Raw genomic sequence first — 115,343 nt, 5'->3', positions numbered from 1 at the left:
TAAGATGGCTTCTTGCATAATGATACCTACTTTCTATATACAGGATATAATGACCACTGACCTGTTGGATCAATTTGTAGCCCTTTAACTGATTTGTCCATTGCACCTGTTACGACGCCATGGTTCATAACTATCCATGGAGCATCATTTACAACAAGTTTATTTGCCTCTTTTAAAAATTCTTTTCGTTTATCCTGATCGACCGTATTTCGTGACTCTTCAACAAGCTTGTCGAAAGTAGGATTGGAGTAATACGTAACATTCGATGAACCTGCATTATCACTATGAAGGTTAGGATATAAAAGCTCACTTCCATCCCCTGTACTATTACTCCATCCTAAGAAGGTAATATCATATTTTCCTTGCTTACTAACATCTAAGAATGTACCCCATTCCATTGTTTGAATCTTTACGTTTAAGCCAACCTTCGTTAATTGATCTTGGACAATTTCTGCCATTTTCGTATATGCCGGTGTATTCCCAACAAGCATGTCTACTTTTAGACCCTTCCAGCCATTCTTTTCGATTAGCTGTTTTGCCTTTTCAGGGTCGTAATTATATCCTTCATTTTCTTCGGATGGATCGTATCCAAATACTTTTGGTCCAATAATGCTGTTCGATTCAATTCCAAGACCCTTTAACTGATCAACATATGCCTGACGATCCATTGCATAAGCAACAGCTTTTCTAAAATCAAGGTTTTTCATAGGCTCTCTTTTCATGTTAAAACCTAAGTAAGAAACCGGTGTGCCTGGAGCTTTAATTGTCGTAACGTTTTTTAAGCTTTTTACTCTGTCCCATTGTTCTGCTGGAATACCATCAATAAATTGAACCTGTCCTGTCTGTAACATAGATATTTCTGTATTAACGTCTGGAACGACTTTAAATGTGACTGTATCAAGCTTTGGTGCACCTTTCCAATAATCCTTATTTTTCACTAATGTCACATGATCACCAGGAACATATTCTTTTAATTTAAATGGTCCTGTTCCAACAGGTTCCTTCATTAAGTCTTGCTTCTTATCAGCAGTTGGACTAACAATTGAAGCGTTTGTATGTGATAAAGCAGCTAAAAGCGGACCATAAGGCTTTGTTGTTGTAATGACCACAGTATAATCGTCTTTCACCGCAATATCTTTGATAGGTTGAAGTAACGATGCTCTTGGTGCAGCTGTCTTTGGATCGCGAATTTTGTCAAATGTGTATTTTACTGCTTCAGCATTAAAAGGTGTCCCATCCTGAAATTTAACATTTTTTTGTAAATGTATAACCCATGTAGTATCATCAGGAGTTTCATATGATTCAGCTAAACCAGGCTTTATTTCCATTGTTTTAGGATCTTTTACAAACAGAGTTTCATAAATTTGGGTAATAATTGCAGCAGATACTGAATCATTTGTCATAATCGGAGAAAGTCCTACAGGTTTTGTTGTAGACGCATATGTTAATGTTTGCTGCATATTTTTTGAACTGGAAGAATTTGAGGTTGAACTGCTGCAACCAGCCAGCGCAGCCCCTAGTATAAAGAATATTCCGACTAGAAAAACCATGGTTTTCTTCATTATTGAACACACTCCCTTTAGTTATTAGTTTTTATGATCGATGGCTCTATTCGTAAACATTGGTGCTATAGAAAGATTTAAAGGAGAACATTCTCAATGTTTTTACGAGCGCTGCCCTGACCTCTTTATTTTTGCGTACCTAAAATTCTAATAAAAAATTAATACGAAAACAGACTTAACGATCGATATTCATATTTGGATCTAATGCGTCACGAAATGCATCTCCCACAACGTTAAAAGCAAAAACAGCTAACATGATTGCAATACCAGGAATAATCACCATATGTGGAGATGAAAACATATATTGCTGGCCAACTGAAATCATCGCACCCCATTCAGGCGAAGGAGGCTGAGCCCCTAATCCTAGAAAGCTTAATGATGCTGTAGAAATGATTGCTGTCGCCATATGCATGGTGGCAAAAACGATAATAGGTGCTGTACAGTTTGGCAAAACATGCTTTACCATAATACGAAAATCGCTTGCCCCTAATGATTTCATAGCCGTTATGTATTCTTGCTTCTTTACAATCAATACACTTCCTCTGACAATTCTGGCACATGAAGGTACTGACCAAATACTAATGGCAACTACTACATTGACTAAACTAGTTCCCAAAATGGCAATGATTAGCATCGCCAGCAGAATTCCAGGAAAGGCGAACATCAGGTCCGAAACGCGCATAATGATTCCATCTAGCCACTTATAGAATCCAGCTAACATTCCAAGAATCACTCCAAAAAAGGTACCAAAAATAACGGAAAAAAGACCAACTAATAATGAAATACGGGCACCAAATACTAATCTTGTCCAAATATCCCGTCCATAGTTGTCCGTCCCGAGCCAATGCCCCATTGAACCAGGCTTTAACTGTGCCTCTTTCAAGTTTTGTACAACCGGACTATATGGTGTCAACCAATTCGCAAAAATGGCACAAACAATCAGAAAAAAAATAATAATAAGCCCTATTAAAGCAAGACGATTCCTTAAAATTTGCCTTACTGCTTTGGAAAAAGCGGACTTTTCATTCACTTTTTTTGGTTGGAGTGGTATCTCTTGATTTACAACGGGTGTTTGTGATTGCATTTACACCTCTCCCTTTTTATTCATAATTAATACGTGGGTCAATGATGGTGTAGACAATGTCCACAAGTAAGTTCACTATTACAAAAATACCGGCAACTAAAAGAACTGCTCCTTGAACCATTGGAAAATCCCGTGCTGAAATAGATTCAATCATCAGGCGCCCAATACCATTAATAGCAAACACTTGCTCCGTAATAATCGTTCCACCCAACAATCCACCAAAATTTAACCCTATTACCGTAATGACTGGAATCATCGCATTTCTTAAAGCATGGACCCAAATAACTGTTTTTTCCTTTACCCCTTTCGCTCTTGCTGTTCGAATAAAGTCCGCCCTAATGATTTCCAGCATAGCCGAACGACTCATTCGAGCAGTCATCGCTGCAGAACCCGTTCCTAAAGTGATTGCAGGTAATAGAACTTGCTTGAAACCTTCCACTGTCCAAAAAGGATGATCTAATCCACCAACAGGCAGCCATTGCAAATTTACCGCAAAGATAATAATAAGGATGGCACCAAACCAAAAATTCGGGATTGAAATACCTGCTAGAGAAAAAGTAGTACTAAATGCATCTAGCCAAGTATTTTGTTTTAATGCTGAAATAATCCCTGCTGGAATACCGATAATAATGGAAACAATCACACTTGCAATTGCAAGATTAACTGTGTTTGGCAATCGGACCATTAGAGCGTTAGCAACAGATTGCTGCGATTGAAAGGAAAATCCCAAATCCCCATGCAATAAGTTAATAAAATAATGCCAATACTGTACTAGTAATGGTTGGTTTAACCCCAATTTTTCATGAATGGCTGTAATGTCCGATTTAGTGGCAGTAGGTCCAGCGATGATTGCAGCGGGATCACCAGGCGCTAAATGCATACTTAGAAAAACAATGAATGAAATACCAATCAATAGAAATACCAATTGTACGATGCGTTTTACGATTAATGTAACCAACATGACACCTCCATCCATTTATAAGATAAATTATTTTCTACCAGCCCCTCCTACCTCAGATAGTCAAAAAGTCACCCATACCAAATTACCATTCAGCTGAATTTTCGCTATATAGACTAACGTTTGTTAATCAAAAATATTCTTTATCTTTACGAAGGAAAGTATATTTTGATTATTCAAGATTATATGACAGGCTCAATCCGAAAATCAATTAATTTTTCTAAAAATGACGAATATACTATATATTCCGTTTGTTTATTTAGATAATTTGACTCAGTATGTTAAAAGTAAATAAGCCAAAAGACTATAAGTAATGCTAAATAGGCTATGTTTATTATTTTGAGTAAATAGAACTAGTATAAAGCGTTCTTTTATATTTTTTATAGAGAAATACATAATGTTATAAAAAAAAAATGGCCCTGATTTCAGGGACAAAAAAATTATTTCGTATCAAATACTTTATTAAATTTTAAAACATCCAAGTATGCTGAATTTCCTACGTCTTAGAGGGACTTGTTACCAACCAAGTTGGAGCTAATATCGGAGATGCTTATAACCGTATTGTGGTTAAAAAAAGATATATGTCTTAAGTTGCTACAGTATATAAAGTATTAGAATTCTTCTATACTTGCATAAGCTGTTTAGCCCGTTCTTCCGCTATTGTTAAAAGTTCAATCCTAATCCAGCTGTGCTCTTCTATTTGTTTAATCATCTGCCGTGCTGTCTCAAAATTGAAAATGACATACCCTGTTTTTTCATTTTCAAAATCATATGGTATAAAATGATCTACTTTTGCCAACAGCCATACTGTATAGGTATCCGTCGATTCCCAGTACCAAGCTGCAAAAGGATGCCTATCCTCGCTAACAACAAGCCCAACTTCCTCCAACAGTTCACGATCAAGAGCTTCCTCAAGTGTTTCCTCCCCCTCAATTCTTCCGCCAATCGTCGTTAACACTTGTTCATCCTTATCCCAGGCCATGACGATATTGCCATCTTCGGTTATCGGTATACAATGCACTCCAGCAATTCTTTTATCTGTTGGCAGTTCCACTACCTTTTTCAGCATGAAGATTCCTCCTTAACGCAATCAAGAATTAGTGATGGAAATGCGAGTTTCTCCCGATTCCTAGGATCATATTTTTTCGAACGAAAGATAATCCCATCTTCCCCGTCCCATTCTTCTTCATGGAATATTTCATTTTCATCGAAATATTCAAGTAGATTCACCTTAAATCCTGCACTCTCGAAAACTTCTGTTAATGTTTGATAATCATAGACTATTTTATGACTTGCAGCCGGGTGATCTTTTGGACCGGGACCACCTACCTTCACAACAGCTTGATAAGCTTCATCAGGAAATAAACCATCCGGAACCGCGCAACGGACATAGCCGTTCAGTTTTAAATACCGATAACAAATTCTGGCCGCTTCCAATCCTTCTTGGTATGTAAGATGTTCCCAAACATGTTCCGCCAAAATTGCGTGTATAGTTCCCTCTTTAAATCGTTTTTCCCATGTCATCTCATCTAATAGATTAAGTTCATTTTCCTGTGTATGTATCCAGCCGGGGTTGTTGTTAAATTCACCGGCTCCAACAACTATTTTCATTTCTAATACACCCACCTCATTTTCATTCATAAATACATTCGATTTTTTTATTAAAATTCCTTTAATGTTGAAAACCACTCAGAGATGGATAGGCCATAAAAAAAGACCCTTCACAACGAAAGGTCTTCTCCTTACAATCATTTTATTCTGCTTCCCCAACAACCGTAAATCTTTCATTCACATGAGCAGGATTTTCAATCTCATCTAGCATCGCAATCGCATAATCTGCATAACTGATATAGCTTTCCCCTTTAGAATTGACTAACAGCTGATCTTTTCCTTTTTGATAAGAGCCTGTTCGTTTTCCTTGTGGGTCAAAGAATGCAGAAGGACTAATAAATGTCCAGTTGATTCCAGTAGATGCTTGTAAATCTTCAAGATTTTTCCCTTGGTTAGTAGCTGTTTGTAAATATGCTGTTGGAAAATCTGGTGTTTCTAATACGCGTACTGTTTTACTTTCATCTGTATATAAGCTTCCTGCCCCACCAACAACAACAAATCTTGTTTGTGGAAGAGTCTTTAATGCGTTGATTAATACTCTTCCCGCTTCAATATGCTGTACTTCTTGTCCAGGTGCCGCAGAAAATGCGTTAACCACTACATCGAATCCTTTTAGGTCCTCGGATGTTAGATCAAAAATATTCTTTTCTAAAACTTTAACGTCTTGATTTTGAATTTTAGAAGCGTTTCGAACAATTGCAGTAACCTCATGTCCTCGATCAATTGCTTCTTTTAAAATAAGGCTTCCTGCTTTACCAGTTGCACCGATAATTCCAATTTTCATTATGAACACTCCTTTTAGATGTAACTAAAATGATTACATGTAATAATATAAGTTACAGGTTTATATTTGTCAATCTTTTTTACCGTTTGTTGTAACTGATTTTGTTACATTTGATATGATATAATAAGGAATAATTGATAAAAACGAAGGTGAAATCATGTCAATAAGCAGCCGTTTTGCTGTTGGAATTCATATATTATCGCTATTAGAAATAAACAAGGACACAGTAAATTCCTCAGAATTTATCGCTAGTAGTGTTAACACAAATCCAGTTGTTATTCGTAAAATTATGGGAATGTTAAAAAATGCTGGGCTAGTTAATGTTCGACCAGGAGTCGCCGGTGCGGAGCTTGCAAAGGAGCTTTCTGAGATAACATTATTGGATGTCTATAAGGCCGTTGATGTGGTACCTGAGAAGGAATTGTTCGGCATGCATGAACAACCAAACCCAGATTGTTTAGTTGGCAGAAACATTCAAAGCGCCATTGTCCCGATTTTTTCTACGGCTCAATCTGCTTTGGAAAAAGCTCTTGAGAATATCACGATTGAGGATGTTGTAAAGGATATATTAGAAATGGAAAAAACAAATTAGTAAAGACATTCCATTTACAGAATGTCTTTTTTCGTCTCTTATAATACTTTCTTCATCACCCATGACCCACTATCATCTTCACCAATTTTGATAAATCCATTCTTTTCATACATGTTTAACGCTGGTACATTTTGTGGATTTACGCTGAGGGAAAGTGCTTTATAGCCACACAACCTTGCAAGCTTGAACAATTCCTTCATTAATTTTTTCCCAATTCCCTTTCCCCTTGCTCCAGATATCAGTGCCATCCCAAGCTCGGGTGTTTCCTCATCAACAAATCCATAACCTCCAGCATCCTTACTAAAAAAACGAATCCATATGGCGCCGAGTGGTTGGTTGCTTTCATCCACAGCAATTAGAGCATGATCATTCGTACGTCCCCAATCTTTGAGATATTTTTCAATTTCAGGTTCCTTTAAAATATCTCTACTAAAAGCTGGCTTTCCTTCCTCTACATACATGGATTCATATAACATATCCCACAAGAATTCCATGTCTTGTTTTTCAAAATTTCTAATACTATTTTCCATTTTCCCCATCCTTATTTTTTGTCTATTGATATACTTCCATCTTTCATTTGAATTTCCTCTTTTTATAGCATGTTTCTATTCTATGTGTAATACTTTGATTATTATGAAATTTTTTCGAAGTTTGAGAGGTGGGGAAATATGCAGCCTAAATTACCGTTGTTCTTAGTCGGTGCAAGTGCTTTTTTATGGGGGATCATCGGGATTTTTGTGACGAACCTATATAACGTCGGCTTCACGCCATTACAAATCGTTGCCATTCGTGCCCTTTTCGCATCTATTTCTCTAATTTTATACATAGTGATGAAAGATCGAAGCATGTTGAAAATCAACATTTCCGACAGCAAATATTTTATAGGGACTGGAATTATCAGCTTTGTACTGTTTAATTGGTGTTTGTTCCGTGCAATGGAAGTAACCTCTATTTCAATTTCTGTCATATTACTATATACTGCACCAGCCTTTGTAGCCATTTTTTCAAGAATTCTTTTTAAAGAATGGTTTACAACACGCAAAATGGTCGCTTTATTTGCCACTTTTATTGGCTGTGCCTTTGTCATCGGTGTGCTTCCATCTTTTCAAAGATCCATTTCTTTCTTAGGTTTTCTATTCGGTGTTGGTTCCGGTCTTTTCTATGCCTTGTACAGTATTTTTGGAAAATACGCTTTGCAAAAATATAACACGATAACAGTCACCGTCTATACGTTTATTTTTGCTGCAATTGCCGTCACACCATTTAGTGGATTATGGTCCGCAGCCCATTTATTTTCAAGCATAAACGTTTGGTTTAATATAATTGGCCTTGGTCTATTTTCCACATTATTCGCCTTTTTACTATATACGAATGGTTTAACAAAAATAGAATCAAGCCGTGCATCCATTATGGCTACGATTGAACCTGTTGTTGCATCAATCATGAGCTTCCTAGTATTCAGCGAAACCTTGCATTTCTGGCAGTATATCGGAATTATTATGGTCATTGCGGCGGTTATATTTGTTCAAGAGTCTGGGAGAAAGGGAATAATTCATTCAAAAAAGTCTTCGCTAAGCAATAATTAAGCGTAAGTGGAGGTATAATGATGATATTCTCCAATTTTAGTAGTAGAATTTTCATATTCAGCATGTGTCGGTAGCCGAATGGACCTAAACAAGGAGGAATCAGCCCGAATCTACTATCGAACAGACCGATTCTCTTGTTAAATGGACCGAAATTGACAGTGAACGGACCGATTTGGGTATTTAGACCTAAATCAGTCAGCATATTAGTAATGACCAGTAATATGAAAAGTAGCATGACCTTTAGAAATAACCCTAAATACGGACCCACACTTATCCTCGGTCAATCTCTAAACAAATGATTCAGGTGATATATTCTCGCTCTCCCAACTCCAGTATGAGGTAAACTCATTGATTTCATGATATTATTCACTATATTTTTAGATGGGAGTTGAAGAAAATCACGGATTCCCTGATTGGAGATCGTTGTTCCAATAATAAGAGCATAGTCCTTTAATGCATGAATATGTGCCGTTTTTGATATGAACCCGCAAGTTCGACAGACCCATTTTCCATGTGCTCTCATCATGGGGATTGCTGAACAATTTGGGCAGTGGACACCTGTTAGGATTTCACTATTATTAATATGGAATGCTTCTAAAACATCATATTCCTCTGGAGTATGTTTTTTTATAAGGAGCTTCGACAGTTTTGCCCATTGATTGGCGGTTAGCATTGCCTTTTTGTAATACTTTTCAAACTCAGCAATCTCAAAGTTAATATGAATTGCCTTAGTGATAATTTGATAGTCTTTAGATTTGCCGATTTTTTTGATGATGGTGGAAGAATTGCTGATGACAACAAGAGGCAGTATGGGGATATCCGGAAATTTATGTTGTTTGAGCCACTCTTTTAATTGAAGCTTGTGCCGTTTCACTTGAGAGATAGGATCTTGGTATGCTCTTTCCTTATCTCCATTTTGTTGAATAAGCTGATGGAAGTCATTATCGAATGTGATGGTCCCACTTATATGTTTGACATCCATAGTTGTAATAAAATAGGGAGTTGAAATGAGGGTATCTATCTGAAAATGGTGACCGCGGGTATTTTGGAGCCTAAGATCGTGTAAAATGTGGTACCTTCTCTCCTCTAAAAAACTTAAATGGTAGTCTACGGATTTCTCACCTTTATAACCTGCTCTTCTTTTTGCTAATTCTTCGCCAATGTTGGTCTTTTTGGAATGTTTAGGTGAAATTCTTCGGTCCAAAGCTTCTAGTTTTTCGAGCTTTATTGGAATTTTGCGTTCCTTTTTTATCATTTATTCAACTCCTTTTGTTTTCTACGAACTATATTCTATAAAAATTAGGATATCCCTGCCCAAAAATAGAAGTGATTCGCACAAACTGAGCACTTTCTCCAAATCGGTAGCAGCTCTTCATCTAAAAATCTGCATTCCTCTCTAAATAGCCCGAAAATTAATAGATTCGGCCCGAATCAGCTTCCGATTGGACCGAATCTCTTATTAAATGGACCGAAATTGGCAGTGAACGGACCGATTTGGGTATTTAGACCTAAACCAACACCCGCACCTTCCTCATATTCCCCCAAGTAAAAAAACTCACCAAAATAAGAACTGTAAAAGCAAGCAAAATATTATTAATTCCAATGTGGCTAATAAGGGTTCCTGTTAACAATGCAGATGATATTTTTACAAAAGAGGCAAGAATTGTCCTTAAGCCGATGACTCTTCCAATATATTCTTTTGTCGTATTTAATTGAATGAGTGTTTGGATAATAATTAAGTGTGACATGGTGAATAAACCCAGAATAAAGATACAAATTACCGCCGTTACCCTGAAGTCATTCAAATATAACAAAAACGAAGAAATCATCATCCCGGCCATCGTAACCATAATCACTTTCTGTTTCCATTTTTTCAGAAAATACATAACGATCAAACCTGCCGCAATTCCCCCTATGGAAAAGGCCATTTCAAATGATGAATACAATCCGCTTCCACCGCGAAATTGATTGGCTAGAGGGAGCATTAAAGTCGTGGTCATTTGGATACTTACACTATTTAAAATCGAAAGGAATAATAAAAATTTCATTCCTGCCTGCTGATCTATAAAATTCCAACCTGCAAGCAACTCGGATATATAATGAATTTTCTCGGACCGTAGTTGTTTCGGTCTTACCCTTTTGACCAAAAAATAAAGAGTTGCTGCCACCAAAAAGGTTAATGAATTTATCAAAAAACTTGTAGATAAAGATAGCTCCACCAAAAATAAGCCGGAAATCCCCATACCAACAAGGGATGCCGCTTCACTCAAAGAAGCAGCCTTTGAAATCACAAACGGAATATCTCGATCGGAAAATGCCTCTTTGACAAATGATTGTGATGCTGGTTTATAAATGGTGTAACAAACTGCGAGAACAAATTGCAAAACATAAAACAAGACTGCAGATTCCACTTTGAAAAAGATCAATCCTGCCATAATGAAGACTAACAAGAAACGCAGACAATCCGTTATGACGACGATGTTTTTTGAATCATGGTGGTCCACATAAACGGAAAGAAATGGTGTCAAAATGATACTTGGCAAATAGTAGATTGCAATCATCAATCCTATTGAAGCGGCTTCACCAGTAAGATGGAAAATATACCACATTAATGCTATTTGCTGAACTCCGTCTCCAAAGCCTGTAATGGTGATGCCTAATAAATAGTTAACTTTATTTCTCATAAAAAGGACCTCTAATCATGCTATTTTTCTTCAGTATAAAATGATTTTTTCATAAGTTAAATTACAAAAATGCTATAATTAAATATAAGTTTTTCTTATATTTCTAAACAAGTAACAACTAGATACATATCTCCCCACAAGATAATCCCCCAATTTTATTTAAAATTATCAAAATTTTTGAAACCGAGCGAACCTTACTATCCTCTAATAGATGAAAGGAGGCTAAGGAATGGATGAAATAAAACTAGTTAAAAAGGCGAAAAAAGGGGATGCGAAGGCATTTGAAGAGTTATTGTCTTTACACTCCGATCAGCTTTATAGAACTGCCTATCTTTATGTCGGGCATAAAGAAGATGCCCTCGATATTGTGCAAGAAACGGCATATAAAGCATATTTAAGTTTAGAAAGCTTGAAGGAGCCACAATACTTTAAAACGTGGCTGATAAGAATATTAATTAATACTTCATATGCATTATTGAAGTCCAAAAAGAATGTAATTCAGCTGAATGATGAAAGTCATATTGAAAGTATTCCTAGCAATACTGTTCACTCTGAACTGACCATCGATTTACAAGAAGCTATTCAGCAATTAGATGAAAACTATCAAAAAGTAATTATTCTCTTTTACTATCATGACTTACCAGTCCAGCAAATCGCATGGAATATGAATGTACCTGAAGGAACGGTGAAAACTTATTTGCACCGGGGAAGAAATGCGCTAAAGAAAGTATTAGAAGGAAGTGAACCCACATGGATAAACAGTGGATTGATGACGAAATGAGTAAGATAGATGTTCCGAAACAAGATGTTCATTCTGCTATCACACAGGGAATCTTGCAGGCTCAGAAGGAAAAGCCTAGATTCAAAATAAAGAATCGAATTAAAATACCAATCATCGCTGCTGCCCTAGCAGTCAGTTGTTTAGGCTCAGGATTTGTTTTCCCAAAAATGAAAACGGTATTAGCTGATGTTCCAATCATTGGTAGCTTATATTCACAATATGATACTGTTGGAAAAAAGCTGGAGGAAAAAAATCTAGTAACAAAAGTGAATCAAAGAGTTGTGAACAACGGTATTGGTATGACAGTTCAGAATGTATATTTCGATGGGGCACGGATGAGTATTATTATTAAAGTGGATGATCCTAAATTAGACATAAAAGATTTTGAATTTAAATATAAGCTTGCGGATGGTAGCGATAAATGGCAGACATCCTATCAAGGTGGGGATGAAATGACCTCTCAAGGAATTGTGATGGATTTACAAATTGATTACCCCGATAAAGAGCTTCCAAAAAATATGATATTACCTTTGACTATTACATCGGGAGATATTCCAGAAAAGGCAAAAAAGTCGATGCCCAATTTAATAGAAGGACAGTGGGACTTTAAGATACCAATTCCAAAATTACCATCTGAAAAGATTAATGTTGCCAAATCTGTTATTAGTAAAGACAAAGAGCATGAATTCCAGCTCGAATCAATCACATTAGGAAATGAAACATCTTCGCTGGATTACAAAGCTATTCATTCCCTTATTGGTAAAGATGATTTAACTAGAGTCACTAGAATCACGGATGATAAAGGAACAGAAATTCCTTTCATGACTTCTGGAGTTGAATTTGGCAGAAAACAAATTGGCGATAAAATTGTATCAGAGGAACGTTCTAACTTTGAAAAAATACCAGAGGATACTAAGTTTATCACACTCTATCCTTATGTACGGGAAACGGACATACTTGGGATTCATTCATTAAATGCACCTACCCCATTTGTTATGAAAGGGAAAAGAAGTGACCTTAAGCTTCTAGTCAATGATATTCAATATAAAAAGAAAGATAACGAATTGGTCGTACTTTTCAGAATTGAAGGAGCGAGCAAAGGAAAGAATGCAGAAAATCTACAGAATTTCATTGAAAATATTAACTTGGAAGACTCCTCAATGGCTGGAAAACCAAATATTCCAGTTGGACATCTTCTTAAAGGAAATCATGTGGAAATCATCAATGCGAAAAAATTCGAATATAGATCGACCTTTGAATTAGATGGACCAAACGGATATAAAGAGTACGGATTACCAAATTTCAGCCTAAAAGGATATTCATTTGCAGTACCATTTACACAAGCACTTCCTGAGAAAGAATTGCCACCGCTTAGAGTAGATTTAAAATAGCTAAACCAGACTCCATGAAAAATTCATGGAGTTTTTTCATCACTAAAATAGAGCCTTATGTCCCAACCACTCATCCAAATCAACATCTCCTTGCACAGATAATAATCGGTAAAAATATCGATATGGAAGTCGAAACTCCTGCAAATCAGGAATAGGCATGATTTTTTCATAACCAATCTTAAATTCCTTTGCCGATTGCTCATCCAATATGTACTCTAATCCAATAAAATCCAGCTCTCTCGGTGCTATTACATAGGCTTCCGTATCTACTAATCCCGTAATCTCCTTGCCATTAGATAAAAATTGGGAAGGGTCTATATCCACTAACACAAACGTGGAGGATTCGGGATGTGGCAATAAGTTGAAAAGTTCCGTGATCTTTGGCAGCATGGTTACTATTTTTTCATTGTCTGAGTGAAATCTATAAACTAGTTCGGATGCACTCTTGCTTAAGTGTAGATGAAATTGATGTAGAGGCACTTGAAAAATTCCAGAAGGATCTCCGGCAAAGCTTTCTCGATGTTGATGGATTGTTGCCAATCCTTCCCCAAGACTCCGCAGTACAGATGAAGGCTGATTAATAAAAGATGGAACAACCTGACCATCTAATTTTTCAACGACAACATACTCTCTCTTTGATTTTCCTATTCTAATTACTCTTGGTACAGGCATAGAACTAATTTTACTTAAAGTATTATTTACACTTTCCAATGCAAATACATTTCTCGGATCTATCCCAAATGTATTTTTGCAGCCCCACCAAAAATCATTGTTTGGTTCTTCTTTTAATCTGGAGGAGCGCACCACTACCTCTTGATCGTTTGTTTTAACAAGCCAAACATCACTTGCATGTCCAGAGTAACCAGGGCTAAGCTCCTGAATTTCTATGATGGTATCTTCGAATAAAAACTGTAATTCCACTTGCAAAACCTGCTTTCCTCAAATAAATCTCTCTAATAATTTCGAGTAAGCATCTGCTTATTCCTTTTTTTCTCTATGCTCTCCTTCGTAAATTGAAATCCGTATAGTACCAATGCTCGAAATAACAGAACAAGGACAAGTTGAACACGATTCAGTTTAATTAATGAAGTGATCCCCAAACGTTTCAAGATCGACATACCAATAGTTGCAAATGCTACATGTAAAAGAAGATTACTTAATATATAGGATATAAATTTTCCATAGGTGTTTTTTAAACTCCAAAAAGCCGATGCAAAAAAAGGACCGAGGACAAGTGGTGCGCTGCCTTTTAACAGCGGATGAATGGTTGTATAATACTTCCACCAATTGCGTTTCTCTGCGATGATATCTATTACTTTGGATACCATACTTATAAAAATTGCTGCCGGTAGAAATCTTTTTATCGCCTTTCCACCTAAAAACGGTAGCGTAAACCACGGCAGAATCATAATTAAAAATAAAAGGAACTTCGGTTTTTTCATCTGCACACCTCCATTTTTAGGATGTGCAATATTCCTTTATTTTATTGATTTTCGCAAAACTATATTTCCTTAGGGACCACCTGTATAATACCCCCCAATTAATAAGCGCAAATTTGTTCAGAATGGACTAAAAGAATATAATGTATTTCGAGACTATTCCTGTCCCTTGTAATATTGATTTTAAACATTTTTGAGGTGAATGTTCGTGTCCGAACGTGTTATAGAAGATTCTTATCAAATCAGTTTGCAAAATATTCGCCATCACTCACAGCATATCCATTTAGGAATGGAAATTCTTCTCATTATTAGAGGAGACATTGAAGTGAAAGTAAATCAAGATTCCTACCATATGACTGAAAATGAAGTTCTACTTATTAATCCCAATCATGTCCACACCATTAACGGGAATAAAGATAATGTCGTCTTATTGTTGCAAATCCCCCTTCATTCGATTGAGCATCTTTATCCGGAGATTTATGAGTGTACCTTCGATTGCTGCTCTTCCAAAGAAGATAATCGGTTATATATTCTTTTTAATCAAATCCGTCAACTATTAGCGGAAATTTTGATAGATCATTATCAAAAAAAGGATGGATATGAACTTGAAATTAATAGCCTAATTTACAAGTTAGTTACGATCCTCATTCGGAATTTTAAAACCACCTATCTTGGCCAGAATAGATTTATGGAAATGAAGGATGAAAGACTGAGAGACATCCTTGTTTTTATTGAAAAAAACTTTCGTAGACCAATATCATTAGAAAAAATCGCGGAACAGCAATATTTATCCATATACTACTTATCGCGCTATTTTAAGCAAGAAGTTGGCGTTAGTTTTTCACAATATATTAAGCAGGTTCGTTTGAAATCAGCTATTCAAGAGCTGCTATATACCGATCATAACATTACACAAGTCTCTCTAAATAATGGTTTTCCAAATGGGAAGGCGTTCAACAAGGCGTTTAAAGAAATGTATAATGAAACACCTGCTGAATATCGAAGTTTACATAAAAAAGAACCGTCCGATTTCCAGGAAGTCAATAATATAAACGAACAATATACATTGGTGACATCACCAGACTTTTTAATCGAACTGAGGAAGTACCTTTCACCGAAGGACCGAAGTGTTGTGATGAATGAATCTGGAGTTTCAACGGTTCATATAAACCTACCGCAAGAGTCCGTTCTTATTCGGAATAAACCACAGCGATTATTAATAATTGGACAGCTGGAATATGCACTAAACGAAGAAGTTCAAAGAGAATTGAAGCTTATTCAGAAGCAGCTTCAATTTGAATATGTTTATTTTACAAACCTATTTTCCGACTCCTTTGCGATTACAGCCCCGTTATTGCGAACAGGAGGGAATTTTTATAAGATTGATGCGTTATTTAGCCAGTTTCAACAACTAGGTTTAGTACCATTTATAAGTGTTGAGTACGAAAAGGAAGTCGTTAGATTCCCACATTATATAGAGATGCTGGATGAATTTTTGCTACACTGTGTCCGTTTTTTTGGAGGCGAATTTGTAGGAAAATGGCAGTTTGAATTGGTTTTCTCAGAGTGGAATCAAACAACCTTTACCTTTTTTCAAGACTTTTATCAAACGGTGAAAAAGAGAACTTCTGCCGCAAAAGTCGGCGTTCATGTGCCATTTTCTTTAGAAAAAGGAATATCTGTCCCTGTTTGTGATTTCTTAAAGCAAATGTCAGATAAATGTGACCTGATTTGCTTTACTTGCAATCCAAATCAACAACTTGACTTTACCAATATGGATAACCGTTCTTTTGAGAGCGTAAAAGATTATATAAAAAAATCCTGTATCGAATTAAAAGCAAAATTGTCTTCAGCTGGCATAGCTAGTACACCAATTTACCTGACAAATTGGAATACCCTTTATGGTAATACAGTAGATTTAAGTGGAAGTTTTTTTCGATCAGCCCTTATTTTTAAAGATACGCTGGACGTGATAAAAGAGATTACTGGTTTAGGGTTTTGGATCGATACCCACTCATTAGAAAAAAATAATATGGATCATGAAAATATTGAAATGAACGGAATTGCCCTGCTTTATTATTATCAAATAAAACGTCCTGCATTTTTTAACGTTCAATTAATGGGAAAAATCGGTCTTGAAATTTTAGCCGAAGGAGACGACTTCGTACTGACGAAGGGCGAACAAGGTTACCATTTGGCTATTTACAATAATTCCTATGTAAATCCTTCTTATTCTGTCGAAAGTTTCTTTTTAAATTCCTTAACGAAAGAAAAGAAAATAGTGATTTCAGGGCTGCCGTCTGGACCTTATCAAATTCGCAAGTACATTCTCGATCGAAATAACGGTGCATTTTATTTTAATTGGCTCCATCTCCGTGATCAGGATATCCATGACCCAGAAATCATTATGTATCTTAAGCAGCGAGCCTATCCAGATTTACAAATTTATGAGGAAAAAGTGGATTCCGAGCTCTATTTACAGTCTACTCTGACGCTAAATGCGATTCATCTCTTTGAAATCAGACCATTAGGTTAAATCTTAATGGTCTTTTTTTGTTGTTTGATTAAGCAAAATAATGAAAAAGGGCAAATAAAGGGTATATTTTCGACAATGTTTGGAATGTCTTCCTTCGCTCTAAAATTTATAATTTGTATAAGAAAACGTTTTCATAATTTATGATTTCGGAGGTGACCTTTATGTCTCTATCACCGGAAATGATTGAGAAACAAAGGGAAGCAATAAATTCATTACCAAAGGCAAAGAAATCTAAAGAAGTTTTGTTAATTGTAGCTTTAATGGCAGGCTACTCCATCATTTATATGGACAAAAATATGATTTCTACTGCCATTATCCCAATTGCCAGCCAATTTCATCTCACAACAAGTCAAACCGGTTTGATGATGAGTTTATTTTTCCTAGGTTATTCAATCATGCAAATACCAGGAGGATCACTTGCAGATAAGATTGGTTATAAAAAAGTATTAATGCTTTCTCTTGCACTAATTACCGTGTTTTCATTGGCCTTTAGCTTTGCCGGAAGCTTACTTGCGTTTATCCTGATTCGTTTCTTTGCAGGTATTGGCCATGCAGGTTATCCACCAAGCGTTTCAAAAGGAGTCGCGGAAAATTTCCCAAAAGAAAGACGAACTTTTGTCCAATCGCTCATATTAGCAACGAGTGGAATTGGCGGGATTCTAGCCTTTGTTATTGGAGCAAGGCTGATTGATTTAAATTGGCACTATGCCTACTACACACTTGCTATTTTCTTTTTCATTTCGCTGCTTTTAGTTACTTTTTTCGCACCAAATATCATTCCACAAGCAAAAACGAAAACAAAACAAGTGAGTTTTCGATCCGTGATAACGAATCGAAATGTGATCATATTATTTATTGCCATGTTGTTTGCAAATATTTGCTTCTATGGGAATATGTCATGGATGCCGACTTTCTTAAAAGCAAAATTTTCACTATCCATCAGTACAGTCGGGATCATCCTAGCAGTTAACGCTATTGGGGGTACAATAGCCTCCGTATTTGCAGGTACATTATTGACAAAATATTTTGCAGGCAAGGAAAAATTATTGATATTGGGCTGTTCCATCATTTCAGCCTTGTTGTTTTTCTGTTTAGTATTCTTACATTCATTGGCACTTTCCATTGCTTCTTTATTTGTGCTTACATTTCTATTAACGACCATCTTTGTAGGCATCTTCTCTTGGCCGCATAAGATTTTGCCCGAGAAAGTTATTGGGGCATCTATAGGAATCGTAAACACTGGAGGAACTCTTGGCGGTTTTGTAGCTCCAATGGCATTCGGTGCATTAATATCTTGGGCAGGCGGATCCTTTACTCTCGTATTTATAAGCTTGTCTATAGCAATAGTAATATGCGGACTCGTTGCCTTGACTGTTCAAACAAAAAAGCAATAGGAGGAGTATAAAATGTTAGATCACTTACTACAAAGATTAGAAGAGAAAAAAGATAGAATGATAGAAATTCGCAGATATCTTCATCAACATCCTGAATTATCTTTTAAAGAAGAGAAAACGGCACAATACATTGCTGATTTTTATAAAGAAAAAGAGGTAAAAGTAAGAACCAATGTTGGCGGATATGGCATCGTAGTAACCATTGAGGGCGGACATCCGGGAAAAACCGTTGCCCTGCGCGCTGATTTTGACGGTCTGCCAATTACGGAAGAGGCGGATTTACCTTTTAAATCAAAAAATCCAGGTGTGATGCATGCCTGTGGTCATGATGGACATACTGCCTATTTAATGATTTTAGCAGAGGCCTTAATCGAAATGAAAGATCAATTAAAAGGAAATGTCGTTATTCTACATCAGCCTGCAGAAGAAACTCCTCCTGGGGGAGCCATTGCTATGATTGAAGATGGATGTTTAGAAGGTGTTGATAATGTTTTTGGTATTCACCTAATGTCGCTTGCGGATACCGGAGAGGTCTACTACCGAGCTGGAGAAATGCAGGCTGGACGCTCCTATTTCAAAGTGAAAATCCAAGGAAAAGGCGGCCATGGTTCGATGCCTCATACAAGTAATGACAGTATCGTTGCGGCAAGTCATTTTGTTGTTGCAGCCCAAACAATTGTTAGCCGCCGAATTAATCCTTTTGATATGGCGACAGTAACAATCGGTTCATTTGACGGCAAGGGATCATTCAATATTATTAAGGATAGTGTCGAACTTGAAGGGGATGTAAGAAGCATGTCTAGTGAAGTTCGCACTAAAGTGGAAACAGAATTCAAGCGAATTTTAGAAGGGATTGCCCAAGAATTTGATATTACCTATGACTTAATTTATTCACATGATTATCCTGTTTTAGTAAATGATAAAGCCATGACAGAGCTCGTTGTAAGAGGGATTGAAAAGGCGGAAATACCTGAAATTAAGGCAGTACTCGAGACACCACCCGCATCAGGATCAGAAGATTTTGCATATTATTTACGAAAGATTCCTGGCAGCTTCTTTTATGTTGGTGCAAAGCCTGCTAATGGTCATGTTTATCCACATCATCATCCAAAATTTGAAATTAATGAGGACAGCCTGATCATCGCTGCGAAAGCAATGGCAGCGGTTGTTGCGGAATACTTTAGACAATAAAAAAGGCGCGGTTCTTATGCATTGTGCATGAGAACCGTTTTCTTTAAGGGAGTGATCATATGTCATTTACAAATTTAAAAGAATTAATCGAGCATGCAGAGCAGGAGCAAAGCCACATTTATGAATTAATGATCCTTACAGAAATCGAACAAAAAGGCTTACCCAGAGAAACGATTATCGAGAAAATGGCGGAACAATTTAGCGTAATGGAAGATGCAGTCCGTAAGGGAACAACAGGCCCTGTTATGTCCCGTACCGGTTTAACAGGAGGAGATGGGCACCGTTTGCATCAATATGCTGAAAAAGGAATTTCCTTTGTTCATCCGACAACATTAGCGGCGGCAGCAAATGCTCTTGCAGTATCAGAAGTAAATGCTGCAATGGGGCGGATTGTGGCGACACCTACCGCGGGTTCAGCAGGAATCTTGCCAGCTGTCCTTGTTCATGCCTTAGACAGCAGGAGATTTACCCGTGAACAAATTGTCCATTCCATGTTCACTGCCTCTGCCCTTGGCTTAGTTATTGCAAATAAAGCATCCATATCAGGGGCTGCCGGCGGCTGTCAGGCTGAAATTGGGTCCGCAACAGCAATGGCCGCCGGAACCTTAACGGAACTTGCCGGTGGAACTCCGAAGCAGGTAGGAAACGCTGTTGGTATTGCATTAAAAAATTCACTTGGGTTGGTTTGTGACCCGGTCGCCGGTCTTGTGGAAATCCCGTGTATCATTCGTAACGGCTTACATGCAATTACGGCCCAAGCAGCCGCAGATATGGCTTTAGCGGGCGTAGTCAGCATTATCCCTCCTGATGAAGTGATCCATGTGATGCATGAGGTCGGACAACAAATGCCAGAATCATTGAGAGAAACGGGAATTGGAGGTCTTGCCGGAACTCCGACAGGCAAAAAAATAACAGAGAAGATTTTCAATGAAAAAACAAGTGACAGCGGACCGGCAAAATACCAAAGCGCCTATGAGATTATCGGCCCTGTAATGGTTGGCCCTTCTAGTTCGCACACTGCCGGGGCTGTTCGAATAGGCAACATTGCCCGCAAACTTCTACATGAAAATCCATTATATGTGAAATTTTCGCTGATGGGGTCTTTTGCTAAAACCTATCAAGGCCATGGCACAGACTTAGCGCTATTAGCAGGTGTTCTTGGGTTAACAACAATGGATGATGGGATTCCAAATGCAAAAGAAATAGCAGAAGAAAATGGCTTACAATACGATTTCACGAAACGAGTGCTTGGGAGCTACCATCCGAATACCGTTCTCGTAGAATTGAAAGGTGCCTCTCGTGCTGTTAAGCTATTAGCCAGTTCGTTAGGTGGCGGGAAGGTAGAAGTACAGGAATTGGATGATTATCCGTTAAAACTTTCTGGGGAGCGACCAACACTTGTGATCCGTCATACCGACCAAAAAGGGTTTATTTCAAAATTATCAGCAGTTCTTTATCAAAACGGGTTAAACCTAGCCCGCATGGCTAATGAACGTTCCAAGATGAATGGTCCGGCAATTACAATTTGTGAAATCGATAATGAAGTAAAAGAAACACTCATATCTTTATTGAAAAAAGAGATTCCGATTATTGAGGAAATTGTCTTGGTTCAAATTAAATAATACACTAGCTCGGCACCACTTAAGCAATACGGACGAGAATGGGTGCAAAAGGAACTGTCATTGTTGGAAAGCTGCTTTCGGAGAACCATATAATTTTATCGCCTGCACACTCTATATTTTTAAAAGTTCAATATTCCTTTTCCATGAAAAAAACCTACTTTTTTGAAAAAGTAGGTTTTATCTTTTATAATTAACTGCGAATCTTATGAATCTCATCCGCTACGAATTGAACATTTGTGCCGACAATCACTTGGATATTTGTAGGTCCGACTACATTGATTCCAGGAACACCTGTGGACTTGATCTTATTTTTATCCACTTTATTCATGTCTTTCACTTCTACTCTTAGACGTGTTACACAGTTATCAACAGATACGACGTTATCGTCTCCGCCCAAGCCTTCATAAATTTTTCCAGCCATGGCAGTAAATCTATTTCCTTTGCTAGTAGCAGTAGCTGCTACTTCTTGTTCCATTACACTTACGCCTTCTTCCATTTCTTCGCCTCTACCAGGAGTCATAAGGTTGAATTTTGTAATGATGAAACGGAATACAAAATAATAGATTACCGCAAATACCAAGCCTTGCACAAGTAACATTAAAGGCATATTTGCAATTGGAATTCTTAAGCTTAACAAAAAGTCAACTAGTCCTGCACTAAATCCAAATCCTGCAGTCCAGTGGAATAGTGCTGCAATAAATAAGGAAAGTCCTGTAAGAATAGCATGCACAACATAAAGTGCTGGAGCTACGAACATGAAAGAAAATTCAAGTGGTTCTGTAACTCCTGTAAAAAATGATGCAAAACCTGCAGCTAACATTAAAGATGCCACTTGTTTTTTGTGTTTTGTTTTAGCAGTATGATACATTGCAAGACCTGCCGCTGGAAGACCAAACATCATTACTGGGAAGAATCCAGCTTGGTACATACCTGTAACACCTTTTGTTCCTTTACTTGCCCAGAAGTTAGTAATATCACTAATTCCCGCAACATCAAACCAAAATACAGAGTTCAATGCATGATGTAATCCAATTGGAATTAATAAACGATTAAAGAATCCATATAACCCGGCACCAAATGCACCTAACTTACTGATTCCTTCTCCAAAGGATACTAATCCTGTATAAACAGGAGGCCATACGAAGAACAAAATAGCAGAAACAACAATCATAGCAACCGCTGACATAATTGGTACGAGACGTTTTCCACTAAAGAACGCTAGGAAATCTGGTAATTGTACTTTACTAAACCGATTGTACATAACGGAAGCAACAATACCCGAAAGAATACCAATAAATGCGTTTTTAATTTTACCAAACGCTGGATCTACATTTCCTGCATCAATATGTTTCAATAATGCCACAGAATCCGTTGAAAGCAACGTTGTTACGACTAGGAAGGCAACCAATCCACTAAGTGCAGCGGACCCATCTCTTTCCTTTGCCATACCTAAAGCAATACCAACGGCAAACAATATTGGAATATTATCAATAATCGAGCTTCCCGCTTTAATTAAAAATGCTGCAAAGGCATTTCCAGAACCCCAACCTGTAGGATCAATCCAATAACCAATACCCATTAGAATCGCAGCAGCTGGTAAAACTGCTACTGGCAGCATTAAAGAGCGGCCAATTCCTTGTAAATATTTCATTACCATTTTTCATTTCCCCCTATTAAATATTTTTTTCTATTAAAAACTAGTAAATTGTCTTTTTTGGAGTTTAGAAGTGTCCACATGATTTTTCCGCACAAACCGAAGTGATAGGTAAGTATAAATTAAAAATAATGTCTAAGTCGCAATAAGTACTTGCTGGTTTGCTAATCTGGAATTCTAAAGCCCGTGGCACCACTCCCTTCAAATATTTTTTAATACTGGCCATTTTAATGTTTTTTGTTGAGCGCTGAACTGATGTGAATTTTCACAAAGCCGCTAAATCAACATTTAACATTCATAGCCTTATAGAAAAAGCTAAATGCTTATTCAACCCACTGCTTTCTTAAGCGCTCAATATGAAGAGTAATATATCCTAATTCATGGTCAGGTAAGCTAATATCATGATTGGAGGATAGTTCCTTTGCTACTTTCTTAGCACATTGGTAGGAAAGTGGAAATTTCCTTTTGATCATATCAAGCATCTCATTGTCCATTGTATGTGCCTCGTCCTGATTCATTCTAGTTAATGCAAATCTTAAATGGGTAATCAGCCGATGATATGATATATCATCTTCCTTTACGTTGATATTCAGATAATGCATTATCGATTTCACAATGTCTCGAATAATCGTTGTTTGAATCAGCGTTTGGCGCATATCCCCACCTTGAATTTTCATTGTATGAATATGGAGGGCGATATAGCCTGCTTCATCCTCAGGCATTTGAATATTACATGCATCCCGGATATATTTTAAAGCCCAAAGACCGATTTCATATTCCTTTTTGTACAAGATTTTGATTTCATGCAAGAGCTTGTTTTTTAATTGCAGACCTTGAGCTTCCCTTTCAATGGCATAGGATAAATGGTCGGTTAATGCGATATGTATGTGCTCATTTAACTTCGTACCCAAGTATTCTTCTGCATAGGAAATCACTTTTTCCGAGATGATAAAATGCTCTTCCGGAATTCGGCTTAGGAGTTGCTGAAGCTTTGCGTTCTCTTTCATTACGAATAGCTTCTCAATCTTTTTTGTATTTACGATATCATTTCTCCTCTTACCGAAAGCAATCCCAGACCCAACAGCAATTTTCTCCTGTAAACCATCCATCACGAAGACAGCATTATTGTTCAGAACCTTCGTTATCTTCATCCGAAGCCCCATCTCCTTGTTTTCACTATAGGCTCTTTTCTTAAACTATTTTGATTTTGTAAAAGAAAATCTTATAAATCTCTTTAATCTCCTTAGGAAAAGATGTCCCGAAACTAATTCTGATTTAGGATTTAAAACAAATTACGAAAAGCAAAAATGTATTCGAAAATAGCTTCACTATATTAAAAGTGTATCACTTTCCGGATGCTGTAATCATAACTGTCTGACCTTGTATGCCTTTTTTCTCCTCTGTGAACGAGAACTGTTTATTTCCTTCCCCACTATTCGTAATCACGATTGGTGTTACCGTACTTTTCGCATTTTTTCCGATAAAATCCCAATCAACCTCAATTAATAGTTGACCCACGGAAACCTTATCTCCTTCTTTTACTGCAACGGTAAAACCTTCTCCTTTTAACGCAACTGTTTCCAAACCTATATGGATAAGAATTTCTGTTCCATCCTTAGCAAGAATTCCAACCGCATGCTTTGTCGGTGCAACTTGGATAATGGTACCCTCAACCGGAGAATGAATCCCTCCATGTGATGGTAAAATAGCAATCCCTTCCCCCATCATTTTTTGACTAAATACAGGATCTGGAACCTCTTCAATTGGAAGAATATCACCATTAACAGGTGCAATTATTTCTAGTGATGTTTTTTTAAAAAGATTTGCAAACATTTATATAGGACTCCTTTATTACATTTTTTACAACAAAAAAAGGCATAGCGGTATAGAGAAGGGGATGACAATTGATCCTTCTAATTACCACCATGCCTGATCGTATCAGTAACATGTGATGCACTATTAAAGTATTAGGTACATACTATCACGAAATTATTTTGAATTCAAGTGAAAACGTTAACATTTTTGTCACAAATTATTCCTATTTTGTCAGCACCTCTTATATTCCATCAACCAACAATCTCGAAGCTCCCCTTCATGCATTTCGTGTTTCGGGAGAAATTTTACTTTTTTCATTCCGCATTTTTCGTAGCAGGTAATAGCACGCTCATTCCAGCTTTGTGGGTCCATCACTACTCTATCGGCCCCTTTTTCCTTCACTAGAAATTCAATAATGGATGTTACAAGATGCTTTCCAATTCCTTTGCCCCAATAATTGACTTCCCCAATGAATTGATCCGTACCATATATAGTTTCATTTGTACTAGCATATCCGTACTCTTCTTTCTCATCCTCTTCCAACGGGTAAAATTGAATGTAGCCAATTTCTACATTCTCGTATTCTATGATACAACCTATTACATTATTATTCTCTCGATTATAGAAATGCTTTGTAACCATTTCCATATCATGAGGCTGGTCTCTTCCTTCATAATATTCAAGCACTTGAGGATCAGTAAGCCACTTGACTAGCTTTTCTTTATCCCTTTCCATAAGCTCTCTTACAAGTAATGCATCCTTTTGAAATATCATATGTTTTCTCCTCTATTTCTTAATGAATAATAAATTCCTCTATTTCATACAAAACTCCTTCTATTATATAAAAAAGGAAATTTGTGGTTTAAAAGAGAATAATAATACCAATAAAATATTTTAGGAGTCGATATATATGCCCTACATTTTTATAGCACTTATAATTGTAGTAATTGGGTTTAGTTTATATAAAATGTTGAAAAAGAAAAGCTTACCTTCCAATCAATACACGCCATATGACAATAATACACTTGGCAAAAAAATCGACGTGAAGCATATTGAGCAACTTCAAGACACAAAACACACCATTGAATATGAAGAAAAGCAAGGTAATTAGCTCAGAATTTGAAGAGCTGCCTTCACTATATCTTTCATAGAATCTGCATCCGGGAAGCCATTTTTGATAATTTGAATAGGACCAGCTGAATAAGCAAGGTGCAAATGAAGCTTGTAAAACAACATCCTTTTCGGATCAAGTTCATCATTCCGTATATAAAGATAATTCTCACCAAAACGAAACTCCAAAAACGCATGTTCATATTCAATATCAAAAAACTTGCATCCCTCAATATCTATGAGAATGGGGTTTCCCTTTGAATCAACTCTTATATGGTCTGGTCCTAATTCTCCATGAATTATTCCGTATCTTTTTCGTGGACTCACATCTTTATATAATTTCATTAATTTTTTGATTAGCCGTTCTTTGTTTTCCGCTATACTTGGAACATGTTCTTCCAAATAGTCTATATCCTCTAAGCTTTCCTTTAACATGATTTGTTCGCATGATACAGTTTGATCTACCATTCTTTCTGCAGTGTATAGTGGACCATATAGCCTAGCATGGTGAGCATGCATTTGTCGCAGCATTTTATCTAGCTTGCGCAAAACAGCTAGTTTCTGTTCCGGATTAGCGCTAATAAACTCAGTTAAATCAATATTTCCGACATCCTCTACTATGGCAAAGTCATAAGGAAAATTCGTCTTTGTCCTATCCATGTAATAAACCTCCGGAACCCGAGCACCGATTCTCTTTAAATAATTTGCATTATACTGAAATAATTCAGCCCCATATGATTCCGACTCTGGGTTTGCTTGATGCGCTAAAACAAAGTTTTTCGACCAATCCCAAACATACAAAATACAAGTAAAACCATCATCCCCCGTTACTCTGTAAACTACCTTTTGAGCTCCTCCATGTAGTTGTTCGATGGATTCCACCTTGCAGTCCTCTTTAAAAATCATTCTCCATAATTTTATCATTTCATGTAATCCAATATGCACCTTTCTTCCCTCCTACCTGTTATACTGCCATAATATAGAGGAAAATTAAGAAAATATAGACTTATTTTTCATCTTTTGTTATGATGTTGAATGAAGTCTAGGTATATGAACTCAAAATATTAATACTGATAATAACGCACAAATGATGAATCCATTGTGCATTTTTTATATCCTAAATAAGAATCCATTAATGAATAAAGGATGTGTGATATATGAACAACCTTACAAAAATGATGATTTCAAAACCAACACATGACGTATACGAGGCATTTGTTGATCCTTCTAAAATCAAAAATTTTTGGTGGTCATCTAGCTCTGAAAGATGGGAAACAGGAAAGACCATTACTCTTACATATGAAGAATATAACGCAGAATTACAAATAAAAATTACAGAGGCTGTGCAAGATAAAAAAATCGTTTTCCTATGGGGACCAGTTGGAGCAGAAAACGTGGTTACCATCTCGCTAAAAGAGGTAGACCCTTCCACAACTATTATTGAAGTAAACGAAGAAGGCTTTAAGGATGATGATCCGGAGCTGATTTATCAAATGATCGACAATAAAGAAGGCTGGGTTTACATGTTGACTTGTTTAAAAGGATATTTAGAGTACGGTGCAAATAATTTACGTGGCGGGTTAGTAAAGGAGTAAATTTTAAAAAAGAGCCAAGTGGCTCTTTTTTTCGTTTTGGAAATTATAATTTATCCCTTTGGATATCCTTTTTTTAAAATGTCTATGTCTAGCGGGTTTTAACTCATTTCATAAAACACCCATGGAGAAATTTCTCCGCCCATTTTTTTATAGAGCGATTGCGCTGCCACATTATCCTTTGCCGTCTCCCATATCATGGAGCAAAAGTCGTTTTCTCGAATGTAGTGCAGACATGCTTGGAAAAGCTTCTCTCCTACTTTTTTTCCTCTAATATTAGCTCTAACAAATAAATCGTTTAGGACAGCCTGCTTTTTTACTCGTAAAGTACTAAATGTAAAATATAATGTGGCAAAGCCTATCAACCTTCCCTCTAACTCTGCAACAAATTGCAGTCCGCTAACGGGATTTTTTAATAAATGCTCTATTAAGTCTTTTAACTCATCTTCATTCGGCTTTTGTTGTTTATAAAAATCTACGATGTATTCCATCATTAAGTCGTAAAGTCCGAGGATGTCTTGATTACAAGCTTTTCTAATCAATACTTCTTGACTCATTATTTATTCCTCCTATTTTCCTTAGGTGGTATAAATTGCACAGTTCAATCTTGCATGAGTTGGATATACCACTGAAGATCCCTTTTTACAGGTCATCGAAAGGATAATCACCAACTCAGATGTCGCTACTTTTTCATTTAACCTAAAAATCAATCATTGCACCTCGTTCATCAAACACAGATGATGGGTTCCAGGCAATCTCCCAAAGATTGTTTTCAGGATCAGCAAAATAGGCTGTTCTACCACCCCAAAAAGCATCGCTAGGCTCACGCAAAACCTTCCCTTTTGCTTGTCTAACTACATTCATCACTGTATCCACATGATCAGGTTTATCAACATTAATAGCTAGTGTGATTCGAGAGTATTCTTGTGAATTGGACAAATCAACTCCTGCATCTTTCGCTAGTTCATCGATTGGGAATAACGAAAGAAGAACCCCTGCTGTTTTAAATACAGCATAATTATCAGTACTAACACTCGTTTCCTCCCAACCTAATTCTTTATAAAAAGAGCGTAATAATGGCAAATTAATGGCACCGATTGTAATTAAGCTTACACGTTGCGGAATCATATAATCCTCCTTTATTAATAGTCCTTGTTTTCAGATGCTTCTACTTAACTTATCTTTAACGCCTTTTGAATCGCCCAGGATTGATGTTCATGAATTAGTTTTTCCATTGCCACCGATATTTCAACCATCTCAAAAACATGGTCTTCTTCAATAGGATCCATCCGTTTCTCTCCTAATTGGCATTTATAGAAATGCCCAATACTAAGGTAATAGGTCTCATAATATTGAGAAAAGAAGTATTGCTGTGCTTCTCCTACGAATTCATTAATTTTAATTTCATGCCCCAGCTCTTCAAACATTTCTCGTCTGAGGCAATCCGCATCGCTCTCATTCACTTCTATTCCTCCACCAGGAAGAAAATAGCGATCTTTAATTTTTACAATGCCTACTTTTGTGTTATCATCGTTAAAAATAATTCCGTAACACCCTACTCTTGGTTGATAATCAATCAAATCTTCTTTTTTTCCAAAAGTTAATATTGCAGACATTTCATCACCTCACTTGAAAATATGGTTCCTACTTAAGATCCTAAAAAATCTGTTTGCAATTCTCTTTCAACCACCGTGTTTTCAACTGAAACTTGGTAGGCTTTCGCATTCGGCCTTGAACTAACAATTTTAGCGATATCCTGCTCTATAAAGTGAATTGCTACTCCGTCGTCCGCTGCAATCCCTTGTTTGATCTGGGCAGTTTCTATAAGGTTATGATAAGTCGGCCTTCTTTCCGGCTCAGCATCATAATGTGGGCAGTTGCTTCCATTTAAGAACCCTAGTGCTTTAATAGGTTCGAGATCATCACCAAAAGAATCGGTAACCCCCTCTTCAAACCAACAAATGGAACCGGCACTAATACCTGCTAGTACAATCCCCTGATCCCACGCCTTTTTTAATATTTTATCCAAGCCCCATTCTTTCCAAAGAATCAACAGGTTTTTTGTATTTCCCCCACCAACATATATAATATCCTTCGTTAAAATAAAATCCTCTAAGTCTCTTGTTGGTGGCTTGAACAAGGAAAGATGAGATGGCTTGCAGTTATGCTGATTAAAAGCATCATAAAACCTAGCAATATAGTTTTCTGCATCTCCGCTCGCAGTCGGTAAAAAACAGATGGAAGGAGTGAGATTACTGGATTGCTGCAAAACATATAAGTCTAGTAACGGATTTTCCGGTTCCATTGAAAATCCGCCACCTCCAAGTCCGATGATTTGTCTCATTGTTTTACACTCTCTTCCTCTTTTAAAATTTCTCTTATTTTCATTAAATCATCAATTATGAAATCAGCATGGACAAGCTCATCCTCTTGAGCGAAGTCAAAACGGCAGCCAATAGCATGTAGACCATTCGATTTTGCTGCTTTTATATCTGATAATCGGTCGCCCACGACTGCTCCACTTTGAATCTTATATTTTTCCAAAATCATTCGAACAAGATCTGCCTTATCCTTCGATTGGATTTGTTGAATACTGAAAACTTCTTTTACCCAATTATTTAGCTGATAGTATTTAACAATGGCTTCCAAATAACCTGGCAACCCATTGCTGGCGATGAAAATAGGAATATTCCTATCTTTCAAATATGTAAATAGCTCTTCCACATGTGGATATAAAGCGCCGCTTCCGTTTTGTATGTTTTGGATTAACTGATCGTGGAAATACTCATTAGCCATTGAGCGTATTTCATCTAAATGGATTGGTAAAAGTGTTTCCCATACGACGGACAGAGGAACCCCCATAATCTGGCGATATTTTTCAATTGGCGTTTCTTTTTCCCATAAATCCTTGCGTCGAAGTTCTTCGAATGTTTCTTCTAGGCTAATTTCTAATATCTTATCTGTTTGAAAAAGGGTTCCATCCATATCAAATATCATTGCAAAATTCATTTTATGACCTCATTTATTGTGTGTATGTGATATGTGTATTTTATTCCAAATGGACTTCCAGTTCTTCTTGATCATTCGCTCTTCATAAATCGATGCACGTTCCTTTGTTTCCGTAAAAAATGACGTAGGTTTTACTTGTAAATGAAGGACATCTTCCAATCCACAAGGAGCAGTTAGGATAAGATTATCCTCTTCATCTAGTGTTAGCCCTAAGGCAGTTGCTGTTTCGGGGAATTTCGATATTGCGTCAACCGCAGAAGAATACGGTGGTATATTATTTATCACATGCATTCTTGCTTCATTCTTTACAGACCAGGGAACATTAGGATGCATCATCCATAATTTTTCTTCTAATCTCTTTTCTTCGGATTCGTCGGTATTTTTTTCATCAAAATAGATTACATCGATGTCCTGAGTTGGTGTCCTCTCCTTGAATCCATGTAGGGTGTCCCAAATTTTCGAACGAACAAAGCCTGCACAAATCCACCAATCTGGGAGTTGGAGTGTTTTAGCAGTCCGCAGAATATCCATCATCCATTTATCTTCTTTTACAAGCTGAAGAATATCATTTTCAGTCTGAATCATCATTTACCTCCTGTGGTGTCAGGCACCAGATTATAGTTATTCTAATTTGGGCCTGACACCCGTGCTTTTATTATCATGAAGTGTGGATTTGTCATGAGCTTTTCGTACGATTCTGGATTTTTCTGTTCGAATTCTTTTGTTGGTTGTGGCTCTATCAATTGTTCTAGTGAAAAATGAGCATGTGTTTCATTTATGATCAAATGTAGCGGACGGCGATAGAAAGTCACCTCAATGATCTTCCCTTGTCTTTTCCATTGATCAATAATGAATTCGGTAGAAAAATAGTCTTGGTTTTGTGACATACTTATATCCATAAATGGATGATGGACTGAAAACAGTAGAATTCCATTTGGTTTTAGTATCCTTTTAAATTCTCGAAAAGTCGGTTCCCAATCCTTCACATAATGTAAAACAAGCGAACTGACAATAATATCAAATGTATCATCATTAAAAGGAAGCTTATTTGCAAGATCTAAACAATGAACTTCTGCCTGATCACCTACTCTCCTTTTTGTTGCGGCAACCATTTCTGGACTAAGATCCATTGCGGTAACTGTAGCACCTTGTTTAACAAATTGCTCCGTATACCACCCGGCTGCACAACCGGCATCTAGGATCACTTTCCCCTTTAGATCTTTTGGAAGCAAGTTCATCATTGCAGGACGCTCATAGTGAATATTATACAAAGCTTGTGTATCAACATTATGCTCATAATCATAGGCAAGTTCATTATAGGCATCTTTTACACTATTATTCATATTCATCCACCTTTCCAAAATAGCGTACAAAAGAATATTCGTTATAAATGGGGAATACTCCTCTTTAAACACATGTTGCCAGGTACACTAAAAAATGTTTTGACAAATTGGGAGTGCATCCTCATAATTATCTTAGTAACTAAGATAATTAGTAACTAAGTCTTTATAAGTTGATTTATCTTAAATGGAAAGATGGGGATTTATGTGACAGAGGAATCATTACTTAAGGAAGAATTTATCCCTTCCATTATTCAGGAATTGAGAAAATTTAGTACGGTGAATCTGTTCTTTATTGAGGGGATTGCTGCAAAGCTTAATCTAAACGCCACAGATTTGAAATGCAGAGACCTTCTTAATTATACAGGTCCCATTACCGCTGGAAAGCTTGCTAAATTAACAAACTTGACTACAGGAGCGATTACTGGAGTGATTGATCGTCTGGAGAAGGTAGATCTTGTGGAGCGGCGCGTTGATCCCAATGATCGTAGACGTGTGATTATTCACCCACTCACACACCGTTCTCCTGAAATCGGGCAACTATTTAAACCGCTATCCAATTCTCTTTCCGAATTATTTAAGAAATACAATGAAGAAGAATTAAAACTAATACTAGATATTTTAGTTCAATTCAATGAGATATATCCAAAAGAGACAAGAAAATTAACGATTAATGAATAACAAAAGCGTAAGCGCCTTGCTCATCGGCGTACGGATTTCGTAGTCTTCGACTGAGATAAAGGAAACACAGCGAGGTAGTTCACGAGCTATTGAAAATTGAACTACCATTTTCACCGAGTGAAATTTGTACTCCCAATTTCACCTGATGTTGACTTATCGTAGGGAGGAGACGGAGAAATCCGCTAGCCGATGGCTGCTTGCGCTAGACGGAAAAGGGGGATTTATATGGTTTCAAATGAAAGCAAAATAGGCTTTGTTGTAGCTGGCCTGCTTTTAGGAATATTGATGGGGGCAATGGACAATACGATTGTAGCTGCTTCCATGCCAACGATTGTTGGAGAACTTGGCGGATTGGATAAGTTTATTTGGGTTACCTCGGCTTATCTTGTTGCAACAATGGCCAGTATGCCGATTTTCGGTAAATTATCAGATATGTATGGGCGGAAACGGTTTTTTATTTTCGGACTTATTATTTTCTTAATTGGTTCAGCCCTTTGCGGAACAGCACAGAGCATTACTCAATTGAGTATTTACCGTGCTATTCAAGGAATCGGCGGCGGTTCATTGATGCCGATTGCTTTTACGATTATCTTTGATATTTTCCCTCCAGAAAAAAGGGGAAAAATAACTGGATTATTTGGAGCTGTGTTTGGATTATCCAGTATTGTAGGTCCTTTGTTAGGTGCGTTTATTACCGATCAAATAAATTGGCGCTGGATCTTCTATATTAATTTACCGTTAGGTGTAATTTCGTTATTTTTCATCGTTCAATTTTATAAGGAACATCTTCAACTTAAAAAGCTTAAAATTGATTGGCTTGGTGCGGTTACCCTTGTTGGAGCTGTTATTAGTTTAATGTTTGCGCTTGAACTTGGCGGAAATCAATATGCATGGAATTCGGCGTTTATCATTACACTTTTTGCCGTTTTTGCTATATTATTTGTTATTTTTATAGTTGTTGAACGGAAAGTTGCAGAGCCGATTATTCCACTTAGTCTATTTAAAAATCAATTATTTGCAGCAACACAAGGTGCCGCCTTCTTCTATGGTTCTGCCTTTATTATTACAACAGTAATGATTCCGATATTTGTTCAGTTTGTTTACGGTGGATCTGCTACGAACTCCGGAGTTATTTTGATTCCGATGATGGTTGGATCAGTTATCGGAAGCCAGATTGGTGGCCAAACTGTAAGACGCTTTAGTTATCGCAGTATCATGCTTGTTTCGGTTATTTTGTTTTTTATCGGAATGTTCCTTTTAAGCACGGTTGACTTTGACACGAAGCGATATATTCTTACGATTTTTATGGTTATTACAGGACTTGGAATGGGATTCAACTTCTCATTATTAAGTATGGCAACACAGCATAAAATCGAACCGCAAAAACGAGGAATTGCAACATCTACAAACAACTTTTCTAGAACGCTTGGAATGACACTTGGTGTTACCATATTTGGTATCATTCAGAATCATATTTTACAAAACAACCTAGACGCTTTTGATACAATGAAAGGATTCTCTGGGAAAATAGATCCTCAGGCAATGCTGTCTGCAAAAACGCGTGCAGCAATCCCGCCAGAAATTCTTCATAAAATAACCGGTGCAATGGCTCATTCTGTAACATCTACATTTGCATGGGCATTGCTACCGATTGGATTAGCGTTTATTGCCATTATCTTAATGGGCAAAGAACGATTAATGGTTCCTGGTAAAGGCGATAAACAAGTTTCATAAGAAAACCACTAACAGACCAAATCATATAGTGATTTGGTCTGTTTTCTGTAGTTGTGACATCACGATCTAATGAATGCCTACTAGAATTTTCTCTCCTCCAATGGATACTTCCTCCATCTTGTCTGCTGTTTCATAATGAATGGTATCTAAGAGGATGCTTTGTTTCACTAGAGCATCGTATTCATTAAGCATGCTTTCAAATTCCGGTGAAGATTTCACATACAGGTTAATCCGTTTATCAATCGGCAAATTCCATTTCTTCCGAAGATCTTGAACGGCTCTTATAAAATCACGGACGCTTCCTTCTCTCCTCAAGTCTTCTGTTATACTTGTATTCAAAATAACAGTGAAGTTTTGAGTAGATGCCTCTTGGAATTCACTGACTTTAATTGATTTTTGAAGTAAAAGATCGTCCTTCTCAAGAATTACTGTTTCTCTTGACTCTAATGTAACGCTTAGGGAGCCTTCTTTCTTTAAATGTTCGATATCCTCTTTGGATGTTAAAGAGACTAGTCGATTCACCTCATTTACCTTTTTCCCTAGCTTTGGACCTGCTGACTTAAAATTTAACTTTAAACTATATTCAATAAACTGATTAGAAGTATTAGACCATTCGATTTCCTTCACATTCAGCTCGTCTTTTAGAATATTGTCAAATGAAGCTAATGTTTGAAAAGGCATATTTTCGACAACGATCATTTTAGCTAATGGTTGTTTTGTTTTGATTTGTGAGGAATGTCTCAAGCTTCGTCCAAGCTCCACGATTTCCAAAACAGCCTGCATTTGGGATTCTAGTTCAGAATTTATGAACTGATTATCCACATTTGGGTAATCCGCCAAATGAACACTTTCACCGACCAATGAATAATAAATATCCTCTGTAATAAATGGAACAAACGGTGCCAGAAGTCTGGATATATCTTTTAAAACGATGTATAAGGTTTGAAAAGCCATCTTTTTATCATCCGACATGCCTTCACTCCAAAAACGGCTACGATTCCTTCTTATATACCAATTGCTTAGTTCCTCAACAAATTGCGCTACCGACCTTGCCGCACTTGTCATTTGATAGTTCTCCATATCCTCCCTTACGTTTTTAATGGTAGTATGAAGTCTGGACAGAATCCATTTATCCATGGTTGTCAAAGTCCCTGTTATTTCCTCTGCAGGCTGGAAGGAATCAATTTCAGCATATAAATTATAAAAATGAAAAACACTTGTAACGGTATCAATTAATTTAGTTTTTGCCTCTATCACATTTTGTTCTGAGAATCGCTTCTGGTTCCACGGAACACTGTCCTCGACAAGTGCCCATCTTAGTGCATCTGCGCCATACTTCTTGATTAACATCATTGGATCTAGCGCATTCCCTTTACTCTTTGACATCTTTTGTCCATGTTCGTCCAGTACATGCCCAGTCGATAGAACATTTTTATACGGAGCTTTTCCTTTATATAAAATAGCTACTGCTAGCAGGGAGTAAAACCATCCGCGCGTTTGATCAATTGCTTCCACTATGACATCAGCAGGGAATTGCTTTTCAAATATCTCCTTATTCTCAAACGGGGTATGATATTGCGCAAACGGCATTGAACCACTGTCGAACCATACATCAATGACTTCCGATGTTCTATACATCGTTCCGTTACACGTAGGGCATTCACAGTGAATTGCATCTACATATGGCTTATGCAATTCTAGTGATTTCACATTCTCCTTCGCTTTTTCCAATAACTCATGAATACTTTTTGGCGAAAATTCCTCTTTACACTCCGAGCACACCCAAACATTTAACGGTGTTCCCCAATACCTATTCCTGCTGATATTCCAATCAACCATTCCTTCTAAAAACTTTCCAAATCGACCATTTTTCAAATGTTCAGGAAGCCAGTTTACCTGTTGATTTTCTGAAATAAATGTATCTTTTAACGCTGTTGTTTGAATAAACCAGCTTTCCGTTGCATAGTAGAGCAGCGGTGTATCGCATCTCCAGCAATGTGGATAGGAATGCTCATATTTTTCTTTATGAAATAATAAGCCCTTTTCGTGTAAAAGCTTAACGATGGCGACATCGCATTCCTTTACAAATTTTCCAGCCAAAGGCTCAACCGTCTCCTTATATCTTCCACGCTCATCCACTACATTAACAAAGGATAGCTGATGTTCTTGTACAAGGCGGTAATCATCTTCCCCATAAGCTGGAGCAATATGGACGATTCCGGTACCGTTTTTTTCCGTTACAAAGGATGCTTCAACAATCCGGTGACCATTTTTGACTTCTACAAATTGGAACGGCGGCTCGTAAGTAAGGCCGACTAAATCCTTTCCTTTCATAGTGTTGAGAATTTTATCATATTGCTTGATTACATGATTTAATCTTGATTCTGCCACAATGAAGATGTTATCTCCTGATTGCACTTTTACATAATTTAATTGTTCATTCACAGCAAGTGCTACATTGGCGGGCAAGGTCCACGGCGTTGTTGTCCATCCTAAAACGTATTCATTCTCTTTTCCTTTGAGCTTAAATTTTACTGTAGCACTTAAGTCTTTGACATCCTTATAGCCTTGAGCCACCTCATGGGAACTTAATGATGTTTGACAGCTCGGGCAGTATGGAGAGACACGATGTCCTTTATACAGCAAGCCTTTTTCATGTATCGATCCAAGAATATGCCAAACGGACTCAATATACTCATTGCTCATCGTCATATATGGTTGATCCATATCCACCCAATACCCTAACTCTCTCGTAAATTCACGCCATTGTTTTTCATAGGAGAATACGCTTTCCTTGCATTTTTGGATAAATGCTTCTACACCGTATTCCTCGATTTCCTGTTTTCCTGATATCCCTAAAGCTTTTTCCACTTCTAATTCGACAGGAAGACCGTGAGTATCCCAGCCTGCTTTGCGGATAACCTGCTTTCCATCCATCGTGTGATATCTGGCAATTAAATCTTTGATCGTCCTACCAAGAGCATGGCCGACATGGGGAAGTCCATTTGCTGTCGGTGGACCCTCATAGAATACGAACGAGTCTTGATGTTTCCGATTTTCAATCGACTTTTGGAAAATCTGCTGTTGCTCCCAATAACTTAAGATTCTTTTTTCCCGCATAGGGCTTGTTTCTTTTTGACTTGCTGTTTCCATTTCACAAAGCCTCCTTATAATCAAATGCGCTAGCCGATAGGCGCTATTGAAATTGAAGTGCAAATTTCACCTGTAGCTAGACGTAGACAACTTTTACAAAAAATTATCCACAGGGTGAAATTTTAAAATTTCTTAAAGCAAAAAAATAAACACACCCATCCCCATTAAGGGACGAGTGTGTTACCCGCGTTACCACCCAAATTCTGTTGTATTACAACAACAGCACTTAACAACGTACCATCATACGCGTTCCTTGTAACGGCGGACTCCCGTCAAGACTTACTATGTTCAGCCTTGCATCTCAGAGATGATATTTCCGTTAAGGCTCCACCGCTGGCTTTCACCATACCCAGCTCGCTAAAAAAGGGAGTTCCACAACGTACTTGTTCTCTTCATCGATTTATTAATTGGAATATTTTGACCATACTATCATTTTTTATATTGAGTGTCAATGGTTGTCAGGCACCCCAAATGGACATTTTTCAGTTTTGTCCGCTTGGAGTGGACAATTCTATCATTAACTTGTGAATAAATTTAGTAAGTATTTTGTGGTAGTAGTTAAAATATTGCAAGTTTGTGAATTTTGTCAATTCATGTCTAATTCTGTTGAAACATATTTTTTTTTGATATATACTTTGTATGCTTAGAAATCAACTAAATAAATGGTTCTTTTTTGATAATTTTCTAATATAACATCCACAGCCTTGTATAAAAGTCACAAAAGAGGTTATCCCATAAGAAAGTGTGAAAACTTTTACTTCATTTTTTAGAGTTTTTCTAATGAATAAAAACCTTGTATTGAAGTAACAATTCCGTCACACTTCTGGGGCAGCCTTTTTTTGTTTCCATTTTTCTAATTTAGTTGTCTAAATTAATTCTTTGAATCGAGGCAATGAAATGAAAAACATATTATTTAGGTTTAATGATGAAATGAAGCGTATCATTCTATCACCCTCCTTTTACATATTTATCATTTGTATTCTTTTATGCATCTGGCTGGATGGGGATGTACTTCGTTATAGAGAAACGCCAGCTTTATATACTATAATACTCATTTTTGCTGGCTATGTATTTGCAAGGTCTTTTATCTTTCAAATTATTGCATCTGGTGTAATTACTTATATTAAATACTTATTTGTGATGACTTCACAGAAAACCATACTAGAGTTCATGATTACATTCTTCGCTTACCTGCTTACTGTATGTATTGTTGGAATGGCTATAAAATACTACAAAGGGGAAAAAGAAAGTATCTTAAATTTGGTTTATGCACTAGCTAAGTCTCTTGATTCAAGGGACCCTTATACGGCATCTCATTCTGAAAATGTAGCAAACTATGCCCTGATTATTGCAAAGGAAATGAAATTATCTACAAAACAGCAAAATAACATATATATTGGAGGGATACTCCATGATATCGGGAAGATTGGAATTCCCGAGGATATTTTAAAAAAGCCAGGGAAATTAACTTCATTAGAATATAAAACAATCCAAAGTCATCCTTCCATTGGCTATGATTTAGTAAAACATATTCCGTCTTTCAAAAAAAACGGTATTTTGGATATGATTTTATATCATCATGAAAGAGTGGATGGAAAAGGATATCCCCAAGGATTGAAAGGAAATCAAATTCCTCTTGTAGCAAAAATTATGGCCGTTGCCGATTCATTTGATGCCATGACATCAAAGCGTGTGTATAGAGGGGATAACGATATAGAGTTTGCGATTAATGAAATAAAGAAAAACAAAGGGATCCAATTTGATGAACAGATAGCGGACATTTTCTTACAGGTTTTAGAAAGAGAGAAAAAGGAAGAGAAAAGTATAGAGGCTTCATAAGTGTGAAAAAGTTAGATTTTATATAATATAAAAGGAACTTTGTCATATAAAAAAAGGGATGTCCAAAAAACTTGGCATCCCTTTTTTTGTGAAGGAATCGTATGCAGAAGAAGTCCTTTATTTTCGTATTCCTTTTTCAATCAATACTTTCTGCAGAATATTGGGGTAATCTGTAAAAATACCTGTTACACCTATATTAATTAATCGATTCATATCTTCTTCATTATTAACAGTCCATGCATGTAGCTCTAAGTTTTTTGATTTAGCTAGGTCAACTATGGATTGATCGATAATTTGATAATTCACGCCAACTCCATACCCAAACTGTGCGATTTTGTCCATGTTCAAATCCGCCAATTGTTTTCTATCTTTGATGTGGAATAACTGCACTAACTTTAAACTGTTATCTAACATATGCAGTTTTTCTAAAGACTGTAGTGAAAAAGATTCAAAAATGATATTTTCCGTATTAATCTTTGCGGAGAATACTAGGGTAAGTAATTTCTCTTCATAGGATTTTTGATTATCCGTCGGTCTTGTTTCAATATAATAGTGGACACTATTCCCATACCTTCTGAATATTTCAGCAAGCGATGGAATTTTATAATTCGATGGCTCTTTGAAAAATTTCACTCCAGCATCAAGCTGTTTTATTTCCGCAAGTGAAAGATCACTAGCAAATCCTGAACCATTCGTCGTTCTATTTACTTTTTCATCATGCAATGCTATAAATTCACCATCTTTTGTAACTCGTAAATCAATTTCAATATAATCACTATTAAGTCGAATTGCTTCATCATACGACTCAAAAGTATGTTCTGGAAAAAGCCCCGAAGCACCCCTATGAGCGATAAAAGCAAATGGGGAATTGCTCTGCGGTGAGGCAGCTTGTGCTTGATTATTACCTAATAGTGGCTGAACAACGAATAAGGCTATTAAAAATACAATAATCATTTTCAAAAAACGAATTAATTTCATAGCAATCTCCTCATTCTTTGATGTATGGTTCTTATATATGAGCTTATGAGGTGATTAAATTTAATTGTTTTGCTGCTGCTATTATTTTGGCAACAATTTTTTCTTCATTTTGATTAACGATAAAATGGTATTTTTCGGCTTTTTGCTCTCCTCCCTCCATTTTTCCGCTTCCGTCATTCTATTTTCCACTTTTTTATCGATAAGATACATTTTTTCAACTAATAGTCTATTTTCCTTCTGTAATGCTTGTAATTTCTTTTTCCTTTCCGATTCCTTCTGTCTAAAAATTTCCATATTTTGTTTTATTTTTATGTAGTCTGACTTTGAAATGTTGGCCATTATTTCTAGTTCGAATATTACGAATTTATGATAAAATCAAAATAACATTGATTTAGATTAGAAGGCTGGGGATAAAAATGAAAAAAGTAATTATATTAATTTTATTAATTTTATTTTGGTGTATCATTATTTTTTCCGTTATAGCACAGTTATCAGACAAATTCATTTATTGGCTAAGTCCAAATGCACTTTCTTTTATAGACGAAAGAATGTCATATACATTTGGCCCTATGTTGATAAATTTCTTTGTTTTATTTTTATTATGGAAAATAAGAATTCAAAAGTCTTTATTCCGCTTCTCTCTCTTACTTAACACAGTTCTTTTTCTATATTTTATTTATTATCAATTTGGGGATTTAGGTCTTGGAAAGTTTATATAAACATTACAAAAACGCTTGGAAAAAGACCAAGCGTTTTTGTGTGCTAAATTATTTGTTCATCTTAATGCAAAACAACTGATATTTTACATAATAATTCAGTGTCGAATTCCGATTCTCTACTTCAAAATTTAACGAAGCTTCTTTTTGAAATATATTGAAAAACTCCTATCCTACATACCAACATATTGAATATATAAATGAGATTCATCCACAAGTTCAAGATCATGAGGTATTTTAATATACAAAAGTCCTGGTCCTGCGTAGTTATGTGGAGATTGATCTGTCCACCCCTCACCATTAAATTGTGTAATGGTAAATTCATTTTCGGATGCCGAAAAGGTGATATTCACTTGGTGCTGCTTCGTTAAAGTTAACCTATTATCCAACAATTTCAAACTAATTGGTTTGATTTTCTTAGTAACATCCACCATCCCAATCCCAACTGGGGTCTGGTAATAGGCTGCTTCTATATTGCCGTCATTCTTTGTCTTTCTTTCTACTACAACATTTTCACTATTATTTTCATCATTCATTAATTTAATATACAACCGTTTATCTTCATACGGAAAATTCCATTTTTTCGCAATATATTTACTATCTGACTTCGAAAGATTTCCATTCAATGCTTTTAACATCAGATTTAGTGGTTTCGTTCTCATTTCAACAGAATTACCGGTTTCCCCATTTGCTTTAGTAGTCAAAAATAATTCATTAATAACAACGGACAATACTAATATTCCTGCATATCCGATATACATCCATTTAATTTTTTTGGAATGAACATATTTTCCTTTTTTCCTCATAAAAAACCTCGTAAAACCTAATATAATGATAAAAATTAGAACTATATATATCCAAAATCCTATAATCAATTCCTTACCTCCATTCGATTGGAAATGATTGCCGCACAGGAGAACAGCAATATTGACGCAGTTAACACTTTTATGAAAAAGAGCCCTAAAGATGGTTCTACGAAGAAAACTTGATACAATGATCCTAGAATCGCCCCATTATCTTTCATCGATTGGACAGTGAAATATCCAATAAGTGCAACAGGCAATAAAATGATAAGCGGTCTGTATAGTTGAATGAGTATTCCGAACAAATATCCTAATGCACTAAAAAGAAGAATATATAAAATAGAACTAGCAATCCCAAGCAATAGGTGTTGTGGGGCATGAAAAATACTAGGATTTTGAATAAAGTGGGTACCTTTTACTAAAAAAAGGATTACTTTTAACAAATATCCACACAACATTGCTGTGACACCACCGATTACACTTGTTGTAAGTAAAAACAAGAAATTCGCTAGGTTGCTGCTTAATCTTGTTGTTACAAATGCAAAATCATCAAATCGATACGCTTTTGTTGTTATTATCATAGCTGATAGAAAGGCCCATAAAATCGTTAATCCAATTGCCATATCAGCAGAGTAAGATGTGATTTTCATATTAATTACATCTGTACCTGCGCTATAGGAAGTAACTCCGCTCATGGATAGGATAACCGCGATGAGCTGTGTAGCTATTAAGGAACTGAACACTCGCATGTAGGCATGTAACTTAAACTTATACTGTTTTAAAACTAGCTCCGATAATTTCATATCATTTAAAAACATCATCAATGCCCCCTTTTGCATCATCCGCTAGATATACGCATATATCTGTGGGAGTAACCGAAGTAATTTCTAACCCCTCAAGCCGTGCCTTTTGGATCAAAGTTGGTGTATAAACGTTTTTCACCACTACATAGGAGTGATCTGAATCTATCACTTTGGTATGATATCTATCAATATTTGCTGTCCATCGTTCAATCGTACTTGTCTTTCCTTTCAATCCAACAGCTAATTCTTTTATGTCGGTAATGGATGAATGACACAGCTTTCTTCCATTATTAATTAGTAAGACATCCTCTAACAAGTCCTCTATTTCATTCAAATGGTGACTAGATAGAATAATGGTGCGCGGATATGCAAGATAATCCTTTAACAATGCTCGGTAGAAATCCTTTCTAACTGCTGCATCCATTCCCGTTGTAGGTTCATCGAATATGGTTAATGGGCACCTGGAGGCAATACCTAGAATCATATTAAAGGTGCTTTTCGTTCCTTTCGATAATTGAACATGGTACCCACTTGAAGGTAACGAGAAGTAGTCAAATAATTTTAACGCAAGCTCTTGATTCCAGTTTTTATAAAATCCAGCAGCTGCATCTAACGTCTCGGAAAGGTTTATTGAAGATGGTAAAGTCATTTGATCATCGATGAAAATAGAGTTCGCAGAAACCATGATATTGTTAAACGGATTTTTAGAAAAAACCTTTATATCACCGGATGTTTCTTTTATAAAACCAGCTATTATTTTTAGAATGGTAGACTTTCCTGCACCATTGCGTCCAATCAAACCAGTAATTTTATTTTCTTCTATAGTAAAAGACAAGTTGTCTAGTGCTTTTACTTTGCCATATTTCTTCGATAGATTAATACTTTCGATTACACTCATTTTACTTCCCCCCTATATCTCTATATGCTTGCCGTAACATTTCCATCAGTTCCTCTTCCCCTATTTGCAAGCGGATTCCTTCTACAACTATTTCCTGAATCAAACCTTTCAGTGTTTCATTTTTCCGCTTATTACGAATGCATTCCTTTGCAGTGTTTGTAACAAACATTCCGAGCCCACGTTTTTTGTATAAAATATTTTCATCTGCCAATATATTGAGGCCCTTAGCTGCCGTTGCAGGATTAATATTAAACATTTCTGCCAGCTGATATTGCGACAACATCTTGTCATCCGTTGCATATTTCCCACTCAGAATTTCAGTTTCTAGCCACTCAGCAATTTGAATATATAATGGCTTCGTACCATCCGTATTTAAAATCGAACTCCCCTCCTATCCAACATAGTGCATTAGTGTTGTAATGTAGTATATTATGTTTTACCAAAAAAAGCAATAGGGTGTCAGGGATAATTTTCAGATTTTTTTGAATTAGTTCATTCCAGCATTCAACGAATTGATTTGTTCAATAAAACATATTTTAAGAAAAAATTGTCTATTTGCGAATTATTCATGTAATATACACTTTCTTTTAGCGTCTTTATTATTGTAAAACTTAAAGTGGGAGTCGTCCTTTTAAAGGAGGGGAATATCATCGATCCACACATGAAAGAGTCACATTCAATTGAGGAAATATTTGCTTCTACTTAGGAGTCCATATATCGTTTTAATTATTTTAAAGTTCAAAACCGCGAAGAAGCTGAAGATATTACACAGGAAACCTATATGAAGGCACTTTCATATTTACAAAAAAACAAGAAAGTAACCAATTATTTAGGATTTCTTAAAACGATTTCTCTTAACGTTATCAGAGATCGCTGGCGAAAAAACAAACGCCACGGTATTTTAATTAATTTCGATGAAAATCATTCTGCAAAATCCGATTCCAAGGATACTTCTGAAACCTTTGCTGAGCGGGAATTAATCCAGAATGCTTTAATGCTTTTAAAAAATGGACCGTAGTTGGGTATGATACTAAAAGTAAAAGCGACACCCCCAATGAGTGATTATTGGGGGTTTTTAACTCTCTTAAAACCATTACAAAACACTCCTAACTTCCATCATTGATCATGCTTCCCTTCTATGTTTTTCGCAAAGCTAGTACAATAGAAATAACGATATCTAAATGGTGGTATCTGACACCACCAACCACTAGTTCGGGAAAATACATATGTGGTGGACCTTTTGGAACTGTTACGGTTATGTAAAAATGATTGCAAGGGGTTGAAGGCGTTGTTTAACGATTTTAAGCTTGTGGACGGTCGTCCTGTTTATATACAGCTAAAAGAATATTTAAAGAAAATGATTACGAATGGGCATCTGCTTGAACATCAGAAGCTGCCTTCTACCCGTGAGCTAAGTACCTTATTATCCGTCAGCCGGAATACGGTTCTCACTGCTTACGCGGATTTGGAACAGGAAGGGCTTATTTACGCGATTAAAGGAAAAGGGAATTTTGTCGGGCGGGTACAGACTTCGAAGGCACCTTCCATCCAACTCAATTGGGAAGAAAAAATGGGTAAGGTCACCTTACTTGCCGAGGAAATGGATCTGATGAAGCACGGTATCCGTTGGAATAAAGGAATGATTGCATTCAATAGCATCGCACCCGATGAAAAGCTTTTTGATGTCGAAAATTTTAAAAGGGCTTTTCTTACGAGGATGTCCCTTGAAGGTGATATTGTTCTTAACTATGGATATGCAAAAGGCTTCAAACCCCTGATCGAATATCTTTTACACTATATGGAAATAAAAGGCGTGGATATTTCGAACAAGGATATTTTAATTACGAATGGTTTTACAGAAGGGCTGGATATTTTATTATCCTCCCTAGCCAAAAAATCCGGTCGAATCCTTTGCGAAAATCCTACTCATCATTCCGCTCTTAAGCTTTTCCGTTTGCATGGGTTTGAAATCCACGGAATTAAAATGGATGATGATGGCATAAACATACCGCAACTAGAAAAAACCTTGTCCGAAGCAGATTTTGATTTTGCCTATTTAATCCCGTCCTATCATAATCCAACCGGGATCGTTACCTCCTCTGAAAAAAGATTGGAGATTATGAGGCTTCTGTCAAATTATCAAATTCCGATTTTGGAGGATGGATTTAACGAAGAATTGCGCTATTCAGGTGCCCACTTAGCCCCTTTTGCAGCCTTTGCTGGCAATGGAAATAATGTCATCTACTTAAGCAGCTTCTCCAAAATCCTTTTTCCAGGATTGCGTGTTGGCTGGATTTTGGCAGACAAAGAGCTGATTTATTACCTGGAAAGTATGAAGCGGGCACGAACTATTCACACTTCAACACTGGATCAGGCGGTATTATATCAATATTTGCATGACGGCCAATTTGAAAAATATTTAAAAAAAGCCAGATCTGTTTATAAAAAGAAATACGAATTAGCCGTTCATGCCTGTGAGCAATTCATTCCTTTTAAAAGAATGACCGGTGATGGTGGCCTACACCTTTTTATCGAATTAGAAAACCACATGGATGTGCGAAAGCTATTAAAAAAATGCTATCAAATGGGAGTTGTCTTTTCACCAGGAGATGTTTTTTATACAGATGACGGGGGGAGCAATACCTTCCGTTTAGGATTTTCAAGATTAAAAGATGCAGAAATCGTGCGTGGGATAAAAATTATTGGAGATATATTGAGGACCTTTTCGAATTGATTGCTGCTTTTCGTCCTTTACTATAAATCCTAATCGAACTTATATGTCGGGGCATCTATTCTTATAAAGTTTATTTATTTTTAACCTAAATAAGTTTGTTACCTACAGTTCCGTATACAAAAGTAGCAAAGTTTAAGAAAAAAGCCTAATTGAAAAAAGAATATGGAGGTTCATAAAAATGAAAGTTGGCGTAATAATGGGAGGAGTATCCTCCGAAAAACAAGTGTCCCTTATGACTGGGGAAGAAATGATTGCACATTTGGATAAAAATAAATATGAGGTTGTTCCTGTTCAACTTAACAATAAGGAAGAGCTGGTTGAAAAAGCGAAAAATCTTGATATCGCGCTTTTAGCCCTCCACGGAAAATACGGAGAGGACGGAACTATCCAAGGTACCCTCGAAACGCTAGGCATACCTTATACCGGAAGCGGCATGCTTTCCAGCAGTATCTGTATGGATAAAAATATCTCGAAGAAAATTATTCGTTATGAGGGTATTCCAACAGCAGATTGGATTCTCCTTTCGAATATGGAAGAGCTACATTTGGATGAAATAGATAAAATGGGATATCCGGTTGTAGTAAAACCAAATTCCGGCGGTTCGAGTGTGGGAGTAAAAATCGTGTATGATAAAGAAACTTTACTATCCTCTGTTGCAGAAGTGTTTGAATGGGATCCGGAAGTAATGATTGAAAAGTATATAAAAGGTGACGAAATTACGTGCTCTATTTTTGACGGTAAGCTTCTACCCATTATTTCGATTCGACATGCTGCTGAGTTTTTTGACTATAATGCTAAATATGATGATGCCGCTACCATAGAAGAGGTGGTGGAATTGCCTTCAGAATTAGAGGAACGTGTCGGTGAAGCTGCAATGGCTTGCTACAAAGCATTGAAATGCAGTGTTTACGCAAGAATTGACATGATGGTCAAGGATGGCATTCCATATGTCATGGAGGTTAATACCTTACCTGGCATGACGAGAAATAGCTTACTGCCAAAGAGCGCTCAAGCGGCGGGTATTTCTTACAACGAGCTATTAGATATGATTATTGAAACTTCGATGCAGGTTCGAAGAATGGAAGGATTTAAGAAATAAGCTGTCCGTCTATCTTGGGATTAGAAATGGTTTTCGAGGAGAGTCGGTGGATTAATCGATTCTATACTAATCATCATTCTATTAATACTTTTTGTCACTTTTAAAAAGGAAGTCTTTTAACTGAAAGACTTCCTTTTCACATTGTTTTCTGCTTTTTGCACCAAATTTCTAAAACCGTGTTTTGGTTGTCTTCGCGTCATCTTTTTTCTTCATAGTAATTCTCAATTTGATTTTTCTATATTGAATCCAAGCTTGATATTGATGTTGACAAATATTCAACATTTTAAATATTGGACTACTTTATATTTAAACTCTAAAGTACTGATCATCCCCTTTTATGAAAGTAATTCAAAATCTCCATCCCAAGGATGTATGATACACAAGTGGATACAATCCATTCACACACATATTCTGCTACTGTCAGCAACCATCCCCCCTTTCTTTGTATATCCTATTTTGAGTGTTGAGAAAAAGTTCCGTTTATTTTCATTTTTTGTTGCCGAAATTTCAACATGTATTGAATTTTTGTCAAAAAAATTTATTGGGTCATACACTTTTTTCAACACTTGAAAATAATCTAACGGTGTATAAAAAAATCGAAGGGGAAGTGATTGAAAAATGAGTGAAGTAAATACAGTGCTAGCTTCTGTAGAGAAACGTCATACAGACGATAATATTTCCTTTAAGGAGAAGGTGACAAAAGGAAGGGTAGGATTTAAAAGAAAGCTATGGTTATTTTGGGCGCTTTTAGGTCCAGGTATCATTTCTTCTCTATCTAATAATGATGCCGGGGGGATGATCAGTTATACGATGACGGGAGCTATGTTTGGCATAAGCTTTTTCCTTCCTCTCGTGTTCTTACTTGCACCGTTTGACTATAACATGCAGGAGATGTCGATGCGCTTAGGGGCGGTAACTAAAACGGAATATAGGGAACTGCTTCTTGACCACTACGGAAAGTTTTGGCACTGGACTAGTGTGGCAGCATTAGCACTGGCAAACCTGATGTACATTGTATCCGAATTTGTAGGAATGTCAGCGGGATTGACGCTAATGGGGTTGCCGCTATGGCTAGCTGCTCTGATAAGTTTCGCCATTGTCAGTGCTACATTGCTTTTTATGGGATATTGGTCAAAGGAACGATTAGGGCTACTGGTCGGAGCAGTCAATATCGTATTCATCGTTGTGGCCTTTCTGTCCCATCCTGATCCGGCCGCAATCGGCAAGACATTTACGAGTTTGCCGCATTTAGCATGGGATCTAGACGGAAATGGTGCATTAGTGTTTATCTTAGCAACCGTTGGGAATGCAATCGCTCCATTTATGTTGTATTACAACAATAACACAACCCTTGATAAGGGGTTAACACGGAGAGATTTGCGGTTGGGGCGCATCGACATAGGAATTGGCTCTCTCCTGCAGCCACTCTTTGCGGCATGTGTCATGATTGCCGGTGCGGCACTCTTTGGTCATGTGGCGAATCTCGACGACTCCAATCCAGCAGACTTGATTACCGCTCTCGTGCCGGTTACTGGCCGCTTTGGCAGCATTTTGTTTGCGATAGGTTTATTTAACGCTGGTTGGCTTGCAGCTATTACCATTTCCTTTTCCTCGTCCTATACCGTTGCCGGAGCCTTTGGCTGGAAGCGGAGTTTAAACCATAAAATAAAAGAGGCACCGAGGTTCTATGCTTTCTATTTCGCTTGTCTGTTAATAGGTGCAGTGGTTATTTTAATCCCTGGATTGCCGTTAAGTATGTTGGCCGTCTTTACCCAAATTTTTGCAACCGCGCTGTTTGTTCCAGATTTGATCTTCCTGTTTTTGCTTACCAACAATCGAAAGCTTATGGGGGAATATGCCAATACGATGTGGAAACGTATATTTGGCTGGATAATGATATCCGTTTTTGGAGCTGTATCGGTAGTAACAATTATTTTAACCATAAATGGTACTATGTCTCCATAAAAATATGTGGGGGAACGAGATAGTGCAAAAAAGTAAAACTTCAATCAGCGGATGTTCTCTTCATCCCCACTGATGCAAAGAAGAATAAAGGTTGAAAGCACAACAACCGATATCCTCTAATATCTACATGATTTGTTCATGAACACAAAAAATTGTCCTCCTGAGGAAGACAATTAACCGAAATATCCAAGGATGGTGCTGATACAAGCAATGATGAAGGACACTTTTTGATTTTGGCTTACCCATTTATCCTTCATCAACCTGATGAAAGACACTTTGCGATTTTGGTCCATTTATTTTGTCCTTCATTTGCTTGATGAAAGACACTTTGATTTCCTTGGTCACCTATTTTGTCCTTCATTACCTTGATGAAGGACACTTTGTATTTCCGCCACTCCTATTTTGTCCTTCATTGCCTTGTTGAAGGACACTTTGATTTCCCTGGGCACCTATTTTGTCCTTCATTACCTTAGTGAAGGACACTTTGATTTCCTTGGGCACCTATTTTGTCCTTCATTACCTTGATGAAGGACACTTTTGTTTCCTTGGGCACCTATTTTGTCCTTCATTACCTTAGTGAAGGACACTTTGATTTCTCTGGGCACCTATTTTGTCCTTCATTACCTTCATAAAGGACACTTTGATTTCCCTGGTCATCTATTTTTTCCTTCATTACCTTCATGAAGGACACTTTGGTTTCCTTGGGCACCTATTTTGTCCTTCATTGCCTTGATGAAGGACACTTTGAATTTCTGCCACTCCAACTCTGTCCTTCATTACCTTCATGAAGGACGTTTTGAGTTTCCGATTCAGTCATTTTGTCCCTCATCACTTTCTTCACAAGTGGGATCCGGCACCAAATCTAAATAGTGTTTGACCAGCTCCGGGTATTCTTTTATTTCTGTTTTTCCTTTTTCGGTAACGGTGTAAATTCCTCTACTAACTTTTTCAAACCAGCCGTAATAGTTTTGGGTTAGGATCGCTAAGGTTTTATCACCTGTACCCATTTTGCGAAGTTGTTTCGGGGATGTTGGTCCTTCTAGCTCCAAATAACAGGCAATCTGTATGCAATTTTCCTTATATGCCGTCATGATTTTTGTTTTGTTGCTGCCCCCGATATTATAATCAGCACTCCTGCCGCTAATTTCCTTCAACAAACTCAGTCTTTTTTTCTTGCTCATCTGCATGCTTCTTTTCCGATCAAAAGGAGCCGGCGAAAGAACGATTTCCGCTTTTTCCCCACTTTTCAAAAAAGAAACTATGATCAATCCTAGCTCCAATCTTTTCAGTAAATGGCACATATCATGCCATTTTTTCGAGTACATTTTATACTTTGGCTTAGGGATTGCAATATAGACACTATCTGTTAACCGCTGCCTATTTGCTGCTTGTATTAAAAGCTCAACAGTCAAATTCTTTTTCATTTCCACAATGATGAGCTCTTCTCCTTTAACTGCGGTTAAATCACAGTCCTTTACCTCCCCGTTCACCTCATACCCTTCTCGTACAAAAAGATTCCTGATAGGTTTATATAAATCCGCTTCGTATAGTTTATCTTTTGCCATGAAAATCCTCTTCTCATTCAGCTGCTCTTTCAGTCACAAAAATGCTTAAACACACCTACTTCTTCTTCCACGATATTCGTTATTGTTTTTATTATTGCATAACGTTACGGATTCCTCCTTTTAACCTAGTAGAAAGAGGGACTTGAACTGATTTGGTCTTTGATACCTTGTAAAGGACAACTCGACCGCGTTTTTCCTGCTTCTTGGTCTTTTAATACCTTGTAAAGGACAACTCGAACTTGTTTTTCCTGCTTCTTGGTCTTTTGATACCTTGTAAAGGACAACCGACCACGTTTTTCCTGCTTCTTGGTCTTTTGAACATCTAAAGAGAACAATTGGCTTCAACTTTTACTTCGTCTTATCCATCCTAAATTCTTTCAATTTCTCCAGTTCTCTCTTTATCTCCTTTATTTTATCTAAATTAGCCTCTTCTTGCCCATATAATTCAACAAGCTCCATCTCCAGTAAAGATATTTCATTCTCGATTCCTTGCTTTTCCGGAGTGAGTTTCTGGCTTTCCTCCCAATCCTTATAACTGCCCTTGTAATGAGAAGCTTTGCCCGCCTCTATTTCCATAACCCGATTCGCAACCTTTCTGAGCAAATAAGGATCATGTGATACAATAACCACCGACCCGGGATACACAGCCAAGGCTTCCTCTATTTGTTCCCGTGTACTAATATCCAAATAGTTGGTCGGCTCATCCAACACAAGCAAATTCGCATCAGAAAAATATAACTTTACAAAAGCAACGCGGCATTTTTCTCCCATGCTCAAGTCCTTAATTTTCTTAAAAACATCCTCTCGACGGAATAAGAAACATGCCAAAATGGTTCTTGCCTCTTCCTGTGTTAAATGGTCAAGTTCCAGTAGCTCATCCAGGATCGTATTTTCCATATTTAATTGATCCAGCTCTTGCATAAAATACCCGATTTTCAGCTGTGGATTTCGCCGAACCTCACCTTCCACTGGTAATATGGTGCCAGTTAATAGCTTCAATAAGGTTGTTTTGCCGGAACCATTCTTCCCCACTACCGCCAGACGATCTCCACGAGAAATCTCCATATCCAGATTTTGAATAAATGGAATAGCCGGATTGTATGAAAAGGATACATTTTTCATCCCTATCATTCGTTTCCCTTCAAATGCCTCCGCATCAAAAAATGCCTCAATTCCTTTATTATCCTTTGGCCTTTCGATATTCTTGTTTTCCAAGCGTTCCAATGCCTTTTCCTTCACTTTCACTTGTTTCGCATGCCTGCCTGCTTGCTTTTTCGCAAACGGATTTCGCTCGCTTGCTGAGTTCGATGCCTTCTGATACCACTGTTTATACGTTTGAATAACTTCTAATAGCTTTTTTCGTTCATGATTATATTTTTTATATAATTCCTCTGCAGCATGCAGCTCCTGATCATGTACCCCTTTATAAAAAGAATATCCTCCATAGTACCGCTTCGTGCCTTTATCCGTTAATGCATACGTTATAGAAGCAACTTTATCGATAAAATCACGTTCATGCGAAGTGAAAAGCACTGTTCCTTTATATTGCCGCAGCCAGCCTACCAGCCATTCAACAGATTCGATATCCATATGATTTGTCGGCTCATCCAAAACAAGCATCTGCGGATCCTTAATGAGCAACCTTGCCAGCTTCACACGCGTTTTTTGTCCACCACTTAAATCAGAAAAAGAAACGCTCCACCATTCCTGGTTAATTCCGAGTTCCTTGGCTATTCGCTCAATCTTCGCTTCCCATTCGTAGCCTTGGAGATCCATATATTGCTGTAAAGTATTGTTATAATTCTCAACAAAAGCAGTATCCTCCACCCAAAGTTCCTGCATTTGCTCCAATTTATTTTTTAATTCATAACATTGTTCATTTCCCATATAGATGTATCTTATCGTTGTGGTGCTTTCCTCCACTTGTTCATCCATCATCCAGCCAATTTCGTCGCTGCTTAAGCATAAGTCTAATTTTCCGCCTGTTTGCGAAACCTTGCCACATAATACTTTTAACAATGATGTTTTTCCTACCCCATTGTCACCTATTAAAGCAACATGATCGCCTCTTTGAACATCGAGGTTCACACCTTGAATAATTGTATTTCCGTTCAATTCAACATTTAAATTATCTGTTTTTAATACGTGCATATTGCATCCCTCCATCTGAAAAATTTGAATACAAAAAAGCACAGACGACTGCCTGTGCTAAAATAGATGGATTCATATACAAACACAAATAAAATTCCACAATAGGAGTTTTACTGCTAATAATCCGAAAAAAAATGACATATAAAAATAGACATACTAATCCCATCACTCTGTCCACGCACAGGCAGAGTACCTTTTTGCTATAAAATTGCTTAGCGTAAAAAGGTTATAGAATCATATCGTCTATTTTTGATGCCTCCTTCAAGAAATTACATTCATTATAACATGTTTTATAATAATGGCAATATTTAATATTTCCCCTTTTTCACCACTATCGATTGGTAGCTATTAAATAATTTTAAGGATAAATTCTTTGTGTATTCTTGTGTCTCATGAATAAAAGCCTTTACTATAGGACTAGTATAGTCTAATAATCTTACTTCTAATCCTAAGTTCTGATACACTTGCGGATTTAAATAAGAGACATTGATGTTAGTTAATGAGGAAGGAACAGCCATCTCTGGAAGTATCGTATTTCCAACCCCTTCTTGAACCATGGCGATGATAGTTGATATGTCGCGGACTTCAAAAGGAATCGTTGGAGATATTCCCTGTTCCTGAAAAATTTGATGAAATATGCGCTGACATTCCTTTGGCATGATAAAAGGTTCCTGTGCAATATCTTTTAAAAAAATATTTGGTTGATTACTTAAACGGTGATTTTCTGGTACAAATACTACCATTTTATCCTGAAGTAGCGGAATAAATTCAAATTCATGGTTTTCTTCCGTGACAACTCCAATATCTATCACGGATAATTTGAGCCAATTTCTAACCTCCTCATAACTCCCTTCATAGAGAATAACCTCAACTCCAGGGAATCTTTTCTTAAAGGAGCTAATCATTCCCGGCAATAATTTTGCCGACATGCTTGAAATACTGCCAACTTTTATAGTCCCTGTTTCCACTTCTGTGATCCCAGCTGCCTCATTCACTATTTTTGTTTTAATCGCTAACAAATCTCGAATAAGACCAGTAATCCGTTCCCCTATTTTGGTTAAACTTACACCGTTTCTATTTCGGATCAGCAATTTAATATTGAGCTCTGATTCTAAAGCCGCTACGGCTTGGCTGACAGCAGATTGCGATAGCCCAATTTGCTCCCCTGCTTTTGTAAAACTGCCGGTTTCCACCACTTTTATAAAAACCTCTAATTGAAATAAGGTCATAATACACCTCGTATATACATTAGTAAAAACTTATTTAATTAATCAAAAACATTAATTTTACTTATATTATATTTCATCATATACTACAATCAAATTCAAATAGAAAAAGGTGAGTAGCTTGATAAAAAATGCAAATGGACAAGAAATTATGAAAGAAATTCAATCGAATAACCCGGTACTTGTAGATTGTTGGGCTCCATGGTGTCCTGCTTGTAAAATGTTAGCTCCCATATTAGATGAAATTCATGAGGAATATGAAGTAAAAATGATAAAAGTGAATGCAGATGAAAATGAGGATTTTATCAGTAAGTTTCAAGTACTAGGCTTGCCGACATTATTGCTTTTTCAAGATAACAAGCTTGTAGAAAGGATAACTGGTTATCAGCACAAAGATACACTTATCGATATATTAGACAGTCATGGGATGATTAAATAATATCAGGCGGGATTCCACAGTACTCCCGCCTTTTAATATACTACCTGTCTAAGATTACCTTAATATTTATGTCCGGCGCATATATGCACGTACAGTGATTGGTGCAAAAACTGCTACGATAACAGCAGCCCCGATAAGAGAAATAATAAGATCCCAACCTACAGTGCCAGAATTGGTAAGATTTCTAACCGCAGTGACTAGATGTGAGATTGGATTGATTTTAACAAACCACTGAAGAACCTTTGGCAACGTATCCGCAGGTACAAAAGCATTGGACAAAAACGTAAGCGGAAACAATACTAGCATCGAGATTCCCTGTACACTTGATGCAGTACGAGCTATTACACCAAAGAAGGCAAAGATCCAGCTAATTGCCCAGGAACAAGCAATTACAATAAGCCCAGCAAGGGCAACATAACCCAGACCGCCTTCAGGACGATATCCCATGATATAGCCCATTGAGAATGTAAGCACAGTCGCGATAGTATACCGGATTGTATCTGCTAAAAGGGCACCCGCCAACGGTGCAATCCGTGCAATGGGTAATGACTTAAACCGGTCGAAAACACCCTTATCCATGTCCTCCCGCAACTGGACCCCTGTTACAATGGAGGTTGTGATCACCGTCTGCACAAGAATGCCGGGAATAATCACTGGCAAGTAACTATGCACATTTCCTGAAATAGCTCCACCAAAGATGTAAGTAAACATCAAAGTAAAAATAATTGGCTGGAGCGTAACGTCAAATAATTGCTCTGGAGTACGCTTAATTTTCAATAGGCCTCTATATGCCATCGTTAATGAATTGCGGACCGTTTGCCGGAGGCTAGTTTTATTGCGCAGCTGATATTCCGGACTCTGATTGTACGTCGAAGTTTTCATACTCTTACCACCTCTTTTTTATCTGATTCATCGGATGACATCTTTGTATCTTCTTCGACACCATGACCAGTGATGGTTAAAAAGACTTCATCTAAAGTTGGTTTTTGCACGCTTAACTCAGCCAGTTGGATTCCTGCTTCACGAAGAGCTATTAGCAAGTCCGTAACCCGGTCTGCATCTGTCATCGGAGCAGTAATTTTACCGCCTTCTGGTGATACCGCTGACTGAACGCCCAGTACGCGTTCTACAGTGTGACGTGCATTCGGAATGTCATCCATATTTCGGATACTCAATTGTAAAGATGACGTACCGACTGAAGATTTTAATTCATCGACAGTACCTTCAGCTACAACATGGCCGCGGTCAATAACCGCAATCCGATCAGCTAGCTCATCCGCCTCTTGAAGATATTGCGTTGTTAGCAGTACGGTTGACCCTGTATTTACTAAACGGCGGATTGTATCCCACATTTGATTCCGTGTTCGTGGATCTAACCCGGTTGTTGGTTCATCCAAAAAAATTAACGGCGGCTGTGCAATCAGACTAGCCGCAAGATCGAGACGGCGACGCATCCCCCCTGAGAAATTTTTCAACGGACGTTTTGCTGCTTCGGTTAGACCAAACTCTTCTAACAATTCTGCTGCCTTACGCTTTGCGTCTGTACGCCCTAAACCTAACAATCTGGAAAAAATCACTAGATTCTCAGTAGCGCTGAGCGACTCATCTACAGAGGCGTACTGACCAGTCACACCAATTAGTTGTCGAACAATCTGCGCATCCTTCACTACATCGTATCCAAAAATACGTCCCATACCAGCATCCGCTCTTAATAATGTCGCTAGCATTCTAATCGTCGTTGTTTTTCCTGCCCCATTCGGACCAAGAACACCATAGATACTGCCTGCACGCACATTCAAATCTACTCCGTCCACCGCACGATTGTCTCCAAATATTTTTACAAGACCTTCCGCTTCAACGGCCCACTCACTATTCTTAAGGGTTGTAACCCTTTTGATTCCATTTGTCATTTTCATTCCTCCCTCTCTCGTACTACTATAAATTGATATTGGTATTTTTAACATGAACTCCTGTACGGGATTGTATCCGTCTTGAGACTGATTTTTCATTACTTTCACTTGAACTATTCATATAATAACGGGGATTTATGAACTGAATATGAACTCCATCGCCTATATTTTAAAAAATAAAATGATTGCTTCGAGAGCAGTGAACACAAAAAAGGATGAATGCCTATGCAATTCATCCTTTTTTCTGGACCCTTAATCTAAGAATATTTTTCCCGGGTTCAAAATCCCTTTTGGATCTAAAGCGTCTTTTATTAATTTCATCACATTCAATGCTTCTCCGTGTTCTTTTTGTTGATAAATAACTTTACCTACCCCTACCCCATGCTCCCCTGTGCAGGAACCACCGCGGCTGTGGGCATAATCTACAAGATGTGCATTTAATTTTTTTGCCTTTTCCATTTCCTCTATATTATTGGGATCTATCATCACAATCGTATGATAGTTTCCATCGCCGACATGACCCAACACGGCGCCATCCAAACCAATTTCGTCAATTGCCTTTCTCGCATCATGGACAGCTCCTCCTAATTCAGACATGGGTACTACGACATCCGTCACCATCATTTTTTTACCAGGGGATTTATGGGCAAAGGCATAGGCTAAATTATGACGCGCCTCCCAAAGCTGGTTCCGTGCTTTTGAATCGGTCTCGAATAAAAATTCTCCACATTGATTATCAGCGGCGAGCGTCTTTGCAAACTCGACATCATGCTCTAGTCCAGCTTCACTGCCATGGAATTCCATAAAAAGAGTTGGTTTTACAGGATAGTCTGTACCGTTGTATAGATTAACTTGTTGGACGCTTCTTGCATCCACTAGTTCAATCCTTGCCATCTGGATTCCTGCAGACATAATATCCGCTACTGTATTAACTGCCGTTTCAATACTTGGAAAAACAGCCCTGGCGGCGGTTACCACTTCAGGTATTCCATACACTTTTAATGTTAACTCTACAAACGCCCCAAGGGTACCTTCCGATCCGACGAACAATCCGGTAATTGAATATCCAGAAGAAGATTTAACCGTCATACTGCCGGTATGGATGATACGGCCATCTGCAAGTACCACTTGCAGGTCGCGAACCTGGTCACGCATCACTCCATAACGCACAGAAGTCGTTCCACTTGCATTCGTTGCCGCCATCCCGCCGAGTGTGGCATCCGCACCCGGATCAACTGGAAAAAACAAACCATATTTTTTAAGCTCTTTATTCAGTTGAGTTCTTGTCGCGCCTGGCTGGACTCGAACTAGGAAATCCTCGGGTCGAACCTCAAGAATTTGATTCATAAGCTGAAAATCGAGCGAGATACCACCATGATACGGTATGACATGACCCTCGAGGCTTGAGCCAATCCCAAATGGTGTCACAGGAATCTGCATTTCCGAAGCGAATCTCATGATGCTACTTACTTCATCTGCATTTTTTGGAAACACTACTACATCCGGCAAATGTGGCGTATGATAAGATTCATCTTTGCTGTGCTGTTCCAAAACTGTAGGATTAATGCTTACCTGATCTTCGGGGAGCATTTCTTGTAACTCTTGAAGTAGCGCTGCCGTCATCTCCATAATCCATCACTCCTCCTATATAACTCTTTTAAAAGACAGTATTTTTAAAATTCGATCATTATCATTATGATGGAATATTTAAAATTGTCAAACTGATAAAAGGCAACCTTTGTGTCACTCGTTGATACAATACCATTCCCATTGTTCTCTTTATACGCAAATTCGAATGAAAAGACATTTACAAATTGCCAAAGTCGTCTTTGGACTGATTCGGGATAATGAAGCCATATTATCTTTAAAAACTTATAAGGGCATCTGCCGATTTTTTGAAAATCGCAGGTTATTTCCAAATTTCCCAAAATACAGATTTAAAGAATGAATATTGTGTATAATTTAGAAAAGGAGAGATGAAGGTATGTTGCATTTAAAAACGATTACGAAAGACAATTGGGTAGAGGCCATTTCGTTACGTGTGAGAGAAGATCAAGTGAAGTTTGTGGCTTCAAATGCGGTATCGCTGGCCCAATTGAATTTTCTTGAAAATTTCCATGCAAAAGGAATCTATCAAGAAGAGGAAATGATCGGATTTGCACTTTATGGAATTGACGAAGACGATCATGAATATTGGATTTATCGCATGATGATCGATCAAAAACAGCAAGGAAAAGGGTATGGAAAGGAAGCAATTCAACTCATAATAAACGATATTAGAAATATGAAAGAGGATTGCCATCAAACTATTACACTATCTTATGAACCAGCTAATGAACATGCAAAGCGAGTTTACGAAAAAATAGGCTTTCAAGAAATAGATGGGTTAATAATTGGAGGCGAACAAGTATCTCGGTTTACGTTTTAGCAGCTAAAAACCCATACATACTTCAATAAACTATTATCGATTATCATTTAAGCGGACATGGAATCCGCTATTTTTAATAAAAGACCATAATTTTAAGGGTAAGTGGACTCTGAGTACGTTGTTTACAAAAAACAAAGAGGATTTACTGCTTTATTGCAAAACAGCGGAACATAAGTCCGCAAACAAAAGGAATGAATCCAATTTGTTACAAATTAAGGAAGTAGTGCCCACGTAAGAACAAATGCGCAATAGCCGCAGCTCTAGCGTGCGGATATGTGAAATTTGAAGCATTACTTTCACCTTCATAGTCTTCGGCGAGAGCAAAAGAAACACACGAGGTAGTTCACGATCTGATGTCATTACCCGCAGGGAGGAGACGTAGAAATCCTCTAAACATAGACAGTTTTCCTAAAAATTTTCCACATAATTGAATATAATAATTTCTGGCTGTTTTCGTAAGGAGTGTTGCTTTTTACAGAAAAAATATAAGTATATTAATTTGAATTTTCTGTTAAAATTATTCTTAGACATTAGTTGAAATAGGGGAGATAAATATGGCTATTAATTGGGTTGTATTCGCTTTATGGGCGTTAACAGGAATTGGTTTGTTGTTTTTTATTTACGGATTATTTGTGAAATCTCGTCTTTCGTTCAATGTAAGTGGGATAGCACTGATACTTCCAATGCTTTATTTTCTTGGTGCGAATAATTGGTTTAGATTACTTGCTCTTATACCATTATTTCCATTTATATTTGCCTATTTCGTAGGAAAAAAACACAATACCTCTTGATTGGGGTATTTAATTATGCCCCCCTTAACATTTCAACAGTAGTGTTATTGGATTTTTGACACGCTGAAATAAGCATTTGTTCAACTCGATTTTCAAATGCTACATTTTTCCCTAATTGAAGCCAACGGAACCAGTAAAGGTAATTGTCCAAATACTTCGTTGCAACTCCTTGAAACCGTTCCATCCATCCTTTCAAGCGATTATGAAAGTTATTGACGTGCTGAATGTGGTATATGACCTTTTTTACACGCTGTTTTTGTCGTTCATTAACGGTTTCGTGTTGTAACCCCTTCATCTTGGCAATCTTTCTATAATTTGTTGCAGTGTCAGTACATAGCAAAGCAGACGGATGAATATACTCACCTATCACAGTGTCAATTTCTTCAGCTTTAACACGACCTGTTCCTGCTTTTCGAGCAATTACACTACCATTACGGTCTTGTGCAACCACAACAGCAATTTTAAGGTTAGAAATGCCCCTTTTTTCGTCCTTTTCTCCACGCTTCTTGGGTTTTCTATGGGTGATTTCACGACCTTTCATAGACTCACGAAAGAAGGTTTCGTCACTTTCAACGATACCTTGAAGTTGATTGAACCCAAGACTTCCTATTGCGTTCAAGATTTTATGTCTCCAATAAAACGCAGTGGAAATGTGTATTTTAAGGCGTTTAGCGATTTTCGGTAGCGTATATCCCTCTACCATAAGTTCAATGTATTTCACCCATTTTTCAGGGTAACGAGAACCTGAAAATGGCGTATTGGTCATATCATTGAACGATTTCCCGCAATCATTACATAGATAGCGTTGTCTTGAACGATATTTACCGTTCCGTTTAACCGATGTACTTCCACAATGAACACAACCTAAACCAGAAGCAAATCGAGCTTCACGAATGCTTTTGAGTAGTTTAGTAATCTTATCTGGTTCGTCTGGAAACAAGTCCTGTTTCATTGCGTTAAACAACGCCAATTGCTCTGATTTGGTTAATTCGCTGAAATCTTCATAAACACTTTCCCACATACTTGAACGCCTCCTAAACCCTATTATATCAACCCTTTAACAATATGTTCAAGAAAGCCACAATCTATACGAAAACAGCCTAATTTCTAAACAAAAAAAGAGGTAAGAATCTCATGCGATTCTTACCTCTTTTTGTATTATTTTATTTTTTCACCTTAAACATAAATAGTATCAAATACATCTATAAAGGTATATACACCCCCTCTACTTTTGTTATAATCATATTGATTGAAAATTCGTTCATTACAGGTGACTAATTATGAATATATTTTTGGATTCAAAAACAATTATTCTATTACTTGGGATAGGATACTTAATTACTTTAATCTTAATTAGTGCTTATGGGCATAATCATACAAAGGGTAAAACAATCAAAATCTTTTTTTTAGCAAAATGTTCTCAGACTATAGCATTTTTTTGTATGGTTTTTCGTGGAGAAATTCCTGACTTTCTAACCATCTCATTTGCTAACTCGATACTATTTATTGGAACTTCTTTAGAGATTATAGCCTTAATGAGTATTCAAAACACTCTACGTCCTAGGACTAAAAAGATATATCTTGTTATGACGCTGCTCTGTATTATCGGATTTCAATTCGTTGTTCACTTTTATAACATAGAGAGCATACGAATTGCATTTTACTCATTTGCAACTGCTCTACTCTTAATTCCGGTTTGTCGGTTGTTCTTCGGGAAAACGCTGACCTTACTTATGAGAACCATAGGTGGTTTGTATCTTCTTTTTATTACAGCTACTTTGATAAGAGGAGCGATTGCAATACTATCATCAACGGTTTCGACAAGCTTCTATACTCCTGGATCCTACCAATTAATTTCCTTGTTAACTATTTATCTTATTACAATTGTAGGAAATCTAGGATTTGTGCTGCTAATGAAGGAACATGCGGACCATGAGTTAATCCGTTTAGCTAGTTATGATGATTTAACAGGCACGTTAAACCGTAGAACCTTTACAGTATATGCGAAGCAATATCTCAATAACTATGCTAAAAAGGAACAACCTATATCTTATCTTCTATTTGATATTGACAGTTTTAAAGCCATTAATGACACTTATGGCCATCATACTGGCGACCAAGTTTTACAGGACCTTACTTCACAAATTAAGCAATATTTAAGCAAAGATGATTTATTTGTGCGCTATGGAGGGGATGAATTTGGAATCCTACTGCCTGGAAAGGATGAAGACGAATCAAACGAAATTGCCGAACGACTGAAACAGACACTTAACGGATCCAGCAGCCGTAGTCTGCCAGTGGCATATACTATTAGTATTGGCGTCCTCACTGTTATACCAGATCAGAATACGCTTTTGGAAACACTTTACACTTCTTGCGACATGGCTCTTTACAACGCTAAAAGCAACGGTAGAAACGGCATTTTTCGCAGCCAAATAAAGGAGTACAGCGCAGTATTATGATAAAATTTTCAAAGTAATGCCCCCCAGTATAACTGATATTACTAAGAAGTAACTAAATGAAATTAAAACAGATGATATTATTTCTTCCATCTGTTTTAATTTTTTTATTCCATATTTATCACTATCCAGAAAAATATTTTTTTGTAAAAACGAAAGTGGACTAACATATGCTAATCGGTATTGTTACTTTTGACGATGTTATTTATATGAGGATATTTCAATTTTATAAAAAATGCAGTCTGGAACTTTTTATTTTTATGGAAGTCCATTTTTAATTTTTTTCCAACGTAGTAAACAACGATATTACAATTCCCTATTTAGTATCTTCTAAGATATATTTCCAATAATATTATCATCATTACTTTCGTTTAAATTTATATTTCTTTCAAGCTTGTTGTTTAATGTTTTTTCACAAATCATGACATATTAAATAACCGGATTTTTCACTTTGTTTCCATATTAAGAAGTACCGCAAATTTTTCCTTCTCCTCAAACATTGGGGAATGTGCTGAATTCTCAAACCAAATCCAGTGCTTTTCATTGGCCTCAATCGAATGAAATAGTTCTTCTGTTGGTTCTGGTGGGACTGTTAAATCGTATCTTCCCATTAAAAAATAAATGGGGATATTTATTTTTTTTACGACTTCTTTTAAATCTACTTTTCTAAATTCTTCATAGAGTATCTTTTTGCTGAACGATTGGCCAGCTAGAAAACGAAAATAGTCGTGCAAATTATATTCCGTACTTTGGATGACATATTTTATCATGATATTTAAAATCTTCCCATCACGAGACATTCCACCACCCAACAAATTCAAGTATTTACTTAGAATCCGTTCCTTTTTCAGTTTATTCCATGGGGGGTGTCCTATTTTTGTTAAATCTTTGATGGCTTTTCTGTGATTTAGACTTTTAGCCTTTTTCAACAAAATTTGATAGGAAGCTTTTTCATTCTCCATATAGTTTGCCATCTGCGTGATCCCAAAATATTTGTAAAAAAGTTCGGATCGTTGATGAACAGCTAAAAGTCCAATAATCGATCCCCAAGAATGCGCTGCCATAAAAATTTTATCCACTTTAAATCGTTGGCAAAGGTATTTGGTTAGCTCAATAATATCATCTACAAAATGCTGTATCGTCATCGATTCTTTTGGGATAATGGGTGAATAGGACATTCCTGAGCCCCTTTGGTCCCAATTAACTACGATAAAGTGCTGTTCTAATTCCTTCTGGAAATAGCGAGCATATCCAATTTGGCTAGCACCCGGCCCACCATGAACCATTAACAGCACTGGTTTTGCAGAATCCTCACCCCTAATATAGATCCATTGCTTCACTCCATTTAATTCCATTTCAAATAGCTCGGAAATGGAATTTTCCTTATCAATAGGAAATGCTTTTCCTCTAAACATAGGTCCGCGACCTTTCTTTTCTTTAATCATCTCCTCTATTGTAAAACGAATACATTTATTTTTCCAAGGGAATGAAGTTCAAGGTGAGATATGGTTAATGAGTAAAGAAGGTTTCACCACTTCTGACTTAGGTTTGGAATATAATTCCTTTGATCATTCCCAATAACTTAAGTCACTCTCCTTTTTGGTAACGATTCTCCCTCTATTGTTACCTTTTCCTTGGTTCATACTGCTTTTTGGGCACAATCCTCCCACTATCGTTACCGTTTCCTTGTTCCAGCCTCCTCTTCGAGCACAATCCTCCCTCTATCGTTACCGTTTCCTTGTTCCAGCCTCCTCTTCGAGCACAATCCTTCCACTATCGTTACCGTTTCATTGGCTCACTCTACTTTTCGGGCACGATTCTCCCTCTATCGTTTTTTGTTGACTCCCAATCTAATAAAGGAAAATATATACAAGAAAAAGCCCCTTTACTTTTGAAAGGGGCTTTTTCTTATTCAATGAAAGAACGTTTTTATTTTAATAAAATTTTTTCTTATAGTCTGCTAAAATATTGGCCTAGCAATGTGTATCTTCAGTCTGTATATAGATTTAAAAATGTCAGACACCCCTTATAGACCAGTTAGGACAAATAGAAAATCGCCCTAAATGTCTACTCATTGTGTCTGACACCATATTAGTTAAAAGACTTTATTACTCGATAAAGTACACTATGTTTTTTATCCAAAGTTGATAGAAATTCTTTTTCTGAAGCATCTTGACTTATAAACTGCTTCCGGTTAATTTTTTGTGCTTTTACCTTTTTGTTAATTTTCCAAGTTTCTTGGGTAACCTTGAGTGAGATTCCTTTCAACCCATCACTTTCCTCTGGGAGATTTTTCAATGTAATATCAGTAAAAGATTTTCTCACATTTAATTTTTTATCTAGCAAAATATCTGTTTGTAGAAAGTTTCTTTTGTCAAACATTCCTGACTTTTTCATATCAGGTAAAGTCTGTTTAAATTCATTTTTAAATTCATTAATAAACTGCTTAAGCTCCGCTACGGAAATTTTCATCCCATCACCAGTCGCTTTATTTACTTGATTGAACGCCATAGCAAATTGTTTAAGAGCAGTTTGATCCTTAGACAAATTATCAATGAATTTTAACAGTAGAGCTGGTACTTCATTTGCATATACTTTCGCATGAATCTTGTAACCTTTTATTTTTTCACCATGCACTTTATAATGTACATTCGTTTGGACTTTAATATGTTTCGGGTTAGGCAGATCCTTAACTACGGAAGGAAGTAATTTTGATTGAATACTTTCAATCAATTTTTCATTCGACATTCCTCCCTGATCAGCAGGAATACGGATAGCTTTAGATGCTTGATCTATCAAAACAACCGTCTGCTTTTTATCAGCATATAACTGGAACGGAATTTTACCTTGTTTAATTTGGATAAACCCGCCCATAGAGACCGTGTTAGCATTTTGCATTTTTGTTTGAACTTCAAACTTCATATGATTCAAGAGATTCAACACTTTTAAATACTCTTTATCTTTTATGTCTGATGGCTTATATGTAAGGTCGAGTGTAGCAACTGTATAGCTCTGGGATGAATTAATCTTTGATTTATTCAAGACCATTTTATTTAAATTTACACCTTTAATAGAATCGCATGCAGTCATTAAGAAAATAGATGCAATCATTATTACAAACAGTTTTTTAAACATATAATTCTCCCTTTTTTTTATAATTATATTAAAAATATTACAATTAGATAAAATATATCATATTTCTATATATTTCGAAAAGATATAATTTTAACAAAAAAATATAATCTGAACATCAACTATAATCCACTTCAATGCTCTCTTTTCCTAGACTCCCTCCTCCGGCACCAATTCAATTATAAAAATAGTCAGCCCCCTCAGGCTGACTTTAATCCAACTCAATATAAAATCTCTTTTCCTCCGATATTTCCTTGAACCCGACTGAACGATAAAGATTTAATGCAGCATCATTATCTGTTACAACCACCAACTTGGCCATATTTAATCCTGCTGATTTTAGATGCGTTAATCCTGCAGTAAGAAAATATCTTCCCATACCTAATTTTCGATAAGTTTCTTTTACAAAAAGATCTTCAATCATCCCCGCTTTTTCACCTGAATCCTCCCACGCCATTACGCTTCCGACTATGTCCTCATCGTCGAATGCCGTAATCGTAGTCCAATTTGGGTTCCTCTTAAACTCCAGCAATCTTTCTATGCCAAGCGGATTGTCTGGCCAAATCTCTTTTTCTGCCTGCAAATACTGTATTTGTTCCTCTTCTTTATTCATTTGCCAATGTCGGACTTCAATTCCTATCGTCGGATTTTCGATTGCAACAACTTCGTCTGATAGATCTCTTTCCATCCCATATAAACTGTTCAGAGGTTTAAATCCTTTTGATACAAAGAATCCATTATTTTCTTCTTCTCCTCTGAAATTTCCGACACATAGCAAACTACCAAATTCAGTCGGTAAAGTATCTCTAATTTGAAGCGCCTTTTCATATAATGATTCATACAATCCCTGATAGATCTTTGTTTCCTTTTCATAATCAGGGTGGATTTTAATATTGATAAAAATTTTATGCTTTAAGTCGAGGCTGTCCCCTTCCTCCATGATTGTGATTGGCTGTACCTGCCCTTTTCCGACAAGCTTTTCTTCAACAAAAACACAATCACAAAAATTCCATGTTAAAGGTTCTTTTCCTGGCCACCAATATATGACATCCCTGTACTTATCCTTCAACGACCGGTATAGCTCTACCACTTTAGGAAAAAATTCAGGTTCATATTTTTTCATTTCAAATTGGTTCAATGTTATCCTCCATTTTTCAGACAGCTTTTTGGGAGCATTTTTTACATACCTTTGCTTTTGTACCGTCTGCTAAATTATTCGTATAAAGTAGTTTAATTCTAGTAAACTGACAAATTGGGCATGTCCCCCTACCCCTCGCTGGTGTATTCCATAATCCTTTTCCTCTATTAGACTTTGACATTTTGATCACCTCTTTGTTTCTGCTTGAAGCTATTGTAACAAGTGAGGTATGACATAAAATGTCATGGTAGATAAATTTATCTTAAGTTGTTTTCGCAATGATTGTTTAAAATCCAAAAGCCGATTTTAAGCTGTTGCTTTTCGTCATTTGTTGTAAATTCTAAATAGACTAGGTTCCAAGTTCATCATTTTTGACCAAACAAAGTTTTCGTATATAAAAACAACAATGTTTAAGAAAAGAACCTTATCTTAAACCAATTGTTCCAAACCGATTTGCAAATTCCTCTTGATAGACCATTTGGATTGTTGCATAGATGCTGTTTTCTAAATGGTTAGCAACCTTATACAAGTCTACAAGTTTCGAGATATCCCTTTTTACAATAAATTCTTCTATTTCTTGATAAAAAGCACAAATTGAAATTAATTCCTTCTCCAACACGCATATTTCTGGCATTTTCTTAAATATCTGCCTAAAATAACGAATCATATGAAGTTTTAATTTGGCATGAGCCATTAAAGTACGCTGGAAGGAATTTTTACAATAGGTACCTTTCTGCAAAGACTCTATGATAAAATCATGTACCCTTCCTCCACATGCATATGTTTCGCGCGGCAAGGACAAATCATGCGTTTGAAACTTATATACCGCCTGAAACAATGACTCCATATATATTTCTTTCGCGTCCATTTCAATACGGTCTCTCGTAAAAAAATGAGCATACCAAACTGGAAGACTGCTTTTTCCAAACTCTGAGAATTTCAGTGAATTTGTCCTGTCGCCGTCCAATAGCAATAATTCTTCCAATTCCTGATGATACCCAATGGCCAATTGAAAGCTTTCCTGCCAAACAATAACCGGAATATTCTCTTCGATAGATGCTATTATTTTTTCTATCATTTTTTTCTGATACAAAGGAAAAGTAGCATCATCCGTAAAGCTGGAATACATTTCTGTATAGATTCCGAGAAAATCCGATGCCAGCCAATTTTCATTCCAATTGTAAAGGGATGTGGACGAAAAACTTAATGATCGATCCACTGAAAATCGAAAGGCCAAACAGGACATACCGGCAAACAGATCCTTTGTCATCGGGAAATAGTTCAAATAGTCCATAACAGCATACATCGGATCGATAATCGTCCCACTCTCTTCCCTATAACGGATCCCTTCCAATACCTTATGCAAACTCTTCACCTTGCTTCCCCTTGATGCCAATCGATTTTCATCATTTCAGAGGAAGGATCATTCTCTATATTTTCCCCAATTATTTGCATAGCTCTATCCTCCAGTACCATTGCTTCCTTCCACCACTTGATAGGAGTATCATGATTGCTTATTCTTTTAAAAATTCCATGTATATCTTTATACATGGAAACAGTTTCCGATAAAAAGGGAAGCTCTTCTGCAACAACAGTTAAATACTGATAGATTTCCAGTTTAGATTGTGTGTAAGTGTGAAAAAGGTATTCCGCGCCGCGCTTATTATAATTTTGCTCCTCCAAAGCGCGGATGATAGTTTCGTATGCCTTTTTTCCCGAAGCTGCGTGCTCACTCTTATACTCCGTATTCCAATCATGTACAGCACTTTTTAAAGAATCTATGTATATCTCTTTTCTATCCTTTTCCACCTTTTCACCAAAAAGCTGATAAAACCAAATAGCAGAAAAGTTCTTGCAAATATTATCAAATAAGAGAATCTTTTGGCCAGTTTCATACATACTCTTGGATTCATAGTAGCCTCCTGCAGCCTTATAAAAAAAGACCCTTTCCTCCAGGTTATATCCATGTATCACACCAAATTCCGGAATCCAGTAGAGCACAGCAATCCCCTTATCAATGGAATCAATGATCGCTTGAATCGCATGTTTCTGAATCAATGGAAAAGTACGATGTCTGAGCCGGTCCGCACCAGCCTCATTATAGATTCCAAGACGGTTTACCATCTTCCAGTTTTCCTTCGCCCATGCTCCATAGGAATTAACCGACCTAGGTGCAAGATTCCGCAAGGCTGTAAACTTAAAAGCCATTCCTGTCATACCGGAGAGCATGTAATAGGGGTCAACGAAAAGATTCGCGGCTGTTAAAATAGAATATAAACTGTTTAAATAGGAGCGTGATTGTTTTTTTATATTAATATCTTTTATCACCTTAGTTTTCATTTTTTACCCCATTAATGATACTTCTGCACTTTTCCATGATTTGCTCCTTCAACCAATTAGGACCGATGATTTTTACATGATGATTCGAAGCCAGAAAGCGATTGATAAACATATCTAGATCATAAAATTCCACCTCAAACCGGTTTTCCTCTGGGTTCACAACTGTGAAACCATGCCAGCTTTCTCCTTTAAATGGAAGGAGCATTTCCATTTCTGCCTTGAAAGGTTTTTGTTCTAAGGAATGAAGTTTTGTATGGGAACGATGATGACTACGGATTTCTTTTTTAAGTAAAATAGAAAGCTCTGTAATGTCTTGTAAATCTATTAGCACCTCTTTGGATTGACGCTGGTCATAGCAAACTAGATAATCCAAATTTCCTTTAAAAAGGAGCGTAATAGGTTCTAAAACATGCTGAATCATTCCGCTTTCCTCTTCAGAAAGGTAGGTTACATTTAATAACTTATTCTCTTTTATACAATGATGAATCGTATGAACAAACTGAACCGTGCGTGGAGGAACACTATAAAACGGAAAGGTTTGCGTAATATCCTTCCACTCCTCTCCTGCTAAACGATTAAAGAGGGTAGCTACTCGATTGACCCTTGATGAATTTTCATATCTTAATTGACGATACCGGTAGCCTAAGAAGGCAAGAATATCTCTTTCTTCTTCTGAAATGATTTGGTACGGAATCATATAGGTATTTTCCTCATATTCATAGCCCCTCTTCTTTGGAACGTAGGTTAAAGGGGCTCCCATTGTATTCACCATATATTCTATATCGCGTAATGCCTGCCGATTGGAAATCTCAAATTTTTCGGAGAGTGTTTTACTATTTGGATAGCGCTTATTGCGGACTTGGTGATCAAACCAAACAATTCGATGTATATTACTCATATGATGACCCTTTCAAACTATCTAAATTTACTTATTATTCTATCATGTTTTGCCAAACACTGAACTTCAAACTAGACTTTTCTTCCTATTCCCTTTAAATTTTCAGTATAGACGGAAATTTCAAAAAGGGGTGTGTTACCATGGTAACGTTTAAAAAGCCAGACATCGAGAATTTTTATCGTACTTTCAATATTCAAGCCTTCAACGTGAGTCCGGATGAAAAGCAATTAGTTTTCAGCACCAATTTAACAGGTAAATATAATCTTTGGGCGATGGATTTGCCAAATCAATATCCATATCCACTGACGTTTAAGGATCAGACCTGCCATGATTTACGGTATTCGCATGACGGCGGTTTTCTAGTTGTTGGTTTTGATCATGATGGCGATGAGAATGCCCAGCTTTATGCGCTTCCACCAGCTGGCGGGGAACTCGTACCGCTTCGTACAGCAGAAGGTCATCGTCATATGCATCCAATTTTATCAAAAGATGACAAGCGACTTTATTACACTTCTACGAAAAACAATGAAACATTCCTGAATATTTATCAATACGATATCAAAAAAGATGAGGAAAAAGTTGTGATGGAAGGTGCAGAGGCCCCTTGCTTCTTGTTGGCTTTCAATGAGGAGGAAACAAGCTTTGTCTATTTGAAGCAATTCGCCAACACATATGCACCTGGATACGTTTTTCAGGATGGAAAGTCTTATTCCCTTACACCTGAAACGGATGAGCAATTTACAGTTGGAGATGGTGTTTTTGTAGATAAGGAATATTATTTTGCTACGACATTTGGCGAAGACTTTGCTTACCTAGCCAAATTTCATCTTGATACTCATGAATTCTCCAAGGTGCTTTCTCTAGAAAAAGAGGAGCTTAATAGCGTTCAATTTGATAAGAACTCAAATTCGCTCTACCTGCTTTCATCAAAAGGTGTAAATGATTATTTATACCAATATGATTTAGCAAACAGTACATTGCAAAAAGTGGAATTACCTGCAACTGTTGTAACAGGTATAAAGATTGCAGAAAGCGGAAATATATATCTTTTAGCCGGAACTGCAACGAAGCCGTATAATATTTTCTTAAAAGAAACCGGGAGTACAGACTGGAAGCAGCTAACAAACCTTGCAGTACCAGGCGTTAAAGAGGACGAACTTTCTGCACCGGAAGTTATTACTTACCCATCCTATGACGGTTTAGCGATTGAAGCACTATTCTTCAAACCGAAAGACGATGTGAATAACGGGCATGTGATTCTGTGGCCGCATGGCGGTCCGCAAGCTGCAGAACGAAATAATTTCCGGGCGATGTTCCAATTCCTTGTGAACAGAGGCTATAGCATTTTTTCACCAAACTTCCGCGGCTCTACTGGATATGGTCTAGCCTTTACAAAAATGGTCGAAGGTAACTGGGGGGAAGGTCCTCGTCTGGATAATATTGCTGGTCTTGAATACCTTTATGAAAATGGATTAGCGGACAGAGAGAAAACATTATTGATGGGTGGAAGCTTTGGCGGTTATATGGCGCTGTTATTGCACGGACGCCATCCAGAGTATTTCAAAGCGGTTGTCGATATTTTCGGGCCGTCCAACCTATTCTCATTTATTGAGTCTGTTCCAGATCATTGGAAGCCGATTATGAACCAATGGGTAGGAGATCCTGAAAAAGATTTCGATAAGCTAACGGAATATTCTCCGATCACTTATCTTGATAACATGACCAAACCAATGCTTGTCATTCAAGGCGCAAACGATCCAAGGGTTGTGAAGAAAGAATCGGATCAGATTGTAAAAGCCCTGCAAGATAATGGTGTAGATGTAAAATATCTCGTACTTGAGGATGAAGGTCACGGATTCTCGAAGAAGTCTAATGAGATTTTGGTAAACCGTAGTATACTTGAATTTTTTGATCAATTCGTTACTGTGAAGGTAACAAACTAATAATAGCAAAAAGCTGAACAATTTTTCGTTCAGCTTTTTGCTTTCTCTAATATTTGGTATAGCTCGATTACGTTTCCTTCCGGGTCGCGGAGATGTGCAACTCGTGATCCCCATGCACATTGATCATGCGGCAGATTGATAAATTGAACACCCTTTTTCACTAAACCCATGTAAGTTCTATCAACATCATCCACTTCAAATTGAAGCAGGAATTTTGAATATAAAGCCTCACTAGTAGCCTCTTCTTCGCCGATAACATTCTTTATTTTTAAGCGAGAAAAAAGGGCAAGTTGCTTTTCTTCAAAATAAGCATACTCCTGTTCATCGTTATGCCATTCGGAAAAACCTAGAGTATCTCTGTAAAAGCCTAAACACTTCTGAAAATCATTTACCAACAGTCTAACTGCATGAAATTCCATATGAATGCCTCCTCACTATTACAGAATAATTTTATATATTCTCTGTCGAATGGAAAAATCCTTTTCATATGATTACATGTGAGTTGGTATTTCCTTCTGCTAATTCCTTCCATAGAACAAGTTAAGAACTTTTAACCGACTCTTTATTTGTACTGTTACGATGCTGCCACACTAATTGTAAGCTTTTTATTTTTGCTGTTACCCACCGATGAACAAAATAAATGACCTCCACAACCGCAACACCACCAACTAAATCAAACAATACATGCTGTTTCACAAAGAGAATCGAAACCATAATGAGAAGCGACATAATGGAAACTCCAATTCGAATTGGACTAGGGATATTTTTAGCTGATTGAAATCCCTTTAAAATCAAATAAGATGTTAAGACATGGGTGCTTGGAAAGCAATTGTATGGTTCATCCAAGTGGTAAACAGAGCGAACCATATTAGTGAGAAAGTCATGCCCTGTTAATGTGGGCCGTGGGACATGAGTTTGAAAGACAAAATAAACTCCGTAACAAATTAACAGTCCAATATTGAAATAAATTAAAGTTCGATAATAAGCTTGACGGTTCTTTACGCAAAGATAAATTAATGCAGCTAATATAAACACAAACCATGATACATACGGTAAAATAAAGACTTTTATAAAGGGAATATGGCGATCAAGGTCTGTCACTAGGCTATAAGATTTTACTTTTTGACGATTTAAAAAAACATACAAAGTTCCTAACAATGGAATGGACATTAACCAGCACAATGCCAGTAAATGAGATGGAATGGATTTGCGAATCATCATGAATCACCCTCTCATTAATTTTTAGGCTTTGTTAAACTATATTCTTGGTACTTATACCGCCTTATGTGTACACGTTCTCGCTAGTTTTCGTACCGAATAAAAGCCGTTCACGTGTACACATAAGGCTGGAAATCAACAATAATCATTAACAAAGCCAATTTTTAAGTAAATCTTATCGAAATTCAAGGGTCAGCAAATTAACTCATGTTCTTTTTGCGGCCTAAATTACCTTGTTTCTGCATTCTATTTAAAATGACCCGGTTTGTAGATAGGATACAGCCCGTTTTTTCAAAATATCTCCATTAATTAACTATATATATTTTAAGATGGTAAAATTAAAATAATATTAAAGATTAGATAGGAATTTTTTCATAAGCGAAAGAGGGGTATTATGAAAGCAATTATTAATTTTGAGGGAGAGTCTGTTGCCTTAGGTCCACTGTCGCAAGATTATTTGGATGTTTATGTGAAATGTAATAATGATTTTACCATCACGAGGACGTTAGGCTCGTCCAAACCATCATCTAGAAACGCAAACGCTACATCCATCGATCAATTTAGTTCCAATTCTAATTACGTATTTTTTACTATTTTTGAAAAGCAATCATTCCGTCCTATAGGTTTTACCTATCTAGAGAATATAAATCATTTAAATCGGACTGCCACCTTTAATATTGTTATAGGTGAAAAAGATTGTCTTGGAAAAGGCTATGGAACGGAAACAACAAAACTAATGATGAATTATGCCTTTTCTGTTTTAGGGATTCATAATCTTGATTTAAACGTATTTGAATTTAATAAGGGTGCTATTCGAGCTTATGAAAAATGTGGTTTTGTGGAATATGGAAGAAGAAGACAAGCACATTTTCTGGGTGGAAAACTATGGGATATTATATATATGGAGTGTTTATCGAATGAATTTGAAGGGTTTGTAAAAGAGTGGGATTTTTAATCATAACACAATAACGCTATTAAAATTGCCAGATGAAAAAAAGGATAAATGCAAGTACTTTTAATTGTGTATGCTGTTATCCTTTTCATTTTTATCACTATCGCTTAATATTTATTTATAATTGCTTTGTTAACACATCCTCTAAGAATGCTGTTAAGTGTTCTCGAAGATCTTTATCTTGTAGGGCCATTTCGATGGTCGTTTGAATAAATCCGAGTTTATCTCCTACATCATATCGTTTTCCTTCAAATCTATAAGCAAAAACCCTTTGAATTTTATTAAGCTCTTGTATTGCGTCTGTTAATTGTATTTCACCGCCTGCTCCTTCCTCTTGATTTTCAAGAAACATAAATATTTCCGGAGTTAAAATATATCTTCCCATAATCGCCAAGTCAGATGGAGCAGTCCCTAAGGGTGGTTTTTCCACAAAATTTCTTACCTGATATAAGAGATCCTTCTGACCGATTGGATCAATGATCCCATATCGAGATGTCTCGTTTTCTGGAACGGTTTGAACACCAATGACAGATGCTTGAATCTTACTATAAACATCCATCATTTGTTTTAAACAAGGAGTTTCAGCCTGAACAATATCATCACCTAACAAGACTGCAAAAGGCTCATTACCAATAAACTTGCGGGCACACCAAATTGCGTGTCCTAGACCTTTTGGTTCCTTCTGCCTTATATAATGCAAATCAAATTTCGATGATTCCTTTACCTTTTCAAGAATATCAAATTTTCCCTTAGCCACTAAATTTTCTTCCAATTCAAAGGCATGATCAAAATGATCTTCTATTGCACGCTTCCCTTTACCCGTTACGATGATTATATCTTCAATACCGGACTCTACCGCCTCCTCCACAATATATTGAATGGTAGGTTTGTCAACGATAGGAAGCATTTCTTTAGGCATCGCTTTCGTGGCTGGTAAAAATCTCGTCCCTAATCCTGCAGCAGGTATAATCGCTTTGCGAATTTGTTTCAAGTCACTCACTCCTTTGGTAAGTTTGCATATGAACTACAAAATATTGCTATATGCTTTGAACCATGCCTTCAAACACTTCATCCCAATTTTTGGATTTAGCTATTTGTTTACGGATGTATACACTATTTTCATTCTTTTTTTCTGCTATTAATTGTTCACAAGTATAAATAAATTCACTAGGACTATTTGATTCTAGATGTTGATACACGGAATCGCGTGTATACTTTTTTGTAGATGGTAAATGGACACCAATAACCGGTTTACCTGATGCTAGAAATTCAAATAGCTTTAGCGGAAATACGGCTTGATTATATAAAGAAGGTTTATAAGGCATCATTCCAATGTCAATCAAGTTCATGTATTTCGGTACTTCAAATGGTGGAACACTATCCTTCCATAATACATTTTCCTCATTTAATAGTTTTCTAAATCCAGGGTGAGAATCAGTTCTATCTGGTCCAACGAATAAAAACAGCCAATCTTTCTTTTGTTGAGCTACATTTTGTATGAGTTCAAAATCAAGCTTAGGCTTAATCCCTCCGATAAATCCTAATACAGTTCCTTTAAAGTTTTCAGGAATAACATTTTCTTTTTGACTTTGTTCATCTGCAAACAAGGCAAATTCTACTCCATTTTCGAATGTAAACACCTTTTCGGGGGAACGACCTTTTTCAAGGATTCTGTCCCGCAAAAAACCGGATGTGCAAAAAATCGTATCTGCTCTTCGAATGATCCGATTTTCTGCTTTTGAAATGATTGTTTGCCTAAGGTCAGATAATATTGAGTTTCTACCACTAATAGGAGAAGACCATAAATCACTGCAATCATAAATCACTGTATTCCAAGAAAAGAGATCTGCCAATAACGGGAATCCCGGGAATGTATACCACAAGTGAAAACGAAACTGCCCATGGAACTGCTTTAAATATAAAAGAAGTGGCTGTAATTTCTCTTTATAAAACCCATCCAAATATCGACCAAATCGAAACAGTTTAAGCGGAAGTAAATCCTGAATAGACCATTGTTTGATACCGTTGGACAAGGTATTAATCGTAGATTCTTTTTTATTTGGTGTCGGACATACCCAAATTACTTCTTTTGTTCTAGGATGATGAAGTAAAAATTCTGCAAGCCGATGTCTTCGATAACGCAATTGATCCGTTTCCCACTCTCCAGTTGCCACGATTATGTGTATATTTTCCATTTGTCCCAATCCTTTTTTAAATTCTCTTCATTACTGCATGAAAAGCATAATGAGAAAAGCACCAACATGCTCTGAACCAATTGAGGTTTTCAATCTTGCGGTATACAAACCAATTCATTTTGGCTGCTTTCCATTTGTTTCGCGAAATAGATGCAGTTCCAATTCGGTACTCTGCTAAACTTTCATTGAGACCATATGCAATAAATCCTTTTCTCAAAATCATCAGCCACGTGGCAAGATCTTGTCTTGTTCGAATATTTGGCATTTGAAATGGTCCTACTTTTTCTCGGTCAACCATGACCGTCAAACAACCAATAATCGTATTCTTCAACATATCTTCATATGAAACTTGTAAAGGAGCAGAAACCCGTTTATTTAGGAGAACTCCTTCCTGGCTAATGTATTCGTAGCCTGTAAATGTAAAGGCATATTCATTCATTTGCATGAAAGTGACCTGTTTTGCTAATTTTTCTGGTTTCCAACAGTCATCACTATCAAGAAAAGCAACGTATCTTGCCCTTGCATTCTCTAAACCAATGTTTCTAGCTAACGCAGCTCCACCATTTTCTTTTAAATAAATGACTTTGATTCTTTCATCTTCCGTTTCATACTTTTTTAATTTGTATGGTGTACCATCGGTTGAACCATCATCAACAATTATCATTTCCCAGTTTTGAAATGTTTGCTTTCGCACAGAATCAATAGTTTTATCGATAAAACCGCCTGAGTTATAAGAAGGTGTAATAATTGAAATGGTAGGCTTTTTTTCGACCATAGAAACGTCCTCCTCTTAATTTGACTGCTCCCGAAGGAATTCAGGGATCACTATGAAAATTAAGGCTATTGTAATTCCTATTAGGCCACCAAGTACCGCTCGTTCTTTAGAATTAAAGGCTTTATTTGCTATCATTATTTTTTCACTATCTGCAGGCTGCAATATTATCGCTTGCCTTAAATCTAGACGAGCATTACTAAGATCATAAATAAATTTCTGCTGGTCCACTCTTGTATCATCACTTACCTTCTCCTGTTTTAAAGTATCAATGGTCTCTTGAATAAGCTGGTTCTTCTCATTAAATTTCTGCTGGTCTACATGTAAGAAAGCCTTTGTAATTTCATTAACGATTAGAACAGCCTTATCTTTTGAATGATCCGTATACGAAAGTTTAATCTGATCCACCGCTATATTTATGACTTGCAATTTACTTGCAATGTTAATTTGATTATCTCCCCATAAACCGGGTAAATTCTCTTGGTAGAATGGTGGATTTGTTAACAAAGTAACCACTTTGCTTGGATCATTTAACTCCTTGTTTCCATAGCTTCCTAGTGTAATAGTTGCTTCGGCCGTATACAGTGACTTCTCCTTTCCAACAGGTATAACCCATCCCAAAATACCTAAAACAATAGGAATTGCGACTAATAATAGCAGGTATTTTTTAAATCTTACTGCAGGCCTTTTAACCATAAGTTCCATTTTCGCCCTTGCTCCTTAGTCATAATTTCTGCTTGAAATTGATTCTGATTAGCTTTACAAACATTCACAGTAGAAATGACAAATCCAAGAAAAACCCAATGAAAGTATAGATTACTGACTGAACTAGGACTAATACTCGAGAAGAGGAAAGAAACAAGACCTAACAAACATGCCTCAATGATTCCTCTATTTTTCCAACATCTCTGTGCTGGATAAACTTTATATAAGCTGTAAAAAAGATAAATATAAGTAGCAAGATATCCTAAAAAAATCAATAACCCAAAATTTCCAAAGATTTCACCAAGCCAATTATGCATTTCAGCAACATGATTTGTTTCATACATGGCTTCGTTTTTTAAATAATACGGGATATTTCCTGCACCAACTCCGAAACCGTAAGTATCTAATATGAAATGAAAGTCGTTTTTTAATAGATTAAGCCTTACAGCATTTGATGAAACCTGATCTGCTGGATGAAAGAATGCTCCAGCTAGACTCGTGAACTTATTGAATAATAGTATCGAACATACAACTGCGATAACCGAACATACGACTACAGCAGCTTTTTTTAGAGAAGTAGGAAGAACTATAAAGACATATACCAATATGCCAGCCATAATCCCAAGTAAACTAGCTCGAGATTCAGTTAAATAGATGATGTACACACTTAATAATCCAAACAATAGTGCGGCAGTCTTTCCCCATCCACTTCTGCTGTTTTTTGCTGCAGATAAGTAGAAAAAGAATGATATGGATAGAAACGCTGCAAAGTCATTTTGATTAAAGAAAACAGCCGTTGGATAAGACATCTTATATGTAGGTCCTCCATACAGCGTAGAGCTTGGAAGCTGAATATGTGTGAAGTGGTTCATTAACCCCATCACCAATAAGATAAATGTCATGAACATCCAAATTACATAGAACCACATTAAACGAGACAATGTAGTAAACGAAAAGACTGCTAGGAAAACAAACAATACACCAGTTCCCAACAACACCATATACTTAAACCCATCTAGTATGGATTTTGCCCATAGTAATGAAATAAAGCCATATGCCATCCATAACAACAAATAGAGGAGAATATGTTTTACATTTACTTGATTCCAATATTGGACTAGGTCATTTTTCTTTCGATAGCATATTAAGAAAGTTGCAATTGCAAATATCAATACCAATCTATATAAAAACAAGGTAAAAAAGCCGATATGAATACTTATCACAGATTGGTTCAAAAAAGTAGTCAAAACTAAAACATTCATGACTACAAACAACAACACATTCTTATCAACATACTGTTTTACAAAAACAGAACAAATAAGCAGCCCCCAAACTACAAGAAAGTAAATAATCAAACTTTGTTTTATTAATAAAAATGAAAATGTTACCGCAACCCCTATCAGTAGGAAAGTTGACAAACCAAGCGCTTGTAATAATCGGCGATTTTCTATCATCTTATCTCTTACTCCCTTTATCCTCTACGAATGGAATAGTGGCATTATTTTGCTCCTGTTGAAATCATAAATCGTTTCTTCTAAGCCCTGATATAGTTCATACACTGGTTTCCAGTTCAGTAATTGTTCTGTTTCATAGTTGGCAAGGGTACTATCCCGAATGTCACCTGGACGAGCTTCTTTAAAGATGGCTTTCACATCCTTACCTGCCAATTCTTTCATCGTATTAAAAAGTTTATTTATGGAAATTGCTTTGCCAGATGAAACATTTACGCATATATTCCCTTCTGCCATAAGAGCTTTAACATTGGCTTTAGCAACATCCTTAACGTAAATAAAATCCCTTGTCTGTCCACCATCCCCGTATATATACGGGGAAAGATTATCTGTTAATCGGTTGGAAAAATTAGCCACTACACCTCCTTCTCCATGTACAGATTGTCTAGGACCATATACATTGCTATAACGTAATATGCAATATGGCAGCTTGTATAACTTATTAGACGTCTTTAAATACTGTTCCACCGTTAATTTACTTATGCCATATGGAGATTCCGGATTAGTAGGATGATTAATTTCCACAGGCAATCTGACAGGATTCCCGTACACCGCTGCAGAAGATGCAAAAACAACCTTTTTCACTTTGCATTTTATGGCTGCATCAATAATATGTAAGGAGCCCTTGATATTCACGTTCTCATCAAACAAGGGATTCGTTACCGATTCTGATACACTTACTTGAGCGGCTTGATGAATGATGTAATCAGGCTTTAAAGATACAATAAAATCAATTATGCTATGTTCCGTAATATCATAATGAAATAGATTGATAGGGAGATTTTTTATATTTTCCATGCTGCCTGTTGAAAAATTGTCGATAACGATTACTTCAAAATTATTTTGCAGTAATTCCTCTACAATATGAGAGCCAATAAAACCCGCCCCGCCTGTTACGATCACTTTTTTCATCGAATAACCTCCTCTCCGGACTTTGAAATAATATTTTCCCTTTGGATCATTTTTCTTCCGACAGATATATAGGTAAATCCATGTTCCAGCATTGTATTTAAATCGAAGAGATTGCGCCCATCAACTATAAGCGGATTGCACATTAATTGCTTTACCTTCAATAAATCCATTTGTTTTATTTCCTTCCAATCGGTTAAAATTACACAAGCATCTGCATAATGAAGGGATTCATACACATCTTCTGTATACAAGCAATCGTAGCCGAGCTGTTTCTTCGTTTCTTCTATTGCAATAGGATCAAATGCCTTTATTTCTGCTCCATGAACGGATAAATAAGGAATAATATCCAATGCCGGAGATGAACGAATATCATTTGTATCAGGCTTAAAAGCAAGCCCTAAGACACTTATCGTTTTACCTTTTAAACTACCTAAAGCATTCACTAGTTTTTCAACTAATCTGACTCGCTGTCTCTCATTTGTTTCAATCACTGCTTTGATTAATTTAAAATCATACCCGTACTCTCGAGCAACATGTACAAGGGCTGCCGTATCTTTCGGAAAACAAGAACCTCCGAACCCAATACCAGCCTGCAAAAATTTATTTCCGATTCTGCTATCTAAACCGATTCCTTCAGACACCTTGGTAACATCCGCATCTACACGCTCACAAATATTAGCAATATCGTTAATAAAGGAGATTTTCGTAGCTAGAAATGCATTAGCAGCATATTTAATAATTTCAGCTGTTTCAATGGAAGCCTTCACTATATTTGATGTAAAGGGTTTATGGAGCTCTGCAATCATTTGATATGCCCGTTCATTTTCCGTTCCTATAACGGCTCGTTCCATATTCAACGTTTCCTTTATCGCAGATCCTTCTCGGAGAAATTCCGGATTAGAAACAACCGCAAAAGGCTGCTCTTCACCTGAATGTTGTCGTATAATAGATTCAATCAATTTACCAGTACCAACAGGGACTGTACTTTTTGTAACAATTACCTTATAGTTGTTTAGATTTTCGCCGATTGTCTTTGCTACTTGTTTAACATAAGTTAAATCAGCTTTTCCTGATGATGACATTGGGGTACCAACTGCAATATAGACTATTTCAGCCTTCTGAATTGCTTGTGTTATATCCGTGGTAAAATGAAGCGTTTCATTATGGACATTTTTCTGGACAAGCTCGCTTAATCCCGGCTCATAAATTGGCAATTTTCCTTGCAAAAGGTTATTTATCTTCACTTGATCAATATCACAGCAAACCACATTGTTACCTGTATTGGCAAAACAAGCTCCGGATACAAGACCTACATAACCTGTTCCAATGACTGCAATTTTTTTCATTTACCTTCGTTCCCTTCTGTTCATCTTGTATTATGTAAGAAAAGCTTTAGACAGTAGATTCCATCATTTCTGTATAGACTTTCATAAGCTGTACGGCATTTTGTTCCACTCGATAATTTTTCTGAATATGTTCAAAGAGATCTTGCTGAGCCTTAGCGGTATATTGATTTTGGTAAAGGACATCTTTTATCCGTTCTACAAGACTTGATACGGACTTCCTTTCAATTAAATAATTTCGATATTCACCAAAAAGCTCTGGTACTCCGCCAACTGCTGTACTGATGACTGGAATTTTCAATGCTAAAGCTTCAATCACAACTGTTGGCATTCCCTCCGAATAAGATGGAAGAGTAAATACATCGCTCGCCTGCAAATATTCCTTTACCTTTTCATTTGCAATTTGCCCGGTTAAAAAAAGTCGGCTATTTAGCTCAGGATGGCGTTTTAATTTTTCTTTTGCGGGGCCATCTCCTATATATACGACTGCAATTTCATCTGGAAGAAGTGCAAGGGAATGAGCAAGTTCAAAAACCCCTTTTGCCTCTGTTAATCTCCCTACAAATACGATGAGTTTTTTGTTTTCCGGAAGCTGAAGTTTCCTTCTTAGCTCCTTCTTTCCATGTTCTTGTTGATGGAATTGTGTGAGATTTATACCTATCGGTAGAACTGTGCTGTCTCGCCCCGTCATTTCTTTTGCTTTCTTTTGCAAAGCAGCATCTACAGCCAAGACGTGATTAGCATCTTTTACCGCATGGATAAAAGCATTTCTTGAACTGGTACTATAATGGGGGTAAATATTCACATCACTTCCATGTAATGTTAAAACCCAGGGGAGTTCTTTTTGTTTAGAAATAAGTCTTGCCGCTCCTCCTGATGGCATCGCAAAATGGGCGTGGATAACATCTGCCTTAATATCATAATTAGACATCGTGTCCAAAATCGCAGCAGCTATTCGTTTATCTGGCTGAGCCCATCTCAGTTGACCTGGTAGAGCTAAATAATTCGGACGGTAAATCGTCACACCCTTCCTTGTATACATAAATGGAATATTCTCCTTCACTCGATATTGCTTGCGCATATAACGAATGAATGAGAGATTCCTCGGTATCGGAGAAATGACAGTAACATTTATTCCAGCTTGAATTAAAGCTTGCACTTGTGTTTCATGAAACACTCCGCTAGAGGGATATTCATCACTTGGATATGCACTCGTTATCCATAAAACCTTCATATCGCTCGCCCTCTTGTTCGTTTTTTTATCCATTTTGAAAAATGACCAGGATATACCTTTATCAGCAACGAAAAATATAGTACTGCACTAACGGTTACCGAAATAATTAAGGACCAAACTGCAGCGGTAGAAAAATAATGGACAGTCGTTACCTGAACTAAAAAGGCTAAACCAGCAATGATCAATGATAATTGGAACGGTACTACCATGGATTTTAAATAATTGCTCCAGCTTAGCTTAATTAACCACTTAAGCAGCCATCTTCCGAAAATGAAATTGACTGCACTTACCGTGACGTATGTCCACGCTACTATCGCCAAACTATTTGTTGTAACAGCTAGCATTAAGGAAAATCCATAAAGAATTAGCACACCTGCATCCCAATAAAAAGCAATTTTTGCCTTTCCCTTTGCCAGAATGATGGAGCCATTGGGGTTCATTAATACTCTTAGAATTCCAACAAGCGCCATAATCTGCACGATCGGAATTGCTCCAACCCACTTTTGCCCAAATACAGCAGGGATTAATACATTTGATACAGCTGCCAGCCCCATTAAGATTGGAAAAGAAACAATACTTAACAGCTTTGTCATATGCAAAAAACCATCTCTTAGAGCTGCTTGGCTTTTTTGATTTTTTGAAAATACCGGAAAAGCCACCCTAGTTAAAATCGGATTTATTTTTAATACCGGGACTGTCACAATTTGATATGCAAGATTATAAATACCAAGAGCTTCCGAACCCATGAATTTTCCAATTAATATCACATCTAAATTGGAGCCAATTCGATTTACTAATCTCGATGCCAATTGAAATCCTCCAAACATGATCAACTCCTTGCATGCCTCAAGATCAAATACAAAGGATGGACGCCATTTTTTTTGGTAATAAACAAAATACAAAAATCCTTTTAGTGAATATAAGATAACCTGAGAAATGACATAGGCATAAAGCTGATCAATAGAGAAAATAAGGATCATTAGTATCACAAAAGAAAGAACAGTAGAAGCAGTTTCAATGACACCTAGTGCTTTAAATTCCAAGTCCTTTTGCAGCATATATTGACACTGCTGCCCAACAGGAGCAATTAAGAACATTAGCCCGAGAATACGAATTAAATCCGTTAACTCATTCCGATGAAAGTACTGGGCCATGAAAGGACTCCCAAGCTCGAATAGGACAAACAGTGCTATCCCTACTAATATGTTGAGCCAAAACAATGTAGATAATATTCGTTCAGTCACTACTTCTTTTTGAATGATGGCTGATCCAATTCCCATATCCAGTACAATTTGTGAAAAGATAATAGTTGTTGTAATAATTCCTACTAATCCAAAATCAGAAATACTCATTAGCTTTCCTAGTAAGGCAAACTGCAGAACTTGCATTAATGTAATGGTTAACGTAGAAATGCCATTCCATTTAATTCCTTTAAGCATTTGGCTTCTTATCGATAACATTTCTTTACCTACCTTTTTAGCGAGCTCCTTCTCCAGTTAAAACGACCTTAATAGTTTTCAAAATAATTTTCATTTCCAGAGAAAATGTTAGATTTTGTATGTATTTCATATCATATTGAAGTTTCTCTTTTGGAGAAATGTCATATCCTCCGTTAACCTGTGCTAGACCAGTAAGGCCAGGCTTAACAATTAATCGGTTGGAAAAACCTTTTATTTCACGACTGAACTGTTCCGTAAAAATAGGTCTTTCTGGTCTAGGACCTACTATTGACATGTCCCCTTTTAAAACAGAAATTAATTGGGGCAATTCATCAATTCGCGTTTTTCTAATAAAGGACCCTATTTTTGTTATTCTTGAGTCATTTCGCACAGCCCACTTTGCTCCTTCTTTTTCCGCATCCAGTCTCATCGAACGAAGCTTGATAATGTGGAAGCTTTTTCCTCCTCTACCCAAACGTTCCTGAATATAAAAAGGGGAGCCAGGAGTTTCGATAACAATAAGGATCGCAAAGAATATCACAATTGGGGTTGAAATAATTATTCCAATGATTGATACAAGAATGTCAAACACCCTTTTCAAATAGAGATAGTGTTGAGATTGCTTTGATAAGGAAAGATTTGAGGTTTGGACAATAAAATGATTTTGATATGAATTGTAGCTGTGTTCAGTATTCAAATTACCCACCTCTCAAGATGTTTTATTAGAATTCTTGTTTTCCGATAAGTAAATTATAGGGTTGCTATTTTAAGTCATTGTTGAGAGTAAATTAAGAGTTGATGAATAATTTTGAATACTTATTAACTTCGTAAATGGTTTGTAAATTTCATTACAGACAGCATGATGCTTTATCACCAATAAAAAAAGCGAACAGTACGGACACAGCCATTTTTGTTCGCTTCATCAAAATCTTATTTTGTAAAAAAAGACTTTTAATAGAAAAAAAGAGAGCTAGAAATTACATCGAATCACACGGGTTTAAGAATATTTCCCACAATAATAAAAGAGCCCTCCGAATGGGAGGGCTTAAATCCAGTGTGCAAACCATGCAATATAAATAGCTGCTGGGATGAAAATAAGTTGTGCTAGCAAGGTTCCAACTAATTTGGAGCTTATCATAGCAAAAGAATAGCTTTTTAAATATACATATTTATTTTGCTTTTTCACTACCTGATCCGCTAATACGGATGCTTTTGGGTCGACAAAGAGCGTTAATAAGATTGTGGCAACTCCGTTAATGATGCCTGAAGACATAATAGCAGCAGGTGCAAACTTTGAAGGCACAAGAACAGATGCATATAGTGCGGCCAACACTCCTACTGTGTAAATGGAAGTAATCACAGCATTTATAACAAAAATTCTCTTTGGAAATGTCCGCTTATTGATTCCTTTTAAATAAGATAAGCGCGGTAAACGAATGCATTCAATAACCCTCTTCAAGCCTTGCTTATTACTCCACTTTTTTATCACCGAAAAAATGGATCCTTTTTCTAATGAGAGCTGCGTAATGGCTCTAGAAAAAATTGCAATAAAAGTAGGAAATAATATTATCCCTACACAGACCCCTAAAGTAGTGACCCCGAGTAAGATACGATATTGATCTTGGATAAAATGCAAGGTATTGATTTTAGGTGCTTCACCAATGAGTTTTCCCGTCATTGGCTGTTGAAACATAGTGGAAAATCTAGAAACAATAATCATTGTATTAAACAATGATAAAGCTGAAGCTATTAAGCCAACTCTGGCACCAGACAATCTTGTAGAATAGGCTAGCGTTTCAATGGTTGTGACAATTAATAAAAATAAGGAGATGATAATCAGTTTCGTTGATATTAATTCCATTGTTTGTCCTTTTCCTTTTTTCATTTTTATAAAAACTATTATAACAATTCCAGACTAAATAGAAATAGCATCCAAAATATTAAAATTACCGAAAACGAGTAAAACTTATCTTATTGAATTAGCTTACCATGGAATAATCAAAATCTAACAGCACTAATACTGGTACTAAAACAGTAAAGATATATCCTTTTATTTCCTTTACTTTTTTTGTATCCCCCAATTTCATTGAATATAAAAAACCCATTATTTCAATAAAACGAACCATATAGAGGCACCAATTAGAAATACAACAAAAAGGAATATACTTCGTTTCTTGTCTTTCCTCCACTGTAAAATGCCTTGATATAAACAGCCCACAAGTATCAAAATTCCACCTAAATTTTTGAGAAATAGATTTAAAAAAATATTTGATATAATAAAAAATAATATGGAACCCACATATATAATTCCATTTTCAAATACTAACTCTTTTATAAAATATTTTTTTATCCTCTGCATTTAATTTCTTATATTCCCTCAATATCACAAGTGTAATAATTATCAAGATAATTAGTGTTATTCCTATTTTGATAAAAATCATCGTTTTTCACCTTTTACTCATGAAGTATTTGTCCTTAGAAAAAACAGGTTCAACAAAAAAGTTCTTGGGTCATCGCACTCATTGCTTGAAAATTTAGTGGAGAAAAAAAGCGAGGCACGAGAATTTATACTCAGTTAAGCTGAAACCTATGAAGGGAAATTTATCGAAAATATTTTTAAAAACGTAGTGAAAAGTCTGTTGCCTTTTTCACAATTGCACCTGTTAGTTAATTAATGAACTAATATCGGAACTTATATGAGGTACAAATCCTAGGATTGCAAAAATCAGGCCAAATAAAAAAAGTTATTATTACCGATTCTAAGTGTTAACCGTAAAAACACTAATATTGGTAGTATAATAGAAAAGACATATCCTATTCGTTCTTTTATTTTCATTTGTACCGCCAATTTTCTTAATATAAGTCGATTCCACAACCCCAATTAAACACCAATTTCGTCCGTAAGCCAGCCTTCAATAAAATCTTTTAATGAAGCGGCTACCCAGGTCCGACTATCATCCTCGTGATTCCAAACATAGATATCGTTTTTTCCAATTGTCCCATTTTCAAATATCGCATAGCAAAATAAATCTCCATTACCGGCGTCACTGAAAAAGAAAAGATGATCAAATGGCATATAAATATCCTTATAGTCTTCAAAGTTTCTGTAAAAAAGATTGTCTTTGAAAATTTGTGAAGTAGACCAAATCAGCGGACAATTCCAATTGTCGAATACACCATTTGTTTCTTGAAATAACTCAATTAATTCTTCTGGCAATTCAACATTCAAATCTTTTTGAATTTGAGCGATTTCATCCTTTGTTGCAGGGTCTTTAAAGTGATGTTCCTTCGAAATAGAGGTGACAAATTCTCTCCACATATCTTTGCTCCTTTAATTTATTTTAGATGATTCGTAATATTTTCGACGTTCTTTATAAAAATCCTTTTTCGTGTAAGAGCAAAATTCCTCTATAATTATATTAAATAGCATAATATTCAGTAATCTATCACTCCTAACTTTCAATCCATACTTTTTGTGATGATCTTTATACAAATCCCAGTAATATTGATAGCTATATCCATAAAAAAATGTCTATCAAATTATCATACAATTTGATAGACATTTAACATTACATTTCTTTGTTAGTGACAGGGAACAGAACCCGTTAACATTTTAACTTGTCTTTACTAATCTACAAAGCCATTTTTTCCAATGACGGCCTCATCAATCCTTGCATATATTCTTTTCCGGTATAAAGTTGACCGTCCATTGCTCTGAACATTACGTGTTCTTCTGTGAATTCCGTTGGAGAAGCTAATCCTGCTGCGCCAGCTAGGTTGAAAAGGCCCTCCCTTGTGGAGATAACATAGTTACAAACCCGATACATTTTTTCTTCCACGACCAATGCCTTTTCCCGATTTGGATCGGTTGTCGCCACACCAACTGGGCAAGTATTGGAATGACAGGTTTGCGCCATTATACATCCCACTGAAATCATGAAAGCTCTAGCCGTGTTGATTAAGTCCGCTCCCAAACATAAAGCATATGCCATTTTATCAGGAGTAATTAATTTTCCAGATGCAATAATCTTTACGCGATCCCGGATTTTGTATTTCTTCAACATTTCATGCAAGATTGGTAGAGCAGTATAAAGTGGTAAGCCAGGTCCATCTGCAAGTTCTTGGTAAGTTGCACCTGTTCCTCCTTCACCACCATCGACGGTAATAAAGTCAGGATACTTTCCTTCCTCCGCCATCGCCTTGACTAAATCCTCTACCTCGTCACGGCTTCCAACAACGATTTTAAATCCGACTGGCTTTCCACCAATTTCTCTCATTTGATCTACAAAATCCAACAACCCTTTCGAATCGTGAAATTGGCGAAAACGATTCGGACTATCTATTGTTTTCCAAGGTGTTACATTACGAATTTCCGCAATTTCAGGTGTTACCTTTTCCGCCTCGACATGGCCACCGCGGATTTTCGCTCCCTGCGCTAATTTTAATTCAAATGCTTTTACTTGTTCGATCTCACTTTTTTTCTTAAACTGCTCCCAAGAAAATTCTCCGTCTTCTGTTCGATAACCGAATAACCCTGGTCCAATTTGTGCAATAATATCTACATTTCCTGCCTGATGATGCTTTGAAAGACCACCTTCGCCAGTATTCATCCAAGTACCTCCGGCAAGCGCAAGTCCTTTTGACAAAGCTGTTATCGCATTTTTCCCGAGTGCACCATAACTCATCGCAGATTGGCCGATTAACCCTTTTACATAGAATGGCTTTGCACACGTATCCTTACCTATCACGATTTGATCTTGTTCTGCTAAGTAGTAAGGTGGAACCTCGGCTTTCTCGGAATGTTCCATTCTGTTTAGCAACTTTTCGTTATCAATTTTATAAATATGTGTTTGAATATTTGGAGTTTGGTTGATTCGGAGTTCGTCCCTTTGCTTTGGAAACATCGAATTTCTCAAATAAAAGCCTGAATCCTCAAAGTTTCTTTCCGAACCAAATGCCGTTATTCTCTGTTTGTATTTACCAGATTTCACAACACCTTCATATTGATTTCTGGAGAAAGGCTTGCCTTCGTTGTTGTTTTGAAATAAATATTGCCGTAACTCTGGTCCTACTTTTTCCGCTATGTATCGAATACGTCCGAGCACCGGAAAATTCCTTAACACCGCATGTTCCTGTTGACGGGAATCACGGAATAATATGTAAAAATAAAACCCCAGTGGCCCAATTATAACCGCCACCAACAATACAAAAATCGCAATAATCAATCCCTGTGTCCAACTCATCCTTTTCACCATCCTAATCATTATCTACTATTCTACCACTTGGCGTTAGGCACCGAGTGAAATTCGTACTTAAAATTTTACCACAAATGGACAATTTGGGTGCATTGTCTTTCTGTGGTGGACACAAATCTATTGAATAAACCCTCTATGCTTCACCACATCTTATTCTAGTAGAAAGGTTTTAATAACTTTAATAAATTTTTCAGGTTCTTCTGCATTTGGAACATGGCCAGATTTCTCAAATTCTACAAATGACGAATGTGGAATGAGATTTGCTATTTCGTTTCCTAGTTTTGGAGGATTAAGTCCATCGTGCTTGCCGCTAATCACTAATGTTTCAGCAGTAATTTTATGCAGGTCAGGTCGGAAATCGAAACCTTCTAATGCTTTATTGGCTGCTGCTTGTTCCTCCGACGTTAAGGCATGCCCTTTCATCTGATAATCGGACAAATACTTCCAAGCAGCATTAACATCATAAAACATATACTTAGATAGATGAGCCATCGTTTCCTCCAGGTTCAAACCTGTAATCTCCTCCGCGTACCGCTCCATAAGTTCTTGTGTGGACGAGGTTTTTCCATGTGATTTCGCAACAACAAGGATCAGCTTTTTAATCCGATTTGGAATAGCAATCGCCACTCCTTGAGCAATATAACTCCCCATTGATGCCCCAAGAATATTTGCAGAATCTATTTCGAGATAATCCATTAAAGCAATAACGTCGTCAATATGATCATTCAAGGAATAACTTGTAGGTTTTTCTGAATCGCCATGTCCCCTAGAATCCAAAGCAATGACACGAAATTGATCTTTGACTTGTTCCATGAATTCAAGATAACTATATCGATTACCCCCTAGACCATGTAGTAAAATAATAGGGGTTCCAGATCCTTCATCTTCATAAGCTAGAGCAACTCCATTCGAAACAAACTCATGCATAACTATCACCTCTCTAAGTTAGATTTTTATGTGTGAAATAACTCACCTTACAGTGTTTTTATATGCCTCTCCGTTGATTTTTAAACAGCCTCATTGGCGTTTTCGGTCACGACCCTATGTAAAGCATTATATAGGCGAGTAAATTTCATTTCTCTCACTCTGTTTGCCTTTTCTGCAACTTTTTTTGCTGGTAAGGAAATGAGGATAGTGCCATAGCATGGTTTTGCCCATTTTCTTTTAAAAAATCAAGCGTAAAGTAATACAAATAAAATTTTGCATAAACTCTCCCCTTATTCGCAGTGTATTTTCTCCAACATTAATCATATGACATTCTCATATATTCATGCGTTTATTTTTCAATGATTTCAACCATTTCCTTTGTTTCCAACTGCAAATGATATAGGCAATCAAGGATATGCCTGTAATTCCTAATGCTGCTTCTGTTATCAATGCTATTTTTGAATATACCCCAAACAAACTTCCGGTAATCCCTATAACGCCTAAGAAGAATGTTTGTCTTTTCTGATTTTCAAGAACGGAAAAGTAAAATTCTCTTTGTTGCTGAGTTTCCTTTAGTTCTATGAACTTCTTAGGTGATTCCAGCACATCTTGTATAGTATGAAAAACTTGAAAAAAGGCTTTCGCATTTATCCATTTCCAGATCAGCTTCCATTTACTTTGGTTACTTTGATATAGCCATTTCAAAAAGGCAGGCTTTGCAATCTCTAGTAATTCACTATTCGGGCTAATCGTATGAAGCATTCCTTCAATTGTAATAAAAGATCTGCCTAAAAAAATGAAACGAGTTGGTACTTGGATAGGCAATGATCGGATTAAATCATTTAATTCCTTTTTTATAGAAAAAAGGTCCATTTCTTTATACTGCTCCAAATCAATTGATAATGCCTCTTTAAGAATCATTTCGATCTTTTTTGTATTGGCATCCGGATGAATAAAACCTAAATCCATTAGTACGTTTACAGCCATCGAATAATTTTTCAATAAAATGGCTTGTAATAAATCTTGAAAACTTGCGGCATCCTTTTTGGAAATTTCCCCTACCATTCCAAAATCAAGAAGGACAATTGTGCCGTCTTCTTTCACTAAGACATTTCCAGAATGTGGGTCAGCATGGAAAACACCTGCCTCCAGCCACTGCGGAATAAATAACTGCAAAAGGCGCACGGATAATTCCTCTCTATTAATTCGGGATTCCTCTAGAAAATCAACATCCGTTATTTTGACCCCATCCACCCATTCCATCACTAATATTTGTGAAGTACATAGATCTGGAAATATTCTCGGAATAATCAGTTTATTGTTTTTTTGAAAACGGGTACGAAATTGAATAATTGCTTCCTTTTCTTTTTTAAAATCTAGCTCTTTTGTTATCACCTGTTTAAGCTCACGAAATATCATTTTTAAATTTACAAATTGTTTTGGAACTGGTGCAAAATGGTCTGCAATCCAAAAGACAATGGATAAGGCGCGAAAATCTGTTTGGATAATGGAGCGGATAGCCGGACGCTGCACTTTAATTGCTACACACGGCCCATTCTTTAAATATCCTTTATACACTTCCCCAATAGATGCAGATGCAACGGCAGTTGGACGAATCGATTCAAAATGATCCTCAATCCTGCCAGACCATTCACTCTGTAATACTTCCTTTATATCTTCCCATGGAGAAGGGGGAACCTGATCGACTAAATCCTCAAGCTGTTTGACAAAACTACTTGGCAATAAGTCAGAACGGATGCTAAGAAATTGTCCAACTTTGATGAGGAGCCCCTCTAATTCAAATAAAGTTTGCCTGAATTCCTCACCAATTTTCGCCCATAATCTTTCCATCTCCGATTCCGGTTTTTTGCGGATTTGATACCAATAGATTCGGAACAGAATCGATAGTCCAAGAGAAAGAATTTTCCACATCCGTATCCACTTTCTTTTATATTTCATAAGAACCCCCCTATGATTTGAATGGTTACTATTGTCCATTTGTGGTGTCAGGTGCCTGACACCACAAGAAGCTACGCAAAATTGCTAGTAGCTTCTTGGTTTTAAATGATTCTTAGTCTTTACAAGACATATTCTTGATACTTTTCAAAGTCAGCTGTTCGGCATTCCATTAATAGCTTAGTTCCTTCATTTTCATAACTTGTTGAAAGAATTTCTGCATTTTGGTTGAAATAGGAAACAATGTTTCCTTGATCATAAGGAATCAACATTTCACATTGAACATAATTTTTAAAAATCTGCTCGCGAATCATTTCGACTAATTCCATGATGCCAATTTTTTGTTTCGCAGATAGATAAACGCCATCGTTATAAACAGAAGGAATCTCTATTTCCAGTAAATCCGCTTTATTATACGCGTAGATAATTGGAATATCTTCAACCCCTATCGCTTTTAACGTCTGTTCCGTAATTTCCATCATTAGCTGATGATTCGGATTAGAATAGTCAACCACATGAATCAGTAAATCCGATTCTGCCACTTCCTCTAACGTGGAGCGAAACGCTTTTACAAGGTGATGCGGAAGCTTATCAACAAATCCTACTGTATCCGTTAATAAGAAAGACTTTGTATCAGGTAATTCTATATTTCTCACGGATGTCTCCAAAGTAGCAAACAACATATCCTTTTCAAAAACTTGTTTATTTGCTGCAGGATTATATAATTCCACCATGGCATTCATAATCGTTGATTTCCCTGCATTTGTATATCCAACTAGCGACACGACCGGAAGATTATTTTTCCTACGTCTTTTCCGCTGAGTTTGGCGATGCGACACAAGAATCTCTAACTCTTTACCCAGCACGTTAATTTTTTCTTCAATTTTTCTACGATCCAGTTCCAACTTTGTTTCACCGGACCCCTTATTTTTCAATCCGGAGCCCCCGCCTTGGCGACCAAGAGATTCCCGTAATCCAATTAAACGTGGCAGCATATATTGTAATTTCGCTACTTCTACTTGGAGCTGTGCTTCCTTCGTTTTCGCTCGTTCCGCAAAAATATCTAGTATCAAAATGGTGCGGTCGATTACTCTGCATTCCAATTCTTTCTCCAGATTTCGTATATGTGAAGGCGATAATTCATCATTAAAAATTACCGTTCGCGCATTCATTGCCGCTAACAATGCAGCAACTTCTTGAATCTTCCCTTTCCCTATATAATGAGAATTGTTTATTCGTTGAAGATTTTGGGTAATCACACCTGCCACTTCTATATCACAAGCGTCTGTTAAATTTGCCAACTCCTCCATTGAATACTCAAAGTTTGTTTGCTGTCCAAGATGAACACCGACTAATATTGCTTTTTCACGTTCTACCATCATATATTTGTATCCCTCCAATTAGAAAAGCGAAAAGTGCCGCAGGTCTAACGGACGGATTTCGTAGTCAAAGGAGAGTTAGTTCACCATCTGATGTCCCAGACATAGAAATCCGCTACCCGATAGGCGCTTTAGCTAGACATAGTCTAAACTTGTTAAATAATTTTTGAAATAATAAACCTCATGCTTTCTTATTTTATTAAGAAAAGTAAAAAGTAATCATCACCGCTCACAGGGGGTTATCGGATAAAAGGACTATAAATAAAACAATCCCGAATATAATTAATATAACGCATCATATGATCATGACACTACCCGGAATATTTGAGGACACAAAAAAGAGGGCTATTCATCCCTCCCTCTGTTATCAAAATATAAAATTTATCAAGAGTTCCATAAAAATAGGCAGACCAATCCCGATTCACCCTGCACCTGAGCAGAGTCTCCAGCACACTATTCAGTTAGCGGCATAAAGCATTGAATCGTAGTCGCACTTCGGAACCCCTCCGTTCATTTAAGTTATTTGAATTTTACCATAAGTTACAAGTTATTGCCACTATTTTTCTAGGCCTAAGTTAATACTCTTTAATGCAGGTCGGCGCAATACTACTTATTCTGTGTAACTTTTTTTATATTATTTAATCATAATGGAAAAAACATATACATCATCGTTTTCATTTATGATCCTTTTAATCTCTTGGGGTTGTTCCATTGCATACGCTTGCATTCCTTTTGGGATTTGGTTTCTTATAAAAACACCAATTGGTATGTATTGATTTGCTTTTAATTGTTTATCCTTTTGAATTTGTAGAAAAGATGTTGCATATCCATTTGAATTGGTTTTCTTATTCTCTGAAATAGTTGCACTACTATATCCACTTTTGGATGTAATAAACCACTCGTATTCCGTCTTTTTTTCCAAATCTATTTGATGCTTTCCAAAAGAAAGCAAATAAGTACCTTTTTTATATCCTTCTGAGGCTTCAAGAATTGTATACTTTTTCTTCCCATTTTTGTAATAATCCACTTTTGTGTTCACGGTTCGATGTTGGTTTAATAGAATGTTGTAAACGAGCAAGTCCCCAGAGTTAGTTGCTGTGAGATTAATTGCTTCCATTTCGTTCGTGGAGAGAATGTGCGGGGAAACAATTGGATAATTGGTACTTTCCGGAAGAGGTTGGGCATGTCCAAATAAGGGAAATCCTGCGAACAGCAAAATCAATAAACTTGTAAAAATGTGAGGAAGGTAATTTTTTTGTTTCATTCTAATCCCTACTTTGCAGAATAATTCATTACATATTCTTATTCCACAAAGTAGTATTATTTTCCTTTTTTTCGAAAATGTCCACCATGCATGGACACTTTCCCGTTTTGTCCACGCGTGGTGCCTGGCACCACATTGATGAAATCAATTACATATAGAATTTGAATCTGCTGCCGGCGTAGTGGGAACGGACGTATTCGAAAGGAGTCCCGTTTTTTAAGGTTGTAACTCTCTCGATCAAGAGGATGGGGGATCCTGCCCGAACATCTAGAAGGTTAGCCGTTTGTTTGTCTGCTTGAATTGCTTCGATTGATTGTCGGCCTTCTCCTAGATCCAATCCTTTTTTCTCTTCGATATATTCGTATAAGGAATGTTCCATGTCTTCCACTGTTATTCCTTCCGCAAATGGCCATGGGATAATGGTAGTTTCAATTGCAATCGGCGTATCATTTCCGAGACGAATTCGCTCGATGTGCAAAACATCAACAGCTTGATCCATTTCTAGATGTTCTGCTTCCACATCGGACGGTTTCCTCTTCATAAAAGAAATAATTTTACTAGTTGCCTTCATTCCCCGTTGCTCCATGAGCTTTGTGAAGCTTGTTACACCTTTTAAAGGCTGCTCTACCTTTTCATTGTTGACGAATGTTCCACTTCCACGTTTACGCGTAAGCACTCCTTCATCCACTAACCCTTGGACAGCCTGTCTGATCGTCATCCGACTGACCTCGAACTGCTCAGATAAAATCCGTTCAGAAGGAATGGCATCCCCAATGGACCATTCTCCCTTTTTTATTTGTTCCTTTATCACCTGCTGAATCTGGTAATAAATTGGAACTGGCGAACCCTTATCGATCACTTGTGATCCCTTCCTTAAGCAAAGATGCCGCTTCCTCATCCGCCAACACTACGACATTCGGATGCTTTTGCAAAATGGATGCAGGACATGATGGATCAACCGCACCTTCCACCATTTCCTTTATTGCTTCTGCTTTGGAACGGCCAAATGCTAATAAAATAATTTTTTTCGCGGCTATTATAGACTTAATTCCCATTGAGATAGCATACTTTGGAACATCTTCTTCTTTTTCAAAAAAGCGTTTATTCGCTTCTCTTGTTGACTCCGTTAATTCAACAATATGCGTTTCTGCTTCAAATGAAGTTCCCGGCTCATTAAATCCAATATGGCCGTTCACCCCAATACCAAGGATTTGAATATCAACAGGATGATTTTTTAAGGTTTTCTCATATTTTTTGCATTCTGCTTCCAAGTCCTTAGCCATCCCATTTGGCAAGAAAGACTCTTTGAAATTCATATGAGAAAATAACTCTGTCTCCATATAATAATGATAACTGTTTGGATCATTATTTTCTAACCCTACATATTCATCTAAATTAACAGTAGAGATTGATGATACATCCAGCTTAGATTCACGCATTTTTTTATAAAATTCAACAGGGGTTCCTCCTGTAGCAAGTCCAAGTGTAGAAACATGTCCGCTTACAATTCCCTCTCGAACAATCTCAAACGCTTTTGCAGCTGCATCTTTATCTGATTTAAAAGTTATTATTTCCATAATGACTATTCCCCTCTCTGATGTTTCCTTCCAATAGAATAGGTTTCGCATACGTTTAAGCTTTCATCCATCACCACAAAATCGGCGTCTTTTCCCAGAGTCAATGCTCCTTTAGATGTGAGTCCAAATTCGTGCGCCTGATTAGCAGAGGTCATTTGAACTGCATCTGCAATGCTGCATCCAGTAAACTGAATAATATTCCGAAACGCCTGATCCATTGTTAAAATACTTCCGGCTAGCGATCCATTTTCCAGACGAGCTTCGCCGTTCTTCACAAATACCTTTTGCCCACCTAACTCTGATACTCCGTCAGGCATGCCTTTCGCTCTCATCGCATCAGAAATCAACACCATTCCAGATGCTCCTTTTACTTTATATGTTAAATTCACCATATCTGGGTGGACATGTATCCCATCTGCGATCATTTCCACTTGAATTTGTGGAGATATCAGAGCGTGGCCGGCTACACCTGCTTCACGATGGTGAAGGCCTCGCATCCCGTTATACATATGGGTTGCATGTGTGGTTTTACTTTTTAAAAGCTCCTCACGAACAGCATCTGAGTGACCCATTGACGGAACAATTCCATGTTCTATCATGACATCCTCAAACTCTTGCGCCCCTTTCTTTTCCGGTGCATACGTAACAAGATTGATTAGATTCCCCGAAGCTTCATGCCATTTTAAAAATAAATCAATATCAGGAGCAGAAATATATTCTAATGGTTGTGCTCCCGCTCTTTTTTCAGAAATAAAAGGACCTTCTAAATGAACTCCTTCAATAATCGTCTTTCCTGATTCCTTTGCTGATTTGACAGAACGAAGCGCCTCTTCAATGGCGGGATAGTCCTGCGTGATCGTTGTCGCAAAAAAAGTAGTAACCCCTTCATCTAAAAGCTTATTACTTAAAAAAATAAGCTTTTCCGGATCCGCATCCATGACATCGACGCCATATCCGCCATGAATATGAACATCAATCATTCCAGGAATGATAATCTTCCCTTCTGCATCTATCACTTCTTCATCGGATTGTTTTTCAAATTGATCCATGGAACCTGTTTCCATGATTGTTTCTTGAAATCGAACAAATCCATTTTGAATCTCTTCTTCACCAGTAAATATATTGGCATTGATTACTACTTTTTGTATCAATGCTTTTCACCTCGGTTTCGAAATATATAGTTGTCTATACCAATTATCTCTCCTAGTAACTGTTTTGTCAATGGACTTTAGATTTTGTGAATCATTTACACAGACGATAAGAATGTAGGCAATCTGCTGAAAGATTTAGGAATTAGTGCAGGCAGATAAGGAATCCCTTTTCTGCATTGCGCTGAAAAATTAATAAAAGCATTTCATTATGGCTTTAACCACTTTAATACAGTTATCTTCCTTTTCAGCAAAGATGGAATACGCATGTTCCGCTTCGACATCTTTTATCCCTTGATAGGTAATTGCTCTCATCAAAAAACCTCCTTTTTCCTATTCATTATTTGTAATTCTTAGCTTTCTCATCATTTTTACTCTTATTTTTTTTTGCCTTATGTGTAATGTGATAAGTTTTTTGAGAAGTGGAATACCAGTGATATTTTTACAATGTTTTTTCGAATTTTAGCAATTTTTAAAGGGAATTGTTGCACAATTATCGAATACTTTTTATAAAAAAAAGTGAAGTGAGTGATGAGGATGAATCCATTTGTTTTTGCATGTATTACACCACATGGTGGAGAGATTATTCCAGAATTGTGCGGGGATAAACCGGAAAGAATGAAGTTAACTCGTGATAGTATGATGAAATTAGGAAACAAAATGAAAGCAGCAAGTCCAGATGTGATCATTGTTCTAACCCCTCATGGGACAAGAATCGACGGACAATTTTCAATCTCTAACAGCGAAAAAATGTTTGGGTCATTTGATGAAAACGATTCTTATTATGAAATGGAAAGAATGGTGGATCGGGAACTTGCCCTCGAAATTACAAAGGCTGCAAAAGCATCCGGGCTTGCAGCTGGATCCATTAATTATGCCACTGCTGCTGGCCCACTTTCCTGTTTGCCGCTAGATTGGGGTGCCATTGTTCCACTAGCTTTTATGCCGGAAGTTCCTATCGTGGTGATTACTCCATCTAGAGAAGTTCCGCTTGAAGATCACTATAAGCTTGGCGAAGTCTTAAGTAAGGTTGTTCAAGGCTCCTCCAAAAGAATTGGCCTTATTGCAAGCTGCGATTGGGCTCATGCACATGATGAAAGTGGCCCATATGGTTATGATCCAGCTGCCGCTATGCTCGATGAAGAAGTGGTCGGATTATGCAGATCAAATGAACTAGAAAAAATGGCAGATTTCGATCCAGAATATGTTGAGGCGGCCAAACCTGATGGAATTTGGCAAACAATGATTCTAGCTGGCGCCATTCCGAAAGAAACACGAAACATTCATTTGTATTCTTATGAAGTTCCCACTTATTTTGGCTTAATTTGTGCGGAAGTAACTAGTGTCGAAGAATAAGGGAAGCAGTGCACATCTCTATTGTGCACTGCTTCTTATAGTTTATTTTAAAATATTCTCTATTTTTTCTAGAACATCATTGGATAGTTCCATATCAATCGCTTTTACATTTTCCTCGACTTGTTCTGGTCTGCTGGCACCGATTAACGCACTTGCAACGTTTGGTTGGCGCAAAATCCAAGCTAATGCTAACTGGGAAAGCTTTACATCTAATTCTTTTGCTACACCATCAAGCTGCATTACCTTTGAAAGAGCATCCTCTGTCAACATCCTTGATAAGGTGCCGTTGGATTTTGGGTCGGAAGCACGGGATCCTGTAGGAAGATTTGCTAAATCGGTATACTTGCCTGTTAAAATTCCTTGTGCAAGCGGAGAGAAAACGATTTGGCTGAAGCCGGTCTTTTCCCCAAGTGGAATAATTTCTTTTTCAATATAACGATTTAACATGTTGTATATCGGTTGATTCACAACAATGCGATCTAATAAATAATGATCTGCAGTACCTAGCCCAAGCTGAATTTGCTGAGCAGTCCATTCGCTAACACCAATATAAAGGATCTTCCCTTGACGAACTAGATCATCAAGAGTCCGAAGCGTTTCATCGATTGCTGTTTCCGGATCAAAACGGTGGCAATAATAAATATCCACATAGTCTTTGTTTAACCGTTTTAAGCTTGCATTGATTTGTTCGGTGATATGTTTTCTGGATAGACCTTGGTCATTCGGGCCATCTCCCATTTCCCCAAATACTTTTGTCGCAAGCACATAGGATTCCCTAGGGTATTTTGCAAGGGCTTCCCCTACGATTTTTTCCGCCTCTCCACGAGCATACACATTGGCTGTATCAAAGGAATTGATTCCTAACTCATATGCTTTTTCAATCGTTTTCGTTGCTGTCTCTGCTCCGATGGAATTACCATACGTTAGCCAGCTTCCTAAGCTAATTTCACTAACCTTTAAGCCTGTTCTTCCAAGTTTCCGATATTTCACTTTGATCGCCCCTATTTCTTTAGATTGTGTATCATAAATATTATAAAATTCTAAATAGACAAATTAAAGAAATATGCATTACAATTATGAATGTGGACAAAATTTTCCATAATTATCAAAAAAGGATGTGGAACATGCTTATTAAACCTCGATATGAACCAGTTGAATTAAAGCTTCTGAGATTTTTAAACTCACGGATGAATTTGTCACCTAAAGATGTAGGATATCTTTTAAACTTAGAAAAAGGCTATGAAGGAGAATTAGTATTTGATAAATGGTTAGAGAATCTTTCTGACAATTGGCTCATCATGAATGATTTATTGCTAGAAGCCAATAATTCTATCTTTCAAAACGATTCCATTCTAATCTCTCCAGATACCATTTTCTTATTCGAAGTAAAAAATTTCGAAGGCGACTATTACCTAGAGAATGACAAGTTGTATACCATTTCAGGTAAAGAAATTAACAACCCCCTTCTTCAATTGAAACGTGCTGAGTCTCTATTCCGACGGTTACTACAGGATTTGCGATTTTCTTTTTCTCTAGAAGCATATGTTGTCTTCGTGAACCCCGATTTTTTCCTTTACCAAACTCCTATGAATCTACCCATTATTTTTCCAAACCAGATAGAAGGATTTATGAAAAAATTAAATATGAGAACTCCAAGGCAAACTAATGGAACCGCGAAATTCGTTGAAAGGTTATCTTCTGTTCTTTTAGAAGAAAACCCGTATAAGAATTTACCTAAATATACTTACGAACGACTTAAAAAGGGAATAACCTGTTCGAACTGTTATTCATTTGTTAAAAGGACTAATAGAGACAACCTGACTTGTAGAAGATGTGGAAAAACAGAAGGAATAGACTCCGCAGTTTTGCGAAGCTTAGAAGAATATCAATTTCTTTTTCCCGAAAAAAAGATTACAACTAGTTCAACTTATGAATGGTGTAAAGAAATTGAATCGAAAAAGAGTATTCGCAGGATTTTATTAAAGAATTTTCTCTTAATGAAACATGGACAATCTGCTTATTTTGAAAGCCCACAGGTCAAGAATGATAAATAATTAATGGGATTATGAGGCGTAATTTATACTGTTGGCATACATTTCTGACGCATTGGTCAAGTTCAGATCTTGAATGTAACCGTTCGTCTGTATTTCTTGCTTCAACAGGCACGTTCTTATCATGAATGTGACCGTTCCTTTGCTTTTCTCACCACAACGGGCACGTTCTTTCCCTGAATGTGACCTTTCTTTTGCTTTTCTCAACACAACGGGCACGTTCTTTCCTTGAATGTGACCCTTCTTTTGCTTTTCTCTACACAAAGGGCACGTTCTCTCACTGAATGTGACCGTTCTTTTGCTTTTCTTAACACAACGGGCACGTTCTTTCCTTGAATGTGACCTTTCTTTTGCTTTTCTCAACACAACGGGCACGTTCTTTCCTTGAATGTGACCTTTCTTTTGCTTTTCTTACCACAACGGGCACGTTCTTTCCTTGAATGTGACCGTTCCTCAATTTCTCCTGTGTCAAACGACACATTCCGAATTTCATTATGACCATTATCTCCGGAGCTAAATGCAATTTCGAAAATGAACACCTCTACAAAAACAAAACAAGGTGGTGCCTGGCACCACCTCATCTACATCCTACTTAATATAAAGCTTACCAGCGGCTAACTTTGTTGAAGTGTTACTGTAATCATCTACAACTTTCACTTCAATCACAGCGCCATCTGCTTTTGTATTGCTTGGAACTGTCCAGTAACCGACATAATGTCCTGGAGATGATTCCATCATTGGCAGTTCAGTTGCATTGTCGCTTGATGTCACATTCGTAAGCGGCATGTGAATGGCGAATGTTGCTTTTAAACCAGGCTCACTATCAAATTCTATTTTGATGGAGTCTCCTTTTTTCAAATTCTTATCACCATTAGGCAATAAATTTTGAATTTCAGGTGCTGTGTATTTTGCAAAGACGGTAACTTTCTTCGTTACTTTATTACCTGCTTTGTCTTGTGCGACAACTTTGATGAGATTTTCACCTGTTTCCAGCATAATACGTTTTGAATATTTACCATCTGTTACAGTCGCCTTTTCACCATTGACTTTTACAAAGTCAAGATTAGCATCGCTAACTGTTCCTTCCACAGTTACTGTTTCACGATTTGTTTTATCATTATTTTTCGGACTGTCAATCGTTAACGTAGGATTAGTTTTATCGTAAACTACTTTCACTGGTGCAGACAACTCCGTTGAACCGGAAGCAACAGAAGCTTTAGCTGTTAACACATTATCCCCTTCTGAAAGTGTTACATCAGCGGAGAATTTTCCATCATTTGATGCTTTTACCGTTGCCACTTCCTTACCATTGTTAAATAGCTGAACATCTGTCGTTGGGGAAGCGGTACCCTCAACTGTAACTTTTTCTTGATTTGTAAATAAACCATCTTTAGGTGAAGTAATCACCGGTACATCTACTTCATAATTAACGCGAGCACGAATCATATAGTTTCCTTCGTCCGCCGGTGATTGTGACCAGGCACCACCAACCATTTGCCAGCTGCGTTTTGCATTTGGACCGTCTTCATCTGTTGCAAGTCCAGGTGCATTAGGATTTGGATTCGATTGAATGTAAACCATATAGAAGTCACCATTCACCACAATTCCTTGTGAGGAAAGATCGACGACAGTCCATTCTCCGTTTCGAAGTGCTTGTGCACTAATTGGGCCAGCGATCTTCTTACCAGGTGCCCCATTACCGCCTGATGCATCCCATACTTCTACTTTAAAATCAGTACCGCCAGGCGTTGGCCAGTCTGCTGTCCAGAAACGGAATACTCCAGCTGTTACAATCGCTGTTTTTTTGCCTTCTGGTAAGGACATCTTCACTGCCCAACCATTTCCTGCATCATAGAAAGCATGAGCGTTTTCGGCTGTTCCATCATCATAGCCGATTTCTCCACCTGGGTAACTAATAATTGGTACTAAATCAATGTTCTTCTCAGTCGTTGCATCTCCATTCACCGTAACCGCAATTTCTTGACTATGGTAATACGGTGCCAATACTTTAAGCGTATAATCTCCTTCATACGCTGTAATATCATAGTGTCCATTTGCATCTGTTTGAACTGGTGTAACAGCAGCATCTTCTACAAGAAGAAGTGTTGCATCTTGTAAAGGCTCACCAGTAGACTTGTTTTTAACAGTACCGCTGATATGGCCTTTCGCTAATTCATGTAAAACAAAATTAGCTGTAGCAACGCCATCTCGTTCAATATTCACACGTTGTTGTTCAGATTGGTATCCGTAAGCTTCCGCTTGTAAAGTATACGTACCAGAAGCGTGTGAAAATTGATATTCACCATTTGCCGGATTTGTATAGACAGAGCGCCCTGTTTCAAGAACACTTACTTGCGCACCCATCGGCAATAGTGTAGGATTAATTTGTTCCTCTTTGGCTGGAGGGGCATCCTTTTTAGGTAGTTCTGGCTTAACAGAAGCTGGATCTACCTTTTCTATTTTAAGAGAATCCTTGTCACCGCTTTGGTCCACACCTAGATTCATAGAAGTATTATGCACTCCTATCTTAGAACCTGAGCCACTCATAGAAGTTGCTGAAAGCTTCACATCATCTAAATACCATCCTGCTTTTTGAACACTAATATCAGTCTTCACATTAAAACCAATGTAAATTCTTTGGCCGCTATAGTTAGATAGATTCACTTCATTATCTACCCATCCACCTGATTGACCATTCACTTGTAAAAGCTGTGTCCAGTTTTCGCGATCTGTAGAGACGAATACTGTACCAAAATCGTATCTAGTCTCTAAATCGTACCAGTTTTTAAACTGTAAATAGGCATTTCCTGAAGGTAAATCAATTGGAGGCATAACAAGCGTCATGTTCGCATTGTTATCATAATTTCCTGATAGATTAGTAGCATATACTTTTTGACCTGAAAAAGCACTATTTGGTCCGGATGTTGGAACACCCCATTGCCACGAATCATTTGTTCCATAGGAATACCAACCAGTTGGAGTAGATTCAAAGTCTTGGAAATAGCCTACAGTGATTCCCGGTTTTACATCTACTTGATACTGGTTGCTTGTAACTTCATTATTACCGAAGTCATTGATCTTCCAACGGTATTTTATAGAAGGTACAGCAATTTGATTACCCGGTACTACTGCTTGATATTCACCAGATTTATAGTCACCTGATGTACGAGTAGCATCAACATCTTGCCAGTTGCCATCTTTATCTTGATATTGAAGCGTAACAGATGCAACGCTTACATTATCTGAAACATTAGCGGTTAAAGTTAAATCCATGCCAGCATACGTTTCAGTTGGTGCTTCATGTGTAAACGTAGGAGGTTCGTTATCATTCCCCTCTTTTGCAACTTGACCTTTTACCGTTCCTAATCCACTTAAAACGGAGGAAACAGCATCAAATGCATTTACGAGACCATATCCGTAACCGTTATTAGGTGACTGAGGGAATGTTGAATCTGTTAACGGTGTTGCAGTATTCGTTAAAATATCCTCAATTTGGTCAACTGTTAAGGACGCATTGGCTTGCTTCAATAATGCAACAACTGCCGAAACATGCGGACCTGCCATTGATGTTCCATTCCAACCGCCTTCATACACTCCACCTGGAACAGAAGAGCGAATGTTGACTCCCGGTGCAGACACTTCCGGCTTAATTTCACCGTATGGAGATGGTCCTTGTAAAGAAAAGCTTGCTAATTTATTGTTAATGTCTGTTGCACCTGTTGCGAATGATTCAGGATAGTTAGCAGGGTTTGCAACAGAACCAGGTCCACCAGGGTTAAACAAGTCTGTGTTACCTGCTGAAAATTCTGGAAAGATTTCTGCAGCCCTCCAGTTTTTCACCATATCACGATACCATTCGTCTAATCCAGATCCTCCACCCCATGAGTTATTCACAACATCCGGCGCCATTTCAGGATGTGGATTACCAGCAGCATCTTTAGGAGCGATAATCCATTCACCAGCTCTTAGTAGATCTGCATCTGTACCGCCAGCAGCCGTGAAGGCTTTAACAGCAATCCATTTTGCACCAGGCGCTACCCCAATTTGATTAGAACCATCTGGCTCAGAACCAACCATCGTTCCCATTGTATGAGAACCATGTCCTAGGTCATCATAAGGAGTCGCACGCCCTGCTGTTGCATCAAACCAGTTCATTTCATTGTTTGGAGCAGTTGGATGTGCCGGGTCATAGCCGCGATATTTTTCCTTTAATGCGGGGTGATCCCATTGAACCCCAGTATCGATATTCGCTACCACTGTTCCAGTTCCATCGATGCCCATATTCCAAACTTGCGGAGCGCCAACTCGCTCTATATTCCACTCAATACTGCTTGTTTTTGCTTTAGGCATGTCCGCTGTTTTTCCCACTGTAGTGGACTCCGTTTTTGCACCAGTATTTATTGCTGTCCCACCACCAAAAAGCTGTCGAGTTTCATTTGGAAGAATTTTATCGACTCCTTCCATATGTGCTAGCTTCTCGGCAACTTCTTTCGTCGCAGTAACAGCCATACCGTTTACGATGTAAAAAGACTCATAATCTTTTACGTTACCATTCTTTTTCTCTATTTTTAAGTAACTTAGAACATCATGCTGCGTTTCCATCGCAGTTGCTCTTAATTCCGACACAACTGCCGATCTCTTTGCCAGCTTAGCCTTCTGAGCGGATAATTTCCCCTTCACCGCTTTTTCGGTTGCGACTTTTGCTGCTTTATTCGTATCTGCTTGTTCTTTGAATTTGATTAAGAACGTTACCTTTTCATCTGCCTTCGTGAATTGCTTCAAAAGTCTATCACTAAGCTTCACACTGGTTACATTCTTTCCATCAAAAACTGATGTGTACGGTTTACCTTTCACTGCTTCGGCATTAGAAAAACTTGGAACAAGCAGTGATGTAGATAGTAAGACTGTTGCTAGGATACTAGTAGTCTTTTTGAAATTTTTCTTTTTCAACATCTTTTTTCCTCCCCTCAATTTTTGAAAAAAAGGTCAAAAAAATGACAACCCCAACCCTCCTTTTCTTTTTCTCCTTGTTGAAGGTCCTTGTTGTCCATTTAAATGTATATTTTTTGCCGAAAAAAATGTGTCAAAGCAAGTCGATATTTGTCTGACTTTTAATAAATGGGAAATATGGTGTAGCCTTCATATATTTTATTAGACTAAAGAACTATGATTCTTTTTTCGGAAAATACCCTGATTTTCCATTTTAGTGAGTGTTTATCCAGTATCATCCATAAACATCCAACTAGTACTAAACATCCATTTATAGTAAAATTTAATTTGGAATACAAAAAATACTAAATTTTACCTATATCCTTTTCGCCTGAACGACTGTAGTAGTTTTATTTTGGGGGTAAAGTCCTTTTTTGGGGAGCAAAATCAGTTGCTAGATAGAGATTTTTTCATCCGACCATTTTCGTTTTCTGCTACTATTGTCACTGATTTCTTCAAATGCAATAGAAATCTATGCTAAAATAATAGGATGCATATATTCGCAGATTTAACTTAACGGAGGATTATAATGCAAACAACAAATATACGTTCCGTAACGATCGCCCTATTTGTGGCCACCTTTTTAACGGCAATTGAAGGTACCATTGTCAGTACGGCAATGCCAACGATTGTCAGTGATTTAAAAGGAATTGAACTCATGAATTGGGTATTCGCTATATACTTACTGACATCTGCGGTGACCGTACCTGTTTTTGGGAAGTTATCAGATTTGTACGGAAGAAAGTTTATTTTTATTGTAGGAACTATTGTGTTTTTAATTGGTTCTGGTCTTTGCGGTTTATCACACTCAATGGAACAGCTGATTATTTTTCGTGCGATTCAGGGAATTGGCGCTGGAGCCGTAATGCCTGTTACAACCACGATTATCGCCGATATTTATCCTCATGAAAAACGTGCGAAAATTCTCGGATTTATGGGTGCTGCATGGGGAATTGCTGGTGTTATTGGTCCTTTAATCGGAGGCTTTTTTGTGGATCAGCTGTCATGGCATTGGATTTTTTATATTAATGTGCCCTTTGGCTTGTTATCTATTTTGATGGTCAGTGTATCTTTAAAGGAAAAACTTGAAAAAACGAAGAAAAGTATTGATTTTGCAGGTTCACTTACTTTTAGCATTGGTATGCTTGCACTGTTATTTGCCTTACAACGCGGTGGGGAAACACATAATTGGACATCTCCATCGATTATCGGAATATTTATCATAGCTATTCTGTTTATAGGAGCATTTCTTTTTATTGAATCAAAGGTGAAGGAACCGCTCATCCCGTTGGCTCTTTTCCGAATTCGTTCGATTTCTGTTGCCAATGCAGTTGCTTTATTGGCAAGTGCGGTTCTTATTGGTTTAACCGTTTATATTCCGATGTGGGTGCAAGGAGTACTTGGACATGGAGCGACGATTTCTGGTCTTATGCTTGCACCGTTGTCGATAACTTGGATGATTGGTTCATTTTCAGGTGGACGTATCCTCGTTAAATATGGAGAACGAGTGACAATTGCTATTGGTACACTTATCATCCTTCTATCAGCCATTTGGTTAATGCTGTTTACCATTCATACTTCCGAGTTAATGTTCTATCTTATGTCCGCACTTGCAGGTCTTGGATTCGGGATGGTAATGACGATTACAACTGTTACCGTCCAATCATCTGTTGATTGGTCCATACGTGGGGCAGCAACTGCATCCAATACCTTTTTTCGGACACTAGGGCAGTCAGTCGGAGTAGCTTTACTAGGAACTTATTTTAATTCCATTGTCACAGGAAAACTATTGACTCAACGTACAAATCCTGATGTCAATGCAGTCAATCTAAATAAACTGATTAACCCTAATAGTGGGCATGCAGTTTCCGAGGCAGCGCAAGCATCTCTAAGAGCCGTTATCGTGTCGGGGATCCATCATTTATTCATAGTCATGGTAGTAATTGCCATAATAGGCTTATTGGCTTCCATGTTCATGCCTAGGGTAAAAGCTGTAGTAAAGCATGTTGGAAAATAAATACAAGGTCTGTCCAAATGGATGGACCTTTTTTCATTTGTTCTTGAATCTTGAACGAACGAAAAGATAAACTAGGAATATATGACTTTTTTTAAAAAAACAGGGGAAGCGATGAAAATAAAGTTTACCAAGTAATTGTTGCTTCATTGTATGGATATTTAAGGGAGCGATGATATAAGGGTACACATGGTTGACCTTTGGTGAAAGTGCTGTTAAACAAAGGGAGGAAACCGACCTTGCCAATCTTGATATACGCTTCCCAGTTTAGACAGAGCTAAAAAAAAAATATTCTTTTACTTACAAGCCAGAACCGCTATCGACGATAAAACTGCAAGGACTTCATTTTGAGGATAATTACATGACTAAGCTCTTTCATCCTGATGAGCTGACAGCCCGTGTGGAAGTATTACTTAAACAAATAAAAGGAGTGACTTCTTACATGTATCAAGTCAATGAAGAAAAAATGAATGCATTTGAACGATTTGCGAAAAAGTCAGTATGGTCTGCCTACGTTGGATGTATTTGGGCCGTCTTGTATGCGGTATTTGTTCGATTTTTAGAGGCTGCGGGAGGCGGAATTATTACCACATACGGTATCATGAAAGATCCGGAATCTGTATACAAGGCTAGCTACATCGCGGGAGTTTTCATAATGTTATGTGGCTTTTGCTTACTGGGGCTAGTGAAGCCTTGGGGGAAAAACGTTCCTCGGTGGATTCCAATATTTAGTGGGAGGAACATCCATCCGCTCGTTATGCTTGTCCCTCCCCTTCTCGGTGCCGCCTTTTTAATTGCTCACGGGATTAGCGGAATGCTGACAAAGGCACTCTTTTTGGCTGGGATTATTACTATTGATTTTCAAGGCTGGGCAGAATTAAATACTCACAGTCTAGCATTATGGGATCTTTTCTTTTACGAACCGTGGTTTCTCTTTATGGGCTTGCTTGCAGGATTATCAGCCGCTCATTATGCCTTAAACTCCTCTATTTCTCTGATATTGTTAAGAAAATGTACGATATGCTATTTGCTGTTTATTTTTCTCCTGATTATCTTTTTTGTACTGGGGATTATTTTTGACTATAGGAAATTTGTTTTCTAGATGTTAGCTTCGGAGATGAATCTTTTATCCAAGTGCTTTGGTTTTGGATTACCGCTATCAGGAATAAGAGATAACAACAATCTCTTATTCCTGATAGCTCGTGTATAAGCCTTTCATTAATTCACTGCTGTTAAAGCAACCTCCCCATTTAAAACACGAATAATATTTTCCGCAGCCAGGTCCGCCATTTTTAATCTAGTTGCTTCACTTGCACTTCCAATATGGGGTAGCGTTACAACATTGTTTAAAGTTAAAAGTGGAGAATTCAAGCTTAATGGCTCCTGTTCAAATACATCCAATCCAGCTCCCCAAATTTCACCTTTTTTCAAAGCATGATAAAGGGCAACTTCATCCACTATTCCGCCGCGTGCTGTGTTGATAATAATTGCTGACTTCTTCATTAGTTTCAATTCTTTTTCACCTATCAAATGGTGAACCTCTGGACTGTAAGGGATGAGGATACTGACATAATCCGATTTTTGAAGGAGTTCCTCGAGCTCGACAAACTCGACCGCCATTTCTTTTTCAACAGCAGGTTTTCGAGATCGGTTATAGTAAATGACATTCATATCGAAACCTTTTGCCCGTTTCACAAGCGCCTGCCCGATTCTCCCCATTCCAATAATCCCCAAGGTAGCACCGTGAATATCCTTCCCAGTTAACTGCATCGGCGACCATGTATTCCATTCTCCATTTCGCAAATAATCAGATGCTTCCACCACTCTTCTTGCGGTTGCCATTAATAATGCGAAGGTAAGATCTGCTGTGGTTTCCGTTAATACTCCTGGTGTATTTGTAACTATTATGCCTTTTTTTGATGCTGTGTGAATGTCAATATTGTTAAAACCAACAGCCATATTCGCTATTACTTTTAGATTCCGGGCATTCTCGATTACTTCATGATCAATAGTTTCGGTTAGTAGACAAAACAATCCATCAATATCTTTGATTTCCTCTATTAAGGTTTCTCGTGGTACCGGTTGATTTTCCTTTTCCCACATTTTCACTTCGAAATTACTGGCAAGTTTTTCATAGATACCCTGTGGAAGCTTTCTTGTTATGTAAATTTTCTTTTTCATGGTTATAACACCTCGACTGCTGAAGTATACATCCTCATTTATATAATAAAATATTGAGAGTACATAGGAAATACGTTTAGAATGCAAGAATTTTGAGTCAATATGGTTGGAAATTGCTATTTTTCACTTCAACTAGAAGAAGTTTCGTAGTTTTATATTAAAACCACGTTACGTTTTGGATGAACAGCACGATTTCTTTCTTGAACGGCACGAAATCCCCATCGAACAGACCGAAACTGATGATGAACGGCACGTTTTAGGTATTTAGACCTATGTAAGTAATTTAAAATAAGATTCAAAATAAAAAGATACCACTCACTGGCCTAGATTGTAAATGTCTGCCGACTCTCTCATCTTTTATGCTGCTGTTATTCATTCCTCATAAAATCATGTTTTTTTACACAGAGAACTCACATGACGGCCCGTTCCTTGACGCTACCATCTATAATGAAAAAGTAAATTTAGTGTGTTCGCTATCGGTTTGTGCAATACTGCTTTTTTATACAAAAAAGACAGGATAAACATCCTGCCCTAAAAATTCAACGCTTGACTTAAATCCTCCCAAATATCCTCCCATGCCTCTAACCCTACAGATAAACGAATTAATGTATCGGATATTCCCATTTTCAACCGCTCTTCTTCTGGGACAACAGCATGGGTCATCGTAGCCGGATGTTGAATAAGTGTTTCCGCATCTCCTAAACTCACAGCAATTTTAATAAGCTGACAGCGGTTTAGTAATTTTTGCGCATCCTGTTTTGTACCGTCAACCTCAAAGCTTATCATCCCTCCTGGGTAACGCATTTGTCGCTTCGCTAACTCATATTGAGGAAATGATTCATCCCCAGGATAAAGTAACGTTTTCACCTTTGGGTGCTCCTTTAGTTTTTCAGCAATTTTCCTTGCATTTTCACAATGGCGGTCCACTCGAACCGGCAATGTTTTTAATCCGCGCAGTAGAAGCCATGCATCAAACGGGCTCATTATCCCTCCAATATCCTTGAGAGTGGTCATAGCCATTCTATCCATTTCTTCTTTTCTACCAATTACAAGTCCAGCAATAACATCACCATGTCCTCCGATATATTTTGTCGCACTGTGAAGGACATAGTCACAGCCTATCGTAAGTGGCTGTTGAAGATATGGTGAGCAAAATGTGTTGTCTACGACTACCGGAATATTCTTTTCCTGTGCAACTCGGACTACCATTTCCAAATCTACTAATTTCATCGTAGGATTAATTGGTGTTTCAATATAGATGCAAGTCGTGTTATCCTTTATAGATTTTCTCACTTCTTCTTCATTTTCAAAGGAAACAAGATCATGACTTATCCCAAAGTTTTTTTCCATCAACTGCAAAAGTCCAAATGTGCATCCGTAAATTCCTTCCGAGCATAGAATATGGTTACCGGATTTTGTTAAATGAAAAAGAGTCGCTGAAACAGCGGCCATTCCAGATGAAAACGCAAGTGCAGCCTCTCCTCCTTCAAGAGCAGCAATTCTTTCCTGTAAGATGGTAACCGTCGGATTCCCTAATCTAGAATATATATAGCCTTCTGCCTCACCAGCAAACCGCTTCTCCCCAACTTCAGCAGTCGGAAAAGTAAACGTTGATGTTTGAAAAAGAGGTGGGACAAGACTTCCTTGAAAATCTAATGATTCATATCCCGTATGAATAGCTTCTGTTTCAAATCGCTTTTTATCCTTCAACAATAACAACCCCTTATTTTAACAATCTACATATCTATGATATGTTAAACATACGGAAAATGAAAGCGTTTCCAATGAGGTTGTACATTATTATTCAGTTCCAAGTAGAATAGTAAATGTTAGCATATTGACCACAACCTATTTTTTACACAGAAAAAACAGCTAGCGACCACGCTAACTGTTCTATCCTTTAACAGATCCAGCCAATAACCCTTTCACGAAATACTTTCCTAAGAAAATATAAACCAATAAGGTAGGGAGTGCTGCGAGCAGGGCTCCAGCCATTTGCACGTTCCACTGGACAATTTGGCTTCCCGACAAGTTTTGCAAGGCCACCATGATTGGCTGTTGATCCGAAGTTGTAATTGTAACCGCAAACAAAAACTCATTCCAGATATTCGTAAACTGCCAGATAGCCACTACAACAAATCCAGATAATGACAACGGAATCATAATATAATAGAAAATTCTTAAGAACCCTGCTCCGTCTATTTTGGCTGACTCAATCATGGAAAAAGGAATATTGGCATAGAAGTTTCGAAACATCAATGTTGTAATCGGGATTCCATATACAACATGGACTAAGATTAAACCTGGAATTGTATTATATAGTCCTATATTCCGCAAAAATTCAATCAATGGGATTAAGATGCTTTGATACGGAATAAACATCCCAAATAAAATCACTGTAAATATAATTTCCGATCCTTTAAATCGCCATTTCGATAAGACATAGCCATTAAGTGCTCCCAAAAGAGCAGATAGAATCGTGGCCGGAATTACTAGATAAAGTGAATTCACAAAATTTGGTGCTAATTTTTCAAAAGCTATTTTGTAGCTGCTAAAATCGAATGATGTCGGCAGCTTCCACATATCACTTAAAGTAACTTGATCAAGTGGTTTAATACTTGTTACCAAAATGACGTAAACAGGCATGATAAAAAGTAAACAAAGAACAATTAGAATAAAATACAGCATTGGTTTGGATAATCGTCTAAGAGCCACTTGATTCACCTCTTCGACTCAGGATTAAATACGGAATAATGAAAACTGCAACCGTAATAAGCATGATAATCGCAATAGCAGCTCCATTAGCATAATAATTACCGCGGAAGGTAGTTTCAAACATATAGACTCCTGGAACATCTGTTACGAAGTTCGCCCCAGGTCCTGTCATCGAAAAGATGAGATCAAAGATTTTCAATGAAATATGTGCCATGATAATGACGACACTTACTGAAATTGGCCTTAATAATGGGATAATGACCTTCCAATATACTTGAAATTCAGAGGCACCATCCATTCGGGCAGCTTCTTTTAATTCATCGGAAATACCGCGAAGACCAGCCAAATACATAGCTAAGGAAAAACCTGTCATTTGCCAAACCGCTGCAATCACAACGGCAATAATTGCGACCGGTGCTCCTACCTCAATTTGCCCGAGTTTAAAGCCTGCTAAAATATGAGTATCGGTATACCAAAGCGGTTCAATCCCGAATTTTTTTAAAAATAAATTCACACCAGTCGATGGGTGTAAAATCCACTGCCATACTACACCTGTAACAATAAAGGATAAGGCCATTGGAAAGAAAAAAACATTTCGAAATATCGATTCCCCGCGAATTTTTTGATCAAGAATAATCGAAAGCACAAGTCCTAAAAGGAGAACAACACCAATGAAAAGAATAGTAAAAACAACCGTATTCCGCACATCTGCCTGGAATCTATAATCATGAAACAAGAATATAAAGTTCTTTAATCCGGCAAATGAAAAATCCGGTACGAGTGTATTCCAGTTGCTCAAAGATACAAATCCCGTCCAGCCAATAAAGCCATACACAAAAATGGCGATTAATAGGATTGACGGTAATAAAAATAATAATGCTAATGTATGATCGACCGAAAAGCGTCTTTTTCTTTTTGGTTTCGTCTTCATAACGGGAGAAGGACTCTTCTTGACCACAATAGGTGATTCCATACTCTACCCCCTAATAAGAAAAGCGCAAGCGCCTTGTTCCTCGGCGTACGGATGAGTGAAATTTGAAGTTTAATTTCATCGAGTGAAATTAGCATTTCAAATTTCACCTGATGCCCTTACCCGCAGGAAGGAGACATAGAAATCCGCTAGCCGACGGCTGCTTGCGCTAGACATATATATTTGTTAAATAATTTTTAGTTTTTCAAGTCACCAGAAGCATTTTTCAAACTGCTGACGAATGCATTGACATCTTTTTGTGTTACGAAAATATTAACTGCTTGGTTCACCTTCGTAACGAAGCCTTCTGGTGCAGCAGAACCATGTGCTAAACTTGGAGCAAGATCAGCTGTTTTAAAGTCTTCTATCGTTGCTTTCCCATAATCATCATATTTGGAAGGGTCAGCATCCACACGAGCTGGAATCGATCCTTTTAATGGGTTGAAAGCATCTTGACCTTCAACAGATCCAAGAAGGCTTAGGAATTTCTTTACGTCTGCTACGTTATCGACCCCTTTAGGCAAGCCAAACGTGTCAGTAATAATCATGAACATTCCTGATGATCCCGGAGTTGTTGTGTAGCCAAAGTCTTGGTTTAATGTTAATTTCAAATCATTTACAAAATAGCCTTTTGCCCAATCACCCATAATATTCATTGCAGCTTCGCCTTTTGCCACTAGCTGTGAGGCATCTTGCCAATCGCGCGAACTATGGTCATTGTTTATATAGCCCATCATTTTCTTAAACATTCCTGCTGATTCCTTTACCTTTGCATCATCTAAAGGTATTTCACCAGTCCATAGCTTGTTGTAGCCATCAGCACCAAGATTGGCAACTAAAATATTTTCAAATATCATGGTTGCTGTCCAAGGTTCTTTATCCCCTAATGCTAGTGGAGTAATGCCTTTTGCTTTTAAAGCTTCTGCAACATCAAAAAAGTCATCAAATGTTTTTGGCGGCTGTAAACCGTTGTCCTCAAAGATTTTTTTGTTATACCATAATACATTCCCGCGATGGATATCGACCGGAACGGAATAAATATTTCCATCCTTACTAACCATATCGATTAAGGATTGTGGAAACTTATCATCCCAGCCTTGTTCCTTGTACAAATCGTTTAATGATTGCATCTTACCAGCTGCAACCCATCCAGAATTCAATTCAGCCCCACCGTGCACCTGGAAGGTTGATGGCGGATCATTTCCTTGCATCCTGCTTGCAAGTACAGCCTTTGCATTTGTACCCGCACCACCAGCAACAGCTGCATTATTTACCTTAATATCAGGATATTTATCACCAAATAATTTCAATAAAGCTTTAAGACCATCTTCCTCACCGGCACCTGTCCACCAGCTGAAGATTTCCAGTTCTTGCTTTTTATTCTTTTTGTCACCGTTCGATTTGGAGCTACAAGCAGCAAGTGCAAAAACAAGCATCATTGCCATTGCAATGAGAAGCCCTTTCTTTTTCACTTCATTTCCCCCTTTGGTTTTGAAAGCGTTATCTTTCTCTTTTAATTTATCAAACAATTCCTTTAAAAATATTTGTAAGCGCCTTCACTATTTTGCGATTATCTGTATTTTTTTGTGGTCAGTTTCGTTAAAGTTATATTTATCATTTTTTGATTCAGTCAATCGTTCATGTATTTCTATTAGCTATTTTCTGCTCCTTTTAGCCCTTATACGTTTCTATTAGCCATCACATTCAGCCTATTAGCCATTA

At 37.2% G+C, this 115,343-nt stretch carries 102 protein-coding genes and 1 other annotated feature (1 of these 103 running past the window's edge); of the genes, 28 read left to right on the top strand and 74 right to left on the bottom strand.

Annotated elements, in window-relative coordinates; genetic code table 11:
• The 7 genes from AC3WJF_RS03885 to AC3WJF_RS03855 form a co-directional block, all read right to left on the bottom strand.
• Nucleotides 1-18, bottom strand: the start of a protein-coding gene (locus AC3WJF_RS03885) for an ABC transporter ATP-binding protein (protein WP_492449788.1). The gene continues 987 nt to the left of window position 1, outside the view; 18 of the gene's 1,005 nt are visible here — the first part of the coding sequence; the start codon lies at nucleotides 16-18; the stop codon falls past the left edge of the window.
• Nucleotides 19-26: 8 nt separating this feature from the next.
• Entirely contained in the window at nucleotides 27-1,562 is a 1,536-nt protein-coding gene (locus tag AC3WJF_RS03880; RefSeq protein WP_492449787.1) for a glutathione ABC transporter substrate-binding protein, read from the bottom strand.
• Between the two features lie 175 nt (nucleotides 1,563-1,737).
• Nucleotides 1,738-2,646 carry an ABC transporter permease gene (locus tag AC3WJF_RS03875; protein WP_492449786.1) on the bottom strand — a complete coding sequence of 303 codons (909 nt, stop codon included), beginning with the start codon at nucleotides 2,644-2,646 and terminating at the stop codon, nucleotides 1,738-1,740.
• Between the two features lie 16 nt (nucleotides 2,647-2,662).
• Nucleotides 2,663-3,604 carry a nickel ABC transporter permease gene (nikB, locus tag AC3WJF_RS03870; protein ID WP_492449808.1) on the bottom strand — a complete coding sequence of 314 codons (942 nt, stop codon included), beginning with the start codon at nucleotides 3,602-3,604 and terminating at the stop codon, nucleotides 2,663-2,665.
• Nucleotides 3,605-4,226: 622 nt separating this feature from the next.
• A complete protein-coding gene (locus tag AC3WJF_RS03865; protein ID WP_492449785.1) occupies nucleotides 4,227-4,673 on the bottom strand; it encodes an NUDIX hydrolase in 447 nt (148 codons plus the stop codon).
• Entirely contained in the window at nucleotides 4,667-5,245 is a 579-nt protein-coding gene (locus AC3WJF_RS03860) for a class I SAM-dependent methyltransferase (RefSeq protein ID WP_492449784.1), read from the bottom strand. The genes AC3WJF_RS03865 and AC3WJF_RS03860 overlap by 7 nt, the downstream gene beginning before the upstream one ends.
• Before the next feature lie 112 nt (nucleotides 5,246-5,357).
• Complete coding sequence (locus tag AC3WJF_RS03855; RefSeq protein ID WP_492449783.1) at nucleotides 5,358-5,999, bottom strand: NAD(P)-dependent oxidoreductase; 642 nt, start codon at nucleotides 5,997-5,999, stop codon at nucleotides 5,358-5,360.
• Between the two features lie 157 nt (nucleotides 6,000-6,156).
• On the opposite strand from AC3WJF_RS03855, the gene AC3WJF_RS03850 reads away from it, so the two are divergent.
• A complete protein-coding gene (locus AC3WJF_RS03850) occupies nucleotides 6,157-6,591 on the top strand; it encodes an Rrf2 family transcriptional regulator (protein WP_492449782.1) in 435 nt (144 codons plus the stop codon).
• Between the two features lie 38 nt (nucleotides 6,592-6,629).
• Here AC3WJF_RS03850 and AC3WJF_RS03845 read toward each other — a convergent pair whose 3' ends face one another.
• Complete coding sequence (locus AC3WJF_RS03845) at nucleotides 6,630-7,121, bottom strand: GNAT family N-acetyltransferase (protein ID WP_492449781.1); 492 nt, start codon at nucleotides 7,119-7,121, stop codon at nucleotides 6,630-6,632.
• A 138-nt stretch (nucleotides 7,122-7,259) separates the two neighbouring features.
• Here AC3WJF_RS03845 and AC3WJF_RS03840 point away from each other — a divergent pair, with 138 nt between their 5' ends.
• A complete protein-coding gene (locus tag AC3WJF_RS03840; RefSeq protein WP_492449780.1) occupies nucleotides 7,260-8,177 on the top strand; it encodes a DMT family transporter in 918 nt (305 codons plus the stop codon).
• A 280-nt stretch (nucleotides 8,178-8,457) separates the two neighbouring features.
• Here the strand turns inward: AC3WJF_RS03840 and AC3WJF_RS03835 are convergent, their stop codons facing one another.
• Both AC3WJF_RS03835 and AC3WJF_RS03830 read right to left on the bottom strand, forming a co-directional pair.
• Nucleotides 8,458-9,432 carry an NERD domain-containing protein gene (locus AC3WJF_RS03835; protein ID WP_492449779.1) on the bottom strand — a complete coding sequence of 325 codons (975 nt, stop codon included), beginning with the start codon at nucleotides 9,430-9,432 and terminating at the stop codon, nucleotides 8,458-8,460.
• A 253-nt stretch (nucleotides 9,433-9,685) separates the two neighbouring features.
• Nucleotides 9,686-10,861, bottom strand: a complete 1,176-nt coding sequence (locus tag AC3WJF_RS03830; RefSeq protein ID WP_492449778.1) for an MFS transporter — start codon at nucleotides 10,859-10,861, stop codon at nucleotides 9,686-9,688.
• A 229-nt stretch (nucleotides 10,862-11,090) separates the two neighbouring features.
• On the opposite strand from AC3WJF_RS03830, the gene AC3WJF_RS03825 reads away from it, so the two are divergent.
• Both AC3WJF_RS03825 and AC3WJF_RS03820 read left to right on the top strand, forming a co-directional pair.
• Nucleotides 11,091-11,642 carry a sigma-70 family RNA polymerase sigma factor gene (locus AC3WJF_RS03825; RefSeq protein WP_492449777.1) on the top strand — a complete coding sequence of 184 codons (552 nt, stop codon included), beginning with the start codon at nucleotides 11,091-11,093 and terminating at the stop codon, nucleotides 11,640-11,642.
• Nucleotides 11,612-13,033 (top strand): DUF4179 domain-containing protein, encoded by a 1,422-nt coding sequence (locus tag AC3WJF_RS03820; protein ID WP_492449776.1) that lies wholly within the window; start codon nucleotides 11,612-11,614, stop codon nucleotides 13,031-13,033. The genes AC3WJF_RS03825 and AC3WJF_RS03820 overlap by 31 nt, the downstream gene beginning before the upstream one ends.
• Before the next feature lie 42 nt (nucleotides 13,034-13,075).
• Here the strand turns inward: AC3WJF_RS03820 and AC3WJF_RS03815 are convergent, their stop codons facing one another.
• Nucleotides 13,076-13,954 carry a phosphotransferase gene (locus AC3WJF_RS03815; RefSeq protein WP_492449775.1) on the bottom strand — a complete coding sequence of 293 codons (879 nt, stop codon included), beginning with the start codon at nucleotides 13,952-13,954 and terminating at the stop codon, nucleotides 13,076-13,078.
• A 32-nt stretch (nucleotides 13,955-13,986) separates the two neighbouring features.
• Entirely contained in the window at nucleotides 13,987-14,475 is a 489-nt protein-coding gene (locus AC3WJF_RS03810; RefSeq protein WP_492449774.1) for a hypothetical protein, read from the bottom strand.
• A 205-nt stretch (nucleotides 14,476-14,680) separates the two neighbouring features.
• On the opposite strand from AC3WJF_RS03810, the gene AC3WJF_RS03805 reads away from it, so the two are divergent.
• The 4 genes from AC3WJF_RS03805 to sdaAA all read left to right on the top strand — a co-directional run bounded on the left by AC3WJF_RS03805 (nucleotide 14,681) and on the right by sdaAA (nucleotide 21,215).
• Nucleotides 14,681-17,008 carry a helix-turn-helix domain-containing protein gene (locus AC3WJF_RS03805; protein ID WP_492449773.1) on the top strand — a complete coding sequence of 776 codons (2,328 nt, stop codon included), beginning with the start codon at nucleotides 14,681-14,683 and terminating at the stop codon, nucleotides 17,006-17,008.
• Nucleotides 17,009-17,169: 161 nt separating this feature from the next.
• Complete coding sequence (locus AC3WJF_RS03800; protein ID WP_492449772.1) at nucleotides 17,170-18,402, top strand: MFS transporter; 1,233 nt, start codon at nucleotides 17,170-17,172, stop codon at nucleotides 18,400-18,402.
• A 12-nt stretch (nucleotides 18,403-18,414) separates the two neighbouring features.
• A complete protein-coding gene (locus AC3WJF_RS03795; RefSeq protein WP_492449771.1) occupies nucleotides 18,415-19,593 on the top strand; it encodes a M20 family metallopeptidase in 1,179 nt (392 codons plus the stop codon).
• Nucleotides 19,594-19,652: 59 nt separating this feature from the next.
• Complete coding sequence (gene sdaAA, locus AC3WJF_RS03790) at nucleotides 19,653-21,215, top strand: L-serine ammonia-lyase, iron-sulfur-dependent, subunit alpha (protein WP_492449770.1); 1,563 nt, start codon at nucleotides 19,653-19,655, stop codon at nucleotides 21,213-21,215.
• Nucleotides 21,216-21,405: 190 nt separating this feature from the next.
• Here sdaAA and nagE read toward each other — a convergent pair whose 3' ends face one another.
• The 4 genes from nagE to AC3WJF_RS03770 form a co-directional block, all read right to left on the bottom strand.
• On the bottom strand, nucleotides 21,406-22,872 hold the full coding sequence (nagE, locus tag AC3WJF_RS03785; RefSeq protein WP_492449769.1) for an N-acetylglucosamine-specific PTS transporter subunit IIBC: 1,467 nt from the start codon (nucleotides 22,870-22,872) through the stop codon (nucleotides 21,406-21,408).
• Between the two features lie 320 nt (nucleotides 22,873-23,192).
• Nucleotides 23,193-24,020, bottom strand: a complete 828-nt coding sequence (locus tag AC3WJF_RS03780; RefSeq protein ID WP_492449768.1) for a PRD domain-containing protein — start codon at nucleotides 24,018-24,020, stop codon at nucleotides 23,193-23,195.
• Between the two features lie 193 nt (nucleotides 24,021-24,213).
• Nucleotides 24,214-24,702 carry a PTS sugar transporter subunit IIA gene (locus tag AC3WJF_RS03775; RefSeq protein ID WP_492449767.1) on the bottom strand — a complete coding sequence of 163 codons (489 nt, stop codon included), beginning with the start codon at nucleotides 24,700-24,702 and terminating at the stop codon, nucleotides 24,214-24,216.
• A 213-nt stretch (nucleotides 24,703-24,915) separates the two neighbouring features.
• Nucleotides 24,916-25,458, bottom strand: a complete 543-nt coding sequence (locus AC3WJF_RS03770; protein ID WP_492449766.1) for a GNAT family N-acetyltransferase — start codon at nucleotides 25,456-25,458, stop codon at nucleotides 24,916-24,918.
• 136 nt (nucleotides 25,459-25,594) lie between these two features.
• On the opposite strand from AC3WJF_RS03770, the gene AC3WJF_RS03765 reads away from it, so the two are divergent.
• Complete coding sequence (locus tag AC3WJF_RS03765; RefSeq protein WP_492449765.1) at nucleotides 25,595-25,795, top strand: DUF3951 domain-containing protein; 201 nt, start codon at nucleotides 25,595-25,597, stop codon at nucleotides 25,793-25,795.
• Here AC3WJF_RS03765 and AC3WJF_RS03760 read toward each other — a convergent pair.
• Nucleotides 25,792-26,739 (bottom strand): phosphotransferase family protein, encoded by a 948-nt coding sequence (locus AC3WJF_RS03760; protein WP_492449764.1) that lies wholly within the window; start codon nucleotides 26,737-26,739, stop codon nucleotides 25,792-25,794. The genes AC3WJF_RS03765 and AC3WJF_RS03760 overlap by 4 nt on opposite strands.
• Nucleotides 26,740-26,951: 212 nt before the next feature.
• Here AC3WJF_RS03760 and AC3WJF_RS03755 point away from each other — a divergent pair, with 212 nt between their 5' ends.
• Entirely contained in the window at nucleotides 26,952-27,389 is a 438-nt protein-coding gene (locus tag AC3WJF_RS03755; protein WP_492449763.1) for an SRPBCC family protein, read from the top strand.
• 98 nt (nucleotides 27,390-27,487) lie between these two features.
• On the opposite strand, the gene AC3WJF_RS03750 is transcribed toward AC3WJF_RS03755, so the two are convergent.
• The 7 genes from AC3WJF_RS03750 to AC3WJF_RS03720 form a co-directional block, all read right to left on the bottom strand.
• The gene (locus AC3WJF_RS03750; RefSeq protein WP_492449762.1) at nucleotides 27,488-27,943 is read right to left on the bottom strand and encodes a GNAT family N-acetyltransferase; all 456 of its coding nucleotides are present in this window, start codon (nucleotides 27,941-27,943) and stop codon (nucleotides 27,488-27,490) included.
• A 142-nt stretch (nucleotides 27,944-28,085) separates the two neighbouring features.
• The gene (locus AC3WJF_RS03745; RefSeq protein ID WP_492449761.1) at nucleotides 28,086-28,514 is read right to left on the bottom strand and encodes a VOC family protein; all 429 of its coding nucleotides are present in this window, start codon (nucleotides 28,512-28,514) and stop codon (nucleotides 28,086-28,088) included.
• A gap of 44 nt (nucleotides 28,515-28,558) precedes the next feature.
• Entirely contained in the window at nucleotides 28,559-29,002 is a 444-nt protein-coding gene (locus tag AC3WJF_RS03740; protein ID WP_492449760.1) for an NUDIX hydrolase, read from the bottom strand.
• Between the two features lie 32 nt (nucleotides 29,003-29,034).
• The gene (locus AC3WJF_RS03735) at nucleotides 29,035-29,730 is read right to left on the bottom strand and encodes a Type 1 glutamine amidotransferase-like domain-containing protein (RefSeq protein WP_492449759.1); all 696 of its coding nucleotides are present in this window, start codon (nucleotides 29,728-29,730) and stop codon (nucleotides 29,035-29,037) included.
• Nucleotides 29,727-30,395, bottom strand: coding sequence for an HAD hydrolase-like protein (locus tag AC3WJF_RS03730; protein ID WP_492449758.1), 669 nt, complete (start codon nucleotides 30,393-30,395; stop codon nucleotides 29,727-29,729). Before AC3WJF_RS03730 ends, AC3WJF_RS03735 begins: the two co-directional genes overlap by 4 nt.
• Before the next feature lie 9 nt (nucleotides 30,396-30,404).
• A complete protein-coding gene (locus AC3WJF_RS03725) occupies nucleotides 30,405-30,983 on the bottom strand; it encodes a nucleotidyltransferase family protein (RefSeq protein WP_492449757.1) in 579 nt (192 codons plus the stop codon).
• Nucleotides 30,984-31,021: 38 nt separating this feature from the next.
• Nucleotides 31,022-31,738: a class I SAM-dependent methyltransferase gene (locus AC3WJF_RS03720; RefSeq protein ID WP_492449756.1), complete on the bottom strand. Its 717-nt coding sequence runs from the start codon at nucleotides 31,736-31,738 to the stop codon at nucleotides 31,022-31,024.
• A gap of 204 nt (nucleotides 31,739-31,942) precedes the next feature.
• Here AC3WJF_RS03720 and AC3WJF_RS03715 point away from each other — a divergent pair, with 204 nt between their 5' ends.
• Together AC3WJF_RS03715 and AC3WJF_RS03710 are read left to right on the top strand one after the other, a co-directional pair.
• Nucleotides 31,943-32,416 (top strand): MarR family transcriptional regulator, encoded by a 474-nt coding sequence (locus AC3WJF_RS03715; protein WP_492449755.1) that lies wholly within the window; start codon nucleotides 31,943-31,945, stop codon nucleotides 32,414-32,416.
• A gap of 225 nt (nucleotides 32,417-32,641) precedes the next feature.
• The gene (locus AC3WJF_RS03710; RefSeq protein WP_492449754.1) at nucleotides 32,642-34,150 is read left to right on the top strand and encodes an MDR family MFS transporter; all 1,509 of its coding nucleotides are present in this window, start codon (nucleotides 32,642-32,644) and stop codon (nucleotides 34,148-34,150) included.
• 66 nt (nucleotides 34,151-34,216) lie between these two features.
• Here AC3WJF_RS03710 and ileS read toward each other — a convergent pair whose 3' ends face one another.
• Nucleotides 34,217-37,303, bottom strand: a complete 3,087-nt coding sequence (gene ileS / locus AC3WJF_RS03705) for an isoleucine--tRNA ligase (RefSeq protein ID WP_492449753.1) — start codon at nucleotides 37,301-37,303, stop codon at nucleotides 34,217-34,219.
• Nucleotides 37,304-37,467: 164 nt separating this feature from the next.
• Nucleotides 37,468-37,708 (bottom strand) — a binding site (T-box leader).
• Between the two features lie 492 nt (nucleotides 37,709-38,200).
• On the opposite strand from ileS, the gene AC3WJF_RS03700 reads away from it, so the two are divergent.
• Nucleotides 38,201-39,142, top strand: a complete 942-nt coding sequence (locus AC3WJF_RS03700; RefSeq protein WP_492449752.1) for an HD-GYP domain-containing protein — start codon at nucleotides 38,201-38,203, stop codon at nucleotides 39,140-39,142.
• A 117-nt stretch (nucleotides 39,143-39,259) separates the two neighbouring features.
• Here the strand turns inward: AC3WJF_RS03700 and AC3WJF_RS03695 are convergent, their stop codons facing one another.
• Nucleotides 39,260-40,120, bottom strand: coding sequence for a glycerophosphodiester phosphodiesterase family protein (locus AC3WJF_RS03695; RefSeq protein WP_492449751.1), 861 nt, complete (start codon nucleotides 40,118-40,120; stop codon nucleotides 39,260-39,262).
• Between the two features lie 416 nt (nucleotides 40,121-40,536).
• Here AC3WJF_RS03695 and AC3WJF_RS03690 point away from each other — a divergent pair, with 416 nt between their 5' ends.
• Complete coding sequence (locus tag AC3WJF_RS03690; RefSeq protein WP_492449750.1) at nucleotides 40,537-40,839, top strand: hypothetical protein; 303 nt, start codon at nucleotides 40,537-40,539, stop codon at nucleotides 40,837-40,839.
• Nucleotides 40,840-41,009: 170 nt separating this feature from the next.
• Here the strand turns inward: AC3WJF_RS03690 and AC3WJF_RS03685 are convergent, their stop codons facing one another.
• From AC3WJF_RS03685 to AC3WJF_RS03670, 4 genes are all read right to left on the bottom strand, one after another.
• Nucleotides 41,010-41,642: a hypothetical protein gene (locus tag AC3WJF_RS03685; RefSeq protein ID WP_492449749.1), complete on the bottom strand. Its 633-nt coding sequence runs from the start codon at nucleotides 41,640-41,642 to the stop codon at nucleotides 41,010-41,012.
• 65 nt (nucleotides 41,643-41,707) lie between these two features.
• Complete coding sequence (locus AC3WJF_RS03680) at nucleotides 41,708-42,460, bottom strand: hypothetical protein (RefSeq protein ID WP_492449748.1); 753 nt, start codon at nucleotides 42,458-42,460, stop codon at nucleotides 41,708-41,710.
• Nucleotides 42,444-43,340 carry an ATP-binding cassette domain-containing protein gene (locus AC3WJF_RS03675; RefSeq protein ID WP_492449747.1) on the bottom strand — a complete coding sequence of 299 codons (897 nt, stop codon included), beginning with the start codon at nucleotides 43,338-43,340 and terminating at the stop codon, nucleotides 42,444-42,446. Before AC3WJF_RS03675 ends, AC3WJF_RS03680 begins: the two co-directional genes overlap by 17 nt.
• Nucleotide 43,341: 1 nt before the next feature.
• Complete coding sequence (locus tag AC3WJF_RS03670; RefSeq protein ID WP_492449807.1) at nucleotides 43,342-43,680, bottom strand: GntR family transcriptional regulator; 339 nt, start codon at nucleotides 43,678-43,680, stop codon at nucleotides 43,342-43,344.
• A gap of 372 nt (nucleotides 43,681-44,052) precedes the next feature.
• Here AC3WJF_RS03670 and AC3WJF_RS03665 point away from each other — a divergent pair, with 372 nt between their 5' ends.
• The 4 genes from AC3WJF_RS03665 (at nucleotide 44,053) to AC3WJF_RS03650 (ending at nucleotide 49,138) form a co-directional block, all read left to right on the top strand.
• Nucleotides 44,053-44,358, top strand: coding sequence for an RNA polymerase sigma factor (locus AC3WJF_RS03665; RefSeq protein ID WP_492449806.1), 306 nt, complete (start codon nucleotides 44,053-44,055; stop codon nucleotides 44,356-44,358).
• Nucleotides 44,359-44,628: 270 nt separating this feature from the next.
• Nucleotides 44,629-46,074 (top strand): MocR-like pyridoxine biosynthesis transcription factor PdxR, encoded by a 1,446-nt coding sequence (gene pdxR, locus AC3WJF_RS03660; protein ID WP_492449746.1) that lies wholly within the window; start codon nucleotides 44,629-44,631, stop codon nucleotides 46,072-46,074.
• A 178-nt stretch (nucleotides 46,075-46,252) separates the two neighbouring features.
• Nucleotides 46,253-47,173 (top strand): D-alanine--D-alanine ligase, encoded by a 921-nt coding sequence (locus tag AC3WJF_RS03655; RefSeq protein ID WP_492449745.1) that lies wholly within the window; start codon nucleotides 46,253-46,255, stop codon nucleotides 47,171-47,173.
• 618 nt (nucleotides 47,174-47,791) lie between these two features.
• Nucleotides 47,792-49,138 (top strand): NRAMP family divalent metal transporter, encoded by a 1,347-nt coding sequence (locus tag AC3WJF_RS03650; protein ID WP_492449744.1) that lies wholly within the window; start codon nucleotides 47,792-47,794, stop codon nucleotides 49,136-49,138.
• 809 nt (nucleotides 49,139-49,947) lie between these two features.
• Here the strand turns inward: AC3WJF_RS03650 and AC3WJF_RS03645 are convergent.
• From AC3WJF_RS03645 to AC3WJF_RS03635, 3 genes are all read right to left on the bottom strand, one after another.
• Nucleotides 49,948-50,703, bottom strand: a complete 756-nt coding sequence (locus tag AC3WJF_RS03645; RefSeq protein WP_492449743.1) for a DUF2161 domain-containing phosphodiesterase — start codon at nucleotides 50,701-50,703, stop codon at nucleotides 49,948-49,950.
• Between the two features lie 348 nt (nucleotides 50,704-51,051).
• Nucleotides 51,052-52,854 carry a ribosomal protection-like ABC-F family protein gene (gene abc-f, locus AC3WJF_RS03640; RefSeq protein ID WP_492449742.1) on the bottom strand — a complete coding sequence of 601 codons (1,803 nt, stop codon included), beginning with the start codon at nucleotides 52,852-52,854 and terminating at the stop codon, nucleotides 51,052-51,054.
• A gap of 308 nt (nucleotides 52,855-53,162) precedes the next feature.
• The gene (locus tag AC3WJF_RS03635; protein WP_492449741.1) at nucleotides 53,163-54,083 is read right to left on the bottom strand and encodes a LysR family transcriptional regulator; all 921 of its coding nucleotides are present in this window, start codon (nucleotides 54,081-54,083) and stop codon (nucleotides 53,163-53,165) included.
• Nucleotides 54,084-54,201: 118 nt separating this feature from the next.
• Between AC3WJF_RS03635 and trxA the strand changes: the two genes are divergently transcribed.
• On the top strand, nucleotides 54,202-54,519 hold the full coding sequence (gene trxA / locus AC3WJF_RS03630) for a thioredoxin (RefSeq protein ID WP_492449740.1): 318 nt from the start codon (nucleotides 54,202-54,204) through the stop codon (nucleotides 54,517-54,519).
• A gap of 66 nt (nucleotides 54,520-54,585) precedes the next feature.
• Here trxA and AC3WJF_RS03625 read toward each other — a convergent pair whose 3' ends face one another.
• The 3 genes from AC3WJF_RS03625 to AC3WJF_RS03615 all read right to left on the bottom strand — a co-directional run bounded on the left by AC3WJF_RS03625 (nucleotide 54,586) and on the right by AC3WJF_RS03615 (nucleotide 58,052).
• Nucleotides 54,586-55,401 carry an ABC transporter permease gene (locus AC3WJF_RS03625; RefSeq protein WP_492449739.1) on the bottom strand — a complete coding sequence of 272 codons (816 nt, stop codon included), beginning with the start codon at nucleotides 55,399-55,401 and terminating at the stop codon, nucleotides 54,586-54,588.
• Nucleotides 55,398-56,435 (bottom strand): ATP-binding cassette domain-containing protein, encoded by a 1,038-nt coding sequence (locus tag AC3WJF_RS03620; protein ID WP_492449738.1) that lies wholly within the window; start codon nucleotides 56,433-56,435, stop codon nucleotides 55,398-55,400. The genes AC3WJF_RS03625 and AC3WJF_RS03620 overlap by 4 nt, the downstream gene beginning before the upstream one ends.
• A gap of 246 nt (nucleotides 56,436-56,681) precedes the next feature.
• Complete coding sequence (locus tag AC3WJF_RS03615; protein WP_492449805.1) at nucleotides 56,682-58,052, bottom strand: FAD-binding oxidoreductase; 1,371 nt, start codon at nucleotides 58,050-58,052, stop codon at nucleotides 56,682-56,684.
• 361 nt (nucleotides 58,053-58,413) lie between these two features.
• Here AC3WJF_RS03615 and AC3WJF_RS03610 point away from each other — a divergent pair, with 361 nt between their 5' ends.
• Nucleotides 58,414-58,857 (top strand): GNAT family N-acetyltransferase, encoded by a 444-nt coding sequence (locus AC3WJF_RS03610; RefSeq protein ID WP_492449737.1) that lies wholly within the window; start codon nucleotides 58,414-58,416, stop codon nucleotides 58,855-58,857.
• A 554-nt stretch (nucleotides 58,858-59,411) separates the two neighbouring features.
• Entirely contained in the window at nucleotides 59,412-59,648 is a 237-nt protein-coding gene (locus tag AC3WJF_RS03605) for a hypothetical protein (protein ID WP_492449736.1), read from the top strand.
• Between the two features lie 13 nt (nucleotides 59,649-59,661).
• Here the strand turns inward: AC3WJF_RS03605 and AC3WJF_RS03600 are convergent, their stop codons facing one another.
• Nucleotides 59,662-60,669 carry an IS1595 family transposase gene (locus tag AC3WJF_RS03600; protein WP_492449735.1) on the bottom strand — a complete coding sequence of 336 codons (1,008 nt, stop codon included), beginning with the start codon at nucleotides 60,667-60,669 and terminating at the stop codon, nucleotides 59,662-59,664.
• A gap of 259 nt (nucleotides 60,670-60,928) precedes the next feature.
• On the opposite strand from AC3WJF_RS03600, the gene AC3WJF_RS03595 reads away from it, so the two are divergent.
• Nucleotides 60,929-62,110: a GGDEF domain-containing protein gene (locus AC3WJF_RS03595; protein ID WP_492449734.1), complete on the top strand. Its 1,182-nt coding sequence runs from the start codon at nucleotides 60,929-60,931 to the stop codon at nucleotides 62,108-62,110.
• Nucleotides 62,111-62,553: 443 nt separating this feature from the next.
• Here the strand turns inward: AC3WJF_RS03595 and AC3WJF_RS03590 are convergent, their stop codons facing one another.
• The 7 genes from AC3WJF_RS03590 to AC3WJF_RS03560 all read right to left on the bottom strand — a co-directional run bounded on the left by AC3WJF_RS03590 (nucleotide 62,554) and on the right by AC3WJF_RS03560 (nucleotide 69,615).
• Nucleotides 62,554-63,552, bottom strand: coding sequence for an alpha/beta fold hydrolase (locus AC3WJF_RS03590; RefSeq protein ID WP_492449733.1), 999 nt, complete (start codon nucleotides 63,550-63,552; stop codon nucleotides 62,554-62,556).
• A 646-nt stretch (nucleotides 63,553-64,198) separates the two neighbouring features.
• Nucleotides 64,199-65,242 carry a hypothetical protein gene (locus tag AC3WJF_RS03585; protein ID WP_492449732.1) on the bottom strand — a complete coding sequence of 348 codons (1,044 nt, stop codon included), beginning with the start codon at nucleotides 65,240-65,242 and terminating at the stop codon, nucleotides 64,199-64,201.
• A 208-nt stretch (nucleotides 65,243-65,450) separates the two neighbouring features.
• Nucleotides 65,451-66,377 carry a GNAT family N-acetyltransferase gene (locus tag AC3WJF_RS03580; RefSeq protein WP_492449731.1) on the bottom strand — a complete coding sequence of 309 codons (927 nt, stop codon included), beginning with the start codon at nucleotides 66,375-66,377 and terminating at the stop codon, nucleotides 65,451-65,453.
• A gap of 16 nt (nucleotides 66,378-66,393) precedes the next feature.
• A complete protein-coding gene (locus tag AC3WJF_RS03575) occupies nucleotides 66,394-66,558 on the bottom strand; it encodes a hypothetical protein (protein WP_492449730.1) in 165 nt (54 codons plus the stop codon).
• Nucleotides 66,559-66,801: 243 nt separating this feature from the next.
• Nucleotides 66,802-67,752, bottom strand: a complete 951-nt coding sequence (locus tag AC3WJF_RS03570; RefSeq protein WP_492449729.1) for a hypothetical protein — start codon at nucleotides 67,750-67,752, stop codon at nucleotides 66,802-66,804.
• Nucleotides 67,749-68,717 (bottom strand): hypothetical protein, encoded by a 969-nt coding sequence (locus AC3WJF_RS03565; RefSeq protein WP_492449728.1) that lies wholly within the window; start codon nucleotides 68,715-68,717, stop codon nucleotides 67,749-67,751. The genes AC3WJF_RS03570 and AC3WJF_RS03565 overlap by 4 nt, the downstream gene beginning before the upstream one ends.
• Nucleotides 68,707-69,615 (bottom strand): helix-turn-helix transcriptional regulator, encoded by a 909-nt coding sequence (locus AC3WJF_RS03560; RefSeq protein WP_492449727.1) that lies wholly within the window; start codon nucleotides 69,613-69,615, stop codon nucleotides 68,707-68,709. The genes AC3WJF_RS03565 and AC3WJF_RS03560 overlap by 11 nt, the downstream gene beginning before the upstream one ends.
• A gap of 140 nt (nucleotides 69,616-69,755) precedes the next feature.
• On the opposite strand from AC3WJF_RS03560, the gene AC3WJF_RS03555 reads away from it, so the two are divergent.
• A complete protein-coding gene (locus AC3WJF_RS03555) occupies nucleotides 69,756-71,558 on the top strand; it encodes a S9 family peptidase (RefSeq protein ID WP_492449726.1) in 1,803 nt (600 codons plus the stop codon).
• 29 nt (nucleotides 71,559-71,587) lie between these two features.
• Here AC3WJF_RS03555 and AC3WJF_RS03550 read toward each other — a convergent pair whose 3' ends face one another.
• A complete protein-coding gene (locus AC3WJF_RS03550) occupies nucleotides 71,588-71,977 on the bottom strand; it encodes a VOC family protein (protein WP_492449725.1) in 390 nt (129 codons plus the stop codon).
• A 121-nt stretch (nucleotides 71,978-72,098) separates the two neighbouring features.
• Nucleotides 72,099-72,779: a phosphatase PAP2 family protein gene (locus AC3WJF_RS03545; RefSeq protein WP_492449724.1), complete on the bottom strand. Its 681-nt coding sequence runs from the start codon at nucleotides 72,777-72,779 to the stop codon at nucleotides 72,099-72,101.
• 391 nt (nucleotides 72,780-73,170) lie between these two features.
• On the opposite strand from AC3WJF_RS03545, the gene AC3WJF_RS03540 reads away from it, so the two are divergent.
• On the top strand, nucleotides 73,171-73,731 hold the full coding sequence (locus tag AC3WJF_RS03540) for a GNAT family N-acetyltransferase (protein ID WP_492449723.1): 561 nt from the start codon (nucleotides 73,171-73,173) through the stop codon (nucleotides 73,729-73,731).
• 115 nt (nucleotides 73,732-73,846) lie between these two features.
• On the opposite strand, the gene galU is transcribed toward AC3WJF_RS03540, so the two are convergent.
• The 21 genes from galU to AC3WJF_RS03435 all read right to left on the bottom strand — a co-directional run bounded on the left by galU (nucleotide 73,847) and on the right by AC3WJF_RS03435 (nucleotide 97,660).
• Nucleotides 73,847-74,719, bottom strand: a complete 873-nt coding sequence (galU, locus tag AC3WJF_RS03535) for a UTP--glucose-1-phosphate uridylyltransferase GalU (protein WP_492449722.1) — start codon at nucleotides 74,717-74,719, stop codon at nucleotides 73,847-73,849.
• Nucleotides 74,720-74,765: 46 nt separating this feature from the next.
• Complete coding sequence (tuaH, locus tag AC3WJF_RS03530; RefSeq protein ID WP_492449721.1) at nucleotides 74,766-75,923, bottom strand: teichuronic acid biosynthesis protein TuaH; 1,158 nt, start codon at nucleotides 75,921-75,923, stop codon at nucleotides 74,766-74,768.
• Between the two features lie 16 nt (nucleotides 75,924-75,939).
• The gene (gene tuaG / locus AC3WJF_RS03525) at nucleotides 75,940-76,698 is read right to left on the bottom strand and encodes a teichuronic acid biosynthesis protein TuaG (protein WP_492449720.1); all 759 of its coding nucleotides are present in this window, start codon (nucleotides 76,696-76,698) and stop codon (nucleotides 75,940-75,942) included.
• Nucleotides 76,699-76,713: 15 nt separating this feature from the next.
• The gene (locus AC3WJF_RS03520) at nucleotides 76,714-77,400 is read right to left on the bottom strand and encodes a hypothetical protein (RefSeq protein WP_492449719.1); all 687 of its coding nucleotides are present in this window, start codon (nucleotides 77,398-77,400) and stop codon (nucleotides 76,714-76,716) included.
• A complete protein-coding gene (gene tuaE, locus AC3WJF_RS03515) occupies nucleotides 77,370-78,854 on the bottom strand; it encodes a teichuronic acid biosynthesis protein TuaE (RefSeq protein ID WP_492449718.1) in 1,485 nt (494 codons plus the stop codon). The genes AC3WJF_RS03520 and tuaE overlap by 31 nt, the downstream gene beginning before the upstream one ends.
• Before the next feature lie 24 nt (nucleotides 78,855-78,878).
• A complete protein-coding gene (locus AC3WJF_RS03510) occupies nucleotides 78,879-79,823 on the bottom strand; it encodes an NAD-dependent epimerase/dehydratase family protein (protein WP_492449717.1) in 945 nt (314 codons plus the stop codon).
• Nucleotides 79,820-81,169 (bottom strand): UDP-glucose 6-dehydrogenase TuaD, encoded by a 1,350-nt coding sequence (gene tuaD / locus AC3WJF_RS03505; RefSeq protein WP_492449716.1) that lies wholly within the window; start codon nucleotides 81,167-81,169, stop codon nucleotides 79,820-79,822. The genes AC3WJF_RS03510 and tuaD overlap by 4 nt, the downstream gene beginning before the upstream one ends.
• A 46-nt stretch (nucleotides 81,170-81,215) precedes the next feature.
• Nucleotides 81,216-82,400 carry a teichuronic acid biosynthesis protein TuaC gene (tuaC, locus tag AC3WJF_RS03500; RefSeq protein WP_492449715.1) on the bottom strand — a complete coding sequence of 395 codons (1,185 nt, stop codon included), beginning with the start codon at nucleotides 82,398-82,400 and terminating at the stop codon, nucleotides 81,216-81,218.
• Nucleotides 82,397-83,860 (bottom strand): teichuronic acid biosynthesis protein TuaB, encoded by a 1,464-nt coding sequence (gene tuaB, locus AC3WJF_RS03495; RefSeq protein WP_492449714.1) that lies wholly within the window; start codon nucleotides 83,858-83,860, stop codon nucleotides 82,397-82,399. Before tuaB ends, tuaC begins: the two co-directional genes overlap by 4 nt.
• Nucleotides 83,861-83,876: 16 nt before the next feature.
• Nucleotides 83,877-84,536, bottom strand: a complete 660-nt coding sequence (locus AC3WJF_RS03490) for a sugar transferase (RefSeq protein ID WP_492449713.1) — start codon at nucleotides 84,534-84,536, stop codon at nucleotides 83,877-83,879.
• 348 nt (nucleotides 84,537-84,884) lie between these two features.
• Entirely contained in the window at nucleotides 84,885-85,700 is an 816-nt protein-coding gene (locus AC3WJF_RS03485; protein WP_492449712.1) for a lipid II flippase Amj family protein, read from the bottom strand.
• A 1,020-nt stretch (nucleotides 85,701-86,720) separates the two neighbouring features.
• The gene (locus tag AC3WJF_RS03480; protein WP_492449711.1) at nucleotides 86,721-87,158 is read right to left on the bottom strand and encodes an SMI1/KNR4 family protein; all 438 of its coding nucleotides are present in this window, start codon (nucleotides 87,156-87,158) and stop codon (nucleotides 86,721-86,723) included.
• 313 nt (nucleotides 87,159-87,471) lie between these two features.
• Nucleotides 87,472-89,082, bottom strand: coding sequence for an FMN-binding glutamate synthase family protein (locus tag AC3WJF_RS03475; RefSeq protein WP_492449710.1), 1,611 nt, complete (start codon nucleotides 89,080-89,082; stop codon nucleotides 87,472-87,474).
• 162 nt (nucleotides 89,083-89,244) lie between these two features.
• Entirely contained in the window at nucleotides 89,245-90,021 is a 777-nt protein-coding gene (locus tag AC3WJF_RS03470; RefSeq protein WP_492449709.1) for an alpha/beta fold hydrolase, read from the bottom strand.
• Between the two features lie 333 nt (nucleotides 90,022-90,354).
• The gene (locus tag AC3WJF_RS03465) at nucleotides 90,355-91,980 is read right to left on the bottom strand and encodes an ABC1 kinase family protein (RefSeq protein ID WP_492449708.1); all 1,626 of its coding nucleotides are present in this window, start codon (nucleotides 91,978-91,980) and stop codon (nucleotides 90,355-90,357) included.
• Nucleotides 91,981-92,099: 119 nt separating this feature from the next.
• Nucleotides 92,100-93,359: a GTPase HflX gene (gene hflX / locus AC3WJF_RS03460; protein WP_492449707.1), complete on the bottom strand. Its 1,260-nt coding sequence runs from the start codon at nucleotides 93,357-93,359 to the stop codon at nucleotides 92,100-92,102.
• A 631-nt stretch (nucleotides 93,360-93,990) separates the two neighbouring features.
• On the bottom strand, nucleotides 93,991-94,620 hold the full coding sequence (locus AC3WJF_RS03455; protein WP_492449706.1) for a YgaN family protein: 630 nt from the start codon (nucleotides 94,618-94,620) through the stop codon (nucleotides 93,991-93,993).
• Between the two features lie 148 nt (nucleotides 94,621-94,768).
• On the bottom strand, nucleotides 94,769-95,479 hold the full coding sequence (locus AC3WJF_RS03450) for a GntR family transcriptional regulator (protein ID WP_492449705.1): 711 nt from the start codon (nucleotides 95,477-95,479) through the stop codon (nucleotides 94,769-94,771).
• Complete coding sequence (gene nagB, locus AC3WJF_RS03445; protein ID WP_492449704.1) at nucleotides 95,469-96,197, bottom strand: glucosamine-6-phosphate deaminase; 729 nt, start codon at nucleotides 96,195-96,197, stop codon at nucleotides 95,469-95,471. Before nagB ends, AC3WJF_RS03450 begins: the two co-directional genes overlap by 11 nt.
• Before the next feature lie 5 nt (nucleotides 96,198-96,202).
• Nucleotides 96,203-97,348 (bottom strand): N-acetylglucosamine-6-phosphate deacetylase, encoded by a 1,146-nt coding sequence (gene nagA / locus AC3WJF_RS03440; protein ID WP_492449703.1) that lies wholly within the window; start codon nucleotides 97,346-97,348, stop codon nucleotides 96,203-96,205.
• A 189-nt stretch (nucleotides 97,349-97,537) separates the two neighbouring features.
• Entirely contained in the window at nucleotides 97,538-97,660 is a 123-nt protein-coding gene (locus AC3WJF_RS03435) for a hypothetical protein (RefSeq protein WP_492449702.1), read from the bottom strand.
• A gap of 222 nt (nucleotides 97,661-97,882) precedes the next feature.
• Between AC3WJF_RS03435 and AC3WJF_RS03430 the strand changes: the two genes are divergently transcribed.
• On the top strand, nucleotides 97,883-98,701 hold the full coding sequence (locus tag AC3WJF_RS03430; RefSeq protein WP_492449701.1) for a DODA-type extradiol aromatic ring-opening family dioxygenase: 819 nt from the start codon (nucleotides 97,883-97,885) through the stop codon (nucleotides 98,699-98,701).
• A 42-nt stretch (nucleotides 98,702-98,743) separates the two neighbouring features.
• Here the strand turns inward: AC3WJF_RS03430 and AC3WJF_RS03425 are convergent, their stop codons facing one another.
• Complete coding sequence (locus tag AC3WJF_RS03425) at nucleotides 98,744-99,691, bottom strand: aldo/keto reductase family protein (RefSeq protein ID WP_492449700.1); 948 nt, start codon at nucleotides 99,689-99,691, stop codon at nucleotides 98,744-98,746.
• A 134-nt stretch (nucleotides 99,692-99,825) separates the two neighbouring features.
• On the opposite strand from AC3WJF_RS03425, the gene AC3WJF_RS03420 reads away from it, so the two are divergent.
• On the top strand, nucleotides 99,826-100,755 hold the full coding sequence (locus tag AC3WJF_RS03420; protein WP_492449699.1) for a nuclease-related domain-containing protein: 930 nt from the start codon (nucleotides 99,826-99,828) through the stop codon (nucleotides 100,753-100,755).
• Nucleotides 100,756-101,340: 585 nt separating this feature from the next.
• Here AC3WJF_RS03420 and AC3WJF_RS03415 read toward each other — a convergent pair.
• Nucleotides 101,341-105,705 (bottom strand): S8 family serine peptidase, encoded by a 4,365-nt coding sequence (locus AC3WJF_RS03415; protein WP_492449698.1) that lies wholly within the window; start codon nucleotides 105,703-105,705, stop codon nucleotides 101,341-101,343.
• 565 nt (nucleotides 105,706-106,270) lie between these two features.
• Here AC3WJF_RS03415 and AC3WJF_RS03410 point away from each other — a divergent pair.
• Together AC3WJF_RS03410 and AC3WJF_RS03405 are read left to right on the top strand one after the other, a co-directional pair.
• Nucleotides 106,271-107,758 carry an MDR family MFS transporter gene (locus AC3WJF_RS03410; protein ID WP_492449697.1) on the top strand — a complete coding sequence of 496 codons (1,488 nt, stop codon included), beginning with the start codon at nucleotides 106,271-106,273 and terminating at the stop codon, nucleotides 107,756-107,758.
• Between the two features lie 358 nt (nucleotides 107,759-108,116).
• Nucleotides 108,117-108,857: a DUF3995 domain-containing protein gene (locus AC3WJF_RS03405; RefSeq protein WP_492449696.1), complete on the top strand. Its 741-nt coding sequence runs from the start codon at nucleotides 108,117-108,119 to the stop codon at nucleotides 108,855-108,857.
• Between the two features lie 116 nt (nucleotides 108,858-108,973).
• On the opposite strand, the gene AC3WJF_RS03400 is transcribed toward AC3WJF_RS03405, so the two are convergent.
• The 5 genes from AC3WJF_RS03400 to AC3WJF_RS03380 form a co-directional block, all read right to left on the bottom strand.
• The gene (locus AC3WJF_RS03400; RefSeq protein WP_492449695.1) at nucleotides 108,974-109,936 is read right to left on the bottom strand and encodes a 2-hydroxyacid dehydrogenase; all 963 of its coding nucleotides are present in this window, start codon (nucleotides 109,934-109,936) and stop codon (nucleotides 108,974-108,976) included.
• A 531-nt stretch (nucleotides 109,937-110,467) separates the two neighbouring features.
• Nucleotides 110,468-111,649 carry a methionine gamma-lyase gene (megL, locus tag AC3WJF_RS03395; protein ID WP_492449694.1) on the bottom strand — a complete coding sequence of 394 codons (1,182 nt, stop codon included), beginning with the start codon at nucleotides 111,647-111,649 and terminating at the stop codon, nucleotides 110,468-110,470.
• A 180-nt stretch (nucleotides 111,650-111,829) separates the two neighbouring features.
• The gene (locus AC3WJF_RS03390) at nucleotides 111,830-112,624 is read right to left on the bottom strand and encodes a carbohydrate ABC transporter permease (RefSeq protein ID WP_492449803.1); all 795 of its coding nucleotides are present in this window, start codon (nucleotides 112,622-112,624) and stop codon (nucleotides 111,830-111,832) included.
• Between the two features lie 16 nt (nucleotides 112,625-112,640).
• On the bottom strand, nucleotides 112,641-113,582 hold the full coding sequence (locus AC3WJF_RS03385; RefSeq protein WP_492449802.1) for a carbohydrate ABC transporter permease: 942 nt from the start codon (nucleotides 113,580-113,582) through the stop codon (nucleotides 112,641-112,643).
• Nucleotides 113,583-113,818: 236 nt separating this feature from the next.
• Nucleotides 113,819-115,066, bottom strand: coding sequence for an ABC transporter substrate-binding protein (locus AC3WJF_RS03380; protein WP_492449801.1), 1,248 nt, complete (start codon nucleotides 115,064-115,066; stop codon nucleotides 113,819-113,821).
• Nucleotides 115,067-115,343 lie beyond the last annotated feature (277 nt).

This window comes from Heyndrickxia sp. FW510-T9 (assembly GCF_058781025.1).
This window is presented reverse-complemented; position numbering and strand designations above follow the sequence as displayed.

What these genes read in the sequence shown, in the direction of transcription:
- AC3WJF_RS03810 (WP_492449774.1), bottom strand. Translation starts at nt 14,475, where the DNA reads ATGAAAAAACCGAAGTTCCTTTTATTTTTAATTATGATTCTGCCGTGG.
- AC3WJF_RS03730 (WP_492449758.1), bottom strand. Translation starts at nt 30,395, where the DNA reads ATGAATTTTGCAATGATATTTGATATGGATGGAACCCTTTTTCAAACA.
- AC3WJF_RS03465 (WP_492449708.1), bottom strand. Translation starts at nt 91,980, where the DNA reads ATGAAATATAAAAGAAAGTGGATACGGATGTGGAAAATTCTTTCTCTT.
- AC3WJF_RS03585 (WP_492449732.1), bottom strand. Translation starts at nt 65,242, where the DNA reads ATGTTTAAAAAACTGTTTGTAATAATGATTGCATCTATTTTCTTAATG.
- AC3WJF_RS03740 (WP_492449760.1), bottom strand. Translation starts at nt 29,002, where the DNA reads ATGTCTGCAATATTAACTTTTGGAAAAAAAGAAGATTTGATTGATTAT.
- tuaG (WP_492449720.1), bottom strand. Translation starts at nt 76,698, where the DNA reads ATGGTCGAAAAAAAGCCTACCATTTCAATTATTACACCTTCTTATAAC.
- AC3WJF_RS03700 (WP_492449752.1), top strand. Translation starts at nt 38,201, where the DNA reads ATGAAAAACATATTATTTAGGTTTAATGATGAAATGAAGCGTATCATT.
- sdaAA (WP_492449770.1), top strand. Translation starts at nt 19,653, where the DNA reads ATGTCATTTACAAATTTAAAAGAATTAATCGAGCATGCAGAGCAGGAG.
- AC3WJF_RS03750 (WP_492449762.1), bottom strand. Translation starts at nt 27,943, where the DNA reads ATGAGTCAAGAAGTATTGATTAGAAAAGCTTGTAATCAAGACATCCTC.
- AC3WJF_RS03595 (WP_492449734.1), top strand. Translation starts at nt 60,929, where the DNA reads ATGAATATATTTTTGGATTCAAAAACAATTATTCTATTACTTGGGATA.
- AC3WJF_RS03780 (WP_492449768.1), bottom strand. Translation starts at nt 24,020, where the DNA reads ATGAAGATAACGAAGGTTCTGAACAATAATGCTGTCTTCGTGATGGAT.
- AC3WJF_RS03550 (WP_492449725.1), bottom strand. Translation starts at nt 71,977, where the DNA reads ATGGAATTTCATGCAGTTAGACTGTTGGTAAATGATTTTCAGAAGTGT.
- AC3WJF_RS03385 (WP_492449802.1), bottom strand. Translation starts at nt 113,582, where the DNA reads ATGAAGACGAAACCAAAAAGAAAAAGACGCTTTTCGGTCGATCATACA.
- AC3WJF_RS03725 (WP_492449757.1), bottom strand. Translation starts at nt 30,983, where the DNA reads ATGATGATTCAGACTGAAAATGATATTCTTCAGCTTGTAAAAGAAGAT.
- nagB (WP_492449704.1), bottom strand. Translation starts at nt 96,197, where the DNA reads ATGGAAATAATAACTTTTAAATCAGATAAAGATGCAGCTGCAAAAGCG.
- AC3WJF_RS03800 (WP_492449772.1), top strand. Translation starts at nt 17,170, where the DNA reads ATGTCTCTATCACCGGAAATGATTGAGAAACAAAGGGAAGCAATAAAT.
- AC3WJF_RS03520 (WP_492449719.1), bottom strand. Translation starts at nt 77,400, where the DNA reads ATGGAACTTATGGTTAAAAGGCCTGCAGTAAGATTTAAAAAATACCTG.
- AC3WJF_RS03655 (WP_492449745.1), top strand. Translation starts at nt 46,253, where the DNA reads ATGAAAGTTGGCGTAATAATGGGAGGAGTATCCTCCGAAAAACAAGTG.
- AC3WJF_RS03835 (WP_492449779.1), bottom strand. Translation starts at nt 9,432, where the DNA reads ATGATAAAAAAGGAACGCAAAATTCCAATAAAGCTCGAAAAACTAGAA.
- AC3WJF_RS03475 (WP_492449710.1), bottom strand. Translation starts at nt 89,082, where the DNA reads ATGAGTTGGACACAGGGATTGATTATTGCGATTTTTGTATTGTTGGTG.
- tuaB (WP_492449714.1), bottom strand. Translation starts at nt 83,860, where the DNA reads ATGTTATCGATAAGAAGCCAAATGCTTAAAGGAATTAAATGGAATGGC.
- AC3WJF_RS03680 (WP_492449748.1), bottom strand. Translation starts at nt 42,460, where the DNA reads ATGATGTTTTTAAATGATATGAAATTATCGGAGCTAGTTTTAAAACAG.
- AC3WJF_RS03795 (WP_492449771.1), top strand. Translation starts at nt 18,415, where the DNA reads ATGTTAGATCACTTACTACAAAGATTAGAAGAGAAAAAAGATAGAATG.
- AC3WJF_RS03625 (WP_492449739.1), bottom strand. Translation starts at nt 55,401, where the DNA reads ATGAAAACTTCGACGTACAATCAGAGTCCGGAATATCAGCTGCGCAAT.
- AC3WJF_RS03620 (WP_492449738.1), bottom strand. Translation starts at nt 56,435, where the DNA reads ATGAAAATGACAAATGGAATCAAAAGGGTTACAACCCTTAAGAATAGT.
- AC3WJF_RS03850 (WP_492449782.1), top strand. Translation starts at nt 6,157, where the DNA reads ATGTCAATAAGCAGCCGTTTTGCTGTTGGAATTCATATATTATCGCTA.
- AC3WJF_RS03575 (WP_492449730.1), bottom strand. Translation starts at nt 66,558, where the DNA reads ATGTCAAAGTCTAATAGAGGAAAAGGATTATGGAATACACCAGCGAGG.
- AC3WJF_RS03645 (WP_492449743.1), bottom strand. Translation starts at nt 50,703, where the DNA reads ATGGCAAAAGATAAACTATACGAAGCGGATTTATATAAACCTATCAGG.
- AC3WJF_RS03565 (WP_492449728.1), bottom strand. Translation starts at nt 68,717, where the DNA reads ATGAAAACTAAGGTGATAAAAGATATTAATATAAAAAAACAATCACGC.
- AC3WJF_RS03755 (WP_492449763.1), top strand. Translation starts at nt 26,952, where the DNA reads ATGAACAACCTTACAAAAATGATGATTTCAAAACCAACACATGACGTA.
- AC3WJF_RS03605 (WP_492449736.1), top strand. Translation starts at nt 59,412, where the DNA reads ATGGCTATTAATTGGGTTGTATTCGCTTTATGGGCGTTAACAGGAATT.
- AC3WJF_RS03600 (WP_492449735.1), bottom strand. Translation starts at nt 60,669, where the DNA reads ATGTGGGAAAGTGTTTATGAAGATTTCAGCGAATTAACCAAATCAGAG.
- tuaH (WP_492449721.1), bottom strand. Translation starts at nt 75,923, where the DNA reads ATGGAAAATATACACATAATCGTGGCAACTGGAGAGTGGGAAACGGAT.
- AC3WJF_RS03480 (WP_492449711.1), bottom strand. Translation starts at nt 87,158, where the DNA reads ATGTGGAGAGAATTTGTCACCTCTATTTCGAAGGAACATCACTTTAAA.
- tuaC (WP_492449715.1), bottom strand. Translation starts at nt 82,400, where the DNA reads ATGAAGGTTTTATGGATAACGAGTGCATATCCAAGTGATGAATATCCC.
- AC3WJF_RS03470 (WP_492449709.1), bottom strand. Translation starts at nt 90,021, where the DNA reads ATGCATGAGTTTGTTTCGAATGGAGTTGCTCTAGCTTATGAAGATGAA.
- AC3WJF_RS03845 (WP_492449781.1), bottom strand. Translation starts at nt 7,121, where the DNA reads ATGGAAAATAGTATTAGAAATTTTGAAAAACAAGACATGGAATTCTTG.
- AC3WJF_RS03840 (WP_492449780.1), top strand. Translation starts at nt 7,260, where the DNA reads ATGCAGCCTAAATTACCGTTGTTCTTAGTCGGTGCAAGTGCTTTTTTA.
- AC3WJF_RS03380 (WP_492449801.1), bottom strand. Translation starts at nt 115,066, where the DNA reads ATGGCAATGATGCTTGTTTTTGCACTTGCTGCTTGTAGCTCCAAATCG.
- AC3WJF_RS03875 (WP_492449786.1), bottom strand. Translation starts at nt 2,646, where the DNA reads ATGCAATCACAAACACCCGTTGTAAATCAAGAGATACCACTCCAACCA.
- AC3WJF_RS03860 (WP_492449784.1), bottom strand. Translation starts at nt 5,245, where the DNA reads ATGAATGAAAATGAGGTGGGTGTATTAGAAATGAAAATAGTTGTTGGA.
- AC3WJF_RS03590 (WP_492449733.1), bottom strand. Translation starts at nt 63,552, where the DNA reads ATGATTAAAGAAAAGAAAGGTCGCGGACCTATGTTTAGAGGAAAAGCA.
- AC3WJF_RS03765 (WP_492449765.1), top strand. Translation starts at nt 25,595, where the DNA reads ATGCCCTACATTTTTATAGCACTTATAATTGTAGTAATTGGGTTTAGT.
- AC3WJF_RS03650 (WP_492449744.1), top strand. Translation starts at nt 47,792, where the DNA reads ATGAGTGAAGTAAATACAGTGCTAGCTTCTGTAGAGAAACGTCATACA.
- AC3WJF_RS03635 (WP_492449741.1), bottom strand. Translation starts at nt 54,083, where the DNA reads ATGACCTTATTTCAATTAGAGGTTTTTATAAAAGTGGTGGAAACCGGC.
- AC3WJF_RS03710 (WP_492449754.1), top strand. Translation starts at nt 32,642, where the DNA reads ATGGTTTCAAATGAAAGCAAAATAGGCTTTGTTGTAGCTGGCCTGCTT.
- AC3WJF_RS03685 (WP_492449749.1), bottom strand. Translation starts at nt 41,642, where the DNA reads ATGAGGAAAAAAGGAAAATATGTTCATTCCAAAAAAATTAAATGGATG.
- AC3WJF_RS03415 (WP_492449698.1), bottom strand. Translation starts at nt 105,705, where the DNA reads ATGTTGAAAAAGAAAAATTTCAAAAAGACTACTAGTATCCTAGCAACA.
- AC3WJF_RS03405 (WP_492449696.1), top strand. Translation starts at nt 108,117, where the DNA reads ATGACTAAGCTCTTTCATCCTGATGAGCTGACAGCCCGTGTGGAAGTA.
- AC3WJF_RS03420 (WP_492449699.1), top strand. Translation starts at nt 99,826, where the DNA reads ATGCTTATTAAACCTCGATATGAACCAGTTGAATTAAAGCTTCTGAGA.
- AC3WJF_RS03745 (WP_492449761.1), bottom strand. Translation starts at nt 28,514, where the DNA reads ATGATTCCGCAACGTGTAAGCTTAATTACAATCGGTGCCATTAATTTG.
- AC3WJF_RS03775 (WP_492449767.1), bottom strand. Translation starts at nt 24,702, where the DNA reads ATGTTTGCAAATCTTTTTAAAAAAACATCACTAGAAATAATTGCACCT.
- AC3WJF_RS03830 (WP_492449778.1), bottom strand. Translation starts at nt 10,861, where the DNA reads ATGAGAAATAAAGTTAACTATTTATTAGGCATCACCATTACAGGCTTT.
- AC3WJF_RS03390 (WP_492449803.1), bottom strand. Translation starts at nt 112,624, where the DNA reads ATGCTGTATTTTATTCTAATTGTTCTTTGTTTACTTTTTATCATGCCT.
- AC3WJF_RS03615 (WP_492449805.1), bottom strand. Translation starts at nt 58,052, where the DNA reads ATGACGGCAGCGCTACTTCAAGAGTTACAAGAAATGCTCCCCGAAGAT.
- abc-f (WP_492449742.1), bottom strand. Translation starts at nt 52,854, where the DNA reads ATGCACGTATTAAAAACAGATAATTTAAATGTTGAATTGAACGGAAAT.
- AC3WJF_RS03695 (WP_492449751.1), bottom strand. Translation starts at nt 40,120, where the DNA reads ATGAAATTAATTCGTTTTTTGAAAATGATTATTGTATTTTTAATAGCC.
- AC3WJF_RS03865 (WP_492449785.1), bottom strand. Translation starts at nt 4,673, where the DNA reads ATGCTGAAAAAGGTAGTGGAACTGCCAACAGATAAAAGAATTGCTGGA.
- AC3WJF_RS03510 (WP_492449717.1), bottom strand. Translation starts at nt 79,823, where the DNA reads ATGAAAAAAGTGATCGTAACAGGCGGGGCGGGTTTTATTGGCTCTCAT.
- AC3WJF_RS03455 (WP_492449706.1), bottom strand. Translation starts at nt 94,620, where the DNA reads ATGAAACAAAAAAATTACCTTCCTCACATTTTTACAAGTTTATTGATT.
- ileS (WP_492449753.1), bottom strand. Translation starts at nt 37,303, where the DNA reads ATGGAAACAGCAAGTCAAAAAGAAACAAGCCCTATGCGGGAAAAAAGA.
- AC3WJF_RS03675 (WP_492449747.1), bottom strand. Translation starts at nt 43,340, where the DNA reads ATGAGTGTAATCGAAAGTATTAATCTATCGAAGAAATATGGCAAAGTA.
- AC3WJF_RS03690 (WP_492449750.1), top strand. Translation starts at nt 40,537, where the DNA reads ATGAAAAAAGTAATTATATTAATTTTATTAATTTTATTTTGGTGTATC.
- AC3WJF_RS03735 (WP_492449759.1), bottom strand. Translation starts at nt 29,730, where the DNA reads ATGAGACAAATCATCGGACTTGGAGGTGGCGGATTTTCAATGGAACCG.
- AC3WJF_RS03610 (WP_492449737.1), top strand. Translation starts at nt 58,414, where the DNA reads ATGTTGCATTTAAAAACGATTACGAAAGACAATTGGGTAGAGGCCATT.
- AC3WJF_RS03560 (WP_492449727.1), bottom strand. Translation starts at nt 69,615, where the DNA reads ATGAGTAATATACATCGAATTGTTTGGTTTGATCACCAAGTCCGCAAT.
- AC3WJF_RS03820 (WP_492449776.1), top strand. Translation starts at nt 11,612, where the DNA reads ATGGATAAACAGTGGATTGATGACGAAATGAGTAAGATAGATGTTCCG.
- AC3WJF_RS03770 (WP_492449766.1), bottom strand. Translation starts at nt 25,458, where the DNA reads ATGATATTTCAAAAGGATGCATTACTTGTAAGAGAGCTTATGGAAAGG.
- AC3WJF_RS03720 (WP_492449756.1), bottom strand. Translation starts at nt 31,738, where the DNA reads ATGAATAATAGTGTAAAAGATGCCTATAATGAACTTGCCTATGATTAT.
- AC3WJF_RS03880 (WP_492449787.1), bottom strand. Translation starts at nt 1,562, where the DNA reads ATGAAGAAAACCATGGTTTTTCTAGTCGGAATATTCTTTATACTAGGG.
- AC3WJF_RS03555 (WP_492449726.1), top strand. Translation starts at nt 69,756, where the DNA reads ATGGTAACGTTTAAAAAGCCAGACATCGAGAATTTTTATCGTACTTTC.
- AC3WJF_RS03435 (WP_492449702.1), bottom strand. Translation starts at nt 97,660, where the DNA reads ATGAGAGCAATTACCTATCAAGGGATAAAAGATGTCGAAGCGGAACAT.
- nagE (WP_492449769.1), bottom strand. Translation starts at nt 22,872, where the DNA reads ATGGTAATGAAATATTTACAAGGAATTGGCCGCTCTTTAATGCTGCCA.
- hflX (WP_492449707.1), bottom strand. Translation starts at nt 93,359, where the DNA reads ATGATGGTAGAACGTGAAAAAGCAATATTAGTCGGTGTTCATCTTGGA.
- tuaD (WP_492449716.1), bottom strand. Translation starts at nt 81,169, where the DNA reads ATGAAAAAAATTGCAGTCATTGGAACAGGTTATGTAGGTCTTGTATCC.
- tuaE (WP_492449718.1), bottom strand. Translation starts at nt 78,854, where the DNA reads ATGATAGAAAATCGCCGATTATTACAAGCGCTTGGTTTGTCAACTTTC.
- AC3WJF_RS03430 (WP_492449701.1), top strand. Translation starts at nt 97,883, where the DNA reads ATGAATCCATTTGTTTTTGCATGTATTACACCACATGGTGGAGAGATT.
- AC3WJF_RS03485 (WP_492449712.1), bottom strand. Translation starts at nt 85,700, where the DNA reads ATGGAATTAATATCAACGAAACTGATTATCATCTCCTTATTTTTATTA.
- AC3WJF_RS03410 (WP_492449697.1), top strand. Translation starts at nt 106,271, where the DNA reads ATGCAAACAACAAATATACGTTCCGTAACGATCGCCCTATTTGTGGCC.
- AC3WJF_RS03855 (WP_492449783.1), bottom strand. Translation starts at nt 5,999, where the DNA reads ATGAAAATTGGAATTATCGGTGCAACTGGTAAAGCAGGAAGCCTTATT.
- AC3WJF_RS03545 (WP_492449724.1), bottom strand. Translation starts at nt 72,779, where the DNA reads ATGATGATTCGCAAATCCATTCCATCTCATTTACTGGCATTGTGCTGG.
- AC3WJF_RS03400 (WP_492449695.1), bottom strand. Translation starts at nt 109,936, where the DNA reads ATGAAAAAGAAAATTTACATAACAAGAAAGCTTCCACAGGGTATCTAT.
- AC3WJF_RS03540 (WP_492449723.1), top strand. Translation starts at nt 73,171, where the DNA reads ATGAAAGCAATTATTAATTTTGAGGGAGAGTCTGTTGCCTTAGGTCCA.
- AC3WJF_RS03825 (WP_492449777.1), top strand. Translation starts at nt 11,091, where the DNA reads ATGGATGAAATAAAACTAGTTAAAAAGGCGAAAAAAGGGGATGCGAAG.